Origin of the sequence: Sphingomonas lycopersici, from assembly GCF_026130605.1 — a bacterium.
GTDB lineage: Bacteria > Pseudomonadota > Alphaproteobacteria > Sphingomonadales > Sphingomonadaceae > Sphingomonas > Sphingomonas lycopersici.
Genome location: NZ_JANFAU010000009.1, coordinates 57,672 through 169,559 on the forward strand (window position 1 = coordinate 57,672; position 111,888 = coordinate 169,559).

The window sequence follows — 111,888 nt, forward strand, 5'->3', positions numbered from 1 at the left end:
GACCATAATATCGACTGTATCGAGATCGGGCGGCAGCTTGGCTCGACCGCGCTGACGATCTGGGTCGGCGACGGCACCAATTTCCCCGGGCAACAGGATTTCTCCAAGTCGCTCGACCGCTATCTCGAGGCGGCAGCGCAGGTCTATGCCGCGCTGCCCGACGACTGGCGGATGCTGCTCGAACACAAAATGTACGAGCCGGCGTTCTACTCGACCGTCATCGCCGATTGGGGATCGTCGATCCTCGCCGCGCAGGAGCTGGGACCCAAGGCGAAATGCCTCGTCGACCTCGGGCATCACGCGCCCAATGTGAACATCGAGCAGATCGTCGCGCGGCTCCACCGCTTCGGCAAGCTCGGCGGCTTCCACTTCAACGACAGCAAGTACGGCGACGACGATCTCGACAGCGGCTCGATCAACCCGCACCAATTGTTCCTCGTCTTCAACGAGCTGATCGAGGCCGAACTCAACCCGCGCGACGGGTTCGACCCGGCCTATATGATCGACCAGTCGCACAACGTCACCGATCCGATCGAGAGCATGATCGCCTCGGCCGAGGCGATCGCCGGCGCTTATGCCAAGGCGAGCATCGTCGACCGCGCCGCGCTGGCCGAAGCGCAGGATGCCAACGATACGATGCTGGCCTTCCTCACGTTGCGAAAGGCCTATCGCACCGATGTCTCGCCGATCCTCGCGATGGCGCGGATGGAAGCCGGCGGGGCGATCGATCCGATCCCGGCCTATCGCGCGAGCGGCTGGCGCGCGCGCAAGGCGCAGGAGCGCGATGCGGTGGGGCTCGGCGCTGGCATCGTTTGAGCGAAAAAGATTGATTTCGGGGGATCAGCCCGGCACAACGGCCCGCTGCAATATCGAGGCCGCTACGGGATGCATGTCGAAGAACGTGATAGCCTGATCCTCAATCTGATCGGGAAGACCGGCTTCGTGTCGTTCAAGAGCCTGGAGGCGTCGATCCCCGCCTCGCCGGCGACGCTGCGCCGCGATCTCGACCGGCTCGAGGCGAAGGGCGTGATCCAGCGCGTGCGCGGCGGGGCGCGGCTGGTCGAGGACGAGGCGACGGGCGAGCGCGGTGACGTCCAGTCGCTCGCCGGGGTGCCGTTCCACGAGAATATCGATCGCAACCGCGCGCAGAAGGAAGCGATCGGCCGCGCCGCCGCGACGCTATGCAAGCCGGGTGAATCGATCATCATCGACGGCGGATCGACCACGCTGCAGATGTGCAACCATCTCGCCGATCTGCATCTCCAAGTGCTGACCAATTCGCTCCACGTGGTCAGCGCCTTGCTGCCCCAGCCGGGGACGCGGATCGCGGTGCCCGGCGGATCGGTGTTTCGCGAGCAGAATATCATCCTCGGCATCGGGGGCGAGGAATGCATGCCGCGCGTCTATGCCCCGCGATTGTTCATGGGCGCCGCGTTCGTCGGCGCGCAGGGGGTGATGCAGGCCGATGTCGTGCTCGCCGCCGCCGAACGCCAGATGATCGACCGCGCCGAATGGGTGGCGCTGCTGGTCGACAGCTCGAAATTCGCCGCGCCCTCGGGATCGGTGGTGTGCGGGCTCGACGAACTCGACGTGGTCGTCACCGATGCCGGGATCAGCGATATCCACGCGCGGATGATCGAACAGGCGGGCGTGGAGCTGATCATCGCCTGATCGGCAGCGGGCGCGGCGCGAGCGGCTCCACCCCCACCGGCTGTTAAATCTGGATCACCCACCACCGTTCGCCCTGGGCTTGTCGAAGGGCGGCCCGAACTCTCGGGCGGTAGGACGCCCTTCGACAAGCTCAGGGCCAACGGTTTTCCTCTATCAGCACGATGCTCTAGCCGCCGCGCTGCCAGCGCAATGGACCCCGGCTCAAGGCCGGGGTGACGGAGACGTGTGACCATTTGTCGCGAATTTCCGCCGAACGTCGATCACCCCTAGCGCAACCGCTTTGCATGTATTATGTATGGATCATTGCATGGCTCAGGAGCGAGCAATGACCGAAGAAATTGGCGGCGACAAGTTCAGGTGGATCCTCAAGAGCGGCTGGGAAGGGCTCTGCCCGCGCTGCGGCAAGGGCCATATGTTCAAGGCCTGGCTCAAGGTCAGCGACAAATGCGAGGTGTGCGGCCTCGATTATCGCTTCGCCGCGCCCGACGACGGCCCGGCGTTTTTCTCGCTGTGCATCGTCGCCTTCCCGCTGATCTTCTTCGTCGTATGGCTGCAGGTGGCGTTCGATCCGCCTTATTGGGTGCATCTCGTTACCTCGGTGCCGCTGATGCTGGCGGGCTGCGCGCTGCCGCTGCGCCCGATCAAGGGCTGGCTGGTTGCCTCGCAATATGTGAACAGGGCGCAGGAAGCCGGGACGGGCCGGCTGTGGGCGCAGCTTCACGGCCGTGACTATGAAGCGGGGAAAAGCGACTTTGACGACTGAGCTTTGGTTGCCGACCCTGATCGACGGCGCGGGCGCCAAATATCAGGCGATCGCCGATGCGATCGAAACCGCGGTCGCGACGGGGAGGCTGCGCGGCGGTGACCGCCTGCCCCCGCAGCGCGAGCTGGCGAGCAGGCTCAAGGTCGATCTGACGACGGTGACCAAGGCCTATGACGTTGCGCGCCAGCGCGGGCTGATCGAGGCGAAAGGGCGGCTGGGCAGCTTCGTGCGCGAACCCGGCGATACCAGCTTCGCGCAATTGCCGCAGGTCGATACCGGGATGAACATGCCCCCCGATCTGCGCGAGGGCGCGATCGGCAAGGCGATCGCCGATGGCACCACCGCGCTGCTGCGACACAGCTCGGGCGCGCGGCTGCAATATCAGCCGCCCGGCGGCGCGTTGCAGGACCGCATCGCCGGTGCCGAATTGATCGCGCAGATCTGCACTGCGACGGTCGCGGAGCAGACAGTGCTCACCGCCGGCGGGCAGAATGCGCTCCACGCGATCCTCGCATCCACGCTGGAGCGCGGCGATGCGATCGCCTGCGGCCGTTACGTCTATTCGGGGCTCAAGGCGCTGGCCGCGCGGCTCGGGCTGCGGCTCGTCGCGTTGCCCGAGATGAGCGCGGCGGCGCTGAAAGAGGCCTTGCGCGGCGAATCGATCCGCGCGCTCTATCTCGTCCCGACCAACGACAATCCGACCGCGCATACGTTGACCGCCGCGGCACGCGAGGCGCTGGCCGAGACCGCGGTCGCCGCCGGGCTGCAGATCATCGAAGACGATGCCTATGGGCTGCTGGCGGGCGATCGGCTGCCGACGCTGACCGCGTTCGCCGCGGCCAATTCCTGGTATGTCGCGAGCACGTCGAAGGTCATTTCCCCGGCGTTGCGGGTGGCGTTCGTCCGCGCGCCGACGGTCGAGGCGGCGCTTCGGCTGGCGGTCGACGTTCATGAGACGACGATCATGCCGCCCCCGATCAACGCCGCATTGGTCAGTAGCTGGATCAGGCAAGGCGTGCTCCAGACGCTTATCGCCGAGATGCGCGAGGAGGTGCGTGCCCGGCGCACGGTCGCCGACGAAGCGCTGGGCGATATCGCTTATGCCGCGCACCCGGACGGCTATCATCTCTGGATCGGGATCGCCAACGGCGCGACCGGACGCGAACTGGCCGAGGCGATGCGCGGGCACGATCTGCAGATCATTCCCGCCGGCCGCTTTGCGGTCGAGGGGGCGCCCGACGATGCGATCCGGGTTTCGCTCGGCGGCGCGGCGGATCGCGAGGGGCTCGCGCGCGGGCTGCGGACGTTGCGCGGGCATCTGGTTTCGCCGGCGCGGTTCAATCCGGTCGTCGCATAAGGACGCGCCTGCAGCAACCCAACCGTTCGCCCTGAGCCTGTCGAAGGCCGCACTTTCTTCGTCGGAAGAGAAGCACAGGGCTTCGACAAGCTCAGCCCGAACGGGTCTCGCCAGCAACCTGCCACACGCGAAACGCATTCCCCTGCCCTTGCGCCACGAGCGGTTGCGCATCGTCGCTCACCAACGTCGGCAGCGCCGCTTCGACCGGCCGCGATTGCCGGACGGTGCGGATCTGGTCGGTACGCGCCTGAACCGTCGGGCCAGCGTCGAAAATGTCGCAATAACCCTCGTAGACGAAGCCCTCCGCCTGGAGCAGCTTCAGCGCCGGCGCCGAATTGTCGTGCGGCCGTCCGATCGCCGCGCGCGCCGCCGCGGGCAGCATGCTGGTGTAGATCGGATAGCGCGGCATCAGATCGGCGATGAACTGGTTGCCGTGCATCGCATTGTGCAGATCCGCCTCGAGGAAGCCGCTGCCGAAGAATGGCCCCGCCACCGCCTCCCAGAACGGGCTCGACCCGTCTTCGACCCAGCCGCGCAGATCGGCGATGACGGCATCGCCGAAGCGCCGGCGATGCTGGGCGATGAACATATAGCGGCTGCGCGCGAGCAACGCGCCGAGCCCGCCGGCGCGCGCATCGGGGTGGAGGAACAGCCCGCCGACCTCGGACGCGCCGTCGAAATCGTTGACGAGATGGAGGATCTCGGTCGAGAAACTACGGTCGAGATCGCGCGACACATGCGTCACCCGGCTGACCTTGTAGCTGTAGAACGGCCATTTCGCGCCGAGCCGCGAAAACAAACTCGCGGTGCCGAGCACGCGGCCGTCCCCCGATTGAAGCACGAGGAGGTAGAATTCGTTCGCCGGCGTCGCGATATCGGCCGCGAGCGAAGCCTCGCTCCACGCGATCTTTTCGGCGAGGGTTTCGCGATCGGGGGGCAGATTGGTCATCCCGCCCCCGGTCAGCGCGGCAAGCGCGAGCAAGGCGTCGAGATCGTCGGCGCGCACCGGGCGCACGAACGGCAGGTCCGCGCTGCGATCGAACCACGCCGGCGCGGTCACAGCTCGCCCGCCTGAAAACCGAGCGCGGACAATAATGCCGCGCGCGCCGTCTGGCATTGATGCCAGAGATCAGCCTCGCCCAGATCGTCCGGCGCGATCCGCTCGGGCCAGTGGCGCGCGACCATCGCCTCGATCAGGTCGCAGCGGCGCTCATCGAGCAGGAACCGCGGGTCGATCGCCGCCTCCGCCTCGGCATCGACCGCGACGCGCAGGCGAAGGCAGGCGGGCCCGCCGCCGTTGCGCATCGATTCACGGACGTCGACCACTTCGAGCTGGGCGATCGGATTGTCAGCCGCCCTGACCTCTTCGAGCCACGCCCAGACCTCGGGGGTCTCGTGCGCTTCGAGCGGGAGGATCAGCGCCATTCCGCCCGCAGCGAGCGTCACGAGCTGCGAGTTGAACAGATAGGAGCGGATCGCCGCATCGAGGCTAACTCGCCCGGCCGGGGCTTCGATGATCACCGCACCCGGCACTCTTGCCAGCAGATCGCGATAGACCGTATCGCGATCGGCGAAGGCGTGTTCGTGGGTGAACAGCACATTTTCGTTCGCCACCGCGACGACATCATTGTGGAACGCACCGGCGGCGATCGCGCCATCGCTTTGCCGGACGAGCGCGATGTCGCCCTCCGCCAGCCCGTGCCGGCGCCCCACCGCGGCGCTGGCGGCACGATGCTGCCGCGCCGGAAATGGCCCCGACGAGCGCTCGCCGTAAACGAACATTTCGAGGCTGCGATCGGCATGCGACCGGCCGATGCGCATGAAATTGGCCGCGCCTTCGTCGCCCAGCCCCACCGGCAGCGCGGGGTGAACCGCGAAATAGCGCGGATTGGCGAACGCCAGCCGCAATTGCCGCAACGTCTGATCGTGCTCGATGCTGCGGTGGAGCATCGTCGACAGATTGGCGACGCTCAAATGGCACCGCCCGTCACGTGTATCGGGCGCGGGCGAGACGGTGGCGGCGTTGGCGGTCCACATCGCCGAGGCGGACATCGCGTTGCGCAACAGCGCAGGTTCCTGTGCCCAGGCCGAGCGGCACACCGCAGTGTCGTCGCCGGCGAAGCCGAGCGCGCGTAGCCAGCCGATGTCCGGCCGGGCATGCGGCAGGAACACCCCCTGCGGCAGCCCCAGCGCGAGCATCCGGCGCATCTTGGCGAGCCCTTGTAGTGCGGCCGCGCGCGGCGCCGAAACGCCCCCCGCATTCTTCGCCGACGCGATATTGCCGAGCGACAGCCCGGCATAATTATGGCTCGGGCCGACCAGCCCGTCGAAATTGATCTCACGCATCGGCGATGCCCTTGATATCCGCGGTCAGGTCGGCGAGCCGCCCGGCCTCGAAGCTCGCGACGGGATAGGCGCAATAATCGGCGGCATAATATGCGCTCGGGCGGTGATTGCCCGACGCGCCGACCCCGCCGAACGGCATCGCGCCGCTCGCCCCGGTGGTCGGCCGGTTCCAGTTGACGACCCCGGCGCGCGCGCGGCTGAGATAGCGCGTCCAGTGCGCCTCATCCTCGGAGACGAGCCCCGCCGCGAGGCCGAAAGCGGTATCGTTGGCGGCGCGGATCGCCCCGTCGAAATCCGCCACCCGCCGGACCTGGAGGACGGGCGCGAAAATCTCCTGATCGGGCACGTCGATCCCGGTCACGTCGAGGATCACCGGCGTCATGAAGGCGGGCGAATATGCCGGCAGATCGCGCGTCGCCAGGACTGGCCGCGCGCCCGCGTCGACCAGTCCCGCCACCGCGGCGCGCGCGCGGTCAGCGGCGGCGGCCGAGATCAGCGGACCGAAGGTCGGTTCGGGCGTCATATCCCACGGCCCGATCCGCATCCGCCCGGCAAGCGCGACGACCGCCTCGACGAAAGCTTCACCGATTGCGCCTTCCGGCACGATCAGCCGTCGCGCGCATGAGCAGCGCTGCCCCGCGGTGATAAACGCAGATTGCGCGACCACCGACGCCACCGCCGCCGGATCGCCGTCCCACGCGATCAGCGGGTTGTTGCCGCCCAGTTCGAGCGCGAGGATCGCATGCGGGCGATCGAGCATCGCGCGGCGCAGGATCGTGCCGGTCGCCGCCGAGCCGGTGAACAACAGCCCATCGATATCGCCCGCGATCAGCGCCGCGCCGGTGTCGCGCCCGCCCTGAACGACTGACAGCACCGCATCGGGCACTCCCGCCTCGCGAAACAGCCGCGCCATCAGCGCGCCGGTCGCCGGGGTTTCCTCGGACGGCTTGAAGACGATCGCATTCCCCGCGAGTAGCGCCGGGACGATATGCCCGTTGGGCAGATGCCCCGGGAAATTATACGGGCCGAGCACCGCCATCACCCCGTGTGGCCGATGCCGTAGCACTGCATGGCCGAACGGCTGCGCATTGGTGCGCGATCCCGCGCGCTCGGCCTGTGCAGCGATCGAAATCTCGACCTTGCCGATCATCGACGCGACTTCCTGCCGCCCCTCCCACAGGGGCTTGCCGGTTTCGCGCGCGATCGTCACTGCGAGTTCTTCCGCGGTCGCTTTCAACCGGTCGGCATAAGCCCGGACGATCGCAATCCGCGCGTCGAGATCGGTCTCGCACCAATCATCGAATGCGCGCCGCGCGGCGGCGAGCGCGCGGGTGACGGTCGCGGCATCGTCGACCGCACCTTCCCACAGAATCTCGCCCGTCGCGGGGCAGGTCGATCGCAATATCTCGCCCATCATTTCTCTCGCATGCGGATTTGACATGATTTCCCACCTAATGAGGGATAAACAGCCCTGTTATGCGCATATGCATATGAGTATCACGCATGAGATATGACGACCGCCGCCGATTGCCACCGATGGCGATGCTGCATTGTTTCGAGGCGGCGGCGCGGCTCGGGTCTTTCTCGCGCGCGGCGGAAAGCCTGCATCTGACGCAAAGCGCGGTCAGCCGGCACATCTCCAATCTCGAACAATGGCTCGGCGCCGCGCTCTTCGCCCGCACCGGGCGGCGGGTGGCGCTGAACGAGACCGGCCATGCGTTCCTCGAAGATATCGGCCCGGCGCTGGCCGGAATACGCCGCGCGACCGGCAGGCTGATGGACCCTGAGCCCGAACATATGATCGAACTCGCGGTATTGCCGAGTTTCGGGATGCGCTGGCTCGCGCCGCGGCTGCCACGATTGACTCAGGCGCATCCCGATCTAGTCGTCAATCTGTCGGCGCGTACCGATATCTTCGATTTTACGCGCGAAGCCTTCCACGGCGCGATCCATGTCGGCGGCGCCGACTGGCCGGACGCCGAACATGACCTGCTGTTCAGCGAACTTGTCGTTCCGGTCGTCGCACCGGCATTGCTCGAACGCCATTCAATCTCTTCGCCGGAAGACTTTCTTCACGTTCCGCTGCTCGTGCAGTCGCAGCGCAGAGATGCCTGGGCGCGCTGGTTCGCGATGTTCGGTCTGCCCGGGCCGGAAATCGAAAATCTTCCCAATGCCAGTCATTTCCTGATGCTCGCGCAATCCGTGAAAGCCGGCGGGGGCGCGGCACTGTTGCCCAGCTTCTTGATCACCCCGGAATTGGCCGCCGGGGAACTGATTATCCCGTTTGATGCGCCGCTGATCGAGGAGCGCAGTTATTGGCTCGCCTTTCCGGAAAGTAGCAAACGGATCAAAGCCTTCGCACTTTTCCGGGACTGGTTGCGACGGGAATGCCAAGATCCCGATTAGCCCGACATGCCGATCAACGTTCGATCCGACATTCAAAAACCGCCCGAATTTACAAAAAAAGGGGGTTTTTCTTAGTCGAAAAGTAATCCAAGTATCGCATGCCCGCTAATCCGGCCTTTTCTCGATACGGAGTCCCAGATGGCAGAGAATGAGCAGCCCGATCTCACGCAGCTGACGGTACAGTTGCTGAGCGCCTATGTCTCGAACAACTCAGTCCCGAACGAGGACCTCGCGAAACTGATCGCGGCGACGCGGACGGCGCTCGGCGGGGCGAGCGAGCCAGCCACGCCCGCCGCGCCGGAATTCGAGCCGGCGGTGACGGTGCGCAAGAGCCTCGCGTCGCGCGATCACATCCTCAGCCTGATCGACGGCAAGCCGTACCGCAGCCTGAAGCGCCATCTCGGCTCGCACGGGCTGACGCCGGCGGAATATCGCGAGCGCTACAAGCTTCCCAAGACTTATCCGATGGTCGCCCCCGGTTATTCGGAAGAACGCCGCGAAGTCGCAAAGCGCCTCGGGCTCGGCCGCAAGCCGACTGCTCCGGCGGCGGCGCCTGACGCGAAGACGACAGCGGCTCCCGCTGCGGCGCGCCCTGCGCCGGCCAAGAAGCCCGCCGCTGCGAAAGCCCCGGCGAGCGCGAAAGTAGCCGCGCCGGCCGCCGCCAAGACGGCAAAGCCGCAGGCCGCCGCGCCGAAGAAGGCGACCACCGCCCCGGCGGCGGCAACCGCCAAAGCGTCACCTGCGGCGGCAGTGCCCGTCAAGGCCCCGAAGCCCAAGCGCGCCGCCAAAAGCAGCGTCCCGAAGCCGGCGGCCGCCCCGAAACCGGCAGCGGCCGCAAAACCGGCAACCGCTGCGAAGCCGGCGGCAGCAGCAAAGCCGGCAGCCTCAGCGAAGCCGGCGGCCGCACCCAAGGCTGACGGCGCGGCGGCGCCCGCCAAGAAGCCGCGCAAGCCTAGCGCACCCAAACCGGCGGCAAAGCCAGCGGCAGAGCCGGCAGCGAGCTGACCAATAGGTGGTGCCTGCTCATCTGGAGCGGGCACCACCCGACATACGCGACGATTGCCGCTTAAAATGCGATCTTCGCGCCCAGCGAGAAATAGCGCCCGATCACGTCATAGAAGGGCGAATAAAGCGATCCGTTAGGCGGCTGCTTGTCGAACAGGTTCGACACATTGGCGTAAATCTCGATCTTGTCCCTTCCGTCCGACGCGATTTTGGCGCGCGCGAGGAGATCGACATACGAATAAGGCGCGATGTGGTTATTGACCAGATTGACCGTCGAGTTGAAGTTTCCCGGCGAGATATAGCGCATCCGCAATTGCGCGCCGAATAGATCGCTAGCGTATTCGGCACTTGCGTTGAGCCGCCACTTCGGGACCCCGAGGCTGAAGGAATCGCCCTGCGATCCGGCATATTCGATCGTGCTCACGCCGTCGTTGACCCGCAGACTATCAACCCAGCTCGCGCGGAGCCGCAACGTGATCGTCCCCGGCGGCCCAGCGGCGACGCGGAGCGGGAAGGTCTGCGAAAGATCGGCGTCGATCCCGTCCATGCGATATTCCGACAGGTTCACATAAGCGGTCGTGATGCGGACGATATTGCCGTCCGCATCGCGCTCGACACGTCCGCACAGCGCCTGATTTCCGTTGTAACAGCGGACGACCAGATCCTGCGCGGAGATCGTGGTGATCACATGATCGATACGGATCTTGTAATAGTCGAGCGAAAGACGAAATCCGCGCAATCGATGCGGCGAATAAACGAATCCGGCGGTGAAGCTGGTTGCGGTTTCCGGGCGCAGATCGGGATTTCCGTTGTTATTGGTCAGCGCGTAGATGCTGACGTTCTTCACCGGATCGATGACGGTATTGTAGCCGATCGTCGACTGAGTGAAGAGTTCGGACAAGTTCGCCGAGCGAATGTCCCGCGACCGCGCGAGCCGCACCTCGAACCCCGGAAAGACCTCATTCGTCACGCCGAGCTTCCACGACCAGATCGAACCGGTGGTATCGTAGCTCGACAGCCGCGCCGCCGCATTCACCTCGAGCTTGTCGAACATCGGCCGATCGCGAAGCAGCGGCACGAGGATCTCGCCAAAGGCCTCCTTGACGGAGAAACCGCCGTTCATCGGGGTGAAGTTGAAGGTGCGGAACGCCCGCGCCAGATCGAGATCGCCGACCGTCTGCCGGACCGTTTCGCGGCGCGCCTCCAGCCCCATGGCAACCGAGACCGCGCCCGCCCAGAGCGTCACCGGCTCCCCGCGCAAGCTCACCCCGCCGATGTCGAGCCGCGTCGTCGAGCGCTGACGCGGCGTCCCCAGGACGAAGCGGAGCGCCTGCGCCGACGGTGCGCCTTCGCCGAACAGGTTGAGCGGGATGCAGGGGCTCGACGGGTCCGCGAGCTTGATGCGGCACACCGCTTGGCCCGTCGCGGGATCGCGCACAGCGTCGACCGCCTGATTGAAGTTCGCGCCGATGACGAAGCCGGGCGCGTCGAGATCGTTGCGATATTCGCCGTGGCTGTAATAGCCGCTCCAGCGCCAGTCTCGCCCGATCGTGCCTTCGAGCGCGAGCGTCCCCTGCGTCGTGACGCGCTCGAAATCGATGCGCGGGAACGGGAAATCGGCATTGAACCGGCCCATCATGAAGCCGGTTTCGCCGGCCGCGAGCAAATCCGCGCGCACCGCGTCCGGCAGGAAGGCATTGTCCCGCGAAATGAAAATGTTTCCGCGGTTGTTGTCGCCGAACCAGATATAATTGTTCCACATCCGCGACCGGCGCAGCTCGGCGGTGACCTTTACGCTGTCGCTGGCCATGAAGCTGACGCGGCCGAGCGCGCTATATCGCCGCTGCGGCGTCACGAGCGGCGCCATGTCGTCGTTCGACGGCCCCTCCCCGCCGATCATCTGGCTGCCGACCACCGTGCCGTAGCGAAAGTCGCGCAACGAGCCGTCGCGATTGAACACCTTGCCCGCCAGCACCCCGGTGGTGATCAGGCCCCCGCGCGCGGCATTGGCGATCCCCACGTCGGGCACCAGCATGAACCTGCCCGGCCCGACGGCGACGCTCGCCCAGCGCCCGACGTTCGCGCGCGACGTCTTGGGGATGACGCCGTCATTGTCGAGATATTCGCCGCCGATCGTTATATGGCCGCGGCCGCCGGCGAAATCGGCGCCGAACGCGCCTTCGAACCGACGCTCGGCCGCATCGCCGCGTGAGGAAATCCCGGTCTGCGCGCCGAGCCTCCCCCCTTTGAGTCCCTCGTCGAGCACGATGTTGACCACCCCGCTCACCGCGCCCGAACCCCAGGCCGCGGATGCGCCGCCCGTCACGATATCGACCGATTTGACCAGCACCGTCGGCACGGTGTTGAGATCATTGTCGCTCGAGAAGCGCCGCCCGTCGAGCAGGACGAGCGTGCGGTTGATCCCCAGCCCGCGAAGATCGACGGGGGCCATGCCCGCGCTCGTATTAGTGCCCGATGTCTGGGGCGAAATCGTCCCGCGGAATTGCGGGAGATCGTTGAGGATCGCGGCGACATTGGCGCGCGCGCCGATCGCGAAATCCGATCCGGCGATATGCGCGGTCGGGTTCGGCCCCTCGAAGCCGGGCGTATCGATCCGCGACCCGGTGACGACGATATCGACCGGCTCGATCGGCTTGATCGCGAGCGGCGTGGCAGGGGGCGGCCGACGGACGCGGCGCACCGCCACCGTCGCCTTGCGATCGGCGGCGATGATGAAGGAACCGCCGGCGGTCTGCACCGCGCCGAGCCCCGAGCCGCTGAGCAGGCGACGCAATATCTCGGCAACGCTGTAGGTGCCGTCGATCGCCGGGGCGATGCGGCCCCGCGCCGCGCTGGAGGTGAAGATGATGTTCGAATGGGTGGTCGTCGCCACCGCCTCGAGCGACAGCGAGAGATCCTGGCGGGGCAATGAGAAGCGATAGCGAGGCGCGGGCTGCGCCTCGACGGCAGAGGCTATCAGGCACGCCGGTGCCGACAGCAATATCAGTCGTCCCCCCTGCCCCATGTCCTTCCTTTACACCATTTCGCCGCGCCCGTTCGGGCAGCGGCGGGGCGGACGCGCGGCGCGATCGCCCTCAGCGTGTCAGCAGCACGTCGTCGCCCTCTCGCTGCACGCGCAACCCGTGGAGCTGCGCCACCGCCGCCGCGAATTCGGACGGATTGCCGGTCGCGAACACGCCCGAGATCGGCAATGCCGCCAACCGCGCGTCGCTTACCACCAAATGCTCGTCGCCATAGCGATTCATCTCGGCGGCCGCTTCCGACAGCGGGGTATCGCGGAAGATCAGTTCGCCGCGCCGCCACGCGGTAACCGCATCCAGCGGCGGCCGATCGAGCGCGACCGCACCGCCCCGCCCGACCGAAACGCGCTCGCCCGGCGCGAGCACCGCGACGAGCCGTGGGGGGGCACCTACCTGCGTCACCTCCACCTTGCCGCGCAGCAATGTGACACGGACGCGATCGGCATCCCTCCGCACGACGAAGCTCGTCCCCAGCGCCTTGATGCGTTCGTCCCCGGCGTCGACGACGAAGGGCCGCGCGGCATCATGCGCGACATCGAACAGCGCCTCGCCCCGGTCGAGCGAAATCTGGCGCTCGTGCCGGCCGAGCTTCGCGGTGACATGGCTGTCGGTGTTGAGCGCAATGCGGCTGCCGTCGTCGAGCGTCGCGACGCGCTGCTCGCCGATCCGCGTATCGAACGCCGACGGCTGATCGAGATAGACCGCGATCGCGCCGCCGCCCGCCAGCAGCAAGAGCGAGGCGGCGATCGCGGCGGGAATCCAGCGTCGCGGCGCCGGGGCTGGTCGCGCGCCGCCGTCCTCCTCGCCGAGCGCGGCGGCATCGGGGAGCAGATCCCACAATTCGCCGGCGCGCCGGAACGCGTCGCGATGCTCGGGATCGGCATCGAGCCAATCCTGCAGCGGCGCCTCCGCAGCCGCACCGCTCGGGCCGTGCAGCCGCGCGATCCAGGCCGCGGCCTCGGCGTTGAGCCGCGCGCGCTCGTTGCTCGACCGCGTTACCATTGTTCCATCCAGTTCATCAGTTCGAGCGTCGCGCGCGCGATGCGCTTTTCCACCGCGGCAATCGACATCCCCTCTTCCCGGGCGATCGTCGCATAGCTCGCGCCGTCGAGCCGCCGGCGAAGCAGGATCCGGCGGGTACGCTCAGGCAATTGCGCCAGCCCGTCACTAGCATGTTTCAGCCGCGCACGCGATTGCAGCACCTGCTCCGAATCCGGCGCGGTATCGACGATCGTGAAGACATTCTCATTGGCAAAGGGCGCCCGCCGTTCGCGACGCTGTTCGTCGATCGACAGGTTGACCGCGATCCTCACCAGCAGCGCCTCTTGTGACCGCACCTCATGCTTCCGCTCATAATATTCGACCTTGAGAAAGGCTTCCTGCACCAGATCGTCCGCATCCTGATCCGCGACGCCTCGCTTGCGCAAGACACCACGCACGTGTCGCCACATCTCGGTCAACTGGCTCATCGCGTTTCTCTCACGCGCCATAGAGGATAGGCGCGCACAGGGAACAGGGAGACTTTCTCAGTGAACCACATTGCGCGCAACCTTCCGCCACTCGGCATCGGACAGCGGGAGCGTGCGCAGCCCGGCGTAATAAGCGCGAAGATCGCGCATGAACGGCCAGTCCGACGCCGGAACAAAATGGCGCAACCCGATCCGCCGCATCAGCCCGACCAGCGCCGCTTTGTCGCGATCCGGCACGCTTTCCGGCCGGATCGCGGCAAGATCGAAATAGAGATTGGCGCATCGTGGGCGATCATGCTCGCACGCCTCGGCAAAGACGCCGAGCGCGGCGAGGGTCGCGGAATCGACCCCGCCCCAACCCGCGGCGTGCGCGATCTGAACCGTCGTGCCGCGCGCCGCCGGCAGCACCTCGTTCACGAAGATACGCGCCTCGTCGGCGCCGTACCCCTCGACGCGGTGGCGCATGTGGATCATGACGCGCCAATGCGCGGACGCCGCCGCGCGCACCACGTTCGCGAGCATCCTCACCTGCTCGGGCCGGTGATAGTCGAAGCGCGAATTGGCGAGATGCAATTTGATCCCGGCGACATGACGATCGCCGCGCCAATGCGCGATCTCGGGCAGCGCGGTGGGCGTCAGCGGGTTGACGCCGATATAGACCGAGAAGCGTGCCGGCTGCGCGCGCGCCAGCCCCACGGTGAAGTCATTGGCCGCGCGGACGATCGCCGCGTGGTTCGGCGGCAGCGCGGCCATCAGCGGGCTTTCCGCGAGATAGGCGGTCGACATCACCTGCGCACGGCGGATGCCCGCATCGTCCATCGCGCGGCGCAGATCCGCAACGGCCAGCGGCCGGGTGAACTCGGCATCGCATTTGCTCGCCCGCCCCGGGCTGGCACAATAATCGGACAGGATCGCGAGGATCGCGGGCGCGTGGAGATGGACGTGGTGATCGACGTGCACCACCGGCGCCCGTCGGTCCGCCGCGCCAGACGGCGCGACGGACAGCCACGCGATCGCGACGACCGCACCCAGGCGGGCGAAGGTCACCGCCCCTGATCGGCGAGCAGCATCTGTTTCCAGAACAAGGCGCTCGCCCAGAAATAATAGTCCTCATTCTCCTTCTTGTGGAAAACGTGCCCCTCATTCTCGGCGAGCACATGCCACACGGTGCCGCCCTTGCCGCGCACCGCCTTGATGATCTGCTCCGCCTCGCTCGCCGGGACGCGCGGGTCGTTGCCGCCGGTCGCGATGAGCAACGGCACGGTGATCTTGTCGACATTGGTCAGCGGCGAGATTTCGATCAGCTTGGCGCGCTGCTTCGGATCGCGCTCGTCGCCATATTCCACGCGGCGCAGGTCACGCCGATAGGATTGCGTATTCTCCAGGAAGGTGACGAAGTTCGAGATCGCCACATAGCAATTCGCGCCCTTCAGCCGCGCCGAATAATGCGTCGCGGTGGCGTAGCACATATAGCCGCCGTAGGAGAGACCGGTGACGGCGAAGCGCGCCGGGTCGAGCGTCGGATCCTTGGTCAGCGTGTCGAGAAAGGCGCCGATATCCTTCACCGAATCCTCGCGCTTGAACGGCCCGTTGTCGAGGTTGACGAAGCGCTTGCCGAAGCCGGTCGAGCCGCGGACATTGGGGAAGAACAAGGCGATGCCGAGTTCGTTGAGATAATAATTGTCCGGCCCGAGGAAATCGGGCTGGGTCTGCCCCTCCGGCCCGCCGTGGATGTTGACGATCAGCGGGCGCTTGCCGGGAAATTTCGCGGGATCGGGGCGATAGAGGAAGCCCGATACGGTTTCGCCGTCGAAGCTTTTGACCTCGACGAGCTGCGGCTCGACATTCTTCGCCGGATCGAGCCCGCCGGTTTCGCTGCGCGTCCAGCGCGTCACCGCCAGCGTCTTCGGGTCGATCGCAAAGGCGTCGCCGGCGACACGTGCGGAGGACATGCTGAGACCGATCGTGCCCCACGGCGCGATCTGGATCGGCGAGCCGATCGTATAGGGGATGACCCCCGCGGGCAGCCCGGTCACGTCGCGCGACGTCCCCGCGCGAACGTCGAGTACATGCACCCGGCTGACCCCCGCCTCATTGGTGGCGTAGACGACGAAGCTGCTGTCGGGGGCGAGCGCATATTCGGTCACGTCCCATTTCCGCTCGGCGGAAACCGGGGTGAACTTGCCGCTGCGCGCGTCGAGCCGGCCCAATCGCACGAAATCGGAATCGATGTCCGACAGGATCCAGATCGCGCCGTCCGGCGCATAATGCGGCGCGATGTACGAAACCTCGCGCTTCACGTCGTTCAGCGCCCGCATCTTGCCCGAGGCGAGATCGAGCTCATAGATATCGGCGCGGTTGACCGACATGCGGTTGACCACCAGCGCCCGCGCGCCGTCGGCGGAGAAATCGGCGATGTTCCAGCCGCCGCCCTTCACCGTCGCGACGAGGCGATCGGTCTTGGGGTTGCGCGGATCGACGACGTAAAGGTCTGAATCGGTGCCGTTACGCCGGGTCGACGAATAGCCCACGACCTTGCCGTCGGGGCTCCACGCGCCGAACCAGTTGCGGCTCTTGCCGTCGGTGAGGAGATGCAGCCGCCCGTCGACCAGCCGGTAGAGCTGGAAGAACTCGCCGCCGCCGATATCCTTTTGCACCACGGTGACATCGCCCGCGCCGGGCGAAACCGCGGCGGCGATCACCGGCTCGGCCTCGAAGCTGAGCTGGGTGCGCGCCGCATCGGGCGCGCCGACCTTATGGATCTGATCGGTATTGGCGAAGCGCGTCTTGATCAGCATCGAGCGATCGGCCGGATCCCAGCCGAGGAAGATCGCCTTGCGCGCCTGAAGATAGGGCTGGGTTTCGGCGACCAGCGCCGCGGGGATCGCGGGAAGCCCGTCGGCGACGATCGCCGCGGGCTTGGCGACGGACGCCTCCTGCGCAGGGGCGGCGACGGGAAGCAGCGCAAGGGTTGCAGCGGTTGCGGCAAGAGCGGAACGAAGGCGCATATGGCACTCTCCTGTATCGGGTCAGTTGGGGCCGAAGCCATGATCGCCCGGCGCGATGTCCGGGCGATCCAAGGGGTCACGATGATCAGAATCGAACGCGCGCGCCAAAGGTGAAATAGCGCCCGAGCACGTCGTAATAGGGCGAATAGAGCGACCCGTTCGGCGCCTGCTTGTTAAACAGATTGCTGACATTGCCGTACAATTCGAACGACCGCGACCCGGTGGGCACCTTCACCTGCGCCTGCAGATCGAAATAGGTGTAGGCGCCGATATGGTTGTTCGAGAGCGCGATCTGATTGTTGAACACCCCGGGCGAAATATAGCGCGCGCGCACCAGCCCGGAGAAGGTGTCGTTCTCATAACCGACCGAGCCGTTGACCCGCCACGCCGGCACGCCGAGCCCGAACGAATAGCCCTGCGAGCGGACATATTCGAGCTTCACCACCCCGTCATCGGTGGTGAGGCTATCCACCCAGGTGCCGATCAGCCGGAACTTCAGCCGGCCATTGGCCGATTTGAACAGCCGGTCCATCGCCATGACGTAGGAGATCTCCGCATCGATCCCGTTGGTCTTGTAATTGGCGAGATTGACATAGGTCGAAACCGTCCGGGTGATCGTATTGGTCGCCGGATCGCGCTCGACCCGCGAACATAGCGCCGTGTTGCCGTTGTAGCAGCGCGTCACCAGATCCTGCGCCGCGATGGTGGTGATCACATCCTTCACATCGATGTCGAAATAGTCGACCGAGATGTTGAGGCCGCGGACCGCCTGCGGCGAATAAGTGAAGCCGAAGGTCCAGGTATCGGCCTTTTCCGGCTCGAGGCTCGGATTGCCGCCGCCGTTGCTCAGGACGTAGACGTTCTGCTTGGTGAGCGGATCGTAGATCGTGTTATAGCCGGTGGTGGTCTGGGTATAGAGTTCGCTGAGATTGGCCGAGCGGATATCGCGCGAACGCGTCACGCGGCCGCGGAAACCCGGGAAGAATTCGTTGGTCGCGCCCAGCTTCCACGACCAGATCGAGCCGGTGGTGCTGTAATCGCTGACGCGCACCGCGCCGTTGAACTCGAGCTGGCGCAGCAGCGGCGTATTGTGGACGAGCGGCACGAGGATCTCGCCGAACGCCTCCTTCACATCGAAGCTGCCCGACATCGCCGAGAAGCTGAAGGTGCGGAACGCCTTGGCGGCATCGAGCGCGCCGACGGTCTGCCGGATGCTTTCCTTGCGCGCCTCGACGCCGACCGCGAACGACACCTTGCCCGCCGGCAGCGCGAACGGCTCGCCGCGAAGGCTGATGCCGCCCACGTCGAGCTTGGTGGTCGCGCGCTGGCTCGGCGTGCCGGTGACATAGGCGATCGCCTCCTTCGACGGCGCACCGAGGCCGAACAGATTGATCGGAACGCAATTGGTGCTCGGATTGGTCAGCGCGATCCGGCACACCGCGCGGCCGCTGGCGGGATCGATCACCGAGTCCACCGCATTGGCGAACTCCTTGGTGAGCAGGAAGCCGGGGGTATCGATATTGTTCTGATATTCGCCGTGGCTGTAATAAGCGCTCCAGCGCAGGTTCGATCCGATCCGCCCGTCCAGCGCCAACGTGCCCTGCGTCACCTTCCGCTCGAAATCGATCCGCGGATAGGAAAGATCGCTGTTGAAACGCCCCATGTAGAAACTGCTCTGGCCCGCCGCGGCGAGCGCGTCGGTCACGCTTTTCGACAGAAAGGCATTGTCCGACTTGATCAGGATGCCCGATGTCGCCGAGCCCTGCACGTGATCGCCGAACCAGATGTAATTGTTCCACATCCGCGAATGGCGCACTTCGGCGGTCAGCTTGATCGCGGGCGAGAATTCATAGGTGAAGCGCCCGAGCGCGCTGTAGCGGCGCTGCGGCGTCATCAGCGGGCTGAGATCGTCGTTCGACGGCCCCTCGCCGCCCGACATATAGCCGCCGCTCACCCGGCCATAATCGAAATTGCGCAGCGACCCGTCCGGGTTGAACGCCTTGCCGGCCAGCACCCCCGAGGTGATCAGCCCGCCATAGGCCGAGGTGGAAAAGCCGACATCCGGGGTCATCGCGCCGGCGAACGACGCCCAGCGGCCGATATTCTTGCGCGCCGTCTTCGGCACGATGCCGTCGCTGTTGAAATATTCGCCGCCGATGACGACGTGGCCGCGATCGTCGTTGAAGCCGATCCCCGCCTTGCCTTCGAAGCGATGCTGCGCGGCATCGCCATAGGTCGAAACGCCTGCTTCGGCGCCGAGCTGCAGTCCCTTGAACGTCTCGTCGATCCCGAGATTGACGACGCCCGCGACCGCGCCCGATCCCCAGGCCGCGGAAGCACCGCCGGTGACGACCTGCGCGCTGCGCACCAGCACGTTGGGAATGGTGTTGAGATCATTGTCGCTGACGATGCGGCGGCCGTCGATCAGCACCAGCGTGCGGTTGATGCCGAGACCGCGCAGATCGACCGGAGCGTTGCCCGCGCCGGTGTTGGTCCCCGTCGTCTGCGCCGAAGTGGTGGCGCGGAATTGCGGCAGATCGTTGAGTGCGGCGGCGACATTCGGCCGCGCGCCGACCGACAGGTCTTCGGCGGTCACCGTGATCGTCGGGGTCGGCGTCTGGAAATTGCGGTCGATGCGCGATCCGGTGACGATGATGTCGCCCCCCGTATCGCTCTCGGCCGGCGCCGCATTCTCCGGGGATACCGTCTGCGCCGATACGCCCGCCGCGGCCACGATCGCCACGCACGCGCCGATTACACTCCCGAATCTGATCATGAGTCCCCCCTTGTCTCCAGGCGGCCGATCGCCGCGGATGCTCACGGGGAAGACGATCCGATTTCACAAATCCGACATATTTCGAAAATTTTTTCGAGCGCCGCGCATCGCCGCTGTGGCGACATGGCTCGAACGCCGTTGGCGAAGGGGGACCGGGCCACTGCGGGTCCCCGAAAAAGCCCTCAAATCGAGGGTGATGGGCGCGGGTACGCCGGCGCGCATAATAAGAAATTTACATTCATGTGAAACCTATGCCGTGGTTACGGGGGGCCTTATGTTCAACGTGCTCGAATGCGCGACCGACCAGCACGACATCCGATTGGTCGTTCTCGCCGCGCTGATCTGCCTGTTGGGAAACGTCGGCGTCTTCGTCCTGCTCAACCGCTCGACCCTGTGCGTCGAGACACGCCGGCGCCATTGGCTGATGATCGCCGCGATCGCCGAAGGCGTCGGCGTATGGGCCACCCATTTCGTCGCGATGCTCGCCTATCGCGGCCCGATGCCGCTCGAGTTCGGCATCGCGCTGACCCTGCTCTCGGTGACGATCGCGATCGCATTCTTCTGGGCGGTGTTCCACTGGCTCGGACGAGCGCCGGGGACGGTCCGCAACATGGCCGCCGGTGCGGGGGCGGCGGTCGGCATCCACGGGATGCATTTTACCGGCATGGCCGCAATTATCGCCCCGGCGCGGATCAGCTATGCGATCGCGCCGGTCCTGATCTCGCTGGCGCTGTCCGCGCTGCTGTTCGGCGCCGCCTTCGTCGTCTTCACCGCGACCGAAGGGCGGAAGAAGATCTTCCTGCCCGCGATCCTCGCGGTGCTGTCGATCGTCGTACTGCACTTCACCGCGATGTCCGCCACCACGCTGACCTATGATCCGACGCAGGCCAGCGTCGGCGGCCCGATTCTGAGCCGCGAATGGCTGGTGCCGGCGATCGTGCTCGCCAATCTCGTCCTGCTCGCGCTCGCGCTCACCGGATCGTTCGTCGACCGCTGGCTGACCGATGCCCGCGGGATCGCCGATGCGACGCTGGAGGGGCTGGCGATCGTCAGCGCGGGCCAGATCGTCGAGGTCAACCGCCAGCTCGCAGGGTTGCTCGGCGTCAGCTCCCGCACATTGATCGGCAGCGTGCCCTCGCGCTGGTTCGTCCCGGTCGCCGGGGGAACATTCGACATACAGGAGGGGCTTACCGTCGAGGCGCGGATCCGCGGCAGCGCGGACGAGGACCAGATCATCGAGATCGCAACCCAGATGATCGAATATCGCGGCCGGCGCTGCGAAGTGCTCGCGGTCCGCGATCTTTCCGATCGCAAACGCGCCCAGCGCGCGATCGAGCATCTCGCCTCGCACGATCCGCTGACCGATCTTGCCAACCGCGCCAGTTTCGTCCGCGCGCTGGACGAAGCGATCGCGGCGCGCCAGCCCTTTGCGCTGCTTGCGATCGACCTCGATCGCTTCAAGGCGATCAACGATATTTTCGGTCACGGCGCGGGCGACGACATCCTGCGCCGCGTCGCCAATATCCTCCGTGCGTCGGTGCGCGGCGACGACGTCATCGCGCGGGTCGGCGGGGACGAATTCCTCATCGTCCAGCGCGCGGTTTCCGGGCCGGACGACGCGCGCCGGCTGGCGAGCGACATATTGGAGAATTTCGCGGGCGAGATGGACGTGGCGCGCGATCCGATGGCGGTCGCCGCGAGCATCGGGGTCGCTTTCTACCCGCTTGACGCGCTCGATGCGGAAACGCTGCAGCAGAACGCCGATATCGCGCTCTATCGCGCCAAGAGCAGCGGCCGCGGGATCGCGGTCTTCTTCGATCAGGAGATGGACGAATTGGCGCGCGACCGGCGTGCGCTCGAACATGATCTGCGCCACGCGATCACGCGCAACCAGCTCCATCTCGTCTTCCAGCCGCTCGTCGCCACCGCCTTCGGCTCGGTGGTCGGCTATGAAGCGCTGCTGCGCTGGCAGCATCCCGAGCGCGGCGAAATCCCGCCCGATTTCTTCATCCCGATCGCCGAGGAAATCGGCGCGATCGTGTCGATCGGCGAATGGGTGTTACGCGAGGCCTGCGCCACCGCCGCCGGATGGCCGGCCAATATCTCGATCGCGGTCAATGTATCGACGGTGCAGTTCCAGGTGCCGAGCTTGCCGGCGATCGTGCGCGACGCGCTCGATTCCTCCGGGCTCGACGCGCGGCGGCTCGAGCTCGAGGTGACCGAGACGGCGTTCATGCGCAACCGCCAGATCGCGCTGAAATCCTTGCATGAGATCCGCGCGATGGGGGTGCGCATCGCGATGGACGATTTCGGCATCGGCTATTCGTCGCTGAGCAACCTCAAGGCGTTTCCGTTCGACAAGATCAAGATCGACAAGAGCTTCGTCGCGTCGATCTCCGACGACGAAGCCTCGCGCTCGATCGTGCGCGCGATCGTCGGGCTGGGACGCAGCTTCAACATGCCGATCGTCGCCGAGGGCGTCGAGACCGAGGCGCAGCGGCAGATGCTGCTCGACGAGGGGTGCCCCCAGGCGCAGGGCTATTATTTCGGGCGCCCGGCGGGCGATCCGTTCGGCGACGCCGCGCGGGACCGGCAGGGCAAATCGCCGGCCGGGCATCTCTCCGGCGAATCCACCGCCTGAGCTGCGCGCGATACGGCGGCTGCGGGGGCGAACGTCCACCGGGTCTACAAATATATGGAAACCGGTAACAATTCCGTCTCAATTCCGGTCTAACAGCAAGCCATCGGGCGCACGCGTCCGAAACCTCCCTGACTCTATGGGGGCAGCCCTCCCCTTAATCTCAAGCTGCCCCTCCTTTTTTGCGCATTTCCCAACTCTGGATTGATCGCCTTGACCCCGCGCGAGATCGCTGCCCTGCAGCAGGAACTTCTATCGATGCCCCGGCAGGAGATTGTGAATCTCTATCACGCGCTCGGCACCGACGATCCGCGCCACGAGGTGATCGAGGCGCTGGTCAAAGCCTATCGGCTGGATCTGGAAGCGGCCTGATCGCGCGCCGCGACGGACGGATCGGCGGGCCGCGACGCGTGGCCACGATACCGGCGCGTGACGACGCGATTCCGCCCGGCATGTTTTGCTTCGTAGAGCGCTTCGTCGGCGAGCTTGAACAATTCCCGAAAATCGGCCGCGACGCGTGACTGGGCGACGCCGATGCTGGCGGTGACGATCTGGTCGCCGATGATCCGGCGATGATCGCACGCCGCGATCCCGACGCGGACGCTCTCAGCGAAGCGATCGAGGATCAGCCCGTCGAGCCCCACCGCAAGCAGGCCGAATTCCTCGCCGCCGATCCGGCCGACGGTGCACATCGCCCCCTCCCATGACGCGATCCGCTCGCCAATCCGGTGGAGCACCGCGTCGCCGGCATCATGGCCATGTTCGTCGTTGATCGACTTGAAGCGGTCGATGTCGATCAGCAGCAGCGCGGCGGGCAGCCCGCCGGCGCGCGCGCGATCGAGCAAGGAGGCGACATTCTCCTCGAACCCGCGCCGGTTGCGCACCCCGGTCAGCGCGTCGCGCCGCGCCGCTTCGCGCGCCAGCGCCTCGCCCGCGCGAGCGCGGTCGCGCTCGATGCGCAGCCGGCCGATGCGGCGCGTCGTGGCGATCGTCAGCCACAAGGTCTGCCAGGTCGCGGCGAGCAGGATGACGAGTTTGGACCCCGCGCCCCACAGATGGTCGTCCATGTCGACGAGCTGGATCGCCGCCAACGTCATCATCGGCACCGACCAGGCACCCGCGAAGTCGCGCGCCTCGGTCGAGCCGCGCCGCCACGCCCAGCCGAGGCAAAGCGTCACCGCCGCCAGATCGGCGAGGATGAGATAGCCGAGCAGCTCGGCGAATTGGGTGAGCCCCGGCCCGCGGATCAGCGCGAGCGGAACGCCGGCGACGGCATTGGCCGCGCCGAGCGCCAGCGTGCCGGTCCGCAGCGCGCGCGGCAGCGTATCGCGCCCGAGCGAGGTTACCGCGCTCGCCGTCGCCAGCGCGACCGCGAGGCATGACAGGAAGGTACAGATCTGCGCCGACACCGTCCCGGCCATCGCCGGGAAGGCGAGCAGATCGAGTTGCGACCAGATCGCCCCCCACACGAACATGCAGACCGCCCAGGCGCCGTGCCAGGCGAGAAAATGGCGGCGGATCGCGGCGGCGAGCGACAGGGTGTAGATGCCGCCAACCAGCAGCAGGGTCAGCGCCGCGCCGATGATCGCGGCGAGCACCGTCGATTGCTCGACGCCCTCCGCCGCCGGCATCAACCGCGCGTGGAGCAGCCCGTAATCGGCGAGCCGCTCGAAACGCAGCGTCACCGCGGTGATCGGCGCATCCCGATCGGGCGCCTCGAACGCAATCTGGCCGCCGGCGCGCCAATGCGTCCCGAACCGGCCGCCGCTCACCTCCTGCCACCGCACGGCACCGTCGGCATAGGAAAAGGCCACCGCCAGCCGGTCGAAGCGCGAATAATGCACCATCAGCACGATATGCCGCGGCTCGATCGGCAAGCGATCGAGCCGGCTGGTCAGCCACAGGCTGCCGCGTTGATAATCGCGCGGCGCGTCGGTGCAGGAGAAGCGCAGCGACGCCAGCGTGTCATCGCGCACCTGCGAGTCGGTAACGGCATGGCACAGCGAGGATTTGAGCCCGATCGCCTCCGCCATTGCCGGCACGCCCCAGCACATCGCGAAAAGCGCGAGCGCCAGCCGGCACGGGACTCCCCCCAATAATTTCGCGACCGCCATCATTGGATCGCGGCTTTCGCACGAAAAGCGTTGGCAAAGCTTTAGCATTTCGCCCGATGCGAAGCATAATTTTACAATAACAACTGCCCGGGACGGCAATTGACTATCGCCCGGTCAACAAGCAGGCCATGCACCTGAATCATCGGCAAAATCGGGAGACAATCAGATGACGACCGACGAGATCGAGATCGCCAAGGTTCTCGACGAGCTCTACGACATCGTTTCCGGGCCGGCCGGCCCACGCGACTGGTCGCGGCAACGGTCGATATTCCACGAAGACAGCCGGCAGATGCGCACCTGGATCGACGCCGAGGACAAGCCGGCGATCCGGATCATGGACCAAGAGGCCTATGCCGCCGACACCACGCCCTTCTTCGCCGAGAACGACTTTTACGAGGTCGAGATCGCGCGGAAGATCAATATCTTCGGCAATATCGCCCATGTATGGAGCATCTATGAGGCGCGCCGCGCGCCCGATGCCGACACGCTCGATCGCCGCGGGATAAATTCGATCCAGCTCTACAAGGACGAAAGCGGCTGGCGGGTGGTCAACATGATCTGGGACAATGAACGCCCCGGCGTGGTCGCCAGCCTGTAGCGGGATAGATTCAGATGGAAGGTTCTCACCTTCCCCATCCGTCATGCCGGGCTTGACCCGGCATCCACAGCAACAGGCGGCGGCCCCTCGTGACTCTGGATGCCGGGTCAAGCCCGGCATGACGACGAGGGCTTTCGGGACTCATCCGTTACGTTCTCACCGCCAGCTTCCTCGCGTTACTTCGCGCCCGATCCGGCCGCGACGGGCTCGAAGAAAACCCCGGCCATCCCGCCGCTCGACCATTGCACGCGGCCCATTCTCACATCGCACCCGCGCGCTTTCACGAGCAAGCGGGTGCCTTCGGGTAGGCCCGCGGCCTCGATCATCATTCCTTCCGCCGACATATTCCGCACCGTGCCGGCGAATACCGGCGCGCAGGCGACCAATGTCGCGAGCAGATCGACCTTGACCCGCGGCGCCTCGCGCTGGTCCGACCCGGCCTCTTCCGCCCCCGCCTGCTGATCGCCGAGGTTGCGGGGAAGCGGATCCTCGGTCTGCAAGCCGCAGCGCATGCCCTCCACCCAGCGCACCTCCGCGGTGACGAAGGTCTCGCCGTCGAGGCTGACATGCACCTCTTGCCCCAGCCCGAGCGTCAGCGCGCATTCCCCGCTCAGCCCGTTTTGCGAAACGTCGTGGATCGCCAGCCGCGCTTCGCGGAGAACGGGGTAGAGCAGCGCCGATTTCAAGACGCGCTGGCGGGCATGCCGACGACGCTCATCACCTTCGTTGCTCGTCGCCGAGCCGGTATCTTCCGACACGTTTGAACCCTTTTTGACCCGGAGTCGCCATTTTTGGCTAGGCGCGGTGCTTAGTAAGAAATGTCATTACCGAATGTTGAATTTTAATGCTGACTTTAGATTAAGATTTTCTCTCCGCCCGCGCGAGGCAGCCCCGCTTCCCAATAAGGCGGATCGCCGAAGCTCCGGCGCAGCCATTCGATCAGCGCGGTCAGCTTGGCCGAGGCGCTGCGGTTGGGGGGATAAGCGATATAGAGTTCGGCGCCCTCGGGCTCGACGCCGATGTCGATCCGCACGAGGCGCCCGTCGACCAATTCGTCGTGGACGAAAAAGCTCGGCAGCATCGCGATGCCGATGCCGGCGAGCACCGCATCGCGCATCACCAGCCCGTTGTTCACCCGCAGCTTCGCGCGCGGGCGGATGACCCGCGCGCCGTCCGCCGCGCTAAACCGCCAGTCGCTGTTTCGGTTGGTATAATGGACCGCGCTGGCCTGTTCGAGCTCGTCGAGCGACCGGGGCGCGCCGTGCGCCGCGAGATAGCCGGGCGCGGCGACCAGCACCCGGCGGGTCGCGCATAGGCGGCGCGCGATCAGCCGGTTGTCACGGATCGCGCCGTGCCGGATCACCGCATCATAGCCGTCCGCCGCGACATCGACGAAGCGGTCGTCGAGATCGAGGCTGAGGTCGATCCCCGGATGCGCGGCAAGGAAGGCGCTCAAGGCCCGGCCGAGATGCGCGACCCCGAACCCCACCGGCCCGGCGATCCTGAGCGGCCCCGAAAGGCTGCCGCGCCGCTCGGACAATTGCGCGGTCGCCTCCTCCACCTCGCGCAGGATCGTCCGGGCGTGGCCGAGAAAGGCGAAGCCGTCCTCGGTCAGCGCGAGCTTGCGCGTCGTGCGCTGCACCAGCTTGGCGCCGAGCACCCGCTCGAGCTCGGCAAGCCGCTCGCTCACCACCGACTTGGCGAGCCCGATCCGCCGCGCCGCCTCGCTGATCGACCCCGCCTCCGCCACCGCGACGAACACCGTCACGCCATCGAGTTTCATCATCGTTCGGCTTTCCCGAAAACCGGTTTCGACTTTCGCCGGCTAGTGCAGACAATGCCGCTGCGCCATTTCGCTGTCCAGACACACCGGTGCGATAGGATCCGCACCGGCATCGAAAGGAATGGGAAGATGACCGAATTCGCCGACAAGAATGTCCTCGTCATCGGCGGCAGCCGCGGCATCGGCGCCGCGATCGTCCGCCGCCTTGCGCGCAGCGGCGCCGAGGTCGCGTTCAGCTATGCCGGGTCGGCCGACGCCGCCGCGGCGCTCGCGTCGGAGACCGGCGCCACCGCGATCCGCTCGGATGCCGCGGATCGCGCCGCGGTGGTTGACCTGGTCAAGGGGCGCGGCGCGCTCGATATCCTCGTCGTCAACGCCGGCACCTTGGTGATGGGCGATCCGCTCGAGACCGACGCCGATGCGGTCGACCGGATGATCGATATCAACGTCCGCGCCCCTTATCATGCCGCGGTCGAAGCCGCGCGGCAGATGCGCGACGGGGGTCGGATCATCGTGATCGGCTCGGTCAACGGCGATCGCATGCCGTTCGCCGGCGGGGCGGCCTATGCGATGACCAAATCGGCGCTGCAGGGGATGGCCCGCGGTCTGGCGCGCGATTTCGGCGCGCGCGGCATCACTGTCAACATCGTCCAGCCGGGGCCGACCGATACCGACATGAACCCGGGCGACGGACCGATGAGCGGGTTCATGCACGAATTCATGGCGATCAAGCGCCACGCCACCGGCGAGGAGATCGCGGCGATGGTCGCCTATCTCGCCGGGCCGGACGCCGGGATCGTCACCGGCGCGCTCCACACGATCGACGGCGGGTTCGGCGCCTGATCGCAACGGGCTGGCCGGGGAGGCGGAAAAATATATCCTCCTCCCCGGCAGATATCGCGCCGATCCGGGAGCCGCCTATGACGAACGTGCGAAACTGGCTGATCGACCACACCGGCATCGGCGTTTCGGACATCCACCGTTCGGCGGATTTCTACGAAGCGGTGCTGGCGCCGCTTGGCGCGAGCGCGATCATGCGCATCTCGCGGACCTTCGGCCCGGCCGACAAAGGCGACGATGATCTCGGCGGGGTCGCGTTCGGCATCGATTATCCGATGTTCTGGATCGACGTCTTCCACCCCCACGGCGTCAAGCAGCATAACGCGTTTCGCGCGACCAGCCGGGCGCAGGTCGATGCCTTCCACGAGGCGGGACTCGCCGCCGGGGGCGTCGACAACGGACGCCCCGGGTTGCGCACCGGCGGTTATCCGCCGGGCTATTACGCCGCCTTCCTCCTCGATCCCGACGGCAACAATGTCGAGGCGCTATTTCGGGAGCGCTAGTTCGGCAAGCGCATCGACGATCGCCTCGGCGTCGAGCCGATAGCGGCGGTAGAGATCGGGGAGATCGCCGGTCTGCCCGAAGCGGTCGATGCCGAGCGGGCTGACCCGCATCCCGCGCACCGCCCCCAGCCACGACAGGCTCGACGGCGCCCCGTCGATCACCGTCACGAGGCCGGCGCCGTCGGCGAGCGCATCGAGCAGGGTTTCGACATGCGACGGCTCCCGCGCGCCGTCGGTCCAGCGCCCCGCGTGCCGCGCTGACCAGCCGCGATGAAGCAGATCGGCCGAGGTGATCATCAGCAGCCCGAGCCCCGGCAGATCGTCGGCGACCAGCGCATGCGCTTCGAGTACCTCCGGGGTGATCGCCCCGGTGAAGGCGATCGCCGCATCGCGCGGGCCGGTCGGCGGAATCAGCCAATAACCGCCCTTGAGCGCATCCCCGACCCAGCAATCGTCGGCGCGCGCGACCTGCGGGATCGCGCGGCTCGACAGCCGCAGGTAGACCGAGCCGCCGTCCGCCGCCTGCAGATGCGCGAACGACCAGCGCATGATCGCCGCCAGTTCGTCGGCGAAGGCGGGCTCGAAATAGGTAAGGCCAGGCTGCCCCATCCCGATCAGCGGGGTGTTGATCGACTGATGCGCGCCGCCCTCCGGCCCGAGCGTCACCCCGGAGGGCGTCGCCACCAAGAGGAAGCGCGAATCCTGATAGCAACCGTAATTGAGCGCATCGAGCCCGCGCGAAATGAACGGATCATAGACCGTCCCGACCGGGATCAGCCGCGTGCCGAACAATGGCGCGGCGAGCCCGAGTGCGGCGAGCATCAGGAACAGGTTATTCTCGGCGATACCGAGCTCGATATGCTGGCCCGCGCCGTGCCCGCCCCATTTCTGCGCGCTCGGGATGCGCGCGGCGGCGAAGACGTCGGCCAGCTCCTGCCGGCGGAACAGCCCGCGCTGGTTGACGAACGCGCCGAGGTTGGTCGAGACGGTGACGTCGGGCGAGGTGGTGACGACGCGCGCGGCGAGCGCGCGCGCATCCGCCTCGGGATTTTTGGCGAGATCGAGCAGGATCCGCCCGAACGCCGCCTGGGTCGACAGCGTCTCGCCGTCGGGCACCGGCAGCGTCGCAGGCACGGGAACCGGCGCGGCAGGCGCGGGCCGATGCGGCGCCGCGAGCGGGCTGCGCGCGAGGAAATCGCGCATCTCGGCTGCGAGATTGTCGCCCACCCCGGCGAACGGCGTCCATTCGTCCCCCGGCGCGATGCCCAGGCTGTCGCGCAACTGCCCGACCTGCCCCGGATTCATCAGCCCGGCGTGATTGTCCTTATGCCCGGCGAGCGGCAGGCCATAGCCCTTCACCGTATAAGCGATGAACAGCGTCGGGACATCGTCCTGCGCGCGCGCGAAGGCGTCGAGCAAGGTTTCGATGCAATGCCCCCCGAGATTGGTCATCAGCGCGGCGAGCGCGGCATCGTCGAACGAGGCGATCAGCGCCAGCGTATCGGGTCGATCGGCCAGATCGGCGTTGAGCCGCGCGCGCCACGCCGACCCGCCCTGATAGGTCAGCGCGGCGAAATCGGCATTGGGGCAGGCATCGATCCACTCGGCGATCGCCGCCCCGCCGGGCTGCGCGAACACCGCGCGCTGGCGCTTGCCATGCTTCAAGGTGATCACCCGCCAGCCGCAGGTTTCGAAGATATCGTCGAAGCGCCGGAACATCCGGTCCGCGGTCGTCGCGTCGAGGCTCTGGCGGTTATAGTCGACGATCCACCAGCAATTGCGGATATCGTGCTTATAGGCCTCGATCAGGCATTCGTAGATATTGCCTTCGTCGAGCTCGGCATCGCCCATCAGCGCGATCATCCGGCCGGTATCGCGCTCGGCGAGCTGGCCGTGCGCGACAAGATAATCCTGGACGAGGCTGGCGAAGGCGGTGATCGCCACGCCCAGCCCGACCGAACCGGTCGAGAAATCGACCGGGATCGCATCCTTGGTACGGCTCGGATAGCTTTGCGCCCCGCCCAGCCCGCGAAACCGTTCGAGCGCGTCGCGCGTCTGCTGGCCAAGCAGATAATGGATCGCGTGGAGCACCGGGCCGGCATGTGGCTTGACCGCGACCCGGTCGTTCGGCCCCAAAGCAGCGAAATAGAGCGCGGTCATGATCGTCGTGATTGACGCGCAGCTCGCCTGATGCCCGCCGACCTTCACCCCGTCGCGGCTTTCGCGGATGTGGTTGGCATTGTGGATCGTCCAGACCGCGAGCCAGCGCAGCCGGGTTTCGATCGCCTCGAGCAGCGCGACGGTGGCGGGGTCGATCGCGGTGGGGGCGCGGGAAATAGCGGGTTTGTTCATATCGCCACGAATAGCCGCGCGGGGGCATCGCGCGGAAGGGGGTTCGATACGGCCGATGCGGTGCGACCGCGGAGGAACCCGTATCCAGCCCGGCTTCGCTATGTAATGATGCCGACCCCCGATATCCGGACCTTTCGATTGAAACTGAATTCGCGCTTCGACCTCAATCTGCTCACGGTGTTCGAGGCGATCTATTCGCGCGCCAGCGTGACGCTGGCGGCGCGTCACCTCAATCTGTCGCAATCCGCGATCAGCCACGCGCTCGGGCGGTTGCGGCGCGACTTCGGCGACCAATTGTTCGTGCGGGTCGGCAGCGGGCTCGTCCCCACCGCGCTCGCGCGATCGATCATCGAGCCGGTCCGCACCGCGCTGCGCAGCGTCGAACTCGCGGTGGTCACCGCATCGGATTTCGATCCGCGATCGAGCGACCGCACCTTCCGCATCGCGATGCGCCCGACCACCGAGGTGCGCTTCTTCAGCGATATCGTCGCGCGGGTCACCGCCGATGCCCCCGGCGTGCAGATCGTCAGCGCCGATTTCCGCCGCAGCGAACTGGCGCAGGCATTGGCACACGGCGAGGTCGATCTGGCGCTTGACATCGCCAGCGAGGCGACCGCGACATTGCGCACCGCCCCGCTGCGCAGCGACCGGCTGGTCGTCGCGGCACGGCACGGTCATCCGCGCATCCACGGCGCCGTGACGCTGGAAGCCTATCTCGCGACGGGCCATGTCATCGCCTCGCCGCGACCCGCCGGCCTCGGGCCTGAAGACAACGCACTGGCCGACGCGGGCGCCGAGCGACGGATCGTCGCGCGCTGCCAGCATGTCGCGACCGCGTGGAATATCGTCGCCGGGTCGGATCTGATCCTCACATTGCCGCTCTCGCACGCCGAATCGCTGCGCCAGTTCGTCGATCTGCAATTGCTGCCGCTGCCGGTCGAGGTCGTGCCGCGCGCGCTCAATCTCTATTGGCATGAGGTGGCGGATCGCGACCACGGCAATGCGTGGCTGCGCCAGGTGATCGTCGATGTCGCGTCCGTCAATGCACCGGATTCATAGTATCTATCTGATCCCGTCATTTGATGCATGAAGCCGCGCGCGATAGGCCCGACATGCCATCATCGGGATATCGCCATGTCCAATATCTTCACGCTGCCGGAACTCGACGATCTGCGCATGTCGGAGGCCGCACGCCCGCTGTTCGAGGCGGTGAAGCGCCACATCGCCGAAAATGTCGCGCCGATCACCGAGGAATATTTCCGGTTGGGCGAAGGGCGCACCGATCGCTGGTCGTTCGCGCCGGGGCAGCTCGAACTGCTCGACGCCGCCAAGGCCAAGGCCAAGGCCGCGGGGCTGTGGAATTTCTTCCTGCCCGACGATGAGACCGGGCAAGGGCTGAGCAACCTCGATTACGCCTATATCGCCGCCGAACTGGGCAAATCGCCGCTCGCGTCGGAAACGCTCAACTGCTCGGCCCCAGATACGGGGAATATGGAGGTGCTCGAACGCGTCGGCACCCCCGAGCAGAAGCAGCGCTGGCTGGAGCCGCTGCTCGCCGGCGAAATTCGTTCGGCCTATGCGATGACCGAGCCCGACGTCGCCTCGTCGGATGCGAAGAACATCCGCACCCGCGCGCGGCTCGACGGCGATCAATGGGTGATCAACGGCGAGAAATATTACATCTCGGGCGCGGGCGATCCGCGCTGCAAGGTGATGATTACGATGGTGCGGACCAGCGACGAGGGGCCGGTTTCGCAGCAGCAATCACAGATACTGGTGCCGATCGACACCCCGGGGGTCGAGATCGTCGGGCCGATGCATGTGTTCGGCGAGGATCACGCGCCGCGCGGCCATATGCATATCCGCTTCAACGACGTGCGCGTGCCGCGCGAGAATATCCTGCTCGGCGAAGGCTGCGGGTTCGAAATCTCGCAGCTCCGGCTCGGGCCGGGGCGCATCCACCATTGCATGCGCACGATCGGCAAGGCCGAAGTGGCGCTCGATCTGATGGTCAAGCGCGGCAGCTCACGCGAGGCGTTCGGCCGCTCGCTGATCATGCTCGGCAAGAATCTCGAACTGGTTTCGCGCGCGCGGATCGAGATCGAAGCGATGCGGCTGATCGTGCTCAAGGCGGCCAAGGCGATGGACGTGCTCGGCAACCGCGAGGCGCGCGTGTGGGTCAGCCTCGCCAAGGCGATGATCCCCGAAAAGACCTGCCAGATCATCGATCAGGCGATCCAGCTCCACGGCGCGACCGGTATCTCGCAATGGACCCCGCTCGCCGAACTCTATCACGACGTCCGCCACCTGCGCTTCGCCGACGGGCCGGACGAGGTTCATCATATGGTGGTCGGGCGACACGAACTGGGGCTGCACTAACCCGCTGCGGCCGGCCCGCCCTCGCGCTGTTCCGGGCATTGCAGCACGCGATCGCGCAAGCGCTCGATCAGCCAGCGGCCGGCCGGGCCGGGCGGCGCGTCGTGGCGATGGAGCGCGAACATCGCGAGCTGATCGCCCTCGGGCCAGGTGTCGCGCTCGATATCGAGTTCGACCAGCCGGCCGGACTGAAGATCGCCATAAACCATCGGCCACGGCATGCTCCCCCAGCCGAGCCCCGCGCGCAGGAAGGCGTGTTTCGCGCCGAGATCGGCCAGCCGCCAGATCCGCGTCGCGAGGACACCATATTGCTTGCCGTCGGATAGCGAGGAGCGATCGGTCAGCACGAGCTGGATATGCCCGGCAAGGTCGTCGCGCGACAAAGGATGCGGTGCGCGCGCCAGCGGATGCGCCGGCGCGGCGACGGGAACGAGGCGAAGCGCGATCAGCCGTTCGCGCGCCAGCTCGGGCGGGAACAGCGGCAGGGTGCCCGATACCGCGAGCGAGCAGCGCCGGTCGAGCACCGGCTGGATCACCGCGCCGAGATTTTCGACGTACACCCGCAGCGCGGTATCGGGGAACATCGTCTCGAAATCACTGACCGCGGCGGTGAACAATTCGATCGGGAACATCACGTCGAGCGCGATCGACAGCTCGGGCTCGACCCCGCTGGCGAGATCGCGCGCGCGCGCCTTGAACTGGTCCGCCTGGCGCAGCACCGCACGCGCCTCATTGACCAGGGCAGCACCTGCCTCGGTGAGGATCGGATAGCGCCCTTCCCGCTCGAACAAGGTCACCTTGAGCCGCACCTCGAGCCCCGAGATCGTCTGGCTGACAACCGATTGCGCACGATCGAGCTTTCGCGCCGCCGCCGAGAAGCTACCCTCGTCGGCCGCCGCGACCAAAGTGCGCATCTGATCGAGCGTGATGGCTTCAAGCATATATCTATGATCCAGATGGATTGTATCGAGTAATATATCCTATTACGATGATACGCGCATCCCTAACTCCCCGCCATCGTGATTTTACCCGATGAAGGGATTGGACCCATGAAACTTCTGCATGTCGATTCGAGCATCCTCGGCCCGGCTTCGGTGAGCCGCCAGCTTTCCGAGGCGATCGTTGCCGCCGAGCGCGCCGCGCATCCCGGGATCGAGGTGACGCGCCTCGACCTCGCGACCGACGCGATCGGCCATCTCACCGGCGTGCACCTCGCCGCCGGGCAGGGCGTCGTCCCCGAGACCGCGGCACTGGCCGAGGATGTCGCCGCCGGGGCGGCGGCGCTCGATGCGTTCCTTGCCGCCGATATCGTCGTGATCGGCGCGCCGATGTACAATTTCGGCATCCCCAGCCAGCTCAAGGCGTGGATCGACCGGCTGGCGGTGGCGGGCAAGACGTTCCGCTATACCGCGAACGGCCCCGAGGGGCTCGCGGGCGGCAAGAAGGTGATCGTCGCTTCGTCGCGCGGCGGCTTCTACAGCGGTGACACCGCGATGGCCGCGTTCGACTATCAGGAGAAATATCTCCGCGCGGTGTTCAACTTCTTCGGCGTCACCGACGTCACCTTCGTCCGCGCCGAGGGCATCGCAATCGGCGAGGAGCAGCGCAACCAGGCGCTCGCCGCCGCCCATGCCGAGATCGCCAAGCTCGCTGCGTGAGCCGCGACATATCCGCCCCCAACAGGAGAACAGAATTGACCTTTCGCCCCCTCAAGGCCGCCGCGCTCGCGGCGGCCTTCGTCACGCCGGCGCTGGTCCTCGCGCAGAGCGCCACGACCACGCCCGCCGCGGTGCAGGCCGGTACCTATGGCGTCGAGCCCTATCATACCCGGGTGCTCTTCGCGGTGTCGCACCTCGGTTTCTCGACCTGGTATGGCGAGTTCACCGGCGCATCGGGGTCGCTGACGCTCGATCCCGCCAAGCTTGGCGAGAGCCAGGTCGACATCACCGTTCCCGCGGCCTCGATCAGCACCAGCAACGCCAAGCTCGATGACGAGCTCAAGGGCGACAAATGGTTCGATGTCGCGAAATACGACACGATCCGCTTCCGCTCGACCCGCATCACCAGGACCGGCGCCAACAGCGCGGATATCGCGGGTAATCTGACGCTGCACGGCGTGACCAGGCCCGTCGTGCTCAAGGCGAGGTTCAACGCCGCCGGCGTCAATCCGCTCGACAAGGCCTATACGGTCGGGTTCGAGGTATCGGGCGATATCAAGCGTTCGGACTTCGGCGTGACGACCTATGTCCCGATGGTCGGCGACGATGTTCACTTGATCATCAGCGCCGCGTTCGAGAAAAAGGTGGCATGACGACCTTCCCGAACCCAGCGCGCACGGCGCCCTCGCGCTACAGCACGGTCGCGATCATCCTGCACTGGGCGATCGCCGCGCTGATCGCGTGGAATCTCGTGCTCGGGTTCGAGATGCACGATGCCAAGGGGCTGGCGCAGTTCAATCTGTTCCAGCTCCACAAGTCGGTCGGCATCAGCGTGCTGTTGCTCAGCCTCGCCCGTGCCGGGTGGCGGCTGACGCATCGCCCGCCGGCGCTGCCCGCCGCGATGCCCGCGTGGGAGAAGTTCCTCGCGCGCGCCGCGCATGTCGGGCTCTATCTGATCATGATCGGGATGCCGCTCACCGGATGGGTGGTGGTGTCGACCAGCCCGCTCAACATCCCGACCCTGCTGTTTCACACCGTGCCGTGGCCGCATCTGCCGCTGCACGATTTGCCGACCGCCACCAAGGCGAGCGTCAACGCGGGCTTCGGCGCGGTTCACATGGCGCTCGCCTGGGGCGCGCTGGCGCTGATCGCGCTGCATATCGCGGGCGCGCTGAAGCACATGTTCTTGACCCGCGACGGCGTCATCCGCCACATGCTGCCGTTCATCGGCGGCGTCAGCCGCTAAAAGGAATATCCCATGATCCGTTCCGGTGTTGCTTTGTCGCTTGCCGCGCTCACGCTGGGCGTCGCCGCACAAGGCGCGATTGCCGCACCCGCCGTATCGGGCTGGCGGGTCGATCCGGCGCGCTCGCGATTGGGCTTTACCGGCGCGATGAGCGGCCAGCCGTTCAACGGCCAGTTCCGGCGGTGGAACGCCGCGATCCGCTTCGATCCCGCGCGTCTCGACGCCTCGTCGGTCAGGGTAGTGGTCGACACCGGCTCGGCCGTCACCGGCGACGCGTCGCGCGACGAAGCGCTGCCGACCGACGACTGGTTCGCGACGAAATTGTTTCCGCAATCGGTGTTCGTCAGCCGGCGGTTCACCAGCCTCGGCGGTAATCGCTATCGCCTGGACGGCGATCTCAAGATCCGCAACATCTCCCGGCCGATCAGCATCCCGTTCCAGCTCGTGATCAAGGGCAATGCCGCGACGATGACCGGTCGCGCCAGCCTCGATCGCACGGTCTTCGGCGTCGGCCAGGGGCAGTTCAAGGGCACCGACACCGTCGCCGGCAAGGTCGACGTGGTGATCTCGATCAACGCGACCAAAGCGCCCTGAACGCGCCGATCTCGGTAAGATCGCACGCGATCGGGCTCGGCGGGGTCAGTCGAAAAAGGCGATCGTCCGAAACTCGATACTTTGCCTCGGCGGCGTTCCGGGCGGCGTGGACGGATCCTCGAAAGCGCTGTGCGGCGCGAAGCGCGGAACGTCTGGATCCGAATCCCAGCATTTGATCAGTAGCGCCTCGTCGGGCGCGAGGTCGGGCACGTAGAGCCAGCGCTGCCGGGGATCGTAAGCGAGCGCATAGGTTTCGCCGCGCCGATGGGGAAAGATCAGGTCGCTGGCGATCAGATCGTCCGCGTCGATGCTGCGCGCGTCGCCGATCACCAGCGGCCAATCGCGCGCGGGATAGGCGATCGGCCGCCAGACGTTGATGATCGCGGCTCGCTTGCCGAGCGCATGAAAATCCTGACCCATGATCTCCCGAACCCGCTTGGGGCCGGACCAGACGGTCTGGTCGACATGGACACGCGTCGCGGGCTGCCTGGGGACGCCGACGGTACGATCGGCAGCGCCGTCGCTGCGGCGGCGAAGGGTGTGGTCGAATACCACCACGCGCGAGGCGCCGGTCACCTCTCTCACCAGCGCCGCCGCCTCGGGATGGCCCAGCGCAAGCGTCTGCGCCTCGTCCCAATAATCGCGAACGGCGGTCGGGCGCCACGCCAGCGCCACGCCCTCGATATCCAGATCCAGCCGGTCCGCGAAGGGTCGCGCGTTCTCGATCCGCACTGGCCGAGGTCGATAATCGCCCCGCGTCGGTTCGACGCCCTCCGGCGGCGGATCTGCATAAATATAGGGTTTTTCCGCGCTTCGCTCGATGAACTGCAACGTCGCCTCGACGGTGCTTGCCGCCGAATGGTCAGGCTTGAGATTGGTCGCAACAGACATAAGTCCGCCTTTCCGATCGTCTGCACGCTGGAGATGTTGGGCGGTCCCTCAGACCTGACAACATCGCACCAGACCTAATTCTCCCCGCCACTTGATAAGCGGAGCTGATCATCGCCCGACTGCCGGCGCAACGCCGCAGCAGTTCTCATATGGGCGTCGCTCTCATATCAAATTCAATTCCCATCTAATTGATAGGAAATCTTTGTCGCGGCGTTGCAATTGTGCGGCGTATCCGTTCTCCCCGGCGATAGATTGACGACGCCGATGATAGCGCGGTGCTAACGGAGCGATCGAATGGCCGGTCAACTGGAGGCTGCGGGCGGATGACGCGGGAGCCCGCAGGTATCGGCGCCTGCAGCGCATCGCGTCGCCTGACCTATCACACGCTTCATGTGGTGGTTCGCGACGGCGACGGGCATCTGACAACCATCCGGGAACTGGTCGCGGTGGAGACCGGCGCCAATGCGCTGACCATCGACCGTCCAAGCGACGAACCGCGGCTCTGTACGCTGCCGGCAAGCGGCCGTGCCGGCTTGTGGCAGCTTTTGGGTCTGGAATGGCTGGGACGCCGGGTCCGGCGCTCGTGTCTTCAACACACGAAGTGAGGTGGATATGGTTGACGAAACCCGCTTGAGCCCTATTCCATATCGCACCGCGCTGATCGTGGGCGCCGGATCCGGGATCAGCGCATCGGTCACCCGTGCCCTGTCGAGGGCTGGGGTGAAGGTCGCGGCGGCGGCCCGAAACGCTGACCGGCTGGCGCCGCTTTCCGACGAGACCGGCGCCTTGGCGTTCGCCGCCGATACCACCGATCCGGCGGCGGTCAACCGTCTGTTCGAACAGACCGAAGCCGCCATCGGCGTGCCCGAGATCGTCCTCTACAATGCGAGCGGCCGCGTCCGTGGGCCGATCATCGATCTGGATGCCGAGCTGGTTCGCCGCGCCATCGAAGTCTCCTCCTGGGGCGCCTTCCTTGTAGTGCAGCAAGCGGCGAGGCGGCTCATCCCGCGCGGCCAGGGCGCGATCCTGCTGACCGGCGCTACGGCGAGCGTCAAAGGTTTCGCCCATTCATCGGCATTCGCCATCGGCAAGTTCGGGTTGCGTGGGCTGGCACAGAGCGCGGCGCGCGAACTGGCGCCGCAGGGCATCCATGTCGCGCATTTCGTGATCGACGGCGCGGTGCGCAGCGCGACGCGTCCCGACCCCGCCGAGCGCCCGGACTCCACGCTGGATCCCGGCGCGATCGCTCAAACCTATCTCGACGTGCTGCGCCAGCCGCGCAGCGCGTGGAGCTGGGAGATCGAGCTTCGGCCCTGGGTGGAGAATTTCTGATGCGACAGCTTCATCTCGGCGCCTTCATGCGCCCGGTCAGCATCCACACCGGCGCCTGGCGTTATCCGGGGGCGGCCCGCGACGCCAACTTCAACTTCCCGCTGCTCAAGCGCTTTATCCAGCGGCTCGAAGCGGCGAAGTTCGACGCCTTTTTCATGGCGGACCATCTCGCGGTCCTGAACATGCCGGTCGACGCGTTGAAGCGCAGCCATACCGTCACCTCGTTCGAGCCGTTCACACTGCTTTCGGCGCTGGCCGGGGCGACCGAGCGGATCGGGCTGATCGCGACCGCCTCCACCACGTTCGACGAGCCCTATCACATCGCGCGCCGGTTCGCGTCGCTCGATCATATCAGCGGCGGCCGCACCGGCTGGAACATCGTCACCACCGCCAATCCCGACGCTGCGCTCAATTTCGGCTATGACGATGAGATCGATCATGACGAACGCTACGCCCGGGCGCGCGAATTCTACGATGTCGTCACCGGCCTGTGGGACAGTTTCGCGGACGATGCCTTCATTCGCGACGCCGAGACCGGCATCTATTTCGACCCCGCCAAGCTCCGTGTCCTGGATCACAAGGGCAAGTACCTCTCGGTGCGCGGCCCGCTCAATATCGCCCGGCCGGCGCAGGGCTGGCCGGTGATCGTGCAGGCCGGCGCCTCCGAGGCCGGCCGGGCGCTGGCGGGGGCGACCGCCGAAGTCATCTTCGCCGCGGAATCCTCGATCGAGCGCGCACAGGCGTTCCATACCGATATCCGCCGCCGGATGACGGAGAACGGCCGCGACCCCGAGTTGCTGCGGGTGTTGCCGGCCGCGTTCGTGGTGGTGGGCGACACGGTCGAGGAGGCAAAGGCCAAGCGCGCGCATCTCGACAGCCTGGTCCATTATGACAGCGGCATTCATTCGCTGTCGGGGATGCTCGGGCATGACGTGTCCGGCTACGACCCGGACGGGCCCCTGCCCGAAATCCCGCCGACCAACGCCAGCCAGAGCGCGCGCGAGCGCATCGTCGAACTTGCCCGCCGCGAGAACCTCACGATCCGCGAGCTGGCGGCACGGGCCGGCAGCTATTCGGGCCTCGCATTCGTCGGCACGCCACAGACGATCGCCGATCAGATGCAGGAATGGCTCGAAGCCCGCGCATCCGACGGTTTCAACATCATGTTTCCGTGGCTGCCCGGCGGCCTGGACGACTTCGTCGATCGCGTGGTGCCCGAATTGCAGCGCCGCGGCATCTTCCGGCGCGAGTATGAGGGTTCGACGCTGCGCGACCACCTCGGGCTGCCGCGACCCGCCAATCGCTTCTTCAGCTAGAACCCCACTCTCACTATGATCTCAAAACTCTTCTTTTCTGGCGGACGCGCGCGCGGGTTACCCGCGGTCTCCGCTGCATCGATACGGCGCCGGCGTGGGTCGAGCGGTGCCGGCATGAAGATGCCGACAGCCGCACGCATCCTGATCGGCCTGGTCGCGGGCTTGATCGGCGGTTATCTCGCGGGGCCGCACACCGCGGTACTGCCCGCATTGCAGACGATCGGCGGTCTTTGGCTCGATGCCCTGCGCATGCCGATCATCCCGCTCGTCTTCGCGCTGATCGTCACCGGCATCGGCACGGGATCCGATATCGGCGGATCGACGAAGGTCGCGCAGCGCGCGATCGGCACATTCGCCGTCTTCCTGTTCGCCTCGGCGCTGTTCGGGGTCACGCTCGGTTCCACGATGTTCAGCGGCTGGGACGTCACCGGGCTCGACGCGATGCGCGCGGGCGGCGGCAAGGTTCCGAGCCTGCCGCCGCTCGAACAGACCCTGCGCGCGCTGGTCCCGGTCAATCCGATCGCCTCGGCGGCGCAGGGAGCGATCGTTCCGGTCGTTATCTTCGCGCTGCTGTTCGCGGTGGCGTTGCGCCGCATCGAGGCGGTGCGTGCGGCGCCGATCGGCGAGTTTTTCAAGGGCGTTGCGGACGCGCTGCTTGTCATCATCGGCTGGGTGCTGCTGGTGGCGCCGCTGGGCGTGTTCGCGCTGGCCTTCGACGTTGCGGCGCGCAGCGGACTGGGCGTCGGCGCGCTGCTCGCCTGGTATGTTGCGGCCCGCGTGGTCGGCGGAATTGTGTTGTTGACGGCGTTCGTCCTGCTCGTCGCGGTCCTCGCCCGAACCCCGTTGCGGGCGTTCGCGCGCGCCGTGCTACCCGCCCAGTCGGTCGCTTTCAGCACGCAGTCATCGCTCGCCTCGCTGCCCGCGATGCTCGATGCGGCGCGCGCGCTCGGCTTGCCCGAGCGGCATGCCGGCACCGTGCTCCCGCTCGCGGTCGCTCTCTTCCGGATCAGCGCGCCGACCGCGATCAGCCTTGCGGTGCTGGCGCTTGCCAGACTGAACGGTATCGACCTGACCGTCGCGCAACTGGCGCTCGTCGCGGTCCTCGCCGTGCTCAACAATCTCGTGATCGCCGGCTTGCCCAACCAGATCAGTTTCTTCGCAGCCTATGCGCCGGTCGCACTCGCCGTCGGCGTGCCGATCGACCTGTTGCCCTTGTTCCTGGCGGTCGACACGATCCCCGATATGTTCGCGACGGCCGCAAACGTCACCGCCGATGTCGCGGTGACCACGCTGCTGACAGAAAAGGAGCCTGACGGCGAACGGGAAACCGCCGCGTGACCGATGCATTGCCGGCGATCGAGGCTATGCTTCCACCGCCGCGCCGGCGCGTAATCGCCGATACGGGCGCAACGCCGCCAGCAGCAGCACGGTCATCACCGGCGCCGCGACGCCGACCACGATCGCCAATGCATAGCGAATGTCCGCCGGGGCGACGAAGACCCGGTCGGTCATGAAACCGATCACCACCGGGCCGATCCCGATGCCGACGAGCGAGATGATCATGATGTAGAGCGCGGTCACCTGTGCCCGCGCGCGGTTGGGCAGGATCAGCTGCAACGCCGTGCCTGCGCAGGGGATCGGCACGTTGGCAAGGAACATCGCCGGCGCGATCAGCGCCAGCGCGAGCCGGCCGTCGGGCATCAGCGGCGCGGCGGCACCGAAGGCGCCGCACGCGAGGAAGCTGAACGCGGCGACGCGCAATTGCGCGTCCCGATGCCCGGCGCGGGTCATGCGATCCGAAAGCCAGCCGGCGAAATAGACCCCGCTCGTCCCGAAGACGATCATCACCAGGCCGAAACCCTGGCCGATCTCGGCCGGCGTCCAGCCGTAGACGCGCGCGAACAGCGCGGGCGTCCAGACATTGTAGGCGAAATTGACCACCGTCACCATCGAGAAGCCGGCGAACATCAGCGTCAGCGCCAGCCCGCGCGCACGGATCACCGCGACCACCTCGCGCAGCGACAGCGCTGCCGCCCCGCCCTGCCCGCGCCGTTCGGGCTCGCGCATCAGGAAGAACAAGGGCGCGAGCAACAGCCCGGGAAAGCCGACGATCAGGAACGCCGCCTGCCACGGCGCCAGCCCCAGCGGAAGGCCGCCGCGCGCGGCGAGCGCGTCGAGCGTGGACAGCAAATGGCCGCCGGCGATGAAGGCCAGCCCGATCCCGAACGGCGCGCTGAGGAAGAATATGCTGACCGCGCGCCCCAGCCGCTCCGGCGGCACCAGATCGCTGAGCAGGGAGAGGCCGGTCGGCGTGACGCTCGCCTCCCCCACCGCGACGCCGACCCGGGTAGCGAACAATTGGCCGAAACTGCGCGCGAGCCCCGACGCCATCGAGAACAGGCTGAACAGCACCAGCGATATCCCCAGCACCAGCCGCCGCTGATAGAGATCCGCCAGCCGCCCGATCGGCACGCTGCATAGCGTGTAGAACAGGCCGAACGCCACGCCCTGGAGCAAAGCGAAACGCGTGTCGTCGAGCGCGAATTCGGCCTTCACCGGCTCGACCGTCAGGTTGAGCACCACGCGATCGAATTGCGATGCGACCGATGCCAGCGCCAGCAGGCCGGTGATCGCCCATGCACGCCGCCGGGCGGGCCACGGCGTCGCGGGATCTCCCGCCGACGCGCCGGGCACGGGAATATGGGCCATTGGCTGCTCTCTCTCCTCGTCTTTATTCTGTCGTCGCCGGTCAGGCGGGCGCGAGCGCGGCGCAAATCGCGGCAAGCTGCGCCGCCACCGGTGCCTCGCCATCGACGAGCAAGGCGCGCTCGTCCTCCTCGGGCGGCTCAAGCGCGGCGAGCTGGCTCTCGAGCAGCGCGCCGGGCATGAAATGATCGCGCCGCGCGGCGAGCCGCGCCGCCAATATGCCGGGCGGGACCACCGGCAGCACGAACAGGATTTCGCCGACCCGCGCGCGCAGCGCATCGCGATAGCGGCGGCGAAGCGCCGAGCAGGAGGCGACAGCCCCCCCCGGCGCCCCTGCCAGCGCATCGCCCACCGCGGCGAGGAATGGCGCGCGATCCGCATCGTCGAGCGCGATGCACGCCGCCATCTTGGCGACATTGGCCGGCGGGTGGCAACGATCGCCCTCGATGAAGGTCCAGCCCAGCGCTTCCGCCAGTGCGGCGGCGAGGGTCGATTTGCCGCAGCCGGCCACCCCCATCACGACAATCGCGCGAACCATGTCAGCCCGCGCCGTCACGCGCCAGATCGAACAGCCGGACATATTCGGCGCTGTCCGCCGCGCCCATGCCGGCGGCGACGAGCATCCGGTGCAGATCGGCAATCAGCGAGGTGACGGGCATCGCCACCCGCGCGGCGAGCGCGGCGGCCTGCGCCGTTTCCAGATCCTTGAGCATATTGTCGATCCGGCCGGTCGGCGAAAAATCGCGCCGCGCCATCTTCGCCATGAATTCCTGCATAATGCGCGAATCCGCCCGCCCCCCGGCGAGCGCGGCGGGGATGCGGGTCGCGTCGACGCCATGCGCCTCGGCGAAGCGCACCGCCTCCGCCACCGACAGGAAGGTGCTGGCGCACAGCAATTGATTGATGAGCTTCACCGTTTGCCCGGCGCCCGGCCCGCCGAGATGGGTGGCATTGGCCGCGAGCCGATCGAGCAACGGCCGCGCGCGCGCCACATCGGCGTCGCTCCCCCCGAGCATCAGCGTGAGCCGCCCCTCGAGCGCGGCCGGCGCACCGCCCGACAGCGGCGCATCAACCCAGCCCATGCCGCAGGCGTCGCGCAACCGCGCCGCCATCGACGCGGTGCGCCCCGCATCGATGCTCGACATATCGACCAGCAGCGCGGCATCCGAACCGGCCGCCGCAACGCCGTCCGCGCCGAACACCGCTTGCTCGACGATCGCCGCGCTATTGAGGCTGGTGACGACGAACTCCGCGGCGCCGGCGGCGGCGCGCGGGCTTTCCACCGGCCGCCCCCCGCGATCGGCCAGCGCGGCGGCGCGGGCGGGATCGCGATCGCAGAGAAAAACCTCGGCGCCCGTTTCGAGCAGGCGCGTGGCGATCGCCGATCCCATCACGCCCACGCCGATCACCGCCACCCGCATCCTATCCGTCCTTCACCGACGCGCGCTCGACGACGCGCAACCCGACATCGACGATCCGCGGCTCGCCGCTCCCGGCTTCGGCGTTGCGCGACAACAGATCGAGCAGCATCCCCCCGGTGCGCTGGCCAAGCGCGCGGAAATCGACGTGAATGGTGGTGAGCGGCGGGTTGATCTCCCCGCCGATCTCGAAATCGCCGAAGCCCATGATCGACACGTCTTCGGGCACGCGCACGCCGAGCCGCTGGCATTCCATCACCGCGCCGACGGCGGAAAGATCGGATACCGCGAACACCGCCTGCGGCCGATCGTCGCGCGCCAGCAATTCGCGGATCGCCGCGGCGCCGTGGTGGAAGCTGACCGGCGCGCTGCCGTGGCGCAGCACCAGATCGGTCGCGCGCCGCGACAGGCGCAATTCGTCCTCGAACCCGCGCATGCGCTCCTCGCCGCGATGGTCCGCCACGTCGCCGTCGGGCGAGGCCGCGATCGCGCCGATCCGCTCGAACCCGCGATCAATCAGATAGCGCGCCGCGGTTCGCCCGACCTGATAGTTGGAAAAGCCGATGGCATGTTCGATCGGCTGGCTCGGCAGGTCGGCGATCTCGACCACCGGGATATCGGCGGCGAGCAGCATCCGCGTCGCAGTACGGCGATGTACCGCGCCGGTCAGCACGATCGCCTCGGGCCGGCGCGCGAGCAGGTTGCGCAACTGGCGCTCCTCCTCCGCCATGTCATAATCGGTATAGGCGATCAGCAGATGATATTCCGCCTCGCGCAGCGCCTCGGTCAGCCCGTGTGCGACCGCCGCGAAATTGGCGTTGGTCAGCGTCGGCAGCATCAGCGCGATGAAGCCGGTGCGCCGGCTCGACAGGCTGCCAGCGGCGCGATCGGGAACATAGCCGAGATCGGCCACCGCCTTGAGCACGCGCTCGCGCGTCGCCGGCAGCACCATATCGGGGTCGCTCAACACGCGCGAAACCGTCATCCGCGACACCCCGGCGAGGCGCGAGACGTCGCGGATCGTCGGCCGCTGCGACGTGCGACGCGCCGGCTTCGTCTCGGCCGGGGGATTGATTTGCGCGGAACGGGGCATCGACGGCATGATCCTAACGGTTGCGATGCCCGCGGCATAACAGCGTCACGCCGCGCTCTCCATGCCATTCCCCGCGCTCACCAGATGGTAGAAGCGTCCCTCGAACATCTCGAGGATCTCCATCGTCACCGCCCGCGCCCGGGCGCGGATCGGCGAGGCGAGCGCCGCCTCCAGCGCGGCGAGCGAGGGGTAATCGACCTGCTGGAGCATGACGATCGGCGGCGCATCCTCATCGCGCGCCGCGATCCGCTGCCACCGGACGTTCGATGCATCGGGGAATTGCGCCCACAGCGGCGCCAGCCGGTCGCGTACCGCGGCGAAGAACGCCTCCTCGCACCCGGGCGTGATCCGCCCTTCGAAGATCGCGCTGCGGGTAATCACAGCACGCGCTCGTTCACCGCGAGATGGAGTTTGACCACCTTCGACCGATCGCCCGCACGCTCGAAGGCGTCGACCGCCTCGCCGAGCGCATAGGTGCCCGAGAGGATCGGCGACACATCGATCCGCCCGGAAACGATCAGCTCGACCGCCAGCTGGAACTCGCCATTCGCGCGGAACGCGCCGACGAACTCGATCTCGCGCGCCTGCAACCGGTTGACCGGCACCGCGGCAGTGCCCGGCGGCAACATCCCGACCTGCACGATCCGCCCGCCGCGCCGGACCACATCGAACAGCGACAACAACGCGCTGGGGGCGCCGGACGCCTCGAACGCGACATCGAAATGCCCGGCCGCGCTTTCATAAGCGGCCAGCGCCTCGGGGGCGGTCGCGACGTTGATCGCACGCGACACGCCGATCCGCTCGCGCGCCACCGCCAGCGCCGCATCCTCGACATCGGTGCACACCACCTCGAGCGCGCCGGCCAGCAACGCACACCGCGCGACCAGCAGCCCGATCGGCCCCGATCCGGTCACCAGCACGCGCTTGCCGACCAGCGACCCGGCGCGCTCGACCGCATGAAGCCCGACCGACAGCGGCTCGGCGACCGAAAGCCGCAGCAGATCGGCATCGTCGGGCACCGGGATCACCTGATCGCGGCGCAACACCAGCTGCTCGGCGAACCCGCCCTGGACATGCGGGAAGCGCCCCGCGCTGCCGAGGAAGAACATATCGACGCACAGGTTCATCCGGCCGGCACGGCAATAGTCGCACACCAGGCACGGCCGGCTGGGATCGAGCGCCGCCTTCATCCCGGGCGCGATTCCGGTGACGTCGGCGCCGATCTCGGTCACCACGCCGGAAATCTCGTGCCCGAGCGTCATCGGCTCCCGCACGGCGAAATCGCCCACCGCGCCGCGGTGGTAATAATGCATGTCCGAGCCGCAGATCCCGCCATAGGCGATCGCGACGCGCACCTCGTCGGGCGCCAGCGCGCGCTCCGCAACCGGCTCGACCCTCAGATCCTTCTTCCCGTGACATACGGCCGCGAGCATCATCACCTCCAACGTCTTTATGGGACCGATATCATCATCGATAACCGGTCGCAATACAGCTGCAAGTAAAATAGTCTGGCGCTTAACCGGGGTTGCAATGTGACCGATCACTATATTATCGCAGCCCGACAGGGCAGGAGTTTTCAATGCGATCGTTCGATCTCACCGGCCGCCGGGCGCTTGTCACCGGCGCATCGCGCGGAATCGGGTTTGCGCTGGCGGGCGCGCTGGGCCGCGCCGGCGCGGAGCTCATCGTCAATGCACGCGACGCGGCCGCATTGGACGAGGCGGCGACACAATTGCGCGCGGCGGGCATCGCGGTTTCCGCCAGCGCGTTCGACGTCACCGATCCCGCGGCGGTGACGGCGGCGGTCGACGCGATCGAGGCGGACGGCAAGGCGATCGACATTCTGGTCAACAACGCCGGAATCCAGCGCCGCGCGCCGCTCGACACGTTCGACGATGCGGACTGGCGCGCGCTGATGGCGACCAACCTCGACAGCGTCTATTATGTCGGCAAGGCGGTGGCGCGGCACATGATCGCGCGCGGGCGCGGCAAGATCATCAATATCGGCAGCGTCCAGTGCGAACTCGCCCGCCCCGGGATCGCGCCCTATACCGCGAGCAAGGGCGCGGTGAAGAATCTGACCAAGGGCATGTGCGCCGATTGGGCGCGGCACGGGTTGCAGATCAACGCGATCGGCCCCGGCTATTTCGACACCCCGCTCAACAAGGCGCTGGTGGAGGACCCGGCATTCGATGCCTGGCTGCGCGGGCGCACCCCCGCCGGGCGCTGGGGCCGGCTGGAGGATTTGCACGGCGCAATCGTGTTCCTCGCCTCTGCCGCCTCGGATTTCGTCAACGGCCAGACGCTTTATGTCGATGGCGGCATCACCTCGGTGATTTAAGACCAGACATGACCTACAGCATCCTCCAGCTTTGCCCGCTCTCCGACGCACTCGAAACCGCGCTGGCGGCACGCGGCAACGTCAAACAATGGTTCGCGATGAGCGACAGCGCGCGCGCGGCGTGGCTCGCTGCCCATGCGAACGAGGTCTCGGCGGTGGTGACCGGCGGGCATATCGGCTGCGACAATGCGCTGATCGCCGCGCTTCCCGCGCTGAAGCTCATCGCGATCAACGGCGTCGGCTATGACAAGGTCGATCTCGCGACCGCGTCGGCGCGCGGGGTCGCGGTGACCAACACCCCCGATGTGCTGACCGACGATGTCGCCGATCTTGCGGTCGGACTGGTCATCGCGCTGCTGCGCCAATTGCCGCGCGCCGACCGGTTCGTCCGCGACGGCCAGTGGCGCGACGGCGGCTTTCCGCTCGCACGCAAGGTTTCGGGGCGGCGCTTCGGCATCGTCGGGCTGGGGCGGATCGGCGCGGCGATCGCAACACGGCTCGCCGCCTTCGGCCCGATCGCTTATACCGGCACGCAGGAGAAGCCGGTGCCGTACGATTTTGCCCCCGATCCGGTTGCGCTGGCCGCGCGCAGCGACGTACTGATCGTCGCCTGCGCCGCGACCCCCGAGACGCGCGGGATGATCGACGCGGGCGTGCTCGATGCGCTCGGCGCGGACGGCTATCTGGTCAATGTGTCGCGCGGATCGGTGGTCGACGAAACCGCGCTGATCGCGGCGCTCGATACCGGCCGCATCGCCGGCGCGGCGCTCGATGTCTTCGCCGACGAGCCGCGGGTGCCCGCCGCGCTGATCGCCAGCGCGCCGACCGTGCTGACCCCGCATATCGCGAGCGCGACGGTGGAGACGCGCCGAGCGATGGCCGATCTGGTGCTCGCCAATCTCGACGCCTTCCTTGCCGGCGCGCCGCTGGTGACGCCGGTGACGGCATGAGCGCGCGGATCGCGATCGTCACCGGCGCGGGCAGCGGGATCGGCCGCGCCGCCGCGATCGCGCTCGCCGCGCGCGGCTACCGGCTGGCGCTCGCCGGGCGACGCGGGGAGACGCTGGAGGAAAGCCGCTCCCTGCTCGATCGCCCCGACGCGCATCTCGTCATCCCGACCGACGTTACCGATGCGGCCGCGGTCGCGGCGCTGTTCGCGCAGACGGCGGCGCATTTCGGCCGGCTCGACCTGCTGTTCAACAACGCCGGGACCAACATCCCCGAAACCCCGACCGACATGTTGGCCGAGGCGGATTGGCGGCGCGTGATCGACACCAATCTGACCGGCGCGTTTCTGTGCCTGCAGGCGGCGTTCCGCACGATGAAGGCGCAACGGCCGCAGGGCGGGCGGATCATCAACAACGGCTCGATCTCGGCGCACAGCCCGCGCCCGGATTCGATCGCTTATACCGCGAGCAAGCACGCGATCACCGGCCTCACTCGCTCGACCTCGCTCGACGGCCGCGCGTTCGGCATCGCCTGCGGGCAGATCGACATCGGCAACGCCGCCAGCGTGATGGGATCGCGGATGGAACGTGGCGTGCGCCAGGCCAATGGCACGATCGCCTCCGAACCGGTGATCGATGCCGCCCACGCCGGTGAAGCGATCGCCTATATGGACAGCCTGCCGATCGAGGCGAACGTGCAGTTCATGACGCTGATGGCGACCAACATGCCCTTTGTCGGGCGCGGGTGAACCGGCGCAGATTCAGTCGAACAACAACACCGGCTTGATCGCTGCCCCGGTTTCCGAATCGTGGAATGCCGCATTGATCTCGGCGAAGGGGTAGAAACGGATCAGCCGGTCGAACGGGAAACGCCCGGCGCGATGGAGCGCGATCAGCTCGGGGATGAAGGTCTTGGGATCGGCATCCCCCTCCACCACGCCGCGGATCACCCTGCCGCCGCTCATCACATGGCTGACATCGGCGGAGAACATCGTGCCGGGCGCCGCCGCGCCGACGATTGCGCATTCGCCCCGCACGCCCAGCACCGCGACCGCCTGTTCGATCACCCGCGGATTGCCGGTGCAGTCGATCGCATGATCGACGCCGCTCGGCAGCGCCGCCAGCACCGCGGCGACAGGATCATCCGCGCCCGCCTGGATCGTCATCCCCGCGCCCAGATCGCGCGCCAGCGCGAGGCGATCGGCGTTGAGATCGACCGCGACGATCGTCGCCGCGCCGACCACCGCCGCCGCCATCACCGCCGCAAGCCCGACCGAGCCGGCACCGAACACCACCACGCTCTGCCCCCGCTGCACCTTCTGCGCCTTCATCACCGCACCGGCCCCGGTCAGGATGCCGCAGCCAAGCGGCGCGGCGATGCGCAGGTCGACATCGCGCGGCACCACCACGGCATTGCGTTCGCGGCACAAAGCATGCGTGGCGAAGGACGATTGGCCGAAGATATTGCCGAACACGGGCGCGCCGCCGGCGTCGACGAGCGTCGTTGAACCGTCCGGCCGCGTACCGAAGAAATTGCGCGGAAAGAATTCGTGGCAATAGCTTTGCGCATCCGCGCGGCAGCTTGGGCAGGTGCCGCAGCTGTTGAAGCTCATCACGACATGATCACCCGGCGCGACATCGCGCACATCGCCGCCGACCGCCTCGACGATCCCGGCACCTTCATGCCCCAATACCACCGGCTGCGGCACCGGCACGCCCTGTCGCCACATCGTCGCATCGGTGTGACACACCCCCGTCGCGACCAGCCGCACGAGGATCTCATCCGCGCGCGGCGAATCGAGGTGCAGCCGCCGGAGCGCCATCGGCGCGTCCGCATGCTCTACCACTGCGGCCAATATCTCGGTCATCTGCCCTCCTGAGTTATTTGGGACCGATATCATCAAAATCGCCGATTTCCAACTCGCGATCTGCAACAGCAAGCACGACGACGCAAATTCTAAGCTTTCCTCAGGCGATTTTTGAGGCGGCCGGTGCATCTCGGCGCTTGCATTAGTATCCCAGCGTGATAATGGGACCGATATCACGTACCCATCCAGAGAGCGCTGCAGGGCGCCCGAGCCAAGGGGAGGAAACATGCTGTCGAGGATCATTTCCAACCGCCGCATTCGCGCGGCGCTGTGTGGCGGCAGCGCAATCGGCGCATTGATCTGCACGGCAGCGGCAACGGCACAGACCGCGCCGCAGGAAGCGGCGGCGCCCGATGCCGCGGGCGCGCAGCAAGAGGTGGTCGTCACGGGCTCGCGCATCGTGCGCTCGGGCTTCTCCGCGCCCACCCCGGTCACCGTGGTCGGCGAGGAACGGCTGGAACAGCGCGCGATCACCAATGTCGGCGACGCGCTCAACGAGCTGCCGTCGTTCCGCGCACTGCAGACCCCGGCGACACAACAAGCGGTGGGCGGCAATATCGGCGCGCGCGTGCTCGATCTGCGCGGGCTGGGCGCGACGCGCACGCTGGTGTTGCTCGACGGCAAGCGCTTCGTTCCCTCGACCACCCAGGGCACGATCGACGTCAACCTCATCCCCAGCTCGCTGATTGAGCGGACCGAGGTGGTCACCGGCGGCGCTTCCGCGGCTTATGGTTCGGACGCGGTGGCCGGTGTCGTCAACTTCATCCTCGACAAGAAGCTCACCGGTTTCAAGGGATCGGTCCAGGCCGGGATTTCGCAGCGCGGCGACGGCGCGGAGCAGAATGTCCAGCTCGCCTATGGCAACCACTTCGCCGGCGAACGCGGACATTTCATCATCGCCGGAGAATATAATAACGCGAAGGGGTTGGGCGATTGCTACACGCGCAGCTGGTGCCCGCGCGAGCAGCTGATCGGCAATACCCCGGCCGGCTATGCCGGACTGCCGGCGAGCATCCGCGGCGGCCCCGCGGGCACCGGGACGCTGTCTTCGGGCGGGCTGATCGTCGCCAATTCGGGGCCGCTGCGCGGGCTGGCCTTCAACCCGAACGGCACCACCTCGGCCTATGATTTCGGCACGATCTACGGCACCAATCCCTCCCCGCTGTTCACGCTGGGAGGCACCGAATCCGCGCGCAACGGTTTCCTCGACGGAATCCTGCTCAGCCCGCCGGTGGAGCGGTTCGTCGGCTATGCCCATGCCGATTACCAGCTGTCCGACACGGTGAAGGCCAATCTCGATCTGTCCTACGGCCAGGTGAAGGGGATGGTGATCGGATCGGTCGCGCGATCGACCGTGACGATCCAGCGCAGCAACGCCTATCTGCCGGCGGGGGTCGCCGCGATCATGGACCAGAACGGGATCGGCTCGTTCACGCTGGGCCGCGCGTTCATGGACCTCGGCGGCGCGGTAGACCGGTCCGACAACAAGACCTATCGCGCGGTCTTCTCGCTCGAAGGGCGGATCAGCGACAAATGGCGCTGGGATGCCTATTACCAATATGGCCGCAACGAATTCCGCCAGGATTACACCGGCAACGTGATCGCCTCACGCGTCGCGAACGCGGCCGATGCGGTCAACGTCAACGGCCAGATCGTGTGCCGGATCAATGCCGGCGCGGTCGCCGCCGATCCGTCCTGCGTACCGCTCAACATCTTCGGCGCGGGCAATATCTCGCCGGCCGCGGCGGCCTATATCGCGCCGTCGGGCTTCCAGACGACCAATCTTACCGAGCATGTCGTGGCGGCGAACGTCAACGGCGCGCTGTTCGCGCTGCCCGGGGGTGATTTCTCGATCGCCGCGGGCGGCGAATATCGCAACGACAGCGCGACCGGCGCGGCGGACGCGCTGTCCACCGCCAATGCCTTCTGGTCGTTCAACGGCAAGGCGGTGGTCGGCCGCATCGAGGTCGCCGAAGGCTATGTCGAGGCCGAAGCGCCGATCCTGCGCGATCTGCCCTTTGCCAAGACGCTCGAACTGAACGGCGCGGTCCGGCGCACGCATTACAACCGCACGGCGCCCGGATCCTCCTCCACCTCGGTCGATGCGACGACATGGAAGATCGGCGGCGTATGGGCACCGAACGACACGATCCGTTTCCGCGCGACGCGCTCGCGCGATATCCGCGCGCCCAACCTCACCGAATTGTTCGGGCCGGTAACGCTGGGCCGCACCACGATCGTCGACCCGGCCAACAACGGCGCGCAGATCCAGGTCAACGCCTATTCCGGCGCCAACGGCCAGCTTGCGCCCGAGAAAGCCGATACCTGGACGGCGGGCGCGGTGCTCAGCCCCGGGTTCATTCCCGGGCTGCGGCTGTCGGTGGATTATTATGACATCAAGCTGAAGGGCGCGATCTCCACGCTCGGCGCGCAGGTGCTGGTCGATCGCTGCGCCGCCGGGCAGGCCGCGCTGTGCCAATATGTCCAGCGCGACGCCGCCGGCACGCTGACGAGCGTCAGCGACGTGCTCCAGAACGTCAGCGAGATCGACAATCGCGGCATCGATATCGAGGCGAGCTACCGCACCGGGCTCGGCGCGCTCGGCAACCTCGATCTCCGGCTGCTCGCGACGCATTATCTCAAGCTGTCGATCGGCGGCGTCGATCGCACCGGCCAGACCGGCTACCGGCCCGGGACGACGACCGGCGTCCCCGACTGGATCATCGACGGCACCGCGGTGTGGTCGATCGGCGCGCTCGCGCTCAACCTGCACGGAAAATATATCCCGCAGGGCATTTTCGACACCACCTTGGTCGGCCCGCAGGATGCGGGCTATTCCCCGGCGCTCGCGAACAGCATCAACAACAATCGCGTGAACGGGCGTTTCTACCTCGATCTCGGCGCGACGATCAAAATCAACGACCGGTTCGAGATGTTCGGCGTGATCAACAATCTGCTCGACAAGGATCCGCCGCTCGCGGCCAGCGCGCAGGGCGCCACCAACCAGGTCTATTTCGATCCGATCGGCCGCTATTTCAAATTCGGCGCGCGCGTCCGGCTGTAACCCCCAAAAGCATCAGGAAACGGAAAATCCCAATGGCGAAGAAGACGCTTCAACACCTCCTGCAGACGAGCGACAAATGCATCGTCGCGCCGTGCGTCTATGATTGCGCCTCGGCGCGCGCAGTGGAAATGGTCGGCTTCGAAGCGATGATGCTGTCGGGCGGCGAGGTGTCGATCGCGATGAACGGCGTGATCGATTATGGCTTCAGCAATCTCACCGATGTCGAATGGATCACCAGCCGGATCGCGCAGACATCGGCGATTCCGCTCGCCGCCGATATCGAGGACGGTTTCGGCGGCCCGCTCGCGGTGTATCGCAGCGCGCGGCGCATGGCGATGGCCGGCGCCACCGCATTGCAGCTCGAAGACGCCAGCGACATGGAGGAATCGACCGGCCTTCTGTCGCGCGAAAAATATCTCGAGAAGGTAAAGGCCGCGCTCGCCGCGCTGGAAGGCACCAATTGCTTCCTCATCGCGCGCACCAATGCCGATCCCGAAACCCAGATGGACGAAGGCTGCGAACGGATGCGGCTGGCGCATGAGCTGGGCGCCGCGATGACCACCGTGGTCAAGATCGGGACGCTCGATCATGCCAAATATGTCGCCGAGCGCGTACCGGGGTGGAAGATGTTCCCCGACGTCCGCGATATCGACGGCAAACCGGCGGTGACCGTCGACCAGATCTATCCGCTCGGCTTCAACTTCATGACGATGCACTATACGCTGAAGGCGGCGATGGACGGCATGCTGGAGCACGGCAAGCACAATTTCGCGCAGCAGGGCTGCCATTACACCTGCCAGAAAGTCGATGCGACCGGCGTGATGGGGATGAGCGCCACCCCCTTGTTCGACCCGCAAAGCTATATGGAGCTCGAAGGCCGGTTCAGCGGGCAGGACAAGACCTATACGATCGTCGGCAACCAGGTCGAGGACTTCCCGGCGGGTTTCGTGCGATCCTCGATCGACGACCGGCTTTGACATGACAGCGGTGGGGGCGTGCCGCGCCCCCACCGGCTTCGGCCGGATTCAGGCCAAGGCGGCGTGCTGCGGGCTTCGGCTGCCCGCAGCGCCGGATCAGGCCTTCTTGCAGTGCGACATGAAGCTCTTGCGCGGTTTGCCGTGCAGCCCCTTGGCATCGGCCTGCTTGGAACAGTCGAGCGACTTCACGGTTCGGGCGACCGGCGCCTTGCTGGGCTTGGCAGCGGGCGCCTTGCTGGCCTTGGCCGCATCGGCTTTCGGGGCAGGCACGGTCGCGGCGGTCTGGGCGAAGGCCGAACTCGTCATCAGGGCGATGGCAGCGGCGGCGGCGGCAATCTTGACCTGCATAGCAAACTCTCCAGCTACGTCCTCTTCGGGGACGCGCGGGATTTACGCCGTCGCTCCAGCGGCTGTCACGTTACAACGACGAAATGTTCCCCGGCTTCGCGCTATCGGGGCGCGATATCGGCATCATGCTCGCCAAGCATCGGCGCGGCGAACGGATCCGGCCCCGGCGTGCGGGAGAATTTGATCGGGCGGGTGACGCCGCGATAGTGACCGATCTTCGGATGCGCGATCGAGGCGACCATATTCTCGGCCTGCACCTGCGGGTCTTCGAACATATCCTCGATGTGGCGCACCGCCGAGCACGGGACCGCGTCGCCGAACAATCGCTCCCACTCGATCGCCGAGCGCGCGCGCAGTGCCGCGCGCAGCGCCGGCACCAGTTCGGCCGCGTGGTCGGCGCGATTGCGCACGCTGGCGTAACGCGGGTTGTCGGCGAGATCGTGGAGCCCGGTCAGCTCGCACAGCGCTTTCCAGAAATGCGGGGTGTTCGCCGACAGATAGAGATAGCCGTCGCCGGTCGGGTGGAGCCCGGTGATCCCGCCCGAGCGCATGTCGCGGGAGATATCGTGCGCCTCGCCCTCGGCCTGGATCATCCGCGCCGATTGCATCGTGAGCGCGCTGCGCAGCAGCGACACGCCGACATATTGCCCCGCGCCGCTGCGTTCGCGCTCGAACAGTGCCGAGGACACCCCCGCCGCGACCAGCGCCGCGGCATAATAATCGACCGGCGAGCCATAAGTAAGCTCGGGGACCGGGGGCTTGCCCTGGAGCACGCACATCCCGGTCATCGCCTGGAGGACCTGATCATATCCCGCCTTGCCGCGCAGCGGGCCTTCCTCGCCATAGCCGGTGACCACGCAATAGATCAGCCGCGGGTTGACCGCCTCCAGCCGGGGGTGATCGATCCCCAGCCGCTCGGCGACGCCGGGGCGGAAATTATGGACCAGCACATCCGCCTCGGCCGCCAATGCATGGAGCCGCGCGCGATCGGCATCCTGCTTCAAATCGAGCACGATCCCGCGCTTGCTGCGATTGACCCCGAGGAAGGCGCGGTTCTCGCCTTCCAATGTGGAAGGATAAGCGCGCAGATTGTCCCCCGCCGGGGGCTCGACCTTGATCACGTCCGCCCCCTGATCGGCGAGCAGGGTGCAGCCATAAGGACCGGCGATATAGGCGCTGAGATCGAGCACCCGCACCCCCGAGAGCGGCCCGCGCGGTCCCTCGCGCGACGGATTGTCGAACGCCGATCCCGGCGCCGGCTGCATTGGGTCGGACGGCGGTGACACGGGGGGCGAAGCACTCATCGACATCAGTTTCCAGCTTGGATTGGGGGGACGGGCGGAGCCAGCCCGAGCCAGGTCACGCGCCAGATACCGTCGCGGCGGTCCCCCAGGCGAAAATAGGGCTCGAAGACGATCGGCGGCCGATCGGCGGGGTGCAATTGGATGGCCTCACCGTCGACGACCGCGACGGGCGCATCGGCTACCCGCACGGTCTCGGCCAGCCGATATCCGTCGATCGGCCCGGTGGCATAGACCAAAGGCCCCCGCGTCAGCGCGATATAATCGCGGCGGAGCACTTCCTGCGCGACCGGCTCGCCGCCCGGCGCGAGCGATTCCTGGACGTTGCGGTTGACCGCGTGATGGACCTGCGCGGGCATTGGCAGGTCGAGCGAGATCACGTCCCCCGGCCGCCATTCGCGCTCGATCCGCGCATAGCCGCCCGGCTCGGCCGCGAAACGCTCGCCGTTCACCTGCAGCCGTGCGCCGCTCGCCCAATCGGGGATGCGGACGAGCATCGCGAAGCGCGCCGCCGCCGCCGGGTCGACCGAGATCGAGAGCGGCCCATCCAGCGGATAGCGCCCCTCCTGCCGGATGCGGACACGCCCGGCGCCGGGCAGATCCAGCACCGCGGTCGACGCGCCGAGCAGATTGACCGCCAGCGCGCCGTCGGCGGTGACGCCATAGGCAATCGCGGGCAGCTCCTCCAACGCCATCGCGCCGCTCGACTTGCAGCAGCGCCAATAAGTGGTGTGGGTGCGCCGTCCGTTGGGGAAGGAATAATAGCACCAATCTTCGCCGTCCGGCGCCTGCGCGCCGAGCAGGTCGTTATAGGCGCTGCGCTCGATCTCCTGCGCGAAGGCGGCATCGCCGGTGATCGCCAGCAATTCGCGGTTGAGCTGGATCCAGGCCATCGTCGAACAGGTTTCGACATAGGCTTCGGGGCTGAACACCCCGGCGGGGTTGAAGACCTCGCGCGAGCGATGCGCCACCCCGCCCCACGGGCCGCCGCCGAGCGTCAGATGATGCGCGCGGACCGCCGCCCAGATGTTGCGCACCGCGCTGAGATAGCGCGCATCACCCGTCGCCCGGTGCAGCTTGGCGACGCCGACGAGGTTCCACAGCAATTGATATGCCTTGCCGGTGGCGATCTCCGACGGATCGGCACCTGCCAGCGCCAGCGAGAACAGGCGATTGCGCGGCTCGGCCTCGATCTGCGCCAGCACCAGCTCGGCCAGATCGAGATAGCGCCGCTCGCGGGTCGCCAGATACAATTCGGTCGCGGGATCGAGCAGCGCGGTCGCCGACAAGCCGAAATGGTTGCCGAGATCGGTGATCTTCACCGCGCCGTCGCTCAACACCCGCCAGCACAGATCGCCGATCCGCCGGGCGGCGGCGAGATAATGTTCGTCGCCGGTCGCGCGATGGACCTCGATCAGCCCGAGGATCAGATAGCTGTGGGTCCAGATATCCCAGGTGCGCAGCGCCGGGGCGCCGTCCCACGAGACCGGCTTCGGCGGCTGCGGCACCATGAAGCGTCGCGGCGGCGCGTAATTGCCGAGATAGCCGTCCGCATCCTGCCGCGAGATCAGATAATCGGCGACCCGCCGCACATTGCCGAGCAGCGCCGCATCGCCGGCGCGGGCCGCGGCGCGCGCGGCGGCGGAAAGCCACTTGCCGGCATGTTCGCCATACCAGTCGCCTTCCTCGTTGGCCGCCACCTTCTCGGGCGCGAACAGCGCGATCGCCGGGCTGTGTTCGTCGGTGATGAAATGCGACAGGCGCCCGGCGCGATTGGCCTCCAGCGCATCGCCGAGCAACCCGCCGAGTGTCACCTCGCCGGGCAGTGACAGCCGCATCGCGGGCTCAGCGATCGGCGGCACAGCGGAATCCGATCCCGGCCGACCGGTCCTTCGCCGGGGCCATCAGCAGGAACTTGCCGTGCTCGTCGAGGCGATAGCCTTGCGGGAAATACCAATGCGAGGTCTGCGGCTGATAGGCATTGCCGCCGCGCAGCACCGCAGCGCGCACCCGATCGTCATGATATTCGTCGGTCCATTGCCAGATCGTCCCGACGAGATCCTCGACCCCGAACGGGCTCGCCCCCGCAGGATGCGTGCCGATATCGACCGGATCGGGCATGACGCGCGCGAGCGACGGCTCGGGCACCGCGGTCGCATCCCAATCCTCGCCCCAGGGATAGGCGCGGCCGTCGGTTCCCTGCGCGGCATATTGCCATTCCCATTCGCGCGGCAGGCGCTTCCCGGCCCACCCGGCATAGGCCCGCGCATCCTCCAGCGAGACCCAGGTGACGGGCTTGTTCTCCCAACCTGCGGGCGGCGCGCCGTCTTGCCAATGTTTCAGGAAATTCCGCGTGTCGGCGGGCGCGTAGCCGCTGTCGGCGAGGAAGGTCCTGAACTGCGCGTTGGTCACCGGGAAGCGATCGATCCAGAATGCGTCGATATGCATGCGGTGGCGGTGATGCCGGCGCGGGCTTTCTTCCCACGGATATTGCACGTCGACTCCCTCGGCGGCGTAACCCTCGATCTCGATGCCGTGGACGACGAAATCGAAATCGGCCGCGGGGATCGCGATCATCCCGTCGGGGGCCTGCGTATGCGGTGTGGTCGGCGCGATCGGGACGAGCGTCTGCGCGGCGGCGGTCCAGCGTGCCGGGAAGGAGTCGAGCGGCAGCACCGCGCGCGCCGCCATGTCCGCAAGAAACGCGTCGAGCCCGTCGAGCACCTGCCCCGCCGCCAGCGCAAGGATCGCGCCGAAGCCGCGCCCCGCCATCGGCACCGACAGGATCGCACGGTCGCGATCGATCCGCGGATCGAGCTCGACGCCGTTCCAGACGTCGAAATAGCGCGTGCCCGCATTGTACGGCACGCTCAATTGCTCGCCGTCGATCGCATATTCCTGACGGTTGATCAGCGTCCACAAGATGCGCCCGTCGCCCTGGAAGCGGCTGGCGAAGATGCCGGCCTGGAGCGTCCGCTCATAGGGGCGCCAATCGGGCCCGGCGATCAGATCAGCGAACCGCCGCTGCACCATCGCCACCCGGCGCAGCGTCTCGCCGTCGCGCGGGGTGAAGAGATTGACGAAGCCGAACACATTCTCCCACGCGACATAGCCGACGCCGTTGAACAGCGCGTGCTGCAGATCGTTGGTGCGCTGCCGGCTCCAGCGATTCTCGATGTTGATGATGTGGCGGGGTTCGAGCCATTTCAGCTTGAGCACCGTCGGGATGCTCTCGTCGGGCACGCGCTTGGTCCAGCTCTGCAGGTTCCAGCTCAGGATATGATCGCCGGCCTGCGCGGTGGTCTCCGGCTGCAGCACCACCGGGCGCCCCCTGGCCTCGCACGCGCGGTGGAAGGCGAGCGGGACGCCGCTATAGGTATCGCCGTTGATGCCGTCCGCCCCGGTTTCGGCGACGATCGCCGCCATCCGCTCCCAGTCGGGCGCGTCGTTCGGCGCGGTGCCATTGTCCCACGGCATCGTCGGCAGGAACACCTTGACGCCGCGGCGGTGAAAGTCCGCGACGACCTGCTTCAGCCCGGCGATGCCGCCGGGCAGCGCGTCGACCAGATCGAACTGGCTGCGATCGTCGACCCCGATATTGGGATAGATATACCAGACCAGCACGCTGTCGACGCGCCCCAGCCGCCCCTCGAGATCGTCGAGATAGCGATCGACCGTATAGCGGCCGGTTTTAGGATCGTAGAAATAGCGATCCTCGACCATCAGTAGCGTATGGACGAAATTCGACTGCGACCAGGCAAGCCGCGGATCGCGATACAGGCTGTCGTCGAAGCCGATGCGGATGCGATGCTCGCGGCGCCATTCGATCAGCCCCTGCACCCATTCGTCGGCGCTGCCGTCGGCGTCGATCTTCCACCGCCCCATTTCGGCGAAGGGCCAGCCGGGAACCTTGCCCGGGGTCGGCAGATAGGGGCCGGTCAGCGCGTGCGAGAATTTGACGTCGCTGGTGGTGCGGATGGGATTGGTCATGATCTCGTTTTCAACCCGCCGTCGCGCCGATGCCACAATAAAGCGCGAGCGGCCGATGATCGGCAGGCTGCGCCTCGGCCATGAACGCCACGACCTCGGCGCGGGTGGGGATGCTCGACTGGGCGCCGGCGCGCGTCGTCACCAGCGCGGCGGCCGCGGCGGCGCGGCGCAGCGCGGCGCCGAGCGCCTCGCCCGCGGCAAGGTCTGCGACTAGCACGCCGCAAAAGGTGTCGCCGGCCGCGGTCGTATCGACCGGGGTCACCGCGAAGGCGGGCTGGACGAGATAGTCGCCATCGACCAGCGCCACGGCTCCGCGAGACCCCAACGTCGCCACCGTGATCGCGACGCCGGTCCGCGCCAGCCGTTCGGCGATCGACCCGTGCTCCCCGACCAATGCGGTCAGCTCTTCCTCATTGACCACCAGCACGTCCACCGCGCGCAGCAGCGCGTCGGGCAATGCGCGCGCCGGGGCGGCATTGAGCAGCACCCGCACGCCCTGCACCTGCGCGCTCCGGGCATAGACCAGAACGGTTTCGAGCGGCGTTTCCAGCTGCATCGCGAGCCACGCGATAGCGTCGAGCGGCGGAAGGTCCTCCGGCCTCAGATCGGCGTTGGCGCCCGGCGCGACGGTGATCGCATTCTCGCCTTCGTCCGATACGGTGATCAGCGCCGCACCGGTCGATCGCGCCGAGCGGCGAATGTGCAGCTCGACCCCCGCCCCTTCGAGCGACCGGATCAGCAGCCTTGCCTGATCGTCCTCGCCCAATGCGACCACCATCGCCGTCTGCGCCCCGCCGGCGCGCGCGGCGGCGACCGCCTGATTGGCGCCCTTGCCGCCGGGAAAGACCGAAAGGTCGCCGCCGAGCAAGGTCTCGCCCGGCGCCGGAACGTGCCGGGCGCGCACGACGAAATCGGCATTGGCCGAGCCCGCCACCAATACGCCGCCCGGCCGGTCGCTTCGGATCACGATCGTTGTACTCCCGATCAGAAATCGCGGTGCAGCGTCACGGTAACCGTTCGGCCGCGGCCCGCGAAATAATTCTGGTAGATGTCGATCTGCGACGACGACAGGAAATAGAATTTGTTGAACAGATTCTCGACCCCGATCGAGACGGTGCCGACCTGCTTGAAGCGATAATTGGTCGTCAGATCGAACAAGGTATAGCCCTTGGTATGCTCCTCGAGCGCGCCGCGGCCGATGTTGATGTTGCGATTGAAGAAGCTCGTCACGCCGAGCGACACCGAGCTTTCGGGCGTATATTGCCAGCTGATCTGGCCGTTCGCCTTGTCCGGCGCGATGTTGAGCATCCCGAGTGTAACGTCGAGCGGCTCGGTGACGTTGTTTGCGGCCGAGGTCTTGCCGAGCACATGGCTGAACAAGGCGTTGAGGCGTAGAGAGTCGATCGGGCGGAATTCGGCGCTGAAGTCGATGCCGTAGATCTTGATCGGGCGACGGTTAAGAACATAGTCCCGCGTGATCGGATCGATCGACAGGCTCGACCCGAGGTCCGATTTCGACTGGTAATAGGATACGCCGACGCTGCCCATCCGGCCGCGCCAGTTGACGCCGACTTCCTTGTTCTTGAACACCACCGCCTTCAGATCGAGCAGGCCCTCGACCGTCTTGCCCGGCACGTTGACGTTGCGCAGCGGGATGCCGACGTTGGGGAGGGTGAAGCCCTCGCCATAGGTCGCGAAGGCGGAGAAGCCGCCGCCGAGCCGGCCGACGATGCCCGCATTGAACAGATCGTTGGTATATTTGAGCTTGCCGCCCTTCACGAACACGCGGTTGCGATAATAGGTCGTGGTATAATCATCGACCTTCACCGTGCCGGCCTCGTGCCGCCAGCCGCCGCTCAGCGTGACCGGGCCGAGATCATAGCTCAGCTGCGCATAAGGGCCGACGCTGGTATAGTTCATCGGCGGCACCCACACGCGATTGGTGAGCGCAAGATATTGCCGCGTCTGATCGTGGACCAGATCGACGCCGAAGCGCAGTTCGAGGCCCTTGGTCAGGAAATCCGGGCGCGTGTACGAGGTGCGCAGCCCGTATTTCTTCGACAGGATTTCGGACTGGTCGAAAATCACGCCGGACGAGATCAGCGGATCCTGCTTGTCGACGCTGTTGTCGCCGGGGAAGCGCATCTCCTGCTTGGCGAAATAGCCCGTCACGACAAGGTTGCCGCCGACCAGATCGCTGTTCGAGTAATTCAGCGCATATTGCTGGAAGCGATTGAAGTCCGGCGCGAAAAGCAGCTGCCCGGTGACCGGGTCGCGCGGCGGGCCGGGTTCGGCGGTATCGGGGATGCCGAGCGCGCGGCTGCCCGCGACATAATGATAATCGCCCTTGGCGGTCAGCTTGAAATAGCTCGCGGTCGCTTCGAGGCGCTGGGTGCCGCCGGCGAAATCGTGACCGACCTTGAGGAAGAAATCGACCTGCTTGGTATCGGCCAGCGAGCTCGACGCGCTGAGCCCGATGCGCCGCCCGCGCGCGTCATAAGTGATGCCGCGATCGACATAGGACGCCGCCGCGAACACGTCGAAATCGCCCGATTTGTGCGCGATCGTCCCGCCGATCTTCCAGATCGCGCTATCGTCGCGATATTGCGACCCGAAGCGCCCGGTGAGGCCGATATGCGTGCCCTCCTCGGTCGCGCGCTTCGAGATATAGTTGATCAGCCCGCCGGCCGCGCCGATCCCCTCCGCCGCCGAGGCGCCGCCGATCACCTCGATCCGCTGGACCGTCGACATATCGGTGAAGGTCGCGTTGCGGCTGCCGTCGCGCAGCGGGGTCGATTGGGGAATCCCGTCGAACATGTAGAGCGCGGTGCGGCCGCGCATCGTTTCGCCCAGCGTGTTCATCGTCTGGTTGGATTCGGAATAGCCCGGCACCGTGCGCGCCAGCACCGCGGTGGCGTCTTCGGTGATCGTCAGCGAGCGCTGGACTTCGGCAGGCGTGATGACCGTCACCGCGCCGGCGACCTTGTCGATCGCCTTGGGTGAGCGCGTGCCCGTCACGATCACGGTATTCTGGCTCGAATCATCGGCCGGGGCAGGGTCGCTCACCGGGGCCGGCTGCGGGGCCAGTTGCGCCACCGCGGGCAAGGCCACGCCGGACAGCAGAAAAGCAGCGAACGTCAGATGCGCATTGGTTGTCACGGTGATCCTCCCCCCGTTTATCGGCTACAGCCTAACCCAAGGGAAAAAGCGGAAGAAGCGAGCGGCGGTGTGTTCACACAACAGATTTTGTGTGGTTCGATCGCCACGATTTCGCTTTGGGATCGATCGACCGGACCGCATATTTTCTGCGCTGTGAAGACAGGGATTGCGTGCATTTTCGGCGCTACAAGCGTTGGAACTGCTGCGAAGGCGCGGCATCGGGGGAGGATCGTGTCGATGCGGAGCAAGCTGTTCGTACCCTGTTCGCGCCCCGAATTCTTCGCCAAGGCGATCGATGGGGCGGCGGACGCGCTGTCGTTCGATCTCGAGGATTCGGTGCCACCGGCGGAAAAGCCGGCCGCGCGCGCGCGGCTCGCGGCATTCCTGCGCTCGGATCAAGCGATGGCATCGGCCAAGCGGCTGATCGTCCGCGTCAACGCGCTCGACACGCCCTTTTTCGCGGACGATCTGGCGGTGCTCGCCGGGCTGCGCGTCGATCTGATCAACCTGCCCAAGGCCGACACCCCCGATATCGTCCATGCCGCCGCCACGCAGATCGATGCGCTGCGCCTCGCCGCCGGGCTGCTGGTCACTATCGAGACCGCCGCCGCGCTGGCCGATGCGGCGGCGGTGGCGGCGGCGCATCCGCGGGTCGCGGGGCTTCAGGTCGGGCTCAACGATCTGTTCGCGCCGCTCGGCATCGATCGAAACGATCCCCGCCACGTCCACGCCGCGCTGTGGCCGATCCGGCTCGCCGCCGGACGGGCCGGATGCTTTGCCTATGACGGCGCCTGGCCCGACCTTACCGACGATCCCGGCTTTCGCGCCGAGGCGGAGCTGGCGCGAAGCCTCGGTTATATCGGCAAAAGCTGCATCCATCCGCGGCAGATTGCGATCGCCAATGCGGTGTTCGACCGCGGCGCCGAGCTCGATCGCGCGCGACGGCTGGTAGCCGCGGCAACCGCCGCCGAAGCGCAGGGCAAAGGCGCCTTCGTGTTCGACGGCACGATGGTCGATGCACCGGCGATCAGCGCGGCGCGCGCGATTCTGCGGCGCGCGGGGGAGGCGGCATGACGTTGCGCCTCCTGCTGCTGATGCTGCTCGGCGCGCTGCTGTTTCAGGCCGCCCCCGCTGCGGCAAAGCAACCGACCGAGATCGAGGCCGCGGCATTGCCCGCGCCATCGGGCGATCGCGGCAATCTGTTGCTAGCCGCGATCGACGGATTCCCCGTCGCGCTCGATCGCGATCGGGCGCAGATATTGCGGCATCGCAGCTGGTCGGCGATCGGAACGCGCAATATCCCCTCGAAAATGCTCGCTGTGGTGAGCGACGGCCGGGGGTCCGCAATCCTTTCCGGCGCGGGCGGCGTGGCGACCTCCGCTGCCGCGCTCACACTGGCGAATGGCGCGATCGTGGCGAAGCCGCTCCCCGATCTTCCGGTGCCGTTGCGCTCGGCGGTCGGCGCCTTCCAGCACGATGCATTGCTCGTCGCCGGGGTCGGCGAGGACGGCACCCCGCGACTGTTCCGGCTCGCCTGGGCGCAATCCGCGCGTTGGCAGGCGCTCGCCCCCTGGCCCGGCGGCGTGCCGGTCGCGCTCGCAGCGCAGAACAGGGGCATTGCCGTCACGCTGGCCGACCAGCAGCAATGGCGCTGGCTGCCGACCGGCGGGTGGCGACGCGGCGCGACGGCGCGCGGCACCGTCGTCGGCGCCCCGCGCCCGATCGGACAGGCCTATCTGCTCTACCTCCTCCGCGACGCGGGCGGCACGCATCTCTACAGCTACAGCATGATCACCGACGCCTGGGCGCCTATGGGCGCGGCGCTTCCCGGCGAACCGCTCGCCGCGGTCAGCCACGGCGAGGGGCTGCTGATCGCGTCGCGGCGCAACGGCGCGCTTGCCGTCTCCACCCTGACGCTCAGGTTCAACCGCGAGCCGCTCGGGCTGATCGATTGGGCGATCATCACGGTCTATCTGTTCGCGATGCTCGGTATCGGGCTCGCCTTCTATCGCCGCGCCAAGGGCGGTCCCTCGTCCGAATTCTTCCTCGGTTCGCGAGCGATCCCGGCCTGGGCGGCGGGGGTCAGCATGTTCGCCGGCAGCATCAGCTCGATCAGCTATCTCGCGGTGCCGGCCAAGGCGTTCGAGACCGACTGGCAATATATCATGTCGAAGATCGCGACCGTCTGCGGGCTGATGTTCGTCGCGCTGGTCGTGGTGCCGGTGTTCCGCCGGCTCAATCTGGTTTCGGTGTTCAATTATCTCGAAGCGCGCTTCCACCCGGCGATCCGCATGCTTTCCAGCGCCTTGTGGATCTGCATGCAGATCGGTGGGCGGATGGGGATCGTGCTGTTCCTGCCCGCGATGGCGATCGGCACGATCACCGATACCAATATCGTCGCCTGCATCCTGATCGTCGGCCTGTTCACGATCGTCTATACCGCGCTGGGCGGGATGCGCGCGGTGGTATGGACCGATGTGTTCCAGGTGCTGGTACTCACCGCGGGCGCGTTTTTTGCGATCGGCTTCGTCATCTACCAGATCGGGTTCGGCGACGTCGTCGATACCGCGACGGCGTTCGACAAGACGCGGATGCTCAACTTCAGCTTCGACGTCACCCAGCCGACCGTTTGGGCATTCCTCGTCCTCGCCCTGTTCGACGTGGTGCTCACCTTCCCCAAGGATCAGGTGCTGATGCAGCGCGTACTGGCGACACCGTCCGAGAAGGAAGCCAAACGCTCGGTGTGGCTGTTCGCGCTGATCCTGCTGCCCAGCGCCTTCATGTTCTACATCATCGGCACCGTATTGTTCGCTTATTATCGCGCCCGCCCCGAGCAACTGAGCCCGACGCTGCCGATCGACGCGGTGTTCCCCGCCTTCATCGGCACCGAGCTACCGCCAGGCATCGTCGGGCTGATCATCGCCGGGCTGATCGCGGCCGCGATGGGGACGCTGTCGGGGATCATCAACAGCGTCGCCACCTTGCTGTCGGTCGATTTCTACGAGCGCCTCGTGCCCGGCCGGAGCGAGCGGCAGACCGTGCGCTTCGCCGAAGGGGCCAGCATGGGTGTCGGGCTGGTCGGCATCGCGATCGCGATCGTCCTGTCGCGGCTCGACATCCATTCGCTGCTCGATCTGACGATCGAGCTGTTCGGCCTGCTCGGCGGCGCCTGTGCCGGCGCCTATACGCTCGGGCTGTTCACGCGCCGCGCCAATTGGCAGGGCGTCGCGATCGGGATCGTGGCGGCGTCGATCATCACCTTCGTCGTCTGGTGGTTCGGGCTCGTCCACCCCTACCTCTATCTTGCGCTGGCGATCGCTTCGTCGATCGTCATCGGCTATCTGACCAGCTATCTGTTCCCGCCCCCGAGTCATTCGCTCGAAGGGCTGACGATCTATTCCCGGCGCCCGGCAAGCGCCGTTTCGGATGAGGCTGCGCCATCGATACCGGGTTCCTGAAGACGTTCGTCACCGTCATCGACCAGGGATCGATGGCCGCCGCGGCGCGCGTGCTCAACATCAGCGCATCGGCGGTGGCGCAGCAGCTTCACGCGCTGGAACGCGATCTGGGCGCACCGCTGGTGATGCGCGTCGGGCGGACGATGCGGATGACCGAGCAGGGCGCGCGCGTCCTCGGCCCGGCGCGCAAGCTGTTGCGGGACACCGCGGATCTGCGCAGCGTCGCGCATGACGGGGAGGTGTCGGGCGAATTGCGGCTCGGCGCGTGCACGACCCCGCTCACCGGCCTGCTTCCCGATATTCTGGCGCGGGTCAGCCGCAAATTCCCGCAGGTGACGATCCACATCCAATCGGGCAATTCGGCGCAGCTCTTCGTCGACGTGGACAAAGGCCGGCTCGATGCGGCGCTAGTGCTCGAGGCGCCCTATCCGCTCCCCAAGACGTGCGAATGGCTGCTGCTGCGCGAAGAGCCGCTGATCGTGCTCGCCCCGCGTGCGCTCGCCGACCGGGATCCGCTCGATCTGCTGCGCGAGGAACCGCTGATCCGTTACGACCGCAACCAATGGGGCGGCCGCTCGGCGGAGCTTTATCTCAACGAGGCGGGCATCACCCCGCGCGAGCGATTCGAGCTCAACGCGCTCAACGCGATCGCGATGATGGTCGATCGCGGGCTGGGGGTTTCGATCGTCCCCGATTGGGCGCCGCCCTGGCCGGAAGGGATCGATATCGCGCGGCTCGACCTGCCCGAGCGGCGCGTCGGGCGGCGGATCGGCATCGTCTGGTCCCGCTCCAGCGTCCGCACGCGTCTGGTCAACGTACTGTTGCAGGAAAGCGTGCGCGCGGAGGGCCGATAGCGCGCACCGCTTGGCGGCATAGCGTTGAGCGGCCGGATCGGTTCATTCGTCAATGGATAGGTCGGCGGACAGCGCTTCGGACTCTCACGGCGAAAACACGGGTTCGAGTCCCGTAGGGGCGTTTGATCCGGTCCGCATCCCGCGCTTCAGCCGAAAGCAACCGGCTCGCCCATCGAACTCGCCGGAAGCCCCTGCCCCTGCCCCTGCCCCTGCCCCTGCCCCTGCCCCTGCCCCTTCCGCTACAGCGGCCATGCTACGTGGCCTTGCCGGGGCTCGCTCATCTCTGATCAAGGACAAGGTCACCTTCATCGCCTCCTGCTCGATCGACGTCCTCAAATGCTGAGTCGCGACTACGCTTCGTCTCGGGAACGGTGTGCAGAATTCTCCCATCCCTCACAATAGGGAGGGCAATGAAGTGCCGTTTCGGCCTAAATTAGTAAAAATGGGCAGAAACAGAGCAAAGCGGCATTATAGTGCCGCTTCCCCCGATTTTGGCTTTCTGGTGATATCCGAGAGCTACGCACAGCCAATGGCCGGAACTGGGCCGTCTTCTGTCTGTCCGGTTACGGGACGGCGACTTGAGAAGCAGACGTTCAACCGAGCGATGACCGGTCGGCATCCGCGTTCAGATGCCGGCGGTCGGCGGAGATGTTACGCTTTATTGCAACAGAGCTTCTGACGGCCAAATGGAAGTCAAGGGGCTGAACGGAGTGACGCCCGTTCTTGAGCCGATTGCCAAATAGGGACCCGCTGGCGGCGGCCGGTGCACCGCTTGTTGAATAAGATGATCCACGCTTTCTGCACATTCTCAAGGTGAGCCAGCGTTGCATCGACCAAATCATCACCGATGGCTTCTGGGTCACCATGGACGAACGCGTTGCGAGCCTTCTGGATGCGGAGTAGCAGTGTGGCTTCTTCGACGAATCCCTCTGCCTTAAGGTCCGTCCAGAAATTCGTCTGCCAGATACGGCGATACAAACGATCCAAGCGCCCACCGATGCTTGGGAACCGTTCGAGGAGCTCTTCATCCAGCTGGCCGGGAAGATCGGCAAGAGCGGCGCGATAAAAACCGTCAACCAGCACCTCAAAGAGTGTCCAGAATAGCAGCACGACGGTGAAACGGTGCGAAAAGCGTTCGGCCCGGTCCGATGAGGTAATGCGGGATCGCTCGCCCTCGATCTTTATTCGCTCAAGGATGAGATATGTCGACCAAGGAATCGCTCCTTGTGTCGCTTGGGGGACAAGATGCTCGACGCCATCCACCACAATGACCTGTGGCTGGTTATCGAAAGCGTACCCGCACACCGGGCAGATTGCGTCTCCGTGGATTCCATTGCACTCCGGACAATGCATCAGACCGCGCCATGGTGACATCATAGCGACCACTCCGGGCGAGCGGCCCGCTCCCGGCGACGCTGACGAACTCTCGGCATCCACTCAGTCCAGCTGGTCAAGGCCATCTACTTGATCGGCGTTGTTCTTGCCGAGCGTATTTCGCCAGGCTTGCTGTTCGGTGAGCTCGGCGATGCTGGCGCCGGCGCGTATATGGTCGGCCAACTGCTCACGCGCCTTGGCAACAATATCTTGTTGACCTTCCTGATCATGCGGCATCGCGCTCTTGGCAACGGCTTCGACCTTCTCGATATTGAGCCAAGCAGCCCTGAAACTAGCATCTTCCGAGGCGAGACCCTGCTCGCGCGACAGTGCTAGGAATTGTGCCGCGCGATCGTCGTGCTTCGATCGTTCCGTGTCATCGAGCATCTGAATGCGCGATAGGATCAAAGCGGCCATCGGCGCCGGATCGGCCTGCTCGAAACCGATCTTCGAAGCGGAATACCAAGGATCGCGATCTTCGGGGCGGATCGAGAACTCATAGCCAGCGCGCTCGGCCACGCCAGCCAGCCAGATTCGCTGCACGCGGCCATTGCCCTCGATGAAGGGGTGCGCCGCATTGATTTCGTTGATGAGCGCCGCCGCCTGTTCGGCAAAGGCAACGGGCGCAAGGCCGCGCAATTGGTCAGCGGCGCGTAGGGTCTCGAACTGGCGCTCCATCCACGGCCCAATTTGTTCGGGAACCGCAAACGGTGCTTGGCCGCGGCCCGACGTATATTTCCGTTCCTGCCCCGCCCAAGAATAGAGGTCTTGAAAGAGATGGTGATGAATGACCTTGAAGGCAGAATACGTCGGTTCCGCACATTTGGCCGGCAAGCCTTCGGCGATACGCATATCGGTGAAGAGACGCTCGGCCGCGTCCAACGTCGCGGCCTCGCGGATTCCCAGCTCATTCACCAGGACCTGCGTGCCTGGGTAGACGACCTTCTCGTATTCGGAGCGCTCGGAGTCGCTGCGTCCGCTCACTTGGGCTTTTTGGAAAAATAGGTGCGAAGGGCTTCGCGGCGCTTCTCAGTGGTAGCGCCATCGGCCTCTAGGCGCGCGAGGAGCTTTTCGGCCTTTGCATCCCGGCCAACGCCTTCAATGTCATTGTTCGCGCTCATCTGCTTACGCCGCCAAGTGACGTCGGCAGGGGCGGAAGAGGTCCATCGGCTCATAAGGCTTCACCAATCCATATGCGCGTGACTCGGATACTTATTATGCCACAAAAGGCTTGGCTCTGCCGCCGCTATCCGCCAGCCTGGCGATCAAGTAGCCGCCGAGCACGGCCAATCCGCTCCTCCAAACCAGCGCGGAATTCAGGATCGCGCCGCCTGAGCTCGATATGCTCGGAAATCGCGGCGCGAATAACATCGGAAATCGGCCTCTGCTCAACGCTCGCGACCGTCTCAAGCGCCTCCGCCTGCTCCGGCGAGAGTCGGATCGTCATGGCTTTGCTGTCCTTCATGTCTTTTCTTTGACACCAAAACTTAGAGGTTGTCAACGGTCGTGGTATAATGGTATCACGGTATCAAGAAATGGAGGTACCCAATGAGCCAGCCCGACCAGCACCCCGCTCCTCACCCGGACAAGCCGAAAGATCACCCCTACACGATCAAGATCGATCGCACGGTCTACAAGGTCGATGCAGAGCAGATGACGGGCCTCCAACTGCGGCAGCTGAGCAATCCGCCGATCGGGGCCGACCGCGATCTGTTCGAAGTGGTTCCCGGCGGATCCGACGTGAAGATCTTCGACGAGCAGGCGGTTCAGATGCGCGACGGCTTGCGATTTTTCACCGCCCCGGCCCAGATCAACCCCGGCGCCTACAAGGAATAAGCGAAAAGATGCTTCCCCAGAACGATCTCGACTGTCTCACGGAGCGCGCGCCGGGGCATAGTGTCTCGAGCGATGCCGGCATGATCTGCGTGGTCCTTCCGAACTTCGCGCTGGGCCCCGGATATGACCGGCCGACATCCGATCTCATGCTGCGACTGGCGCCGGGATACCCCGATATCGCCCCCGACATGTGGTGGTTCCACCCGCCGGTGCGGCGCGCCGACGGCGCGCAGATTGCGGCAACGCAGGCCATGGAGCATCATCTGGGCCGCGAGTGGCAGCGCTGGTCGCGCCACCTGCAGCCCGGCCAGTGGCGCTCGGGAATCGATTCGCTCGAAAGCTATCTCGCCATCGTGCGGAGGGAGCTCGCCCTAGCGGCTCTCAAAGCCGCATGACCGTCACGCTCGTTCTCGCCGACACCGTCGCCGACGCGCTTAGTGAGGCGGCGAGCGATCCGCTGGAGGTCGCTGGCGTCCTGCTCGCAGCTGTCCATCAGGGACCGGATGGTGATATCCGACTGCTGGTCCGCCAGCACGTTATGGTGAGCCAGGACGCGTATCGTAAGCGTGCCCGGGATCATATGGTGATCGCGCCGGAGGGCTATGTACCAGCACTGGGCGAAGCAGAAGCGCTCGGCGCAATGGCCATCTGGTTTCACACGCATCCGGGCACGACGGGCACCCCGCTGCCAAGCCTCGCCGACGCCGAAGTCGATAGGGCCATCGCCGACCTCTTCCGCCTGCGCTCGGGCTCACCTTATTACGGCACGCTCATCCTCTCCCCGCGCGAAAGCGGGTTTGCCTTTTCCGGCACCCTGCAGCCCGAGGGGGGGCACAGCCCGGCCCGCGCGATCGACCGGCTCTGGATAGTCGGCGACCGCTGGCGCCTGGTAAGCGCGATCAAAGCCGACGACAGGCCGCCATCGCCGATCTTCGATCGGAATGTGCGTGCATTCGGCGGCGACGTTCAGCGCGCGCTGAGCGATCTCAAGATCGCCGTGAGCGGGTGCGGTGGCACGGGATCGGCCGTCGCCGAGCAACTGGTGCGCCTGGGCGTTCGCAACCTCCTCCTCATCGATGCCGATCGCCTTTCGGGCAGCAATGTTACGCGCGTCTATGGCTCGACCGCAGCCGATGTCGGCCGCCCCAAGGCCGAGGTCCTGCGCGATCACCTGATCGCGATCGCGCCGGACCTTCACTGCGAGGCGATCGATGCGATGGTCACGCTGGAACCGATCGCGCGGCGACTCGGCGATCGCGACCTCGTGTTCGGCTGTACCGACGACAATGCCGGACGCCTCGTCCTTTCTCGGCTAGCAACCTATCTGCTGACCCCCGTCATCGACATCGGCGTCCTGCTGAGTAGCGATGCGTCCGGCATGCTGACCGGAATCGACGGGCGCGTCACTGTTCTCTCACCGGGCTCGGCGTGCCTCGTCTGCCGCGACCGGATCGACCTTGCCCGCGCCGCTGCCGAGGCAATGACTCCAACCGAGCGCAAGCGTCTGGCTGACGAGGGCTATGTCCCGGCGTTAGCCGGGACCGAGCCGGCGGTAGTCGCGTTCACGACCGCGGTCGCCGCGGCCGCCGTTGGCGAAATGCTCGAGCGATTGATCGGCTATGGCCCCGATCCGCGCCCATCCGAAATCCTCCTGCGCATCCACGAACGCGAAATCTCAACCAATCGCGCCGCGCCCCGGCCGGGCCACTATTGCGATCCGGCAAGCAAGAAGCTCGGTGCCGCGACGGCAGACCCTTTCCTCGAACAAGTCTGGCCCAAAATATGAAGCTCTCGTGGTGGGAATGGCTGCCGTTCAGGCGCTGGCGGATTATCGGCACGGTCGAATTCGCCGACGAAATCCCCGAGCGCTTGCCCAAGCGCGCCATGGTGCTGGTTGCTTCGGGCGGCCCGCCAAAATGGGTAGGCTTCAAATGCCCCTGCGGCAAAGGCCACGAAGTCCTTCTTAACCTCGACCAAGGGCGCCGTCCCGCATGGGCGTTGTCGCTGTCCGAAAGAGGTAAAATTTCAATCGCGCCAAGCATAGACTATCTAGATGGTGGTCGCCGGTGCCATTTCTTTTTACGGAATAACAAGATTTTGTGGGCTAAGGACAGTATTCGATGAACGATGGCGAAATTACGGGCGGCGGCGACACGCCAACAGGTGGTGCCAAACGACCGCTGACCAAGACGCCTATGTTCACGGCCCGCAATTCCGCGCGCTACGAACGCCAGGAACTCATCAAGCAGATCGACGAGGCCGAGAGCACTCATCTCATCTGCTATGTCGGCGGACCCAACACCGAGATCGACCGCAACGACATTATCGGCTTCGTGGATTTGCTTCACAACATCCCGGAGGGTGAGCCGATCGATCTTTTCCTCCACACCTTCGGCGGTGACGTCGATGCGTGCGAAAAGCTGATACGGCTAATCCACGCTCGCGTCGTCGAGAATCCCTTCCGCGTTGTCATCCCTGATGTCGCCAAGAGCGCGGGAACGCTCATGGCATTGAGTGCAAATCAAATCTTGATGAGCGATACGTCCGAACTGGGGATGATCGACCCCCAGTTTCCGATGCGCGACAATCAAGGGAATGAATTCTGGCATTCCGTCATCGCCTATCTCGATGCGCATGAGGAATATGCCATGGCGATCAGAAGCGACCGGAACGATCCCGTTGCGCTGCTGCGGCTGGACAATTTCGATGCCAAGGTAGTGCGCAAATTCCAGGGCATTCGTGATCGCGTGCGTACCTTCGCCGAAGACTTGCTCAAACTGCGTGGGCTTCCTGCATCGACGATCGCGAACGAGCTTATGAGCCCCAGCCGCTGGAAGACCCATGGCCAGCCGATCAGTCACGCGGATGCTGCGCAGCTCGGACTTCCAATCCTTTATATTCCAACCAATGATCCGCGCTGGACACGCTACTGGAAACTCTATTGCCTGCAGCGGCTGGCGATCGGCCAGAATGGAAAAATTTTCGAATCCTGCTATGTCTCACAGGTAGTTGAGGACTGAGGCGGCATCAGCTTGCTGGTTATTAGGCACCTACTTTAGCAGGCCGGTAAAGGAGTTAGTGAATGACTCGATTTCGCGACGCGGCGAGCTAAAAGGTGATTGAGCGGTGTCCTCCACTGCGGGCGGCGGAGGGGCACTGGAACGGGGAGGAAGGCATGCAGTCGCGCAACGGCGCCACGTTGTTCTCAGCGAGCGATCTGGTGAACTTCATGGGCTGTGCGCACGCAACGGGCCTCGATCTGCGCCAGCTGGTCGCGCCGGTCGCGCTGCTGCCCGACGACGATCAGACGGTGCTGCTTCAGCAGAAGGGGCTCGAACACGAGCGTGCCTTTCTCGAGAACCTGAAGTCTCAGGGCAAGTCGGTGATCGATATCGTCGGTGACGACGATATCGTCTCGAAGTCTGAGCGCACCCGTGCCGCACTACGCGAAGGCGCCGATGTGATCTATCAGGGCGCGTTCCTTGAGGGGCCATGGCAGGGCTACTCGGATTTCCTGCTCAAGGTGCCGCGGCGTTCGGCGCTCGGTGACTATTCCTACGAGGTGGCCGACACCAAGCTGTCGCGATCGGCGAAACCCAAGCACCTCATCCAGATGTGCATCTATTCCGATATCCTTGCCCGCGAGCAGGGCGTGGCGCCGGAGCGGATGCATGTGGCGCTCGGTGACGGCACGATGGCGACCGTGCGGGTCGACGCGGTGATCCACTATTTCCAGTTTGCGCGCGAGCGTTTCCTCGGGTTCACCGCGACGCCGCCCGAGACGGAGGGAGCGCCCTGCGGGCATTGCACATTTTGCCGCTGGGCCACGGCCTGTAAGGCTGAGTGGGAGGCCGATGACCACCTGAGCATCGTCGCGGGCCTGACCCGTGGGCAGGCCGAAGCGCTACGCGCCGCCGGCGTGCCGGACCTGAACGCGCTCGCCGCCCTGCCGCCCGGTGTTGACGTCGATGGAATTCAACCAGAGACATTATGGAAGCTGCGCGAGCAGGCCCGGCTGCAGGCGCATCAGCGCCAGACGGGCGAGCGCGTAGTTGAACGGCTCGCTCCCGGACCCGGTCGGGGTCTGGCGCGGCTGCCGCGGCCGAGCGCCGGCGACATGTTCTTCGATATGGAGGGTGATCCGCTGTTCGACGGCGGGCTTGAGTATCTGTTCGGCATTGTGACGGTCGATGACGGTGAGGAACAGTTCCACGAGTTCTGGGCCCACGACCGGGATGAGGAACGTGACGCCTTCCAGCGGGCGGTCGACTTCATGGTTGCCCGGCTGGAGCACTACCCCGACGCCCACATCTACCACTATGCCGCCTACGAGGAGACGGCGCTCAAACGGCTCGCGATGCTGCATGGTACGCGCGAGCGCGAGGTCGACGATTTCCTGCGCGGCCATCGCCTGGTCGACCTATACCGCGTTGTGCGCGAGGGGATCCGGACGTCGGAGCCGGCCTACTCGATCAAGAACATGGAGAAGTTCTACTTGGGCGAGGCGCGCGGCGGTGAGGTCACGACAGCCGGCGACAGCATCGTCATGTACGAGCGATGGCGGCGCACCCGTGACGGCCGCCTGCTGGAGGAGATTGGCGAGTACAATCGGGTCGACTGCAGCTCGACACTGAAGTGCCGCGACTGGCTTGCCGGTATGCGCGCGCCTGGCACGCCTTGGTATACGCCGGCCGACGCCGATATTGGTGGCGGCGACCAGCGCAACGAGGCCGAACGGGCGGTCGCTGAGATGGCCGCCGCGCTGCTCGCTGGCGAGCATGGTGCAGAGGGCTGGTGCCAGCTGCTGGTCGATCTCCTTGAGTTCCACCGCCGCGAAAGCAAGCCCGGCTGGTGGGCGGTGTTCTCTCGTCAGGACCTGCCGCACACGGAGTTGCTGGAAGACGCCGAGTGCCTGGCGGGTCTCGAGCCGCATCCCGACGTGCCGCCGCGACCGGATAAGAAGTCGACCATCCACACGTTCACCTTCCCCGCGCAGGACTTCAAACTGAAGGCCGGCGACAGCCCGCGGCGCGCGGGCTCCCTCGAACCAGCCGGGGACGTGATCTCGATCAATGAGGACGAAGGCGTGATCGAGCTGAAGCTCGGGCCGAGCCGGACGCCGCTCGATCCCGGCGCGGCGCTGATCCCGGCCGGACCGGTTGGCGACGCGGCGCTGCGTGCTGCGGTCTATCGCTTCGCCGAAGCAGTGCGGGACGGCAACGCCGACCGTTATTCGGCGGTGGTCTCGGTGCTGCGGCGCGACCTTCCCTCCATCGGCGACCGCGCGCCGGGCGCACCGGTCGTAGCAGATGGCGTAGAGCCGCTGCCCGCCACGATCGACGCGCTCATGGCGCTGCAGGGAAGCCACCTGCTCGTGCAGGGACCGCCGGGCGCGGGCAAAACCTACACGGCATCGCAGGCGATCGTCGCGCTGCTTGCGGCGGGCAAGCGCGTCGGTATCGCGTCGAATGGTCATAAGGCGATCAACCAGTTGCTGGGGGAGGTCGAGGCGCTCGCCGAAACGAACGGATTGCGTTGTCGTGGTATCAAAAAGAGCAGCCGAGAGGACCAGATGCTGGGCACTGGCGGCTGGATCGAGGAGACGTTGGACAACAAGGCCGTGACGGCGGGGCACCAGCTCGTCGCAGGCACCGCGTGGCTGTTCGCCCGGCCCGAACACGATCAGGCTTTCGACTATCTCTTCATCGACGAGGCCGGGCAGGTTGGTCTGGCCAACGTTGTCGCGACAGGCGTCGCCGCGCGCAACATCGTGCTCGTCGGCGACCAGATGCAGCTTGCACAGCCGATCCAGGGAACCCATCCGCGGGGTAGCGGCGTGTCCGCCCTCCAGCACCTGCTCGAAGATCACGCGACCGTTCCGACCGAACGTGGTGTTTTCCTGGCAGAGACGCGGCGCATGCATCCCGACCTCTGCGCGTTCGTGTCGGCGGCTGTCTATGAGCGCCGGCTGCGCTCAGCGCCCGGCACCGAGTTGCAGTGTTTGCTTGCCGATCCCGCTCTCGATCCAGAGGCGATCGCGTCGGCGGGGCTGCGCTTCGTGTTCGTCGACAGTCTTGGCTGCACCCAGCGCTCACGCCCTGAGGCAGAGCGGCTCGATCGGACTTACCGCGCACTTCTCGGCCAGCGTTGGCGCGACCGGAAGGGTGTCGTGCGGTCGATCGGTGTCGAGGACATCCTGGTAGTCAGCCCGTTCAACATGCAGGTCGAGCTTCTGAAAGCGACGCTGCCCGTAGGTGCCAGGGTCGGCACGGTCGACAAGTTCCAGGGACAGGAGGCGGCGGTCGTGCTGGTGTCGATGGCAACCTCGAGTGGGGACGATCTGCCGCGCAATATCGAGTTCCTTTACAGCCGCAATCGCCTGAACGTCGCGATCAGTCGGGCGCGGTGCCTCGCGATCATCTTCGCAAACCCGCGGCTGCTTGAAATCCCGTGCTCGACCATCGCCCAGATGGAGCTGGTCAATGGCCTGTGCTGGGCGCGGCGGTTCGCGGTGGCGCAGGCGGCGGGCGCAGCTGATCCAACCGCCTAAATCTGGTCGAAGACCGAGCCCATGCGCGGGCTGAAGAGGCGCTCGTAGGTGCGCAGCAGGAAGCCGTCGGTCATTCCTGCGACGTGATCGCAGATCACGCGCATCTTGTCGTCTGCAGCCTCGTAGCGGGCCCGGGTGCCCTCGGGGAGGAGGGACCTGGGGTCGGTCGCGAGCGCCTCGAACACCGCGACAACCATGTTCTGGCCCTTGAACTCAAGGTGCTGGACCGCCGCGCTCCGGATCACCTTCTCCTTCACGGCCTTCTTCAGGGCCTTGAGGAAAGTGCGCTGGCGCTCGGGCAAATCGACCCGGTAACGCATCAGCGGCGTGTCGAACGCGCCCTCGGTCCTGATCTCGACAGAGGTGATCAGATGCGTCACCATCCGGCCAATGTTTCGCTTGCGCGTACGCTGGTCGCCGGTGAGCACCCGGACGAAGCCCTTATAGACGTCATTGCCGAAGTTCTCGCGGCTCTGGAGATATTCGAGAAAGCTTCTGCAGGACTCCTCGGGGATCATCGCCGTGATGTCGGCTGCGTTCATCAGCCCCATCGCCAGCGCGTCCTCCAGATCGTGGACCCCGAACGCGATGTCGTCGGCCAGGTCCATGATGCTACAGTCGAACGTCTTGTGCTCGGTCTCGCTATGGTCGCCATCGACCGCCTTCCAGGAGGTGAACAGGTCGCGGTCAGCCTGGGGCAAGGGATCGAGTAGCCAGTCGACCACGTCTTTCTCGCTGTCGAGATAGCATTTCGGCGGGCGGCATGCCTTTCGATCAATGAGGTGCACGACCGACGTGTCACCGAGCAGCGCGGGTTGCAGCTTTTTCGCTGCGCTTTGCACCACACTCATGGGCGCTGGATATTTGAGCACGCCGAGGAGCGAGCGGCGAGAGAGGTTGGCGCCGTTGTTGTCGGAGAAGCTCTCGAGCCGGCTAAGGATGCGAAGTGTCTGCCCGTTCCCTTCGAAGCCGCCGTTCGTGCGCATGCCGTAGTGGAGCGCGACCTCGCCACCATGCCCGAACGGCGGATGTCCAAGATCGTGCGTCGCACCAATCGCCTGGATCATCGTGAGATCCGGAATCCAAGGCGCTGCGTCATGGCTGGCGAAGTCCTTGCTCAGCTGACGCGCGATCCCGCCGGCGATCTGGGCGACCTCGATCGAGTGGGTAAGCCGATTGCGGTAGAAGTCGCTATCGCCAAGGTTGAGGATCTGGGTCTTGCCCTGCAACCGCCGGAACGATGCGGAGTGGACGATGCGGGCGTAATCAGTAGCCGCGGCGTCGCGGGCGTCGGACTTGCCGGCTGTCCAACCCTCTCGGCGTTCACTCCAGATGTCAGCGTTAGGCTCGGCGGTCATTCTTTTCAAACGCCCCTTGTTGTCTGCCGCATGGATCGGCTGCAGCGCTTGGGATGCGAAAGCACATTGAGTTGGATCAAACAAGTTTGACGCGGCGGCCTCGGCATTCAGTTGGGTAGGCTGTCGATCACGTCGCCAAAAGGTCAAGCTCCCGCCAGCAGTTGGCCTACCGGTCTATGTCCGATTCTAGGGACCTCCAACATAGGGCTGAATGGCAGGGATGAGGCGCGTTCCCGGCGGGCGGTTCATGTCCAGAGCTGCACAGCCGCTTCTGGGCCGCCTGCGGACCAACGGTTACTGGCCCTAAGGGCGCGAAAGAAGTTCCCGTTGTGCGAGCCACCTAAGCTTATCGAGGAAACATGTCAGCGGGCCCCATTTGGTCTAGCGAGGTGGCACCTATGATCGTCTGGAATTCGACTAACATCTCCGGATGTCGTTTATCCAGATATTCGTGAACGTTCTCGTTTTCGACGAGCCGACTGAGGTACCGTGACGCCATGACCAGATGCAGGACGTCGTCGCCATACGTGTCCTCCACCGCCTTAAAATCCCGGTTCAATTTGTCCAGCTCTCGCTCCATTTTCGCCATTTGCTCGGACGTCATACCCAGAATCTTCTTGGGCTGATCTGGCTTGGCGAGGTCGCTCTGCTTTGTTGCCGCGAGGATTGCTTTGGCATAGCTGAGACTAAAATTGTTCACCGAGATCATCAACTCGGCCGCCTCGACCTGGCGGAGGAACTTCATCTTTCGCAGGATGTCAAAGGTAACAGTGTTAATATTCCGGTCCTGCAGCAGCTCTGCTACCTCCGGCGCAATTCCTGACAGCAATCCCTTGCGGCGATTGAGCGCGCTCATCTGCATTCCGAGTGCCGTAGCGATTTTTTCTTCGGGAACCCCTCGCTCAATTGCTCGCCTAATCATATAATGTTCCTGCACCGTCGAGAGCCGATTCACGCGCTTATTGTAGGTAAAGCTATCGTCATCATCGGCGACGATGCACTTCGTCTCCATCACTCCGCACTCACGCAATGCATGGTAGCGTAGGTGGCCATCAAGAAGCATTCGCTTGCCATCGCTCTCCTGCGGAGCCACGGCAAGCGGTTCTATCAATCCTACCGTATTGATCGAACTCTTTATTCGTCCGTACTTTCGAGACACGGCTATGGCTCGTGTCATCTTCCGAAGGGGTAGAATATCATCCAGCCGCACGGTGAAAACCTCCGGTTGGAAGGCGATCCGGATCTTTTCCATTTTATCCATGAGAAATCCCCAGTCTCTCAGCCAATGGAAGCGGAAGCGTAATCATCGATTCAGCGCGTAGCAGCGTGACGAAATGTTCTTCGTCCAGCAATTTCTTCAAGGCATTGACGATGAAAATAAGCCGGCCTTGGGTCAGCGCTGCCTTCTTTACCATTGCTTTCTGACGGTTGACCTCCCGTTGATAAATACGAACCATGGAAGCGGCTGTAGGCTTGCTTCCGGGCTTCTGTTTCAACCCGGTAGCGTGGATTCCCTTGCCGAACATATTCCGATTTTCGACAATGCGACGAATGGCGACGATCTGATTGCCGGGCAGAGCCTTGGTCTCATAGGCCTCGGCCAGAGCGCGCTGGACATCCTCGTCGTTGGCGCGCGCGACCTCAGCGGCGATGGCCGTGGGAATGACTCCGCGCTCTACGGCGTCGAGTAGACGCTCCTCTCCATTTTCCAGTAACATGCAGATCGACCACGCATATTCCTGGCTGAATCCCAATTTTTTTCCGATTTCGCTAGGGGTGTATCCTCGGTCGCGTATGGCCCCGACCTCTCTGATGAGTTCGAGCGGAGTTAAGTTCCGGCGAGCGAGATTCTCGACAAGGCTCATGACGTAGCAATCTTCGCGGCTGGCTTCGGTGATCATCGCCGGAATGGAAACCTGACCCAACTTCTGGAACGCTTCCATCCGCCCTTGCCCGCATACGAGTTCGTACCGCGCACTGTCTGGAATGCGTCGAACTGTTATGGGCCGTTTCAATCCAACGGCCCGGATGCTCTCGACCAGCTCGTCGAAGATCCTTCGGTTCCTGACGCGCGGATTGAGGATATCGATGCTGCTGATTGGAATCGCCTGGATCTCTGAACTACCAGTCATGATACCCTCAGAAGCGAATAGCGGCGGGTAAGATGGTAGAGCGGGTCGAGGGCTTCGGTCCGATAAGTGTCGATATCGAAGCCATTATCCTCGGAGAGCCGAACGCCTCGGCTCGTACCGATGTCAAGCCAGGGAAGCAGGTAGTAATCCCGTGGTTGCTTATTATCCGGCGCCAGCCGCACGGCGACGGTGATGTCCGGTTTTAATCCGGAATCCAGCCGAATCTTCCAACGGAGTGATCCCCCAGGAGTGACCAGGCACCGCGCCAAAACGATGGAGATCGTCAGCTCCTCGTTCACGGTCAGTAAGTCCGTGCGCGGATCGAACTCCACCTTCCCTCCGAGCCGTTCGATTTCGGCTCGTGTCTCCTCCAGAACTTTTGGGTGCATCAGCCGCAGCACCCTATTCGTTTCCACGAAACGATAGTCGCGTGCGGGGACATAGCCGATCAACCGATAGGCCCGCATCAGGCTGCCGAAGCGATGGCGATATGCTGCGCTAGAGGGCATCTCCTCCATCTCGTCGATGATCATGCCCGAGAGCGCGCCGCGGCTAACCAGCAGATCGTTCAGGAGGGAGAGGAGTTCGTCGTCACTGAACCGTCGCGCACGTTCAGTCAGAATCCGCTGGGCCGCGATAAAAATGTCTGGATCGACGATCGCATCGAAGGCTCCGTCACCCCTCACCCATTCCTTAGGCTCGTTAGCCTTCGGCTTCTGCTTCAGTTTGGCCGAGACGCGATTGTAGATGTTGTTGCCGATATACTTTTCGTTGGTGAGAATTTGCCGGACAACCGCACGATTCCAAGATCGATCGAGGTCCGTTCGCAGACTCTCGCGGTTCAGAATTTCAGCGATTTCCCGTTCTGACCGGTGTTCGACCACAAAGAGCGCATAGATGCGCTGGACCGTGGCCACCTCCTCCGGCGGCCCTGGCACCAAGATGACACGATCCGTCTGGAGACTCTTGTGCTCGCCTCGGGCAAGCGGCGCCTTCATCTCGTTGCGCTCATTGACCAGATGCCGACGCAGGCCGTAGCCGGCATGGCCGCCTTGACGATAACCCAGCGTGATGAGACGACACTGCCCTTTGAACACCTTGGCAGACAGGTCCCGGCTGTATTCACCCGCCATCATGCGCTTGACGGTCTTCATCATATTGGCCTGGAAGCTACCGTCGTTGTCGAATTGTTCGGCGCAATAGTGGACTTGAATACCACGCTCGCGGCAGATGAATTCATAATGGGCGCTCTCGTCAGCGTCCTGAAACCGACCCCATCGCGAGATGTCGTAGACGAGGATGTGCTCGAAGTCGGCCGCTCCCGATAGCACATCTTGGATCAGCCGTTGGAGGGCATCGCGCCCAGCGATATCGAGACCGCTACGCCCTTCATCAGCATATGTACGGACGACTCTGAGGCCCTTCTCGTCGGCATATAAGGCGATGATGTCTGCCTGATTTTCGGTGGAATATTTCTGGTGATCCGTGGACATGCGGACATATTGCGCCGCGCGCTTCCCCGCCTCTTCTTCCTGCTGGCTGCTCTTCTTCACCAGGCCCCTCACCAGTCGCGGGGCTAGCCCCATGATATGATGAACCCACTTCTTCTATGGTTGGGAGGGGCGCATGTCGTTTTCGAAAAAGGAGCGAAAGTTTCGCGCCGAACAGGGAAATATTTTTCCGGAATCAGGTGAACCGGTCCCTTTCGTCGTTGCGATAGCCGGTGCGCTAAGGGCGGAATTCGGGAATACGCCGAGCAAGATCAAGGTCGTCGCGCGGCTGATCGGAAGCAACGAACGGACGGTCAAAAACTGGTTCAGTGGCCGTAACGGTCCCAACGCCGAGTGTCTGGTAGAATTGATGCGGCACTCAGACGTCCTGCTGCAATTGGTGCTTTGCCGATCAGGCCACGAGGAGTTGGTGAAAGCGCTGCAGATGGCCGCAGCGCGCGAGCAGTTGCGATCGGCGATCCGCACCTTGAACGACCTCTTTGGATCCGATCCTCACGAACCAGATGGTCCCACTTAGATTGGTCCCGGGTGGCGGAAGGGGACCGTAACTCGTCGCGCGCCATCGGACTAGCGAACGACGGCTTCGTCCCAGCCAAAAGCCGTTCGGCAGCTTCCGGCGATGCGCCGGCGGACCCGAATCGGACCGGCGGTTCTCGGGAAAAGCATTTGAGCTCGGGAACGACCGAAATGAGGCGCTTTGTTGTCGAACGCGTGGGCCTTGTGGTACCAGCTGATGACGACTCGTGCTTCGCCGTTCGCTGCTCTGCCCGCGCTTCACACAAGGCGTCTTTCGCGCGCCGTCGCCGACGAGGACGCCTTGAAAGGAGCGTGGCAGAAAGTCAGCGCTTGTCCCGACTTCATCGTCGACCCGGAGCCAGGCCCAACTGTCCGGGATCGGCCACGCGTCACCTTCTGGTCCTCGTTCCCGGTGGCATCCGGCTGGAATTCGCTACCATATGCAGTTGACGCCGGGGACGGGACAGCACCGGAACCCGTCTGACCAAGCTGACGTCCAAAGATCAACCCTTGGATCAACGCCGAGTCACGCCGTCAACCTTTTTTCCGTGACGCGCAGTTTAGCTCGACGTTGGCGCGTCGCGGCCGCAATAGCGCCAAACCCCATGATCATCAGTGTCCAGGTTGCGGGCTCTGGGACGCTCGCCAAAGAAATATCAGTTACATTGCCATGCACTTCAGCGAAATACCCCGTGTCATAGTTACGCAAGGAATAAGAGATCCCTTTTGATCCGAACTTGCTATACGGCTGGATGTCAGAAATCAGGATGTTGACGCGAGCCGTGCCTGTATAGTCGAAAGCCTGAGCGGAAATTGCTTCAAATATTGTTCCCTGACCAATGGAAAAAGGGAACTCTTTCGAAGATCCTACATAGAAATTGTGGAATCCAAATACCTGCCCGTCCACCACTCGGCTTCCAGAGACAGTGTCGTTGAAAAACTGCGCCCATGACCTGAGATTCAAACCTGCACTCAAGGTAGTCGAGTAGGAACCGGCCCGGAACAAAATGGTGGCACCGGGGAGGTCATAGATACTCGTGGTTGGGTCGGGCACCCCGACCTGGTCTGGCTGCGCGACGGCAGGATCAAATCTAGCGGTCAGCGTATATGTATCACCAAGAGCAATCAGCTCGCTTGGCGCGCTGGCTGGTTGGCCGCGCTGAACCGCCCCGATGTAATTGATGTGGCCCGTAACGGTAAGCACCTGAACCGCCGCGTCCGCCGAGACTGGAAACAGGACGGCAGCCGTGACCGCGAGCAATTCATGCATTCTCATATTGAGCTCCCCGTTTGTCGCTCGCGTAGGAACGCTCGTGCTTAACGTCAAGTTCATCTATGTTTCATTTTGGAACGACCGGGTGGGCAAGCTGTCAACAGATCAACGCAGGGCTGAGCGCCACACCTGCGATGCTGGGGCGCAGCCCGATGAATGACTGTTGCCCAACGGATGAACGGGGAGGTTTGAACGGCAGCGGATGAGCTTCGGGAAATTGTTAACGATAGCGAACCGGCTCATTGAGCCGAGCAGCGGCTAAGGTCACGATCCAGTTGTCACGTGATAGCGGCTATGCGATTTCCTCCCCCGAAAGATACCATTCAGCGCACCACCTGCGCCGGGCGCTATCGATCTCCTCTCGCATCAAAAAAACAGACTGCCCGGTTTCGGGAAACGGAATCGCGCGCCGGAACGGCGGCAAGTGGGCGCGTTGCCGTCTTCTGTGAGGGCGGCCCCTCCGGCGTCGGAAGGGCCGCAAAGTCAGATTTCAGTCCGCTCAGCGAGCATCAAGGCATCCTCGATGTCAACGCCGAGGTACCTGACGGTGTTCTCGATCTTCGTATGCCCGAGCAATATCTGGATCGCCCGCAGGTTCCCAGTGGCCTTGTAGATCATTGATGCCTTCGTCCGACGCAGCGAGTGCGTGCCATAATCGGCGCACCGGAGTCCGATGGCGGTGACCCACTCGTCTACGAGCCGGGCATATTGCCTGGTGCTGATGTGACCGGTGCGATTAATCCGGCTAGGGAATGCAAAATCGTCGATCGCTCCGCCGCGCCGTTCCAGCCACGCCAGGAGGCTTCCCCGGACATCGGCGGTCAGCTCGAATTGAACGGGACGACCGGTCTTCTGCTGTATGACCATCGCCCGCGTTCTGATCTCCACACCAGAGACCAGATCAGCGATCTTGATTTTGACCAGGTCGCAGCCGCGCAGCTTGCTGTCGATTGCCAAGTCGAAAAGCGCCCGATCGCGAAGGCGCCCCTCCCGGTCCAGGAAGAAGCGAACCGCCCAAATCTGCTTCTGTGTCAGCGGGCGTTTGCTGCCCACCGTTTTGCCCTTTCCATGCAGCTCGCAACTGCATGGGGTCATATTGTGAATGTCCCATCATCCTTCTCCACGGCCCCGATTGGCCATCGAGTGAACGCGGTGAAGTCGATTGGCTTGGCGCGGGGCGATGGCTTCCGCGCCGTCTCAAGCCAATCAGAACCAATATGGTACAATCTCTTAGCCGCCGGGCAGAAGTCGCCCCAGTTTTGGTCATCCCCGGTGTCTAATGCATTACCCGGGCCCCGTCGTTGACGACACGCGTATGTGAGCTCGGTCGTATGCAATCGGATCTCGCCTGACCTCCAGTCACATTGTTTCGTGCGCAATCGGTCAATACAGCCACTGGCCCGATCGCCCGCGCCGCTGTACGGCGACGGATCGTGAAGATCGCCATCATCGATACCAGCACGACGCGCGCGGCGATCATCCATGATGGCCTGCGCGATGCTGGCCTGACCGATGTCGCGCTGATCGATCCCGCCGGGCCGCTGGTCGCGCAGATCGAGGCGGCGGCGCCCGAGGTGGTGCTGATCAACCTCGAAAATCCCAGCCGCGATATGCTCGAGGATTTCTTCGCCGTGTCGCGCGCGCTCGCACGCCCGATCGCGATGTTCGTCGACCAGTCCGATGCCGATGCGACGATGGCGGCGATCGACGCGGGGGTCTCGGCCTATGTCGTCGATGGCCTGTCCAAACAGCGCATCAAGCCGGTACTCGACGTAGCGATCCGGCGTTTCGCCGCCTTCTCGCGGCTGCAAGCCGAGCTGGCCGAGGCGAAGAACGCGCTGGCCGATCGCCAGACGATCGATCGCGCCAAGGCGATCCTGATGAAGCGCCGCGGACTCGATGAGCCGGCGGCCTACGCCTTGCTGCGCGGGCATGCGATGAAGTCCAATCGCCGCATCGCCGAGGTGGCCGAGGCGATCGTGACCAGCGACGCGCTGATGGGAGATTTGCCGTGAGCGCCGAGGCTTTCCGTATCGGCTTCGTGCCGCTGGTCGATGCCGCGCTACCGATCCTTGCGCACGAACTCGGTTTCGCCGCGCGCGAAGGCGTCGCGATCGATCTCGTCCGCGACGTCACCTGGGCGACGGTGCGCGATCGCCTGCTTTACGGCCATACCGATGCCGCGCACCTCGTCGCCCCGCTGGCGATCGCGACGACGCTCGGGCGCGATCGGCCGGCGGTGCCGCTCGTGGTACCGTTCGTGCTCGGGCTCAACGGCAATGCGGTCACCTTCTCGACCGCGCTCGGCGCGGCGTGCAGGCTCGGCGATGCGCTCGGCGATCCGATCGCGCTCGGCGCTGCGCTCAAAACGGTCGCTACCGAACGCGTCGCAGCCGGGCGCCCGCTGCGCTTCGGGGTGGTGCATCGCTATTCGAGCCACAATTACATGCTGCGCTACTGGCTCGCCGGGGTCGGCATCCGCCCCGACGACGATGTCGAGATCGTCGTGACCAGCCCGACCTTTGCCGCGGATGCGCTCGCCGCCGGCGAGGTCGACGGCATCTGCGTCGGCGAGCCTTGGAACTCGATCGCGGTCGATCGCGGTGTCGGGCGGATCGGGCTTGCCACCGCGCAGATCTGGCGGCGCGGGGTGGAAAAGGTGCTCGCACTCAAGGCCGAGACCGCCGCCGCGCGGCCCGAGGCGGTTGCGGCACTGCTCCGCGCACTCCACGCCGCGGCGGCGCATTTCGTTGCGCCCGACACGGCGGCGGAAAGCGCCGCGATCCTCGCCCGCCCCGCCTATCTCGACGCACCGGTCGACGCGATCCTGCGCGCGATCACCGATCGTATCCGCGTCGTCCCCGGCGGCGAGCCGGTGCATTATCCCGATTTCATGTTCCAATATCGCGAAGCGGCGAACTTTCCCTGGCGCAGCCAGGCGGCGTGGCTCTACACGCAGATGCAGCGCTGGGATCGTCGTCCGTTCGACCCGGCCGAGGCGGCAGCCGCAGCGGGAACCTTCCGTCCCGATCTGTACCGCGCCGCTCTCGCTGGCTCCGGCGCGCCGCTCCCGGGCGCGAGCGCCAAATTGGAGGGTGCGCTCGGCGCTCCGATCGGTGCCGGATCGACGCAAGGCAGGCTGGTGTTGGGCAGCGACCGCTTCTTCGACGGCCGTGCCTTCGATCCCGACGACGCGCAAGGGTATCTCGCCGCGCTCCCCTGACGTTCTTGCTGCATGTGCGAAAAGCACTTGTGCGCCGCACCCGAATCATGCAGGTTGAGCATGTTCGGCAATGATGCCGGGCACGAGATAGCAGCGATCCGCCTCTCCAACGCCGGGGAAGCGCGCTGACGGAAGCGGGCAGCAGCCCGTATCCGTAACCGAGGCAACGAAGCCGCCAGGACGCACCCGAAAAGGGTCGCCGTCCTGGCGGCTTTTTTATTGGGCGAACGACCAATGGCGACGTTCTGGGACGAGACGACCGACCGCAAAAGTACCGGGTTCTGGCAAAGCGGGCATCGCCCGACGCTGATCGCCGCTTTGCTCTATTTCGACCTTGCATTCATGGTGTGGGTGCTGCTCGGCCCGCTTGCACCCGACATCGCGCGGACCCTGGGGCTGACCCCGGCCGAAAAGGGTCTGATGGTCGCGGTGCCGACGCTCGCCGGCGCAATCCTCCGCGTCGTCAACGGCGTACTGGTCGATCGCATCGGGCCGAAGCGTGCGGGCACGATCAGCCAGGCGATCGTCATCCTCGGGCTGTTCGCCGCCTGGGCGCTGGGGGTGAAAAGCTTCGCCGGGACGCTCGCGCTCGGTGTGGTGCTGGGGTTCGCCGGTGCGTCGTTCGCGATCGCGCTGCCGCTTGCCAGCCGCTGGTATCCGCCCGAGCATCAGGGCAAGGCGATGGGCCTGGCGGGCATGGGCAATTCTGGGACGGTGCTCGCCGCTTTGTTCGCCCCGACGCTCGCGGGGCTCTATGGTTGGAACGCAGTGCTCGGCCTCTGCTGCATCCCGCTCTCGATCGTCCTCGTGCTCTATCTGCTGCTCGCGAAGGACCCGCCAAGCCAGCCCGCGCCGCGGACCTTCCGCCAGTATCTCGGCCCGCTCGCCAGCGCCGACGCCTGGACGCTGATGGGCTTCTACACGGTGACCTTCGGCGGGTTCGTCGGCCTCGCCGCCAGCCTGCCGATCTATTTCACCGATCGCTTCGGCATGACCCCGATCCACGCCGGTTATGCGACCGCCGCCTGCGTGTTCGCCGGCTCGCTGGTGCGCCCGATCGGGGGAACGCTCGCCGACGCGCGGGGCGGAGCCTCGGTATTGGGGATCGTGCTGCTGGTTGTGGCAGCGGCGCTGCTGGGGGTCAGCATCGCCGCCGGCGAGGGCGCGGTGCTCGCCTGTTTCATCGTCGCGATGCTGGCACTGGGCCTCGGCAACGGCGCGGTCTTCCAGCTGGTGCCGCTGCGCTTCGCCGACGAGATCGGCGTGATGACCGGGCTGGTCGGGATGGCGGGCGGCGTCGGCGGTTTCTGCTTCGCCACCTCGCTCGGGCTGTCGCGACAGCTGACCGGCGGTTTTGCCCCCGGCCTCGTCACCTTCGCTGCGCTCGCGCTGGTCGCACTCGGTGTCCTGGTGGTCGTGACCGACCGGTGGCGCGCGACATGGGGCATCGCCGAGGGAGTGCGGATCTGATGCGTGCGCTGCTGATCCTCATGCTCGCCGGCGTGACCGCCGCACCCGCCGCCGCACAAACGCTGACGCTGACTCCACTCGCCGAGGCTCGCCTGCGCTACGAACAGGTGTCGCAGACCGGGCTGCCCGAGGATGCCGACGCGGTGACGATCCGCCTCCGCGCCGGCGTGCAGGCGGCGATGGGCGGCTGGTCCGCGCTCGCCGAAGCGCAGGGCAACCTCGCAATAGTCGGCGATTACGACGACGGGTTGCACGGCCCTTCGCGCCGGCCGCTGGTCGGCGATCCGCAGAACATCGCGCTCTACCGCGCACAGCTCCGCTACAAGGCCGACAATCTCGCGGTTACCGTCGGGCGGCAGCTGATCGTGCTCGACGACGAGCGCTTCGTCGGCGCGGTCAATTTCCGCGAGAATGGCGAAACGTTCGACGCCGTGCGGGCGCAGATGTCGCCGATCCGCGGCGTGAAAGCAGATGTCAGCTACGCCTGGGGCGTGCGGACCGTTTGGGGGATCGACGGCAAGGGCGCCCGTCCCCCCTCGATCGGCGGCAATTACCTGCTCGGCAATCTCTCCGCCGCGACCCCGATCGGCACGCTCACCGGCTTTGCCTATCTGGTCGACGAGGATGAGGCCGCGGTGCAGGGCTATCGCCTGTCGAGCCAGACCTATGGCGCGCGGCTGGCGGGCAACCGCCGTCTCGCCAAAGCGGCAATACTGGCCTGGCAGCTGAGCTATGCGCGGCAGACTGGCTATGATCGCAACCCCAATCACTATGCCGCCGATTACTGGCTGGCGGACGTCAAGCTCGATCTGAGCGGGCCGCAGGTCGGCGTTGGCTATGAGGTGCTCGGCGCGGGCAGCGGCGCGGCGCTCACCAGCTTCCAGACCCCGCTTGCCACCACCTTCAAGTTTCAGGGATGGGCCGGCAAATTCCTCACCACCCCGCCCGACGGGGTGCGCGATCTCTATGCCGATGCGGGCTATTGCTGGGCCGCGATCGGCCCGGTCAAGACGGTGGCGCTGCAAGCGATCTGGCACCGCTTCGAGAGCGACCGATTGGTCCGCCATTACGGCGATGAGATCGATCTCGTCGCCAGCGGCAAGCTCGGCAAGACGACCGCCTCGATCCGCTACGCCAATTACACCGCCGACCGCTTCGCCACTGACACCCACAAATTCTGGCTGCAACTCGATTGGACGATCTGATGAAAATGAGCCCGATCCGCGCGCCCGAAGGCGACACCCGCGAGCATCTGATCGTGATCGGCAACGGCATGGCCGGCTGCCGCGCGGTGGAGGAACTGATCGCGCGCGATGCGACGCGCTACCGCGTCACGATCTTCGGCGCCGAGCCTTTGGTCAATTACAACCGCATCATGCTCTCGCCGGTGCTGGCGGGAGAGAAAACCTTCGACGAGATCGTCATCAACGGCCAGGACTGGTACGATGATAACGGCATCGCGCTGGTCAGCGGCGATCCCGTCGTCGCGATCGATCGCGCGGCGCATACCGTCACCGCGCGCAGCGGGGTAACGCTCACCTATGACCGGCTGCTGATCGCGACCGGCTCCGACCCGTTCATCATCCCGGTGCCGGGCAAGGACCTGCCCGGGGTCATCACCTTCCGCGACATGAACGATGTCGAGGCGATGCTCCGCGCGGCGGCGACCGGCGGCAATGCGGTGGTGATCGGCGGCGGGCTGCTCGGTCTGGAGGCGGCGCACGGTCTCACCCTACGCGGCATGAAGGTGACGGTGCTCCACCTGATGCCGACACTGATGGAACGCCAGCTCGATGAGGCGGCCGGCTGGCTGCTCAAACAGGCGCTCGAGGCGCGCGGCCAGACGATCCTCACCGGCGCCGATACCGCCGAGATCACCGGCGACGGCCGGGTCGAGGCGGTACGGCTCAAGGACGGTAGCGTGATCCCCGCCGATCTGGTGGTGATGGCGGTCGGCATCCGCCCCGCGGTCGGGCTGGCGCGCGCCGCAGGGCTCGAGGTGGGGCGCGGGATCAGGGTCGACGACCATATGGTGACGAGCGACCCCGCGGTGCTCGCGGTCGGCGAATGCGTCGAGCATGACGGGCAGGTCTATGGCCTTGTCGCGCCCTTGTGGGACATGTGCCGCGCGCTCGCCGACGGGCTGGTCGGCCAGCCGAGCGGCTATCGCCCCGCGCCGACCTCGACCAAACTCAAGGTCGCCGGGCTCGACGTTTTTTCGGCCGGCGATTTCACCGGCGGCGACGGCGCCGAGGATATCGTGCTGCGCGACGCCAGTCGCGGGGTCTATAAGCGCGTCGTCGTCCGCGATGATCGCATCGTCGGCGCGGTACTCTACGGTGATACCGCCGACGGCAACTGGTATTTCGACCTGTTGAAGAGAGGCGAGAATGTCGCCGAGCTGCGCGACGCGTTGATCTTCGGTCAGGCCTTCGCCTCCGGGGGTGGGCAGGCGGACCCTAAGGCGGCCGTTGCAGCGCTTTCCGACGAAGCGGAAATCTGCGGCTGCAACGGCGTTTCCAAGGGCCAGATCGTCTCGTGCATCGCCAAGGGCGCGCGCAGCCTCGATGCGGTGCGCACTGGGTGCAAGGCCTCGGCGAGCTGCGGATCGTGCACCGGGCTGGTCGAAACCGTCCTCGCGCTGACGCTGGGTGAGGATGTCGAGGCCGGCCCCAAGACGATGTGCAAATGCACCAGCTTCGGCCATGACCACGTGCGTCGCGAGATCGTCGCGCAGAAGATGCGCTCGATCCCCGAGGTGATGCAGAAACTGCACTGGTCGACCCCCGACGGTTGCTCGTCGTGTCGCCCGGCACTCAATTACTATCTGCTCTGCGCGCTTCCCGGCGACTATCAGGACGATCAGCAGAGCCGTTTCGTCAACGAACGGCTCCACGCCAATATCCAGAAGGACGGCACTTATTCGGTCGTCCCGCGGATGTGGGGCGGGATCACCAGCGCGGCGGAGCTCCGCGCGATCGCCGATGTCGTCGAGAAATATGACGCTCCGATGGTCAAGGTGACCGGCGGGCAGCGGCTCGACATTTTCGGCATCCGCAAGGAGGATTTGCCCGCCGTTTGGGCCGATCTCAATGCGGCGGGAATGGTCTCCGGCCACGCTTATGGCAAGGCGTTGCGCACCGTGAAGACCTGCGTCGGCGCCGAATGGTGCCGCTTCGGGACGCAGGATTCGACCGGGCTCGGCGTCAGGATCGAGCGCGCCACCTGGGGCAGCTGGATGCCGCACAAGTTCAAGATCGCGGTCTCGGGTTGCCCGCGCAATTGCGCCGAGGCGACGATCAAGGATTTCGGCGTGGTGTGCGTCGACTCGGGCTATGAGCTGCACGTCGGCGGCAATGGCGGGATCCACGTCCGCGCCACCGACTTGCTGTGCAAGGTCGCGACCGAGGCGGAGGCGATCGAGATGTGCGCCGCCTTCATCCAGCTTTATCGCGAGGAGGCGCGCTATCTGGAGCGCACCGCGCCGTGGATCGAGCGCGTCGGGCTCGATTATGTCCAGTCGCGGCTGGTGCCCGATACCGCGGCGCGCGCCGAGCTCGCCGCCCGCTTCTTCTTTTCGCAGCAATTCATGCAAACCGATCCCTGGGCCGAGCGGGCGCAGGGCGCGGCGCACGAACATCATGCGCCGATGGCGCGCTTCACCCCGCAGGAGGAAATGGCATGATCGGCGAGTGGCTCGATATCGGCTGGGTCGACGAGATACCGGTGCGCGGCAGCCGCACCGTCCAGGTCGCGGGCGGCGACGATATCGCCGTTTTCCGCACCGGCGAGAACCGCGTCTTCGCGCTGCTCGACCGCTGCCCGCACAAGCACGGGCGGCTGTCGCAGGGCATCGTCCACGGCGGCGCGGTCGCCTGCCCGCTGCATAACTGGCGCATTTCGCTTACCACCGGCGAGGCGCTGGGCGAGGACAAGGGCTGCACCCCGATCGTCCCGGTCAGGATCAGCGGCGGCCGCGTGCTGATCTGCCGCGCCTCGACGCTCAAGGCAGCGGCCTGAGGTGAGCGCGCCGGTCCGCACCACCTGTGCTTATTGCGGCGTCGGCTGTGGGATCCGCGCGACCGTCACCGGCGATCGCGCGGTGCGGATCGAGGGCGACCCCGATCACCCCGCCAATGCCGGGCGGCTCTGCTCGAAGGGCACGCATCTCGGCGAGACGGTCGGGCTGGAGGGACGGCTGCTCCACCCGATGGTCGGACGCAAGCGCGCGAGCTGGGACAAGGCGCTCGATCTCGTCGCACGCCGCTTCCGCGAGACGATCGCGCAATATGGTCCGGGGAGCGTCGCTTTCTACGTCTCGGGCCAGTTGCTCACCGAGGATTATTATGTCGCCAACAAGCTGATGAAGGGCTTCATCGGCTCGGCCAATATCGACACCAATTCGCGGCTGTGCATGTCGAGCGCGGTCGCCGGGCATATGCGCGCGTTCGGCGAGGATATCGTCCCGGCGAGCTATGACGATATCGACGCCGCCGACCTTATCGTGCTCGTCGGCAGCAATACCGCCTGGTGCCACCCGATCGTCTATCAGCGGATCATCGCCGCCCGCGCCACTCGCGGCACGCAATTGGTGGTGATCGACCCGCGCCGCACCGAGACCGCGGAGGAAGCCGACATTCACCTCGCGATCCGCCCCGGCAGCGACATTGCGCTGATGAACGGCGCGCTCGCCTGGTGCCGCGACAATGGCGCGCTCGACGCCGACTTTCTCGCCGCGCATGTCGCGACGCCCGCGGGTTTCTGGGATGCGCTTGGCGAGGGCCATGATCTGTGGTCGGTCGCGCGCACCTGCGACGTGCCGGCGGCGGACCTGCGGCGCTTCTACGAATTGCTCGCCGCGACCCCGCGCACCGTCACCTTGTTCAGCCAGGGGGTGAACCAGTCGCTCGCCGGCACCGATCAGGTCAATGCGATTACCAACCTTCACCTCGCCACCGGGCGGATCGGCAAGCCGGGCGCAGCGCCCTTCTCGATCACCGGCCAGCCCAATGCGATGGGCGGGCGCGAAGTCGGCGGGCTCGCCTCGACGCTCGCCGCGCATATGGATTTCGCGCCCGACAATCGTGCCTTGGTCCAGCGTTTCTGGGCCTCACCGATGATCGCCGAGAAGCCGGGCTTGAAGGCGGTCGATCTGTTCCGCGCGGTTGGCGAAGGGCGCATCAAGGCGCTGTGGATCATGGCAACCAACCCCGCGGTGTCGATGCCCGATGCCGGCCGGGTGCGCGAGGCGCTCGTGGCTTGCCCGTTCGTCGTTGTCTCCGATGTTGTCGCCGACACCGATACCTCGGCCTTCGCGCATGTTCGCCTTCCTGCCGCCGCCTGGGGCGAGAAGGACGGTACGGTCACCAATTCCGAACGCACGATCAGCCGCCAGCGCGCGCTCTTTCCGCTCCCCGGCGAGGCGAAGCCCGATTGGTGGATCATCAAGGAAGTGGCGCGGCGGATGGGGTGGAAGACCGCCTTCGCTTATGATCGCCCCGCCGAAATCTGGCGCGAACATTGCCGCCTCTCGACCTATCGGAACAACGGCACGCGGTTGTTCGCGCTCCCCGGTCACGGCGCCGGCGGCAATGCCGCTTATGACGCAATGCTCCCGTTCCGCTGGGGCGGCACGCCGTTCGCCGACGGGCGCTTTTCGACCACGGACGGCCGCGCCCGGCTGGTGCCGGTCGCGCAAAAGCCGATCGCCGCGCCGCTGCGCGACTGGCCGATGACGCTCAACACAGGGCGCTATCGCGATCAATGGCATACAATGACTCGCACCGGGCTCGCACCCAAGCTCGCGCGGCATCGCGCCGAGCCTTTGGTCGAAGTTCACCCGCAGGATGCCGAGAGGCTCGGACTGATCGACGGCGGGCTGGCGCGGGTTTCCACGCCGCAGGGCGACAGCCTCTATCGCGTGACGGTGGGCGACAGCCAGCGACCGGGCGAATTGTTCGTGCCGATCCACTGGACCGATCAGACCTCCAGCGCCGGCCGCACCGGGCTGTTGCCGCGCCCGCTGGCCGATCCGATCTCGGGCCAGCCGGGGTTCAAGACGACCCCCGTTGCGATCGCTCCGATCGCGACACGCTGGCGCGGGTTCGCGCTGTTCGCCAGCGCCCCCACGCGTCGCCCCGATTGCTTGTGGGCAACGCGCGTGACCGTCCCCGCCGGCAGCCTGTGGGAATTGGCCGGCGACGGCGATCCCGCCACGCTCGACGCGATCCTCCCACGCGGCGAGCGGATCGAGGCGGTCGACCATGCGCGCGGCACGCGGCGGATAGCGGTGATCACCGACGGCCGGCTCGCCGCCGCACTGTTTGTCACCGAAACCGGCGAGCTGCCGCCGCGCGACTGGCTGATCGCGCAGCTCGGCGCGGCGGAGGCGGCCCCTACCCTGCTTGCCGGCCGCGCGCCGGGGGCGACCGCCGATCGCGGCGCGATCGTCTGCGTCTGTTTCGATATCGGCATCACCACGATCGTCGCGGCGATCCGCGATCGGTCGCTCACCGATGTCGCCGCGATCGGCGCGGCGATCGGCGCCGGCACCAATTGCGGCTCGTGCCGCCCGGCACTCGCGCGCCTGCTCGCCGAAACCAGGGAGCCTGCTCTTGCGCATGGATGATTTTCCCGCCGGATCGGTCTGGCTGGTCGGCGCCGGCCCCGGCGACCCTGATCTGCTCACGCGCAAAGCCGAGCGGCTGATCGCCGCCGCCGATATAGTGTTCTACGATGCGCTGGTCGGGCCGGGGGTGCTCGAACTGATCCCGGCGGAGACGCGACAGGTAAGCGTCGGTAAGCGCGCAGGGCGCCATTCGAAAGATCAAGCGACGATCGACGCGCTGATCGTCGCCGCCGCGCTGGCCGGCGAGCGAGTGGTGCGGCTGAAGGGCGGCGATCCGTCGATCTTCGGGCGCTCGACCGAGGAAATCGAGGCATGTCGCGCCGCCGGCGTGACCGTGCGCATCTGCCCCGGCATCACCGCCGCCAGTGCCGCCGCCGCCTCGGGGGGCGCCTCGCTGACGTTACGCGGGCTCGCACGCCGGCTGATCTTCGTCACCGCGCATGCGCAAGACGATGCCCCGCTCGACCTCGACTGGCAGGCGCTCGCCGCCCCCGATGCGACACTCGCGGTCTATATGGGCCGCGCCGCGGCTGGGGCGATCGCCGCGCAGCTGATCGCCGCCGGGATGGCGAGCGGCACGCCAGTGATGATCGCGGTCAATGTCTCGCTCCCTTCGGAACGCCTAATCCGCGGCCGGCTCGATGCGCTCGCCTTCCTCGTCGAGACGATCGGCGAGCGCGATCCGGTTATCCTTTTGATTGGCAATGCGGTTCGCTCCGTTCAACCGCGCTGTGAGGGGCGCGCTCAATCCGACCTGACTTTGCCCGCACCGCAATCCAGCGTTGGGCTCATGTAGCTCCCGAGGTCTCGATCCCGGAGCGGCGCCCGATACCGGGTAAAATCCCCTGCACCATGTCGCGCCAATGCAATCAGGTCGCGTCGGTGCAGCGCGTGTGGGAGCTGCGCGAAGCTAATTGTCCTATCTCGCCGCCGCCCGCGACCGCAGCAGACGCGAGAAATCCCCTTTCCGCGCAAGCATATCGGCCAGAGAATAGCCGTTGAGCACCGCCATGAAGGCGCCGAGCGCCTCGTCAAGCATGCTCGCCGCGCCGCAGGCAGGAGCGATCAGGCAGGCACCGCATTCGACCAGATCGAAATCGTCCTCGGTATGCCGGATCAATGCGCCAATGTTGATCTCGGCAGGCGGACGGGCGAGGCGGATGCCGCCGGCGCGGCCGCGCACGCTTTCCAGATAACCCGCGTTGACCAGATCATTGACCACCTTCATCAGATGATTCTGCGAAATCGCATAAGCGCGCGCGATCTCCGCGATCGAGCATAGCCGCGCCGGGTCACGCCCGAGATAAAGCAGCGCCCGCAACGCATAATCGGTGTAGCGCGTCAGCCGCATCTTTTCCGTCCGCAAATCATGTATCCACATTGCATGTTTTATGGCGCGGGCATAGATGCACCACAGATGCATGATTTTGGAGTCGCGGCGATGGCCGGGTTGGAGCTGACCGACGAAGGGCTGGAGGCGCTGGTCAACGCCTTTTATGCACGCGTTCGACAGGACTCTGAGCTGGGTCCAGTGTTCAACGACGCGGTCGACGACTGGCCCGCGCATCTGGAGAAGCTGTCGGCTTTCTGGTCGTCGGTGATGCGCACCACGGGACGTTACAAGGGGCAGCCGCTCCCCGCGCATATGAAGCATAAGAGCAACATCACCCCCGCCCTGTTCGAGCGCTGGCTCGCATTGTGGGGCGAAACCAGCGATGCGCTGATGACCCCCGAGGCCGCCGCGGCGGTGCAAACCAAGGCGGCGCGGATCGCGGAGAGCCTGCAACTGGCATTGTTCTTCCGGCTCGGTGAGCGGCCGAACATCAGGCTCGAGCGAAGATCGTCGGGCGAGCGCGGATTTCAGTCCGTTGACGCATGCCGCGAGCTTTGAGGAGATCGTGTCGGGATAGAATGCCACGCACGACACGCGTCCGCTGGTCGATGATCGGGATACGGCCCACCCCCGTTTCGACCATGATATCCGCGACGTTACCGATCGGCGTTTCCGGATAGGCAGCGGGCTGCGAAGCGTCCGACAAGACCTCCCCGAGCGTACGTCCGCGCGCGGAGCCGGTCGCCTGCCAGCGCAGCGCGTCACCGCGCGACGCCAGGCCGATCAATACTTGCTGCTCGTTCACCACCGGATAACTGCGATGCGTGGCCTTGCTGGAGAAGAAGTCGAGCGCCTCGTTTACGGTCATTTCCTGGGGCAAGACCGCCGGATCGGGCGTCATGATGTCGCCCGCCTGGAGGAAGTCGAGCGGATCAACCGTGTATTCCTGAAGGATGTGCCGCCCGCGCCGCGCGATCTTTTCGGTCAGGATCGATCGCTGCATGACGAGCACGCTGACCGCATACGCGCTAGCCGAGGCCGCCATTGCGACTGGCAGGGCATCGAAATGGGCCGTCAGTTCCACCGCGAAGAACGCCCCCGTTAACGGTGCGCGCATCGCGCCGCTCATGATCGCCGCCATGCCCATCATCGCCCAGAACCCTGGCGCCCCCGGCAACAGCATACCCAGCAGATAGCCCAGCGCCCCGCCAAGAATGAGCAGCGGCGCCAGCACGCCACCCGATGTGCCGGACCCCAGTGCAACGAGCCAGACGACCGCCTTCACAATCAGCAGGCTGACAACCAGTCGGAGCGCGAGATTGCCGTCCAGCAGCTGCTGGATATTGCCGTAGCCGGCACCGAGCACGCGGATATCGATCAATCCGCCGACACCGACCAAGATGGCGCCGATCGCCGGCCACCACATCCAGTGCACAGGCAGACGGTGAAACAGGTCCTCGACGCGATAAAGGAGCTGGGACAGCAAGGTTGCCTCCAGTCCAACCAGGACACCAACCAGCAACCCGAGCAGAAGATTGATGCTGATCGCCATCGTGCCGACGCCGGCGAACGGAAAAAGCGGGCCGCTCCCCAACAGGAATGGCCGTAACCCCGCCGACATCAGAACCGCCACAACCACTGGCACGAAGCTGCGCGGTTTCCATTCGAACAGCAGTACTTCGACCGCCAGGAGAATGGCCGCGAGAGGCGTTCCGAATATGCCGGTCATGCCGGCCGCTGCGCCCGCGACGAGCAGCGTCTTTCGTTCGGCCGCACTGAGATGAAAGCATTGCGCGAACAATGATCCGAGGGCGCCCCCAGTCATGATGATCGGCCCCTCGGCGCCGAACGGCCCGCCGCTGCCGATCGAGATCGCCGACGACAGCGGCTTCAGGAGCGCGACCTTGGGCGACAGCTTGCTCTCGCCATACAGGATCGCCTCGATCGCTTCGGGAATGCCGTGTCCCCGGATCTTGTCCGACCCGAACCGGGCCATCGCACCAATTACCAAGCTTCCGACCACCGGCACGGTCGCCGTCGCCAGTCCCAGATGACTGTCCTTGATGTCGACCGCGGCGGTGGAGAGGTGGCCGAACCAGAACAGGTTGGTGGCCAGCGCGATCAACTTGATCAGGAGCCACGCACCGACGACGCCCGCCGAGCCGACGGCAAGAGCGGCAGCGGCAAGCGCCGCCATTCGCCAGTCGGCACTATGGTCGGCCAGCCTCGTCGAGGCTTGCGCATCGTCGCTGAACATGGAAACGCTCCCATTGAAACGAGTGCGCCATTATATCGTATAACGATATAGTCAACGAGGAAGCGATGCCCGATCGAGGAATAATGGTCGATTATGCCGCACTGGCTGAATTTCGCCATGCACTGCGCAAGTTCCTGGTGTTCAGTGAGCGCAAGGCCGAGGAGCTGGGGCTGACCGCCCAGCAGCATCAGGCGTTGCTGGCGATCCGGGGGGCGCCAACCGAAAAGGCCACTATCGGCTACCTCGCGGATCAGCTCATCATTAAGCCGCATAGCGCCTCCGGCCTGGTCGAAAGGTTGGAGGTTTCCGGGTTGGTCACGCGCTCGCCATCGGAAACCGACCGGCGCCAGTCGTTGATCGAACTCACGGCGCAGGCGGGCAAGCTGCTGGAGCAGCTCTCGGCGACCCATCAGGAGGAACTGCTAAGGCTTCGGCCGATGTTTACGGCGTTGCTGACGAGGATTGAATAGACCTCGACAAATATCGTAGAACGATATATATGGGAGTTGCGGCTCGTCTAAGCCGGCAATCGACGGTGCGCTGTGGGAGAAGTGCCATGTACACACTTCTTATGGTCCTGGGGTCGCTGAGTCTCGTTGTCGGTAGTATCGTTGCCGCCATGCTGGTTGGTTACGCGCTCTGGCTGCTGTTTCGCTTCGTTGGCCATCCTGAGCTCTCCGCCATCGCCTTGCTGATTGCGACTCCATTGGCTGTGGCGGCTTCGACAAGCCAGTTTGTACGCATGACGGCGTTCTTCGCGGTGGTCGCCGCTGTGCCGCTGTGGTTCGTGGGGCGGGAGTGGCGGGTCCGTCATAATTGAGTGCCAACGGCGATATTGCAGGAGGTTTTGGTTCGGCGTCCGGGTGAGCGGCAAGCGCCTGATTTCGACCGCAAAAAGGGGGCACAGGCCGTCGTGTCGGTCGGCGGCAATAAAAGTCGGCTATCCCGTGGTGCTCTCCCAGACGCGACCAGGCAGGAAACCGCCCAAACTCGGTCGTGACGGATGCCACCGATCTTCTCTCGCGCCGGAAACCTGACTGCCTGGTTTCGGGAAGGGACATCCCAGGTCGGAACGGCAGCAAAGGGGCGCTTTGCTGCCCGCCCCACGCTGCACCAGAGCGGACCTGCGGTGTATACGCCGAAGGACGCGATGGAACGGCGATTATCAATCCCCGGACGACCTTCAGCTAAACGCGTAGCCAGTGCCTCATCAGGTCAGCTGTCTGGCCTGCTGCCGGTTTGATGGACACCGAGATAAGGTGTATTTGAAGATTAAAGCCATATGCATCATGGGGCTCGCGAACAACCTGACTATTCGACGACGACTGCTCGGCTATGTCATCGACGTGTTGTCGCCCGAAGGCGGCGCGGAGCTGTCGGGTCAAGCACCTGGAGCCACATCAGGCTGATTTCCGGGCACGCCACCATGCCGCAATCCGCGCACCCATATCCCTTTTTTGAGGCGATCAGGCCGGCTTGACTCCGGGCCGCCATATAGAACAAATTAGGAACATCATACCTTGTTCCGAGTTTTCCGATTCCCATGTCGACCCCTGCCCTCATCGATTGCCTGCGTGCGCGGATCGCCGAGCTCGAGTGCGCCGAGCGCCGGCATACCTCCATTCCGTTTGAACTCACGGCGGCGGATGAGCGGATCCCGGGCGGTGGCTCGCGAGCGGGGCGCTTCACGAGATTGCGGGAAGTCCGGCGCTTGCCGACGATGTGGATCGGCGTGCAAAAAGGGCTCTGACGCGATTTTGATGCCGGAGTTCATGTTGCCGAGGCGATGAGTCTGGCCTCGAGGAGATCGAGCTTGGCCCGGCCGTACATCTGCCGTTTAACGAGCTTGAGCTTGGTGATCTGGCCCTCGGTCTGCCCGTTTGACCAGTTCGATGCGATCGCGGCGCGCACGGCGTCGATGTCCTTGAGCACGCCGCAGGCGAAGGAGTTTATCAGGCTCTGACGAGCTCTTTCGAGCCAGGTCTCCAGCGAGAAGACCGCTTTCTTGCGTAGCATGACATGAAAGGCGTCGGTGATGTCGCGCGCCTCGACGAGTTGAGGAATAGACTCCTCGATGGCCGCGACGGTGATGGTTTCAGCCCGCGACAGAGCATCGCGCTCGGCGGTCATCAGCCGTGCGATCGTTCGAGCGGAAGGCACCCGATGCAAGCCTTCTGCCTTTTCGGCCCGCCGTTTTCGCGTTGCCCATTCCGTCACCACCCGAAGCGAACCGCCGAAGCCTTGCTGCCGCATTTGCCGCCAAAGCTCGGTGCCGTTGCGCTGACCACCGGTCCACTGGGCGTCCAACCAGGGGAGCCAGGCTTCAAGTGAACTTTCCCGAGTGCGGAAGATATCGGTCCGCTGGCCGCGCAATACCGCCCGCACATAACCTCGGCTGCGCCCGGTCCGGCGAACAATCTCCTTGATGGCGAGGCCGGATTGCGCCTGCTTCAAGATAATCTCGTTGTCCTCCTGCCGACGAAGATAACCCTCATATTGTAATCGCTCCACAGCGGTGAGCAGGCCCGGATTAACGGAGGTCGTGCCGACCGCCCTGCGGATTTCGCGCATCGAGTAGCGAACGGCATCGAGAAAGGCCCGGCTGGCATTTTCCATCAGGTGCCAGCGATCAGCGACCTGGTTAGCGTGGGGAAGCGCCTGCGCTGCGGCCAACGCATAACCGCCGCCGCGGTCCCGGGCGACAACCTGGATCTGTTGCTGTCCAGCGAGCCAGCCGCGCGCGGTGGCTGGCTCCCGGTCGGGCAGCAGACGGATGGGCCGGCGTCGTTCGAGATCGCAGATAATCGTGCCGTAGCGCTGATTGCGCCGCCACGCCCAGTCATCAATCCCAACCACCGTGGGTGCAGCGTGATCAGGCCGACCACCGCGTCGGATCGACCGCAGGAGGGTATCCTTGCTGACCGGCGCCATCAGTCGATTGGCGAAACGAGCGCCAGGGCGACCGCCAAGAGCCAGGCCAAGGTGGAAGATGAGCAGGCCGAGCCGGTTGGTTCGGCGCGCCCATGGTGCCACGACATCGCTGTCGAAGCGTTCGGCGAAAATACGTTTGGCACAGCACACTGTCCGGCAGCGGAACCTCCGCGCATTCAGGACAAGGCGAACGGGTCGGCCGCCAAGCGGAAGGTCGCCCAGCCGCCGCGAATAATGGCTATGCACCGCGGCTGTTTTTATGCCGCAAGCTGGACACCGAGAATGTTGCTGTGGCGAGCGAACCGCAATTTCCGTCACACCTCCAGCATTGCCGACCCGTTCCACGACCAGGCCCGCTGGCACCAACGCTCCACTGCGCAATCGACGAGACATGCTGCTGATCCTCCACGGAAAATCAGCTAAACCGTACCCGCCAATTGCATCAAATATGAGTCAGAGCCCCTTTTGGACGCCGATTGACAGGTACAACTTCGCGATAGGCGATCAGGATGCGGCGCAGCACGCCATGCTCACGCATGAGATCCTCGCTCGCGGTGACCTCGCCTTCGTCACCGCCGCCTTTGCCGCCGTCATCGGCGTCATGTTTCGCGCATCCAGCGAGCACCAGCCCGACGCTTGCGAGAGACACCAATGGCGTTCGCCGATCCTGCTCCGCCATGACCGTCACCTTTCGATCGTCTTGCCGTCTCCGCTCAAACGCTCGGTCCGCAATTGCGATGCCGACCTTGCCCCTCAATCCGCTTTCGCATCGGCAGGCATCCGACGCTCAGGGTTCCCCCGAGCGCTCTCTTCAATAATCGGCGGCGCCAGTTCGTGACCAGGGTGGTTGGGAGCAAGGCGACCTGGGTGGATATCACCACCGCCATGAGCGTCGACGGGATGGCCGAGGTGTTCAGGTCGTCGCAGCCCGGCGATCTCATCGTCGAGCAAGCAATCGACGCCATCCACGATGGCACGCAGGTCAAAGCAAAGTGGAAGTACGCAAACTATCCTACAGAACGAGCGCTACGAGTTCGCGCCGGATGTGCGCTTTCGGAAGCGCCCGTTGAATCCTGAACGCCCAAGATTAGGCGTTGTTGCCGGCCAGGCGCTGCGGCACGATGCGCAGACAATCCTGCTTCCCTCGGCAAAGACTCGACGATCTTGAGCAAATTGACCGCGATCCACGGGATGCGAAGGCTAGCAAATCTCTCGCGGTGCTAACCCGCGACGCCTGATAGCGCGACGAGGTCGGTGGTTGCCCGCCGCTCCCAGGCATGCGCGCCCTGCTCCCGGGCAAGCGCGATCGCGTCACGAAGGAGACCCTTGCCGGCGACCGTATCACCGTCCAGGCGGTGGATGATCTCCGCCTTGATCCGCAGCAATTCGGGCATGGCGAAATATTCGCCGATCGTCGCGCAGCGTGCGATCGCCGCATCGACGAGATCTCGCGCCTCGGCAAAGCGCGAGGTGCGCAACAGATCCCACGCCAGCGTGATCGTGAACGGCGTGACGAGCAGTTCGTAGCGCGCCGCGCGCAATGCCGCGAGGCTCTGTTCGATCGCGTCGAGCGCGCCCGGCGTGCGGTTGCGCTGGAAGTCGATCTCTCCGCGAAATCCGTTGGCGGCAGCGATATAGGGATCGAGCGCGCTGGCCTCGGCGCATCTGGTGAGTGCGTCGAGCGCTTCCTCCGCGGTTTCGAGATCGTGCATCCACAAATGGATGACGAGCGACCAGACCAACGCGATGCAGGAGGTGACGGCATGCTGAAGTTGCGTGGCTTCGTTCACCGTCTGCCGGGCGACGCGGCTCGCTTGCTCCGCCTCGCCCGACAGCCAGAGCGTATAAGCCAGCGCGATCCCAGTGCGGCTGCGATTGTCGAAGCCATAGCGGATCGTGCGGCTACGCCGCGCCGGGCCACTCTTCTCCATCGCCAGCTCAAGCTCGCGCCGCGCCCGCTCCAGATCGCCTGAGAGATAGCGCGAAATCCCCGACAGCGAGAAAGCGACGCTCAGCGCCTCATCGTCGCCGATGCGCGTCGCGACCTCAACCGCGCGCTCAGCATGAGCGCGGGCGACGGCGTAATTGCCGAGCCGCTTATGGAAGATGTGCAGACGCGCCAGCATCCGCAGCTGATTCCAGCGATCCTCCAGCCTCGTCGCCAGGTCGAACGCGCGATCGAGCGCATCGCCCGCCGACGCGCTATTCCCATCGGTGAACATCAAAGCGAGCCCCAGCGCGCCCTGAAGCTCCAGTTCCAACTCCAGATCGGGCGCCGCGCCGATCGCGGCCAGCGCGCGCATGCACCATGTCCGGCATTCGATCAGATGCGACAGGTTCAGGAAGACCGGCGCGCTGGCCGCCGCCAGCCGCACGCCGATCTTGGCATCGCCGTCGGGGCCGAAGCTCCAGTCCAGCGCGCTGCGGATATTGCCAAGCTGCAGGCGGAGCAGCTTCAGATCCTCCAGCGCCTCATCATCCTGCCCCGCGATCGCCTCCAGCTCGCGCCGGTAGAAGTTCGCATGGCGGCGCGTGATCGCCCGATAATCGTCGGCGCCACGCGCGCGCAGCTTCTCGCGCGCGTAAGCGCGGGTCATTTCGAGCAGCCGGTACATGCCGGCGCCGCTCGCGCGATGAGCAGTGACCAGCGACTTGGCAGTCAGTTCGTCGAGCGCGACCGCTACCTCGTCCAGCCCGATCGCCTCGTCCGATGCGACATCGAGCGCGGCATCGATCGAGAACGGGCCGACGAAAATCGCCAGCCGCTCGAACACGACCCGCTCAACGTCGGACAGCAAATCATAGCTCCAGTCGAGCGTCGCCCGCAGCGTCTGCTGCCGCGGCCGGGCCGTGCGCCGACCCGACCAGCCGAGGCTGAACCGCTCGCCCAGCTGGCGCGCGGTCGCCGCAATGCCGTGCGTCGCGGCGCGCACCGCGACCAGTTCGATCGGCAGCGCCATGCCGTCGAGCCGCTGGCATATGCCGGCGATCAGGCGCACGCTGTCCTCGTTCAGCACGAGCGCGCTATCGGCCGCCGCTGCGCGTTCGCAGAATAATGCCACCGCGGGATAAGCGAGGATCTGCGCCACGGTCAGCGCGTCCGGGTCTTCGGGATAGCCCAATGCGCCGAGGAGATGGACATGTTCGCCGCGCGCCCGAAGCGGCTCGCGCGAGGTGGCCAACACCCGCGCGTCGGGCGCCGCGTCGATGATATGCTCGATGACGGTCGCGGTCGGCTCGATCACGTGTTCGCAATTGTCGAGCACGAGCAGGAACGGCCGATCGCGGATATGGCCGAGAATGACCGCCAGCGGATCTTCGCCCTGCACCGCGATCCCCATCGCGCCGGCGATCATCGAGGGAACCACCGCTGGATTTTCGAGCATGCTGAAATCGACGAACGCGATCCGGTTATCGAAATCGGCGGCGAGGCGATGCCCGAGCTCCACCGCGAGCGCGGTCTTGCCGACCCCTGCCGGGCCGACGATCGTGAACAGCCGCGTGCCCGCGATCCGCTCGCTGAGCAATTCGACATCATGCTCCCGGCCGACGAGATGCGGCAGGCGCGGCGGCAGATTGGTGGCGCTCGCGACCACCCTGATTTCGATCGCGTCGGTGATCGACGCCGGGCTGGCCAATGCCTCGCCCGCCATATCCAGCCATTTGATCGGCGCGACAAAAGCATAGCCGACGCCGACCTGCGTTGCGATATAGCGCGCGCCTTCCTCGCCATCGCCGAGCAATTTGCGCAGGCCCGCCATGTGGAAACGCAGGCTACCGTCCTCGACCACCACGTCGGACCAGACGCGCTTGAGCAGTTCGCGCTTCGACAGAACCTGCCCCGGCTGTTCGGTCAGCGCGACGAGCAGGTCGAATGAGCGCCCGCCGATCAGGACGGGTTCGCCGTCCCGCGTCAGCAGCCGTTCGTCGGGCGACAGGCTGAACGGGCCGAAGGCCAGGCGCCCGCCGCGCTTTTCCATGCTCATCACGCTTCCGTCGTTCCCGTGCCTGCGCGCCCGACGATGCCGTGGTGGCGTCGGAACAGCGCTGCATCCTGTGACAGACTCCTGCCATCCGCCCAAGTCGTTGCAATGACAAAATTCAGGATCCGGAGGTCATCCGAAGGTGAAGACATACGCCCGCACCCCCGGCCGGAAGAACTCGATCGTCACCGTGCGGTCGCCGATCGCGCCGTTCTGCCGCACGAGCTGATAGAGGCGGTCCTCGCGCACCTCGCCCCAGCCCTGCGCATCGCTATCGGCGCCATGACTGGCGCCCGGCGCGGTGCCGTCGAGCGTCACCCGGAACCGTACCGGGCGACCGTCGGGCGCGCCGCCGAGCACGAGATGCGCATCGCGCGCGTGGAAGCGGAAGCGGATCGCGCCGGCGGCGCCGTCCAGGGTCGCATACTCGCGGCCAACCTTCCATTTGCTGGCGAGATCCCAGCTATTGAGCGGCAGATCGGCGGCGGCGACATAGCTCACCGACACATCCCGGCGCAGGCCGCCCGGCGAGCGGAAATCCTCGGCCTTGCCATAGCCGAGATAGGCTTCAGGCGAGCGCAGGTTGGCCCAGTCCGCCGCAGCTTCGATACCGGTGCCGGCGATCGGGGCGACGGGAATGGCCGACGGATCGTGCCCGGCCTCGGTCAGCAATGTGCGGATCAGTTGCTCGCCGCTCGCATAATCGCCCTCGCCGATGCGATAGCCGCGGACGCGCCCCTTGGCGTCGATGAAATAGAAGCCCGGCCAGCCCTGATTGGCGAACCGCTGCCAGACCGCATAATCATTGTCCTGCACATTGGGGTAGCGCACGCCGAGCTGGCGCATCGCCAGCCGGACCTTGGCCGGATCGTGCTCGAACTGGAATTCGGGAGCGTGGACACCGACCACGACCAGCCCCTTGTCGCCGTAACGCTCGCTCCACGTCCTGAGATACGGCAGCGCGCGCAGCGAGTTGATGCACGAATAGGTCCAGAAGTTGACGATCACGACCTTGCCGCGCAGCGCTTGCGCGCCGCCGGGCACCGCAGTCAGCCAGGGTTTCGCCGCATCCAGCACGTCGAGCGGCCGCGAGGTGGCGCCGAACGGCACGATCTGCCCGGACGAAAGGCCGAGCGCTTCGCCGCAGCAAATGGCCGTCGTGGCGGCGGCGGCAACGAGCGCAGCGGTGACGAAACCGAACGAGCGTTTGCGGGTCATGATGATCTGCCTCCTTGGCAACCGATGCCGGTTGATTACGCAGCGATGATGTAAGGCCGGCGGCGCGCGCCGCACGTTAGCTGTCGCTGGCTTCCGTTAGGTCGCGCATCACGAACGCTAACAGTGCATCATTCCAACTAACGGGCGCCCGAATGCGCCGCCGCTATCTCTCCTCCCACCACCCCAGCTTGGTTGAGGAGACGATAATTGTCCGGGAGCTTTTCCACATCGCGCCGCCAGTTCATGGCCGGCGCCGCCGCCGTCGGCGCAATCGGGGCGCTTCCCTCGGTCGCCCGCGCTACAGTGGACAGTGTTGCGATCCGGCCGTTCAAGGTCGCGATTCCCGACGCGGATATCGCGGCGATGAAGCAGCGCATCGCGGAAACGCGCTGGGCCGATGCGCAGCCGGTAAGCGACGACGGCCAGGGCGTGCGCCGCCAGACGCTTGAGCCGCTGATGCGCTATTGGGCGGGCGATTACGATTGGCGCAAGATCGAGGCGCGGCTCAACGCGCTGCCGATGTTCATCACCGAGATCGACGGGCTGGACATTCACTTCATCCACGTCCGCTCGCGCCACGAGCACGCAATGCCGATGATCCTGACCCACGGCTGGCCGGGCTCGATCCTCGAATTCATGCGGGTCATCGGCCCGCTGACCGATCCGACCGCGCATGGCGGCACGGTGCAAGACGCCTTCCACCTCGTCATCCCATCGATCCCCGGCTTCGGCTTCTCCGCCAAGCCGACGGTGCCGGGCTGGGGCTCGGATCATATCGGGCGGGCGTGGTCGACGCTGATGCTGCGCCTTGGCTATGATCATTATGTCAGTCAGGGCGGCGATTGCGGCTCGGTCATCTCGCAGCGCATGGCGCTGCAGCATGTGCCGGGGTTGCGCGGCATCCACCTCAACATGCCCGCGGTGGTGCCGGCCGATATCGCGCGCACGCTCGCGGCCGGAGACCCGGCGCCGGCGGGCCTGACCGCGAAGGAGCGCGGCGCCTTCGATCAGCTCGCCGCCTTCTATCGCGACAATTCGGCCTATGCCGCGATGATGAACACCCGGCCGCAGACGATCGGCTATTCGCTCGTCGACTCCCCCGTCGGCATGGCGGCGTGGATGTACGAGAAGATCGCGCAATGGGTCTATGCCGATGGCCAGCCCGAGCGCGTGCTCGGCCGCGACGCGATCCTCGATGATATCTCGCTCTACTGGCTGACCGGTACCGGCGCCTCCGCCGCGCGGATCTATTGGGAGGATCATTCCAACAACTTCAATGCGCGCGGCACCATCGACCTGCCGGTCGCGATCAGCGTCTTTCCCGGAGAGATTTTCCGCGCGCCCAAAAGCTGGGCCGAGCGCTGCTACACCAAGCTCTTCTATTTCAACGAGGTCGGCAAGGGCGGCCATTTCGCCGCCTGGGAGCAACCGCAGCTGTTCGCCGAGGAAGTGCGCTCTGCCTTCCGCCCGCTTCGCTGAGTGTCGATCGCAAAACCACTTTCAAAAAGGAGACAAAGCCATGTCCGACACCAAGACCCTCTACACCGCCGACGTGCATGTCACCGGCGGCCGCGACGGCGCCGCACGGAGCAGCGACGGCCGGCTCGACGTCACGCTGTCGACCCCGGGTGGCCCCGGCCGGGGCACCAACCCCGAGCAATTGTTCGCGGCCGGCTGGTCCGCGTGTTTTCAGGGCGCGATGGGCATCGCCGCGCGAGCGAAGGGCGTGACGCTGCCCGCCGGGCTCGCGATCGACGCGCAGGTCGAGCTTCGTCAGGGCGACGACGGCTATTCACTCGCCGCCCGACTCAACGTCCATGTGCCCGGTATTGACCCGGCAGTCGCGCGCCAGATCATCGAAACCGCACACCGCACCTGCCCTTATTCAAAAGCGATCAAGGGCAATATCGACGCGATGGTCGCGCTCGCCTGAACTCAGCGCCAACCAGGAGAATATCATGCAGAAGCTGATTTCCGGCGGGCTCGCGCTCGCCGCCGGGCTGCTCGCTACCAATGCCGGCGCCCAGCGCGCACCGGCCAAGCCGACGGTTGTGCTCGTCCACGGGGCGTTCGCGGATTCGTCGAGCTGGAACGGGGTCATCTCGATCCTCGCGCGCGACGGCTACGCCGTGGTCGCAGCACCCAATCCGCTGCGCGGCGTCCGCACCGATGCGGATGTGGTCGCCTCGGTGGTCAAAAGCATCGACGGGCCGGTGGTGCTGGTCGGCCACTCCTATGGCGGTTCGGTGATCAGCGAGGCGGCCGTCGGACAGCCGAGCGTCAAGGGGCTGGTCTATGTCGCGGCCTTCGCGCCCGACGCGGGGGAGAGCGCGCTCGGCCTGACCGGCCAGTTCGCCGGCAGCACGCTCGCCCCGGCGCTCGCGCCGCCGGTCGCGCTGACCTCGGGCGGCAAGGATCTCTACATCCTGCAGGCACGCTTCCACGATCAGTTCGCCGCCGACGTGCCCGCCGCTACGGCGGCGCTGATGGCCGCCGGCCAGCGGCCAGTCGCCGAGGCGGCATTGTCGGAAGCCTCGACCGCCCCGGCGTGGCGGAGCGTGCCGTCGTGGTTCATCTATGGCGACAAGGACAAGAACATCCCGCCGGTCGCGCTGGCCTTCATGGCCGAACGGGCGAGATCGCGGCAGACCGTGGTGGTCAAAGGCGCGTCGCATGTCGTGATGGTGTCGCACGCTTCGGAGGTCGCCAGCCTGATCGAACATGCCGCGACCGCCCGCTAAGGTCGCGACATGCAAAGCAGCGGCCGGCCGTGCTCACGCCGGGCCGGCCGCTTAGTCATGTCCAGATCGTCAGGGGGAATAGCTGGTGAAGACCAGATCAGCGCCGGGCTCTGTCACCGCGAGCTTGCGGTGGCAGGCGAAGCAGGTTTCGGCGAGCGCACGGTCCTGATTGGGTAGGCCGCCCTCGAATTGGCCATAGCCCCAGCCGCCGCTGGCGGCATAACGCTTCGCATCCTTGACGCTGACCTGCACATTGGTCGGCGCGCCGGCGACGAAGGATTGCGGCGCGGGAAATACGGCATCGTTGCGCGCCGAGGATTGATAGCGCCAAGCGAGCCGGACGATGATCGCCCCGTCAGGGAACGGCCGCCTGTGCTCTCGAAAGGCCTTAACCGCGATCGCATTGCCCAGGATGGCGCGGATATCGTTGTTCCTGCCCTTCTCCTGCGCGACGCTGATCAGCACCCAGTCGCGATAGCCTTTCGGAAGTTGGACGCCATAAATCGGCGAAGTCTGCGCGCCGTGCCGCAATGCTGCGGTGCCCGCTGAGCCGCCGAACAGCAACGCCGCGGCGATCAGTGCGCCGACGCCCACCCGCCCCCGCCTCACGCCGCGAGCCTCGCGGCGTCGAGCACGGCCTGCGCGAAGGCCGCCGGGGCCTCCTGCGGCAGATTATGGCCGATACCGCCGGTGATCAGCCGATGGGCATAAGGGCCGACAAACTTCGCGCGATATTGCTCGGGCTGCGGATGCGGCGCGCCATTGGCGTCGCCCTCCATCGTGATGGCGGGAATCCTCACCGGCGGTGCTGCCGCCAGCCTCGCCTCGATCGCGTCATACTGCCGTTCGCCATCGGCAAGGCCCAGTCGCCAGCGGTAATTGTGGATAACGATGGCGACATGATCGGGGTTGGCGAATGACGCCGCCGACCGCGCGAAGGTTGCGTCGTCGAAGGCCCATTTCGGCGACGCGAGCTGCCAGATCTGCTTGTTGAAAGCGTTGGTGTTGGCGGCATAGCCGTCCTTGCCGCGCTCGGTGGCGAAATAGAATTGATACCACCATTGCAGCTCCGCCGCTGGCGGCAGCGGCTTGGCGTTCGCGGCCTGGCTGCCGATCAGATAGCCGCTGACCGACACTAGCGCGACGCAGCGCTCGGGCCACAGCACCGCCATGATGTCGGCAGTGCGGGCACCCCAGTCGAACCCGGCGACGACCGCCTTGCGGATGCCGAGCGCGTCCATCAGCGCGATCCCGTCCGCGGCGAGCGCCGCTTGCTGCGCATTGCGCGGCGTCGCTTCCGACCGGAACAGGGTCGTGCCATGACCACGCAAATGAGGGACGATGACACGATACCCGCGGGTCGCGAGCAGCGGCGCTACTTCGGCGAAGGCGTGAATGTCATACGGCCAGCCGTGGAACAGCAGGATCGGCATGCCCGTAGCAGGCCCTATCTCGACATAACCGATGTTGAGCACGCCGGCATCGACCTGGCGGGCCGGCCCGAACGAAGACGCGCCCTGCGCGGTGGTCATGCGGGCCGAACTCACCGACCGTGCTTCCGCGCTGGTGCCGATGGCCGTGGCGGCGATGGCGGCAGCACCGAACACGAAGCTCCGACGGTCCGGATTGAGCGGGGCGGGCGATGTTTCGATCATGACTGTTCCTCCAGACATCTTGCCCGGATCGTCATAAGCGCGCCAGCTGACAGTTGTGCGTTAGAAGCCGTGAGCTTCTGTGAGCTTTTCATGTGGTCGCAGATCCGCGTATCGAACGAACCTCGAGTTTGGGGATCGGCTGGTGACGAGCCGAACATCCGAAACTGAACTGATGGGGTGGATGCCCCCTTCGAGCGGCGTCGTATGATGCCGGACCGGCACCGGGAGGTGCCAAGCGAAGGAGGAGCAGATGACCGACGTCCACATCCTCGCCATCGACCTGGCGAAGCGC

General features: G+C 65.7%; 96 protein-coding genes and 1 pseudogene (1 of these 97 cut by a window edge). 51 read left to right on the plus strand and 46 right to left on the minus strand.

Annotation, left to right across the window (positions count from 1 at the left end):
• The 4 genes from rhaI to NED98_RS16665 all read left to right on the plus strand — a co-directional run.
• A protein-coding gene (gene rhaI / locus NED98_RS16650) for an L-rhamnose catabolism isomerase (protein WP_265313730.1) crosses the window boundary here: on the plus strand, window positions 1-816 show its 3' portion. Its footprint begins 480 nt before the window's first position; only the last 816 of its 1,296 coding nucleotides appear in the window; its start codon lies off the left edge, out of view; its stop codon occupies window positions 814-816.
• A 69-nt stretch (window positions 817-885) separates the two neighbouring features.
• Window positions 886-1,671 carry a DeoR/GlpR family DNA-binding transcription regulator gene (locus NED98_RS16655; protein WP_265313731.1) on the plus strand — a complete coding sequence of 262 codons (786 nt, stop codon included), beginning with the start codon at window positions 886-888 and terminating at the stop codon, window positions 1,669-1,671.
• 325 nt (window positions 1,672-1,996) lie between these two features.
• The gene (locus NED98_RS16660) at window positions 1,997-2,434 is read left to right on the plus strand and encodes a DUF983 domain-containing protein (protein ID WP_179513865.1); all 438 of its coding nucleotides are present in this window, start codon (window positions 1,997-1,999) and stop codon (window positions 2,432-2,434) included.
• A complete protein-coding gene (locus NED98_RS16665) occupies window positions 2,424-3,791 on the plus strand; it encodes an aminotransferase-like domain-containing protein (protein ID WP_265313732.1) in 1,368 nt (455 codons plus the stop codon). Before NED98_RS16660 ends, NED98_RS16665 begins: the two co-directional genes overlap by 11 nt.
• 91 nt (window positions 3,792-3,882) lie before the next feature.
• Here NED98_RS16665 and NED98_RS16670 read toward each other — a convergent pair whose 3' ends face one another.
• From NED98_RS16670 to astD, 3 genes are read right to left on the minus strand one after another with little or no spacing between them, the layout of a single operon-like run.
• On the minus strand, window positions 3,883-4,851 hold the full coding sequence (locus NED98_RS16670) for an arginine N-succinyltransferase (protein ID WP_265313733.1): 969 nt from the start codon (window positions 4,849-4,851) through the stop codon (window positions 3,883-3,885).
• Window positions 4,848-6,137 carry an N-succinylarginine dihydrolase gene (locus NED98_RS16675; RefSeq protein WP_265313734.1) on the minus strand — a complete coding sequence of 430 codons (1,290 nt, stop codon included), beginning with the start codon at window positions 6,135-6,137 and terminating at the stop codon, window positions 4,848-4,850. Before NED98_RS16675 ends, NED98_RS16670 begins: the two co-directional genes overlap by 4 nt.
• A complete protein-coding gene (gene astD / locus NED98_RS16680) occupies window positions 6,130-7,551 on the minus strand; it encodes a succinylglutamate-semialdehyde dehydrogenase (protein WP_265313735.1) in 1,422 nt (473 codons plus the stop codon). Before astD ends, NED98_RS16675 begins: the two co-directional genes overlap by 8 nt.
• Window positions 7,552-7,673: 122 nt before the next feature.
• Between astD and NED98_RS16685 the strand changes: the two genes are divergently transcribed.
• Both NED98_RS16685 and NED98_RS16690 read left to right on the plus strand, forming a co-directional pair.
• Complete coding sequence (locus tag NED98_RS16685) at window positions 7,674-8,543, plus strand: LysR substrate-binding domain-containing protein (protein WP_265313736.1); 870 nt, start codon at window positions 7,674-7,676, stop codon at window positions 8,541-8,543.
• A 138-nt stretch (window positions 8,544-8,681) separates the two neighbouring features.
• Window positions 8,682-9,548 (plus strand): Ros/MucR family transcriptional regulator, encoded by an 867-nt coding sequence (locus tag NED98_RS16690; RefSeq protein ID WP_265313737.1) that lies wholly within the window; start codon window positions 8,682-8,684, stop codon window positions 9,546-9,548.
• A gap of 61 nt (window positions 9,549-9,609) precedes the next feature.
• Here NED98_RS16690 and NED98_RS16695 read toward each other — a convergent pair whose 3' ends face one another.
• The 6 genes from NED98_RS16695 to NED98_RS16720 all read right to left on the minus strand — a co-directional run bounded on the left by NED98_RS16695 (window position 9,610) and on the right by NED98_RS16720 (window position 19,842).
• Window positions 9,610-12,573 carry a TonB-dependent receptor gene (locus tag NED98_RS16695; RefSeq protein WP_265313738.1) on the minus strand — a complete coding sequence of 988 codons (2,964 nt, stop codon included), beginning with the start codon at window positions 12,571-12,573 and terminating at the stop codon, window positions 9,610-9,612.
• Between the two features lie 70 nt (window positions 12,574-12,643).
• A complete protein-coding gene (locus NED98_RS16700; RefSeq protein WP_265313740.1) occupies window positions 12,644-13,591 on the minus strand; it encodes a FecR family protein in 948 nt (315 codons plus the stop codon).
• Entirely contained in the window at window positions 13,585-14,058 is a 474-nt protein-coding gene (locus NED98_RS16705) for an RNA polymerase sigma factor (RefSeq protein WP_179513873.1), read from the minus strand. Before NED98_RS16705 ends, NED98_RS16700 begins: the two co-directional genes overlap by 7 nt.
• 57 nt (window positions 14,059-14,115) lie before the next feature.
• Entirely contained in the window at window positions 14,116-15,105 is a 990-nt protein-coding gene (locus NED98_RS16710) for an amidohydrolase family protein (RefSeq protein ID WP_265313741.1), read from the minus strand.
• A complete protein-coding gene (locus NED98_RS16715) occupies window positions 15,102-17,066 on the minus strand; it encodes a prolyl oligopeptidase family serine peptidase (RefSeq protein ID WP_265313742.1) in 1,965 nt (654 codons plus the stop codon). Before NED98_RS16715 ends, NED98_RS16710 begins: the two co-directional genes overlap by 4 nt.
• A gap of 85 nt (window positions 17,067-17,151) precedes the next feature.
• Window positions 17,152-19,842, minus strand: a complete 2,691-nt coding sequence (locus tag NED98_RS16720) for a TonB-dependent receptor domain-containing protein (protein WP_265313743.1) — start codon at window positions 19,840-19,842, stop codon at window positions 17,152-17,154.
• Between the two features lie 274 nt (window positions 19,843-20,116).
• On the opposite strand from NED98_RS16720, the gene NED98_RS16725 reads away from it, so the two are divergent.
• Together NED98_RS16725 and NED98_RS16730 are read left to right on the plus strand one after the other, a co-directional pair.
• Window positions 20,117-22,483: a bifunctional diguanylate cyclase/phosphodiesterase gene (locus tag NED98_RS16725; protein ID WP_265313744.1), complete on the plus strand. Its 2,367-nt coding sequence runs from the start codon at window positions 20,117-20,119 to the stop codon at window positions 22,481-22,483.
• Between the two features lie 210 nt (window positions 22,484-22,693).
• Entirely contained in the window at window positions 22,694-22,852 is a 159-nt protein-coding gene (locus tag NED98_RS16730; protein WP_265313745.1) for a hypothetical protein, read from the plus strand.
• Here the strand turns inward: NED98_RS16730 and NED98_RS16735 are convergent.
• Window positions 22,825-24,597, minus strand: a complete 1,773-nt coding sequence (locus tag NED98_RS16735; RefSeq protein ID WP_265313746.1) for a GGDEF domain-containing protein — start codon at window positions 24,595-24,597, stop codon at window positions 22,825-22,827. The genes NED98_RS16730 and NED98_RS16735 overlap by 28 nt on opposite strands.
• 163 nt (window positions 24,598-24,760) lie before the next feature.
• On the opposite strand from NED98_RS16735, the gene NED98_RS16740 reads away from it, so the two are divergent.
• Entirely contained in the window at window positions 24,761-25,192 is a 432-nt protein-coding gene (locus NED98_RS16740) for a hypothetical protein (protein ID WP_265313747.1), read from the plus strand.
• 176 nt (window positions 25,193-25,368) lie between these two features.
• Here NED98_RS16740 and NED98_RS16745 read toward each other — a convergent pair whose 3' ends face one another.
• Both NED98_RS16745 and NED98_RS16750 read right to left on the minus strand, forming a co-directional pair.
• Complete coding sequence (locus NED98_RS16745) at window positions 25,369-25,950, minus strand: PilZ domain-containing protein (protein ID WP_265313748.1); 582 nt, start codon at window positions 25,948-25,950, stop codon at window positions 25,369-25,371.
• Window positions 25,951-26,045: 95 nt separating this feature from the next.
• The gene (locus NED98_RS16750; RefSeq protein ID WP_265313749.1) at window positions 26,046-26,978 is read right to left on the minus strand and encodes a LysR family transcriptional regulator; all 933 of its coding nucleotides are present in this window, start codon (window positions 26,976-26,978) and stop codon (window positions 26,046-26,048) included.
• Between the two features lie 126 nt (window positions 26,979-27,104).
• On the opposite strand from NED98_RS16750, the gene bdcA reads away from it, so the two are divergent.
• Window positions 27,105-27,818, plus strand: a complete 714-nt coding sequence (bdcA, locus tag NED98_RS16755) for an SDR family oxidoreductase (RefSeq protein ID WP_265313750.1) — start codon at window positions 27,105-27,107, stop codon at window positions 27,816-27,818.
• 77 nt (window positions 27,819-27,895) lie between these two features.
• Window positions 27,896-28,318 (plus strand): VOC family protein, encoded by a 423-nt coding sequence (locus tag NED98_RS16760; RefSeq protein WP_265313751.1) that lies wholly within the window; start codon window positions 27,896-27,898, stop codon window positions 28,316-28,318.
• Here the strand turns inward: NED98_RS16760 and NED98_RS16765 are convergent.
• A complete protein-coding gene (locus NED98_RS16765; protein WP_265313752.1) occupies window positions 28,301-30,670 on the minus strand; it encodes a transketolase in 2,370 nt (789 codons plus the stop codon). The two genes, NED98_RS16760 and NED98_RS16765, sit on opposite strands and share 18 nt — an antisense overlap.
• Window positions 30,671-30,808: 138 nt before the next feature.
• Between NED98_RS16765 and NED98_RS16770 the strand changes: the two genes are divergently transcribed.
• Window positions 30,809-31,729, plus strand: a complete 921-nt coding sequence (locus tag NED98_RS16770) for a LysR family transcriptional regulator (RefSeq protein WP_265313753.1) — start codon at window positions 30,809-30,811, stop codon at window positions 31,727-31,729.
• Between the two features lie 75 nt (window positions 31,730-31,804).
• Window positions 31,805-33,049 carry an acyl-CoA dehydrogenase family protein gene (locus NED98_RS16775; protein ID WP_265313754.1) on the plus strand — a complete coding sequence of 415 codons (1,245 nt, stop codon included), beginning with the start codon at window positions 31,805-31,807 and terminating at the stop codon, window positions 33,047-33,049.
• Here the strand turns inward: NED98_RS16775 and NED98_RS16780 are convergent.
• The gene (locus tag NED98_RS16780; RefSeq protein WP_265313755.1) at window positions 33,046-33,987 is read right to left on the minus strand and encodes a LysR family transcriptional regulator; all 942 of its coding nucleotides are present in this window, start codon (window positions 33,985-33,987) and stop codon (window positions 33,046-33,048) included. The two genes, NED98_RS16775 and NED98_RS16780, sit on opposite strands and share 4 nt — an antisense overlap.
• A 108-nt stretch (window positions 33,988-34,095) precedes the next feature.
• On the opposite strand from NED98_RS16780, the gene NED98_RS16785 reads away from it, so the two are divergent.
• Genes NED98_RS16785 through NED98_RS16800 form a run of 4 tightly spaced genes read left to right on the plus strand, consistent with a single transcriptional unit; the run spans window position 34,096 to window position 36,544 of the window.
• Window positions 34,096-34,704: an FMN-dependent NADH-azoreductase gene (locus tag NED98_RS16785; protein ID WP_179513886.1), complete on the plus strand. Its 609-nt coding sequence runs from the start codon at window positions 34,096-34,098 to the stop codon at window positions 34,702-34,704.
• A 35-nt stretch (window positions 34,705-34,739) separates the two neighbouring features.
• Entirely contained in the window at window positions 34,740-35,357 is a 618-nt protein-coding gene (locus NED98_RS16790) for a YceI family protein (protein ID WP_265313756.1), read from the plus strand.
• Window positions 35,354-35,950 (plus strand): cytochrome b, encoded by a 597-nt coding sequence (locus NED98_RS16795; RefSeq protein ID WP_265313757.1) that lies wholly within the window; start codon window positions 35,354-35,356, stop codon window positions 35,948-35,950. Before NED98_RS16790 ends, NED98_RS16795 begins: the two co-directional genes overlap by 4 nt.
• Before the next feature lie 12 nt (window positions 35,951-35,962).
• A complete protein-coding gene (locus NED98_RS16800) occupies window positions 35,963-36,544 on the plus strand; it encodes a YceI family protein (protein ID WP_265313758.1) in 582 nt (193 codons plus the stop codon).
• Between the two features lie 45 nt (window positions 36,545-36,589).
• Here the strand turns inward: NED98_RS16800 and NED98_RS16805 are convergent, their stop codons facing one another.
• Window positions 36,590-37,435, minus strand: coding sequence for a CmcJ/NvfI family oxidoreductase (locus NED98_RS16805; protein ID WP_265313759.1), 846 nt, complete (start codon window positions 37,433-37,435; stop codon window positions 36,590-36,592).
• Window positions 37,436-37,758: 323 nt separating this feature from the next.
• Between NED98_RS16805 and NED98_RS16810 the strand changes: the two genes are divergently transcribed.
• The 4 genes from NED98_RS16810 (at window position 37,759) to NED98_RS16825 (ending at window position 41,421) form a co-directional block, all read left to right on the plus strand.
• Window positions 37,759-38,040, plus strand: a complete 282-nt coding sequence (locus tag NED98_RS16810; protein ID WP_265313760.1) for a hypothetical protein — start codon at window positions 37,759-37,761, stop codon at window positions 38,038-38,040.
• Between the two features lie 25 nt (window positions 38,041-38,065).
• Window positions 38,066-38,767 (plus strand): SDR family NAD(P)-dependent oxidoreductase, encoded by a 702-nt coding sequence (locus NED98_RS16815; RefSeq protein ID WP_265313761.1) that lies wholly within the window; start codon window positions 38,066-38,068, stop codon window positions 38,765-38,767.
• Entirely contained in the window at window positions 38,764-40,083 is a 1,320-nt protein-coding gene (locus NED98_RS16820; RefSeq protein WP_432423338.1) for an LLM class flavin-dependent oxidoreductase, read from the plus strand. The genes NED98_RS16815 and NED98_RS16820 overlap by 4 nt, the downstream gene beginning before the upstream one ends.
• Before the next feature lie 114 nt (window positions 40,084-40,197).
• Window positions 40,198-41,421, plus strand: a complete 1,224-nt coding sequence (locus NED98_RS16825) for a dicarboxylate/amino acid:cation symporter (protein ID WP_265313763.1) — start codon at window positions 40,198-40,200, stop codon at window positions 41,419-41,421.
• A 24-nt stretch (window positions 41,422-41,445) separates the two neighbouring features.
• Here NED98_RS16825 and NED98_RS16830 read toward each other — a convergent pair whose 3' ends face one another.
• Genes NED98_RS16830 through NED98_RS16855 form a run of 6 tightly spaced genes read right to left on the minus strand, consistent with a single transcriptional unit; the run spans window position 41,446 to window position 46,736 of the window.
• Entirely contained in the window at window positions 41,446-42,792 is a 1,347-nt protein-coding gene (locus NED98_RS16830) for an MFS transporter (RefSeq protein WP_265313764.1), read from the minus strand.
• Between the two features lie 40 nt (window positions 42,793-42,832).
• The gene (locus NED98_RS16835; protein ID WP_265313765.1) at window positions 42,833-43,327 is read right to left on the minus strand and encodes a gluconokinase; all 495 of its coding nucleotides are present in this window, start codon (window positions 43,325-43,327) and stop codon (window positions 42,833-42,835) included.
• A 1-nt stretch (window position 43,328) separates the two neighbouring features.
• Window positions 43,329-44,210 (minus strand): NAD(P)-dependent oxidoreductase, encoded by an 882-nt coding sequence (locus tag NED98_RS16840; RefSeq protein ID WP_265313766.1) that lies wholly within the window; start codon window positions 44,208-44,210, stop codon window positions 43,329-43,331.
• A gap of 1 nt (window position 44,211) precedes the next feature.
• On the minus strand, window positions 44,212-45,300 hold the full coding sequence (locus tag NED98_RS16845; RefSeq protein WP_265313767.1) for a LacI family DNA-binding transcriptional regulator: 1,089 nt from the start codon (window positions 45,298-45,300) through the stop codon (window positions 44,212-44,214).
• A gap of 45 nt (window positions 45,301-45,345) precedes the next feature.
• Window positions 45,346-45,681 carry a hypothetical protein gene (locus NED98_RS16850; RefSeq protein WP_265313768.1) on the minus strand — a complete coding sequence of 112 codons (336 nt, stop codon included), beginning with the start codon at window positions 45,679-45,681 and terminating at the stop codon, window positions 45,346-45,348.
• Window positions 45,678-46,736, minus strand: a complete 1,059-nt coding sequence (locus NED98_RS16855) for an L-idonate 5-dehydrogenase (protein WP_265313823.1) — start codon at window positions 46,734-46,736, stop codon at window positions 45,678-45,680. The genes NED98_RS16850 and NED98_RS16855 overlap by 4 nt, the downstream gene beginning before the upstream one ends.
• A gap of 143 nt (window positions 46,737-46,879) precedes the next feature.
• Here NED98_RS16855 and NED98_RS16860 point away from each other — a divergent pair, with 143 nt between their 5' ends.
• From NED98_RS16860 to NED98_RS16870, 3 genes are read left to right on the plus strand one after another with little or no spacing between them, the layout of a single operon-like run.
• A complete protein-coding gene (locus NED98_RS16860) occupies window positions 46,880-47,641 on the plus strand; it encodes an SDR family oxidoreductase (RefSeq protein ID WP_265313769.1) in 762 nt (253 codons plus the stop codon).
• Between the two features lie 8 nt (window positions 47,642-47,649).
• Complete coding sequence (locus NED98_RS16865) at window positions 47,650-48,591, plus strand: 2-hydroxyacid dehydrogenase (RefSeq protein WP_265313770.1); 942 nt, start codon at window positions 47,650-47,652, stop codon at window positions 48,589-48,591.
• Window positions 48,588-49,337: an SDR family oxidoreductase gene (locus tag NED98_RS16870; protein WP_265313771.1), complete on the plus strand. Its 750-nt coding sequence runs from the start codon at window positions 48,588-48,590 to the stop codon at window positions 49,335-49,337. The genes NED98_RS16865 and NED98_RS16870 overlap by 4 nt, the downstream gene beginning before the upstream one ends.
• Before the next feature lie 12 nt (window positions 49,338-49,349).
• On the opposite strand, the gene NED98_RS16875 is transcribed toward NED98_RS16870, so the two are convergent.
• The gene (locus tag NED98_RS16875; RefSeq protein WP_265313772.1) at window positions 49,350-50,456 is read right to left on the minus strand and encodes an NAD(P)-dependent alcohol dehydrogenase; all 1,107 of its coding nucleotides are present in this window, start codon (window positions 50,454-50,456) and stop codon (window positions 49,350-49,352) included.
• A gap of 226 nt (window positions 50,457-50,682) precedes the next feature.
• On the opposite strand from NED98_RS16875, the gene NED98_RS16880 reads away from it, so the two are divergent.
• Both NED98_RS16880 and NED98_RS16885 read left to right on the plus strand, forming a co-directional pair.
• On the plus strand, window positions 50,683-53,520 hold the full coding sequence (locus NED98_RS16880; protein ID WP_265313773.1) for a TonB-dependent receptor: 2,838 nt from the start codon (window positions 50,683-50,685) through the stop codon (window positions 53,518-53,520).
• A 32-nt stretch (window positions 53,521-53,552) separates the two neighbouring features.
• The gene (locus NED98_RS16885) at window positions 53,553-54,497 is read left to right on the plus strand and encodes an isocitrate lyase/PEP mutase family protein (protein ID WP_179513905.1); all 945 of its coding nucleotides are present in this window, start codon (window positions 53,553-53,555) and stop codon (window positions 54,495-54,497) included.
• 96 nt (window positions 54,498-54,593) lie between these two features.
• Here the strand turns inward: NED98_RS16885 and NED98_RS16890 are convergent, their stop codons facing one another.
• From NED98_RS16890 to NED98_RS16915, 6 genes are all read right to left on the minus strand, one after another.
• Window positions 54,594-54,845, minus strand: coding sequence for a PsiF family protein (locus NED98_RS16890; protein ID WP_265313774.1), 252 nt, complete (start codon window positions 54,843-54,845; stop codon window positions 54,594-54,596).
• Window positions 54,846-54,946: 101 nt separating this feature from the next.
• Window positions 54,947-56,110, minus strand: a complete 1,164-nt coding sequence (locus NED98_RS16895; protein ID WP_265313775.1) for a CaiB/BaiF CoA transferase family protein — start codon at window positions 56,108-56,110, stop codon at window positions 54,947-54,949.
• A 44-nt stretch (window positions 56,111-56,154) separates the two neighbouring features.
• Complete coding sequence (locus tag NED98_RS16900) at window positions 56,155-58,008, minus strand: glycoside hydrolase family 127 protein (protein WP_265313776.1); 1,854 nt, start codon at window positions 58,006-58,008, stop codon at window positions 56,155-56,157.
• Complete coding sequence (locus NED98_RS16905) at window positions 57,992-60,136, minus strand: formylglycine-generating enzyme family protein (RefSeq protein WP_265313777.1); 2,145 nt, start codon at window positions 60,134-60,136, stop codon at window positions 57,992-57,994. The genes NED98_RS16900 and NED98_RS16905 overlap by 17 nt, the downstream gene beginning before the upstream one ends.
• 10 nt (window positions 60,137-60,146) lie before the next feature.
• Window positions 60,147-61,103 (minus strand): PfkB family carbohydrate kinase, encoded by a 957-nt coding sequence (locus NED98_RS16910; RefSeq protein WP_265313778.1) that lies wholly within the window; start codon window positions 61,101-61,103, stop codon window positions 60,147-60,149.
• Between the two features lie 17 nt (window positions 61,104-61,120).
• On the minus strand, window positions 61,121-63,295 hold the full coding sequence (locus tag NED98_RS16915; RefSeq protein ID WP_265313779.1) for a TonB-dependent receptor: 2,175 nt from the start codon (window positions 63,293-63,295) through the stop codon (window positions 61,121-61,123).
• Window positions 63,296-63,532: 237 nt separating this feature from the next.
• On the opposite strand from NED98_RS16915, the gene NED98_RS16920 reads away from it, so the two are divergent.
• Genes NED98_RS16920 through NED98_RS16930 form a run of 3 tightly spaced genes read left to right on the plus strand, consistent with a single transcriptional unit; the run spans window position 63,533 to window position 67,607 of the window.
• Window positions 63,533-64,369: an HpcH/HpaI aldolase/citrate lyase family protein gene (locus NED98_RS16920; RefSeq protein WP_265313780.1), complete on the plus strand. Its 837-nt coding sequence runs from the start codon at window positions 63,533-63,535 to the stop codon at window positions 64,367-64,369.
• On the plus strand, window positions 64,366-66,753 hold the full coding sequence (locus tag NED98_RS16925; RefSeq protein WP_265313781.1) for a sodium:solute symporter: 2,388 nt from the start codon (window positions 64,366-64,368) through the stop codon (window positions 66,751-66,753). The genes NED98_RS16920 and NED98_RS16925 overlap by 4 nt, the downstream gene beginning before the upstream one ends.
• A 32-nt stretch (window positions 66,754-66,785) precedes the next feature.
• Window positions 66,786-67,607, plus strand: a complete 822-nt coding sequence (locus tag NED98_RS16930) for a LysR family transcriptional regulator (RefSeq protein WP_265313782.1) — start codon at window positions 66,786-66,788, stop codon at window positions 67,605-67,607.
• A gap of 693 nt (window positions 67,608-68,300) precedes the next feature.
• Here the strand turns inward: NED98_RS16930 and NED98_RS16935 are convergent.
• The 4 genes from NED98_RS16935 to NED98_RS16950 form a co-directional block, all read right to left on the minus strand.
• Complete coding sequence (locus tag NED98_RS16935) at window positions 68,301-68,984, minus strand: hypothetical protein (RefSeq protein ID WP_265313783.1); 684 nt, start codon at window positions 68,982-68,984, stop codon at window positions 68,301-68,303.
• Window positions 68,985-69,044: 60 nt separating this feature from the next.
• Window positions 69,045-69,965 carry a Fic/DOC family protein gene (locus NED98_RS16940; protein WP_265313784.1) on the minus strand — a complete coding sequence of 307 codons (921 nt, stop codon included), beginning with the start codon at window positions 69,963-69,965 and terminating at the stop codon, window positions 69,045-69,047.
• On the minus strand, window positions 69,962-70,102 hold the full coding sequence (locus tag NED98_RS16945) for a hypothetical protein (RefSeq protein WP_265313785.1): 141 nt from the start codon (window positions 70,100-70,102) through the stop codon (window positions 69,962-69,964). Before NED98_RS16945 ends, NED98_RS16940 begins: the two co-directional genes overlap by 4 nt.
• Before the next feature lie 125 nt (window positions 70,103-70,227).
• A complete protein-coding gene (locus NED98_RS16950) occupies window positions 70,228-70,446 on the minus strand; it encodes a DUF6290 family protein (protein ID WP_265313786.1) in 219 nt (72 codons plus the stop codon).
• Window positions 70,447-70,529: 83 nt separating this feature from the next.
• Here NED98_RS16950 and NED98_RS16955 point away from each other — a divergent pair, with 83 nt between their 5' ends.
• From NED98_RS16955 to NED98_RS16980, 6 genes are all read left to right on the plus strand, one after another.
• Entirely contained in the window at window positions 70,530-70,817 is a 288-nt protein-coding gene (locus NED98_RS16955; protein ID WP_265313787.1) for a multiubiquitin domain-containing protein, read from the plus strand.
• Between the two features lie 8 nt (window positions 70,818-70,825).
• On the plus strand, window positions 70,826-71,212 hold the full coding sequence (locus tag NED98_RS16960; protein WP_265313788.1) for an E2/UBC family protein: 387 nt from the start codon (window positions 70,826-70,828) through the stop codon (window positions 71,210-71,212).
• Complete coding sequence (locus tag NED98_RS16965; protein WP_265313789.1) at window positions 71,209-72,603, plus strand: ThiF family adenylyltransferase; 1,395 nt, start codon at window positions 71,209-71,211, stop codon at window positions 72,601-72,603. The genes NED98_RS16960 and NED98_RS16965 overlap by 4 nt, the downstream gene beginning before the upstream one ends.
• Window positions 72,600-72,941: a ubiquitination-like system serine protease family protein gene (locus NED98_RS16970; protein WP_265313790.1), complete on the plus strand. Its 342-nt coding sequence runs from the start codon at window positions 72,600-72,602 to the stop codon at window positions 72,939-72,941. Before NED98_RS16965 ends, NED98_RS16970 begins: the two co-directional genes overlap by 4 nt.
• Window positions 72,938-73,837, plus strand: a complete 900-nt coding sequence (locus NED98_RS16975) for an SDH family Clp fold serine proteinase (RefSeq protein ID WP_265313791.1) — start codon at window positions 72,938-72,940, stop codon at window positions 73,835-73,837. The genes NED98_RS16970 and NED98_RS16975 overlap by 4 nt, the downstream gene beginning before the upstream one ends.
• A 155-nt stretch (window positions 73,838-73,992) precedes the next feature.
• A complete protein-coding gene (locus NED98_RS16980) occupies window positions 73,993-77,367 on the plus strand; it encodes a TM0106 family RecB-like putative nuclease (RefSeq protein ID WP_265313792.1) in 3,375 nt (1,124 codons plus the stop codon).
• Here NED98_RS16980 and NED98_RS16985 read toward each other — a convergent pair.
• The 4 genes from NED98_RS16985 to NED98_RS17000 form a co-directional block, all read right to left on the minus strand.
• Window positions 77,364-78,725: an anti-phage deoxyguanosine triphosphatase gene (locus tag NED98_RS16985; protein WP_265313793.1), complete on the minus strand. Its 1,362-nt coding sequence runs from the start codon at window positions 78,723-78,725 to the stop codon at window positions 77,364-77,366. The genes NED98_RS16980 and NED98_RS16985 overlap by 4 nt on opposite strands.
• 346 nt (window positions 78,726-79,071) lie before the next feature.
• Window positions 79,072-79,977: a plasmid partitioning protein RepB C-terminal domain-containing protein gene (locus NED98_RS16990; protein WP_265313794.1), complete on the minus strand. Its 906-nt coding sequence runs from the start codon at window positions 79,975-79,977 to the stop codon at window positions 79,072-79,074.
• A 1-nt stretch (window position 79,978) separates the two neighbouring features.
• Window positions 79,979-80,857 carry a plasmid partitioning protein RepB C-terminal domain-containing protein gene (locus NED98_RS16995; RefSeq protein ID WP_265313795.1) on the minus strand — a complete coding sequence of 293 codons (879 nt, stop codon included), beginning with the start codon at window positions 80,855-80,857 and terminating at the stop codon, window positions 79,979-79,981.
• On the minus strand, window positions 80,854-82,410 hold the full coding sequence (locus NED98_RS17000) for a recombinase family protein (protein ID WP_265313796.1): 1,557 nt from the start codon (window positions 82,408-82,410) through the stop codon (window positions 80,854-80,856). Before NED98_RS17000 ends, NED98_RS16995 begins: the two co-directional genes overlap by 4 nt.
• Before the next feature lie 73 nt (window positions 82,411-82,483).
• Between NED98_RS17000 and NED98_RS17005 the strand changes: the two genes are divergently transcribed.
• Window positions 82,484-82,885 (plus strand): hypothetical protein, encoded by a 402-nt coding sequence (locus NED98_RS17005; RefSeq protein WP_265313797.1) that lies wholly within the window; start codon window positions 82,484-82,486, stop codon window positions 82,883-82,885.
• A gap of 525 nt (window positions 82,886-83,410) precedes the next feature.
• On the opposite strand, the gene NED98_RS17010 is transcribed toward NED98_RS17005, so the two are convergent.
• Together NED98_RS17010 and NED98_RS17015 are read right to left on the minus strand one after the other, a co-directional pair.
• Window positions 83,411-84,154, minus strand: coding sequence for a PEPxxWA-CTERM sorting domain-containing protein (locus NED98_RS17010; RefSeq protein WP_265313799.1), 744 nt, complete (start codon window positions 84,152-84,154; stop codon window positions 83,411-83,413).
• Between the two features lie 486 nt (window positions 84,155-84,640).
• A pseudogene (locus tag NED98_RS17015) lies at window positions 84,641-85,268 on the minus strand (tyrosine-type recombinase/integrase).
• Window positions 85,269-85,590: 322 nt separating this feature from the next.
• Here NED98_RS17015 and NED98_RS17020 point away from each other — a divergent pair.
• The 8 genes from NED98_RS17020 to cobA all read left to right on the plus strand — a co-directional run bounded on the left by NED98_RS17020 (window position 85,591) and on the right by cobA (window position 96,274).
• The gene (locus tag NED98_RS17020) at window positions 85,591-86,172 is read left to right on the plus strand and encodes an ANTAR domain-containing response regulator (RefSeq protein WP_265313800.1); all 582 of its coding nucleotides are present in this window, start codon (window positions 85,591-85,593) and stop codon (window positions 86,170-86,172) included.
• Window positions 86,169-87,380: an ABC transporter substrate-binding protein gene (locus tag NED98_RS17025; protein WP_265313802.1), complete on the plus strand. Its 1,212-nt coding sequence runs from the start codon at window positions 86,169-86,171 to the stop codon at window positions 87,378-87,380. Before NED98_RS17020 ends, NED98_RS17025 begins: the two co-directional genes overlap by 4 nt.
• Window positions 87,381-87,614: 234 nt before the next feature.
• Complete coding sequence (locus NED98_RS17030; protein ID WP_265313803.1) at window positions 87,615-88,850, plus strand: nitrate/nitrite transporter; 1,236 nt, start codon at window positions 87,615-87,617, stop codon at window positions 88,848-88,850.
• The gene (locus NED98_RS17035; RefSeq protein ID WP_265313804.1) at window positions 88,850-90,055 is read left to right on the plus strand and encodes an alginate export family protein; all 1,206 of its coding nucleotides are present in this window, start codon (window positions 88,850-88,852) and stop codon (window positions 90,053-90,055) included. Before NED98_RS17030 ends, NED98_RS17035 begins: the two co-directional genes overlap by 1 nt.
• A complete protein-coding gene (gene nirB, locus NED98_RS17040; protein WP_265313806.1) occupies window positions 90,055-92,535 on the plus strand; it encodes a nitrite reductase large subunit NirB in 2,481 nt (826 codons plus the stop codon). The genes NED98_RS17035 and nirB overlap by 1 nt, the downstream gene beginning before the upstream one ends.
• Window positions 92,532-92,870 carry a nitrite reductase small subunit NirD gene (nirD, locus tag NED98_RS17045; protein WP_265313807.1) on the plus strand — a complete coding sequence of 113 codons (339 nt, stop codon included), beginning with the start codon at window positions 92,532-92,534 and terminating at the stop codon, window positions 92,868-92,870. The genes nirB and nirD overlap by 4 nt, the downstream gene beginning before the upstream one ends.
• Window position 92,871: 1 nt before the next feature.
• Window positions 92,872-95,478 (plus strand): molybdopterin-dependent oxidoreductase, encoded by a 2,607-nt coding sequence (locus tag NED98_RS17050; protein ID WP_265313808.1) that lies wholly within the window; start codon window positions 92,872-92,874, stop codon window positions 95,476-95,478.
• Complete coding sequence (cobA, locus tag NED98_RS17055; protein WP_265313809.1) at window positions 95,471-96,274, plus strand: uroporphyrinogen-III C-methyltransferase; 804 nt, start codon at window positions 95,471-95,473, stop codon at window positions 96,272-96,274. The genes NED98_RS17050 and cobA overlap by 8 nt, the downstream gene beginning before the upstream one ends.
• Before the next feature lie 123 nt (window positions 96,275-96,397).
• On the opposite strand, the gene NED98_RS17060 is transcribed toward cobA, so the two are convergent.
• Entirely contained in the window at window positions 96,398-96,829 is a 432-nt protein-coding gene (locus NED98_RS17060; RefSeq protein WP_265313824.1) for an RrF2 family transcriptional regulator, read from the minus strand.
• A gap of 90 nt (window positions 96,830-96,919) precedes the next feature.
• Here NED98_RS17060 and NED98_RS17065 point away from each other — a divergent pair, with 90 nt between their 5' ends.
• A complete protein-coding gene (locus tag NED98_RS17065) occupies window positions 96,920-97,369 on the plus strand; it encodes a group III truncated hemoglobin (RefSeq protein WP_265313825.1) in 450 nt (149 codons plus the stop codon).
• Here the strand turns inward: NED98_RS17065 and NED98_RS17070 are convergent.
• The gene (locus NED98_RS17070) at window positions 97,302-99,068 is read right to left on the minus strand and encodes a chloride channel protein (RefSeq protein WP_265313810.1); all 1,767 of its coding nucleotides are present in this window, start codon (window positions 99,066-99,068) and stop codon (window positions 97,302-97,304) included. The genes NED98_RS17065 and NED98_RS17070 overlap by 68 nt on opposite strands.
• 83 nt (window positions 99,069-99,151) lie before the next feature.
• On the opposite strand from NED98_RS17070, the gene NED98_RS17075 reads away from it, so the two are divergent.
• Together NED98_RS17075 and NED98_RS17080 are read left to right on the plus strand one after the other, a co-directional pair.
• Window positions 99,152-99,538, plus strand: coding sequence for a MarR family winged helix-turn-helix transcriptional regulator (locus NED98_RS17075; RefSeq protein WP_265313811.1), 387 nt, complete (start codon window positions 99,152-99,154; stop codon window positions 99,536-99,538).
• 86 nt (window positions 99,539-99,624) lie between these two features.
• Window positions 99,625-99,888, plus strand: coding sequence for a hypothetical protein (locus NED98_RS17080; RefSeq protein ID WP_265313812.1), 264 nt, complete (start codon window positions 99,625-99,627; stop codon window positions 99,886-99,888).
• A 950-nt stretch (window positions 99,889-100,838) separates the two neighbouring features.
• On the opposite strand, the gene NED98_RS17085 is transcribed toward NED98_RS17080, so the two are convergent.
• Window positions 100,839-102,392, minus strand: coding sequence for an ISL3 family transposase (locus NED98_RS17085; protein ID WP_265313813.1), 1,554 nt, complete (start codon window positions 102,390-102,392; stop codon window positions 100,839-100,841).
• A gap of 49 nt (window positions 102,393-102,441) precedes the next feature.
• Window positions 102,442-102,687: a hypothetical protein gene (locus tag NED98_RS17090; RefSeq protein WP_265313814.1), complete on the minus strand. Its 246-nt coding sequence runs from the start codon at window positions 102,685-102,687 to the stop codon at window positions 102,442-102,444.
• Window positions 102,688-102,866: 179 nt separating this feature from the next.
• On the opposite strand from NED98_RS17090, the gene NED98_RS17095 reads away from it, so the two are divergent.
• On the plus strand, window positions 102,867-103,076 hold the full coding sequence (locus NED98_RS17095; protein ID WP_265313815.1) for a hypothetical protein: 210 nt from the start codon (window positions 102,867-102,869) through the stop codon (window positions 103,074-103,076).
• Between the two features lie 143 nt (window positions 103,077-103,219).
• Here NED98_RS17095 and NED98_RS17100 read toward each other — a convergent pair whose 3' ends face one another.
• Together NED98_RS17100 and NED98_RS17105 are read right to left on the minus strand one after the other, a co-directional pair.
• Window positions 103,220-105,985 (minus strand): ATP-binding protein, encoded by a 2,766-nt coding sequence (locus NED98_RS17100; protein WP_265313816.1) that lies wholly within the window; start codon window positions 105,983-105,985, stop codon window positions 103,220-103,222.
• Between the two features lie 129 nt (window positions 105,986-106,114).
• On the minus strand, window positions 106,115-107,200 hold the full coding sequence (locus NED98_RS17105; protein ID WP_265313817.1) for a redoxin domain-containing protein: 1,086 nt from the start codon (window positions 107,198-107,200) through the stop codon (window positions 106,115-106,117).
• A gap of 243 nt (window positions 107,201-107,443) precedes the next feature.
• Here NED98_RS17105 and NED98_RS17110 point away from each other — a divergent pair, with 243 nt between their 5' ends.
• From NED98_RS17110 to NED98_RS17120, 3 genes are read left to right on the plus strand one after another with little or no spacing between them, the layout of a single operon-like run.
• The gene (locus NED98_RS17110) at window positions 107,444-108,679 is read left to right on the plus strand and encodes an epoxide hydrolase family protein (RefSeq protein ID WP_432423339.1); all 1,236 of its coding nucleotides are present in this window, start codon (window positions 107,444-107,446) and stop codon (window positions 108,677-108,679) included.
• A 40-nt stretch (window positions 108,680-108,719) separates the two neighbouring features.
• Window positions 108,720-109,133, plus strand: coding sequence for an organic hydroperoxide resistance protein (locus NED98_RS17115; RefSeq protein WP_265313819.1), 414 nt, complete (start codon window positions 108,720-108,722; stop codon window positions 109,131-109,133).
• Between the two features lie 25 nt (window positions 109,134-109,158).
• The gene (locus tag NED98_RS17120; protein WP_265313820.1) at window positions 109,159-109,941 is read left to right on the plus strand and encodes an alpha/beta fold hydrolase; all 783 of its coding nucleotides are present in this window, start codon (window positions 109,159-109,161) and stop codon (window positions 109,939-109,941) included.
• Between the two features lie 69 nt (window positions 109,942-110,010).
• Here NED98_RS17120 and NED98_RS17125 read toward each other — a convergent pair whose 3' ends face one another.
• Window positions 110,011-110,535, minus strand: coding sequence for a cytochrome P460 family protein (locus tag NED98_RS17125; protein ID WP_265313821.1), 525 nt, complete (start codon window positions 110,533-110,535; stop codon window positions 110,011-110,013).
• An 11-nt stretch (window positions 110,536-110,546) separates the two neighbouring features.
• Window positions 110,547-111,473: an alpha/beta fold hydrolase gene (locus NED98_RS17130; protein WP_432423340.1), complete on the minus strand. Its 927-nt coding sequence runs from the start codon at window positions 111,471-111,473 to the stop codon at window positions 110,547-110,549.
• Window positions 111,474-111,888: the final 415 nt, after the last annotated feature.

Bases quoted from the DNA above. Each gene is read 5' to 3' on its own strand.
- NED98_RS16655 (WP_265313731.1), top strand. From the start codon at position 886: ATGCATGTCGAAGAACGTGATAGCCTGATCCTCAATCTGATCGGGAAG.
- NED98_RS16660 (WP_179513865.1), top strand. From the start codon at position 1,997: ATGACCGAAGAAATTGGCGGCGACAAGTTCAGGTGGATCCTCAAGAGC.
- NED98_RS16675 (WP_265313734.1), bottom strand. From the start codon at position 6,137: ATGCGTGAGATCAATTTCGACGGGCTGGTCGGCCCGAGCCATAATTAT.
- astD (WP_265313735.1), bottom strand. From the start codon at position 7,551: ATGGGCGAGATATTGCGATCGACCTGCCCCGCGACGGGCGAGATTCTG.
- NED98_RS16685 (WP_265313736.1), top strand. From the start codon at position 7,674: ATGGCGATGCTGCATTGTTTCGAGGCGGCGGCGCGGCTCGGGTCTTTC.
- NED98_RS16690 (WP_265313737.1), top strand. From the start codon at position 8,682: ATGGCAGAGAATGAGCAGCCCGATCTCACGCAGCTGACGGTACAGTTG.
- NED98_RS16695 (WP_265313738.1), bottom strand. From the start codon at position 12,573: ATGGGGCAGGGGGGACGACTGATATTGCTGTCGGCACCGGCGTGCCTG.
- NED98_RS16700 (WP_265313740.1), bottom strand. From the start codon at position 13,591: ATGGTAACGCGGTCGAGCAACGAGCGCGCGCGGCTCAACGCCGAGGCC.
- NED98_RS16705 (WP_179513873.1), bottom strand. From the start codon at position 14,058: ATGAGCCAGTTGACCGAGATGTGGCGACACGTGCGTGGTGTCTTGCGC.
- NED98_RS16715 (WP_265313742.1), bottom strand. From the start codon at position 17,066: ATGCGCCTTCGTTCCGCTCTTGCCGCAACCGCTGCAACCCTTGCGCTG.
- NED98_RS16720 (WP_265313743.1), bottom strand. From the start codon at position 19,842: ATGATCAGATTCGGGAGTGTAATCGGCGCGTGCGTGGCGATCGTGGCC.
- NED98_RS16725 (WP_265313744.1), top strand. From the start codon at position 20,117: ATGTTCAACGTGCTCGAATGCGCGACCGACCAGCACGACATCCGATTG.
- NED98_RS16735 (WP_265313746.1), bottom strand. From the start codon at position 24,597: ATGATGGCGGTCGCGAAATTATTGGGGGGAGTCCCGTGCCGGCTGGCG.
- NED98_RS16740 (WP_265313747.1), top strand. From the start codon at position 24,761: ATGACGACCGACGAGATCGAGATCGCCAAGGTTCTCGACGAGCTCTAC.
- NED98_RS16750 (WP_265313749.1), bottom strand. From the start codon at position 26,978: ATGATGAAACTCGATGGCGTGACGGTGTTCGTCGCGGTGGCGGAGGCG.
- bdcA (WP_265313750.1), top strand. From the start codon at position 27,105: ATGACCGAATTCGCCGACAAGAATGTCCTCGTCATCGGCGGCAGCCGC.
- NED98_RS16760 (WP_265313751.1), top strand. From the start codon at position 27,896: ATGACGAACGTGCGAAACTGGCTGATCGACCACACCGGCATCGGCGTT.
- NED98_RS16765 (WP_265313752.1), bottom strand. From the start codon at position 30,670: ATGAACAAACCCGCTATTTCCCGCGCCCCCACCGCGATCGACCCCGCC.
- NED98_RS16775 (WP_265313754.1), top strand. From the start codon at position 31,805: ATGTCCAATATCTTCACGCTGCCGGAACTCGACGATCTGCGCATGTCG.
- NED98_RS16780 (WP_265313755.1), bottom strand. From the start codon at position 33,987: ATGCTTGAAGCCATCACGCTCGATCAGATGCGCACTTTGGTCGCGGCG.
- NED98_RS16785 (WP_179513886.1), top strand. From the start codon at position 34,096: ATGAAACTTCTGCATGTCGATTCGAGCATCCTCGGCCCGGCTTCGGTG.
- NED98_RS16795 (WP_265313757.1), top strand. From the start codon at position 35,354: ATGACGACCTTCCCGAACCCAGCGCGCACGGCGCCCTCGCGCTACAGC.
- NED98_RS16800 (WP_265313758.1), top strand. From the start codon at position 35,963: ATGATCCGTTCCGGTGTTGCTTTGTCGCTTGCCGCGCTCACGCTGGGC.
- NED98_RS16805 (WP_265313759.1), bottom strand. From the start codon at position 37,435: ATGTCTGTTGCGACCAATCTCAAGCCTGACCATTCGGCGGCAAGCACC.
- NED98_RS16810 (WP_265313760.1), top strand. From the start codon at position 37,759: ATGACGCGGGAGCCCGCAGGTATCGGCGCCTGCAGCGCATCGCGTCGC.
- NED98_RS16825 (WP_265313763.1), top strand. From the start codon at position 40,198: ATGAAGATGCCGACAGCCGCACGCATCCTGATCGGCCTGGTCGCGGGC.
- NED98_RS16830 (WP_265313764.1), bottom strand. From the start codon at position 42,792: ATGGCCCATATTCCCGTGCCCGGCGCGTCGGCGGGAGATCCCGCGACG.
- NED98_RS16835 (WP_265313765.1), bottom strand. From the start codon at position 43,327: ATGGTTCGCGCGATTGTCGTGATGGGGGTGGCCGGCTGCGGCAAATCG.
- NED98_RS16840 (WP_265313766.1), bottom strand. From the start codon at position 44,210: ATGCGGGTGGCGGTGATCGGCGTGGGCGTGATGGGATCGGCGATCGCC.
- NED98_RS16845 (WP_265313767.1), bottom strand. From the start codon at position 45,300: ATGCCCCGTTCCGCGCAAATCAATCCCCCGGCCGAGACGAAGCCGGCG.
- NED98_RS16855 (WP_265313823.1), bottom strand. From the start codon at position 46,736: ATGATGCTCGCGGCCGTATGTCACGGGAAGAAGGATCTGAGGGTCGAG.
- NED98_RS16860 (WP_265313769.1), top strand. From the start codon at position 46,880: ATGCGATCGTTCGATCTCACCGGCCGCCGGGCGCTTGTCACCGGCGCA.
- NED98_RS16865 (WP_265313770.1), top strand. From the start codon at position 47,650: ATGACCTACAGCATCCTCCAGCTTTGCCCGCTCTCCGACGCACTCGAA.
- NED98_RS16870 (WP_265313771.1), top strand. From the start codon at position 48,588: ATGAGCGCGCGGATCGCGATCGTCACCGGCGCGGGCAGCGGGATCGGC.
- NED98_RS16875 (WP_265313772.1), bottom strand. From the start codon at position 50,456: ATGACCGAGATATTGGCCGCAGTGGTAGAGCATGCGGACGCGCCGATG.
- NED98_RS16880 (WP_265313773.1), top strand. From the start codon at position 50,683: ATGCTGTCGAGGATCATTTCCAACCGCCGCATTCGCGCGGCGCTGTGT.
- NED98_RS16885 (WP_179513905.1), top strand. From the start codon at position 53,553: ATGGCGAAGAAGACGCTTCAACACCTCCTGCAGACGAGCGACAAATGC.
- NED98_RS16890 (WP_265313774.1), bottom strand. From the start codon at position 54,845: ATGCAGGTCAAGATTGCCGCCGCCGCCGCTGCCATCGCCCTGATGACG.
- NED98_RS16895 (WP_265313775.1), bottom strand. From the start codon at position 56,110: ATGCAGCCGGCGCCGGGATCGGCGTTCGACAATCCGTCGCGCGAGGGA.
- NED98_RS16905 (WP_265313777.1), bottom strand. From the start codon at position 60,136: ATGACCAATCCCATCCGCACCACCAGCGACGTCAAATTCTCGCACGCG.
- NED98_RS16920 (WP_265313780.1), top strand. From the start codon at position 63,533: ATGCGGAGCAAGCTGTTCGTACCCTGTTCGCGCCCCGAATTCTTCGCC.
- NED98_RS16925 (WP_265313781.1), top strand. From the start codon at position 64,366: ATGACGTTGCGCCTCCTGCTGCTGATGCTGCTCGGCGCGCTGCTGTTT.
- NED98_RS16930 (WP_265313782.1), top strand. From the start codon at position 66,786: ATGGCCGCCGCGGCGCGCGTGCTCAACATCAGCGCATCGGCGGTGGCG.
- NED98_RS16935 (WP_265313783.1), bottom strand. From the start codon at position 68,984: ATGATGTCACCATGGCGCGGTCTGATGCATTGTCCGGAGTGCAATGGA.
- NED98_RS16945 (WP_265313785.1), bottom strand. From the start codon at position 70,102: ATGAGCGCGAACAATGACATTGAAGGCGTTGGCCGGGATGCAAAGGCC.
- NED98_RS16950 (WP_265313786.1), bottom strand. From the start codon at position 70,446: ATGAAGGACAGCAAAGCCATGACGATCCGACTCTCGCCGGAGCAGGCG.
- NED98_RS16955 (WP_265313787.1), top strand. From the start codon at position 70,530: ATGAGCCAGCCCGACCAGCACCCCGCTCCTCACCCGGACAAGCCGAAA.
- NED98_RS16960 (WP_265313788.1), top strand. From the start codon at position 70,826: ATGCTTCCCCAGAACGATCTCGACTGTCTCACGGAGCGCGCGCCGGGG.
- NED98_RS16965 (WP_265313789.1), top strand. From the start codon at position 71,209: ATGACCGTCACGCTCGTTCTCGCCGACACCGTCGCCGACGCGCTTAGT.
- NED98_RS16970 (WP_265313790.1), top strand. From the start codon at position 72,600: ATGAAGCTCTCGTGGTGGGAATGGCTGCCGTTCAGGCGCTGGCGGATT.
- NED98_RS16975 (WP_265313791.1), top strand. From the start codon at position 72,938: ATGAACGATGGCGAAATTACGGGCGGCGGCGACACGCCAACAGGTGGT.
- NED98_RS16980 (WP_265313792.1), top strand. From the start codon at position 73,993: ATGCAGTCGCGCAACGGCGCCACGTTGTTCTCAGCGAGCGATCTGGTG.
- NED98_RS16985 (WP_265313793.1), bottom strand. From the start codon at position 78,725: ATGACCGCCGAGCCTAACGCTGACATCTGGAGTGAACGCCGAGAGGGT.
- NED98_RS16990 (WP_265313794.1), bottom strand. From the start codon at position 79,977: ATGGAAAAGATCCGGATCGCCTTCCAACCGGAGGTTTTCACCGTGCGG.
- NED98_RS16995 (WP_265313795.1), bottom strand. From the start codon at position 80,857: ATGACTGGTAGTTCAGAGATCCAGGCGATTCCAATCAGCAGCATCGAT.
- NED98_RS17005 (WP_265313797.1), top strand. From the start codon at position 82,484: ATGTCGTTTTCGAAAAAGGAGCGAAAGTTTCGCGCCGAACAGGGAAAT.
- NED98_RS17010 (WP_265313799.1), bottom strand. From the start codon at position 84,154: ATGCATGAATTGCTCGCGGTCACGGCTGCCGTCCTGTTTCCAGTCTCG.
- NED98_RS17030 (WP_265313803.1), top strand. From the start codon at position 87,615: ATGGCGACGTTCTGGGACGAGACGACCGACCGCAAAAGTACCGGGTTC.
- NED98_RS17035 (WP_265313804.1), top strand. From the start codon at position 88,850: ATGCGTGCGCTGCTGATCCTCATGCTCGCCGGCGTGACCGCCGCACCC.
- nirB (WP_265313806.1), top strand. From the start codon at position 90,055: ATGAAAATGAGCCCGATCCGCGCGCCCGAAGGCGACACCCGCGAGCAT.
- nirD (WP_265313807.1), top strand. From the start codon at position 92,532: ATGATCGGCGAGTGGCTCGATATCGGCTGGGTCGACGAGATACCGGTG.
- cobA (WP_265313809.1), top strand. From the start codon at position 95,471: ATGGATGATTTTCCCGCCGGATCGGTCTGGCTGGTCGGCGCCGGCCCC.
- NED98_RS17060 (WP_265313824.1), bottom strand. From the start codon at position 96,829: ATGCGGCTGACGCGCTACACCGATTATGCGTTGCGGGCGCTGCTTTAT.
- NED98_RS17065 (WP_265313825.1), top strand. From the start codon at position 96,920: ATGGCCGGGTTGGAGCTGACCGACGAAGGGCTGGAGGCGCTGGTCAAC.
- NED98_RS17070 (WP_265313810.1), bottom strand. From the start codon at position 99,068: ATGTTCAGCGACGATGCGCAAGCCTCGACGAGGCTGGCCGACCATAGT.
- NED98_RS17075 (WP_265313811.1), top strand. From the start codon at position 99,152: ATGGTCGATTATGCCGCACTGGCTGAATTTCGCCATGCACTGCGCAAG.
- NED98_RS17080 (WP_265313812.1), top strand. From the start codon at position 99,625: ATGTACACACTTCTTATGGTCCTGGGGTCGCTGAGTCTCGTTGTCGGT.
- NED98_RS17085 (WP_265313813.1), bottom strand. From the start codon at position 102,392: ATGTCTCGTCGATTGCGCAGTGGAGCGTTGGTGCCAGCGGGCCTGGTC.
- NED98_RS17100 (WP_265313816.1), bottom strand. From the start codon at position 105,985: ATGAGCATGGAAAAGCGCGGCGGGCGCCTGGCCTTCGGCCCGTTCAGC.
- NED98_RS17105 (WP_265313817.1), bottom strand. From the start codon at position 107,200: ATGACCCGCAAACGCTCGTTCGGTTTCGTCACCGCTGCGCTCGTTGCC.
- NED98_RS17110 (WP_432423339.1), top strand. From the start codon at position 107,444: ATGGCCGGCGCCGCCGCCGTCGGCGCAATCGGGGCGCTTCCCTCGGTC.
- NED98_RS17115 (WP_265313819.1), top strand. From the start codon at position 108,720: ATGTCCGACACCAAGACCCTCTACACCGCCGACGTGCATGTCACCGGC.
- NED98_RS17120 (WP_265313820.1), top strand. From the start codon at position 109,159: ATGCAGAAGCTGATTTCCGGCGGGCTCGCGCTCGCCGCCGGGCTGCTC.
- NED98_RS17130 (WP_432423340.1), bottom strand. From the start codon at position 111,473: ATGACCACCGCGCAGGGCGCGTCTTCGTTCGGGCCGGCCCGCCAGGTC.